Raw genomic sequence first — 112,759 nt, 5'->3', positions numbered from 1 at the left:
CACGGTGGTGGGCGCGGGCGCTGGAGCAGCCGCTCTCGGCGGCCTGCTGCTCGGCCCGGCCGGCTCGGCCGCCGTCCTGATCGGCGCGCTCACCTTCGCCGTCGGGGCTGTCCCGCTGCTGGCCATTCGGCTGGGCAAGGTGCCGTTGCCGCCGATCACCCTGCCCACCGATGGTTCGGATGACCCGGACCAGGCGCGTGACCTGCCGGACCGTGGCCGGGTGCACGCAGCCGTGGCCCGTACCGAGGAAATGCTCACCGGCCTGCTGATCGGTCAGGCAGTGCTGGCCGTCGGCGCGGCCGTGATCCTCGTGAGCACCGGTGGCACCGCCGGTCGGCTGCTGGTCGGGGTGTCCGCGACGGTGCTGCTGCTACGGGCCCGGCTCTTCAGGACGGTCCGGCACCGGATCGCGCCGGTGCTCGCCGGCCTGGCCGGGTACGCGGTCCTCGGCGGGGCGCTGGCCGGGGCCGCCGACGCGGCGGTCCGGCTGATCCTGGTCACCGGCGGGCTACTGGGCGCGCTGCTGGTGGTGGCGGGCGGCACGACGTACGCCCGCCGGCCGGTCTCCCCGTACCTCGGACGGCTCGCTGACCTGGCCGACACCCTGCTGGTGGTCTCGGTGGTGCCGGTCGCCTGCGCGGTGCTCGGCCTCTACGAGCGGGCCCGGGGGCTGCTCGGCTGAGCGATCCCCGGACCCGTCGGACACCTCAGTGGGTGGACTCGCCGCGCTCCTCGGCCTCCCTGGCGCGCCGGTACGAAGCCTGGATCTCGGCCTCGGCCTCGGTGCGCCCCACCCAGGTCGCGCCCTCGACCGACTTGCCCGGCTCAAGATCCTTGTACACCTCGAAGAAATGCTGGATCTCCAACCGGTCGAACTCGCCGAGGTGGTGGATGTCGCGCAGGTGTTCCTGGCGCGGGTCCTCGTAGGGGACGCAGAGGACCTTGTCGTCGCCACCCTTCTCGTCCGTCATCCGGAACATGCCGATCGTGCGGCACCGGATCAGGCAGCCGGGGAAGGTCGGCTCGGGCACCAGCACCAGGGCGTCCAGCGGATCACCGTCCTCACCCAGGGTGCCCTCGATGAAGCCGTAGTCGGCCGGGTACTGCGTAGAGGTGAAGAGGGTGCGGTCCAGCCGGATCCGCCCGGTCACGTGGTCCACCTCGTACTTGTTGCGGTGACCCTTGGGGATCTCAACCGTGACGTCGAAATCCATCTGCACGCTCCCTCGTTGGCCCACGCTGGCTTGACGGAACCGGCGGCGGAGCCGGGCGGGCGATTGCCAACCCGCCGACTCCGGCCGCCGCATAGTCTTCGGACCGAAGTAGTGTCACCCAGGCCGGTTCCCGGTGGGGGAGGAGGGGGTCGTGGGGAGGGAAGATTCACACTACCGTCCCGGCGGTGCCGCCGAGGGCGGTGCGAACCAACCGCCGGTCAAGCCGGCCGCCGGACGGGTGCCCGTGCCGGACGCGCAGGTCCTCCGGCCACAACCTCCGACGCCGCCCGTCACACCGACGTCCGTGAACCGGCCCGAGGCGCATCCGCCCTCGGGCGCGCAACCGCCGGCGACACCGCCCCCGGGGACCGCGTCCGGACGGGCCGCCGCGCCTGGCGCTGCCGTCCCGACGAGCCCGGCCGCCCCGACGAGTCCGGCCAACGGTTCCGGTGCCGCCGTCCCCACGAGCCCCGCCAAGCCGCCGACCGGATCGGCAACCGTGCCGGTGCGCCCGGCGCCGGTAGTGCCGGCGGCCGGCACGCCGGGTGATCCGCCGGCCGGTGCGGTGCCGCCCCCGGTCGGGCCGGCGCCGCGGCGGCGGCTGCCGCTGGTGCTCGCTGCCGTGCTGGTGCTCGTGCTTGTCGCGGTGGGTCTGGTCGTGGTCCGGCCCGGGCCGGTGGGCCGCTGGCTGGGCGACGCACCCGCGACACCGGCGGCAACCGGGACGGTGGAGTCCGCGCCGGTCCCGGTGCTGGTGGCTGCCGACAGCGGCGCGCCGCCGCCCAGCACGGACGGGCTCCGGACCACCCTCGAACCGCTTATCGACGACACCGCGCTGGGCGGCCGGGTCAACGTGGCGGTGGCCGACGCGCTGACCGGGGAGATGCTCTTCGATCGCGGTGGTGGGGAGGGGACCGTGCCGGCCTCGGTGACCAAGCTGGTCACCGCCGTGACGGTGTTGACCGCCCGGGGCCCCGGCCACCGGATCCCGACCCGGGCGGTGGCTGGTGCACAACCCGGCGAGGTGATTCTGGTCGGTGGCGGGGATCCGACGCTGGCAGCCGGCCCGAAGGGCTTCTACCCGGGCGCGGCCAACCTCACCGACCTCGCCGATCAGGTCCGCAAGGCGCTGGGCGGGGTCGCACCCACCAGGGTCGTCGTCGACTCCTCGCGCTACTCCGGCCCCGTGTACGAACCCGGCTGGGACGACGACATTCCCACCGGCGGCTACGGCGGGGCGATCACCGCACTGATGCTCGACGGAGCACGCACGAATCCGAAGGCCGGCCCGGGCTGGGCCGAACGCGTTGCCGAACCGGACCTGGCCGCCGGCCGTGCCTTCGCCAAACTGCTCGGGGTGCCGGTCGGCACCGTACGCAAGGGCACCGCCCCGCCAGCGCCGACCGGGACGACCGCTTCGGAACCGGTCGGTGGCGGTGGACCCGGTGCCGAACTCGGCGCGGTGCACTCGCCGCCGCTGCTCCGGCTGGTCGACATCATGATCAGCGATAGCGACAACATCGTCGCCGAGGCGCTGGCCCGCCAGGTCGCCCTGGCCCGCGACCGGCCGGCCTCCTTTGCCGGTGCCGCGTCGGCGATGGCCGAGGTGGTCTCCGAGATGGGCCTGCCGGTGGCAGGGCTCGACCTGGCGGACGGCAGCGGACTGTCCCGGAACAACCTGATCAGCCCGGCCCTGCTGACCGAGCTGCTGGCGCTCGCGGCCAGCCCGGACCGGCCCGAGCTTGCCGGCATCTTCGGCGGTCTGCCGGTCGCGGGCTGGTCCGGCACGCTGCGCGATCGATACGGCGCGACACCCGGCACCGCCGCCGGTGCCGGTGTGGTCCGGGCCAAGACCGGCACCCTGACCCGGGTGCACGCCATCGCGGGAGTGGTCACCACCGCCGAGGGGCGCCTGCTCACCTTCGCGGTGCTCACCGACGACGTCCGGCCGGACGGGATGGAGCCGGCGCGCGCTGCGCTGGACAGGATCGCCGCCGCCCTGGCCGGCTGCGGCTGCCGCTGAGAACGACGGCCGCCGGACCAGCCGGCCGGGTGGGTGTCGCGGCGCGGGTACGGTGGGTTGCATGGCGCAGTTCGTGGACTGGGATCTGGCTACCGCGACGGCGGGGGCCCTGGGCAAGTCGGGCCCCCGGGTGACGTACGCCGAGGCCACCGAGGTGGTTTCCGAGCTGCGCCGGTTGACCGAAGAGGCAGCCGGGCACGTCGCCGACTACACCGGGCTGACCTCGCAGGTGACCCATCCGCCGGTGCGCGTGGTCGATCGGCGGGACTGGGCGGCGACGAACATCGCCGGCCTCCGCGAGGTGATCACCCCGCTGGTCGGCCGACTCGCTCAGGACAAGCAGCCCGGTGCGCTCACCGAGGCGATCGGTTCCCGGGTGACCGGGGTGCAGGCCGGCACCGTGCTGGCCTACCTTTCCGGCCGGGTCCTCGGGCAGTACGAGGTCTTCTCCGCCAATCCGGGGCAACTGCTGCTGGTCGCGCCGAACATCGTCGAGGTCGAGCGCAAGCTGGGCGCGGATCCACGCGACTTCCGGCTCTGGGTCTGCCTGCACGAGGTGACCCACCGGACGCAGTTCACCTCGGTGCCCTGGATGCGGGCCTATTTCCTCGGTGAGGTGCAGGCGTTCGTCGATGCCGCCCAGGGTGGCGAGCACCTGCTGGAGCGGCTGCGTCGGGGGGTGAGCACCCTCGCTGACGCCGTCCGCGACCCGCAGAGCCGGTCCAGCGTGCTGGACATCGTGCAGACGCCCGGTCAGCGGGCCGTGCTGGACCGACTGACCGCCCTGATGACCCTGCTGGAGGGGCACGCCGAGTTCGTGATGGACGGCGTCGGGCCGCAGGTGATCCCGAGTGTGGAGCGGATCCGGTCCGCCTTCAACCGACGGCGCGAGGCCGGCAACCCGGTGGAGAAGGCGATCCGGCGGCTGATCGGCATCGACGTCAAGATGCGGCAGTACGCCGAGGGCCGCAAGTTCGTGCACGCCGTGGTGGACCGGGTCGGCATGGCCGGCTTCAACCGGGTCTTCGAGTCGCCGCTCACCCTGCCCCGACTGTCCGAGCTGAGCGAACCGGACGCCTGGGTGGCGCGGGTGCACGGACCGGTCGGCCCGGTACCGACCGCCGGCTGAGCGCGTCGCCGCACCGATGGCCCCACTCGCACCGCCGGTGGCCGCGATCCGGATCGCGGTCCGTCGCGCCCTGGCCGACCTGCCGACGGACGGTCCGGTGCTGGTCGCCTGCTCGGGCGGCGCCGACTCGCTGGCCCTGGCCGCGGCCACCGCGTTCGTGGCACCCCGGGCGGGCCGCGCCGCCGGGCTGGTCACCGTGGACCACGGGTTGCAGGCCGGGTCGCGGCACCGGGCCGAGGCGGTGGCGCGCTGGGCGACCGAGGCCGGCCTGGCTCCGGTGGAGGTGGTCCGGGTCGAGGTTGCCGGCCGGCCCGGTGGCCCGGAGGCGGCGGCCCGGGACGCCCGCTACCAGGCGCTGGCCGAGGTCGCCAGTGGGTACCGCGCTTCAGCACTGCTCACCGGCCACACCCGGGACGACCAGGCGGAGACGGTCCTGCTCGCGCTGGCCCGGGGTGCCGGCCCCCGTGGACTCGCCGGCATGCCGGCCCGCCGGGACCTGGCCGGCACCCCACTCGTACGGCCGCTGTTGGAGATCGGGCGGGCGGAGACCCGTGCCGCCTGCGTGGCCCTCGGGCTGGTGCCGTGGGACGACCCGCACAACAGCGACCCGGCCTACGCCCGTTCCCGGGTCCGGGCCGACGTGCTGCCCGTGCTGATCCGGGCGCTCGGACCGGGCGTGCTGGACAACCTCGCCCGTACCGCCGCGCTGGTGGCTGCCGACAACGCGGTCCTCGACGAGCTCGCTGTCGAGGCGCTGAGCCGGGCCCGGCATCCCGCCGGTGGCCTGGCCACCCGGATCCTGGCGGAGCTGGCGCCCGCCGTGCGCGGTCGGGTGCTGCGCGCCTGGGCCCACGAGCTGGGCGCCCCGCCGGCCGCACTGTCGCACCGCCACGTCGCCGCGCTCGACGCGTTGGTCACGGCGTGGCGCGGCCAGCGAGCCAGTTACCTGCCGGGCGGGCTTCGGGTGCTCCGCCGCGACGATCGGCTGGTGTCGGAGTCGTCACCGGCTTCGCCGGCCGACCCGGCACCGGTGTCCGAGGCGGTGGAGTCAGCGCCCGACGATGCGGTGGTCGAAGGGTGACCCATCCCCGGCAACCGCTGTACGCGCCGCGTGGCGCCGTGGCCACCAGCCACCCGTTGGCCATGGCCGCCGGCCTGGCGGTGCTGCGTCGCGGTGGCAACGCCGTGGACGCCGCGCTGGCCACCGCCAGCACGCTCGCCGTCGTGCAACCTCCCTCGAACGACATCGGCGGTGACCTTTTCGCAATCGTCTGGGACGGCCGCCGGCTGCACGGCTTGAACGCCTCCGGCCGGTCGCCCGCCCGGCTGACCCGGGACCTGGTACTCGCGGCGACCGGCGGTCGAGGCGTCGAACCCGCCGACGCGTTGGGCGGCGCACAGGCGGTCGGCCCGGCGATGCCGGCCCGGGGCTGGTTGCCGGTGACCGTACCGGGCGTGCCGGCGGGCTGGCGCGACCTGCACGAGCGGTTCGGATCGCTGCCCTTCGCGGACCTCTTCGCCGACGCCATCGGTTACGCCGAGCAGGGACACCCCGTCTCCACCACGACAGCGGCGGCCTGGTCCCGCGCGGTCGTCGGGCACGCCGGCCTGACCGGTCCCGAGTACGCGGAGTTCGGGCGGGTGTTCGCAGCGGGTGGGCGGGCTCCCCGGGCGGGCGAGCGGTGGCGCAATCCGGACGCGGCCCGGACGCTTCGACTGATCGCCGACAGCCGGGCGGAGGAGTTCTACCGGGGGCGGATCGCGGCGACCCTGATCGACCATGCCGCCCGTACCGGTGGGCTGCTCACCGCGGCGGACCTGGAGACCCACGCCAGCGTCTGGGTCGACCCGGTGTCGATGCGTTACCGGGACCACGAGGTCTGGGAACTGCCGCCGAACGGGCAGGGACTGGCCGCGCTGCTCGCCCTGGGCATCCTGGACGGATTCGACCCGGCCGACGAGTCGCGGTGGCTGCACCGGCAGATCGAGGCGGTCAAGCTCGGCTTCGCCGACGCGCATACCCATGTCGCCGATCCCGACCTTGCTCCGGTCCCATCCGGACTGCTCACGCCGGAACATCTGGCGCGGCGCCGCGCGACGGTCTCCGACGCGGCGGCCGACCCGGTGACCGACGCGCCGGAACGCGGTGGAACGGTGTACCTCTGCACGGCCGACGAGAGCGGCATGATGGTCAGCCTGATCCAGTCCACCTACCTGGCCTTCGGCTCGCACGTGGTGCTGCCCGGGTACGGGTTCGCGCTGCAGAATCGTGGTCTCGGTTTCCGGCTCGACGTAAACCATCCCAACGTGGTCGGCCCGGCGAAGCGGCCGTACCACACGATCATCCCCGGTTTCCTGACCCGGCAGGGGTCGCCGGTGGGGCCGTTCGGGGTGATGGGTGGGCACATGCAGCCGCAGGGCCACGTACAGCTCGTCTCGGGGACCGTGGACGCGGGCCTCGACCCGCAGGCGGCGCTGGATGCCCCTCGCTGGTACTGGCACGCGGGTCGTTCGCTGCTGGTCGAGGAGCAGTTGATCGCCGGGCCCGGCGGTGCCGCGCGGCTGGCCGACCTGCGGGACCGGGGGCACCAGGTGACCGTCGCGCCCGATCCCACCGTCTTCGGCTACGGGCAGGCGATCTGGCGACGCGACGACGGGGGATACGTCGTCGGTTCCGAGCCCCGGGTAGACGGCGGTGCCGGCGGCTTCTGACAGCTGCGCGACCGGCCGGTGACCGGTCAACCGGTCGGAGCACGATCGCGGAACGTGGAGCGGTACGCCTGCGGCGTGGCGCCGACCCGGCGGGTGAAGTGGTGCCGCAGGGCGGCGGCGTCACCGAAGCCGGCCCGTTCGGCCACCCCCTCCACGGTGAGCGTGGTGTCCTCCAACAGCCGGCGGGCCAGCAGGACGCGTTGGTTGGTCAGCCAGTCGTGCGGGGTGGTGCCCGTCTCGGCCCGGAACCGGCGAGCGAAGGTCCGTGGCGCCATCCCGGCCCGCGCGGCCAACTCGTCGACGCTGGTCTGCCGGTCCAGATGGCCCATCAACCACTCCAGTACCGGTTCCAGGGTGGGCGCCTCGGGTGCCTTCGCGATCGGCGCCTCGATGTACTGGGCCTGTCCGCCGTCGCGATGTGGCGGTACCACCATCCGTCGGGCGAGCCGGGTGGCGGTGGCCGAGCCGTGCGCCTGGCGCACCAGGTGCAGGCAGGCGTCGATACCGGCGGCGGTGCCCGCGCTGGTGAGCAGGCGACCGTCCTGCACGTAGAGCGAGTTGCAGCGCACCCGGGCGCTCGGGTGACGGCGCTGCAACTCGTCGACGTGCCGCCAGTGGGTGGTGCACTCCCGGCCGTCGAGCAGTCCCGCCTCGCCCAGCAGGTACGCGCCGGCACACACGCTGAACAGGTACGCGCCCCGGTCGGCGGCGCGACGCAGCGCCTCGTGGACCTCGGCCGGTGCGGTGGTGGTCGGGTCGTGGGCGGGGACGGCCACCAGGTCCGCCTGCTCCAGCGGATCCAGGTCGGCGTTCGGTACCAGGTGAAAGCCGGCGGAGGTGCGTACCGGGGCCTGCCCGGGTCCACACACGTCGAAGCGGTAGCCGGGCAGTCCGTCGGCGGTGCGGTCGGTGCCGAACACCTCGGCGAGCACGCCGAGTTCGAACGGGGCGACGCCGTCCAGGACGAGTACGGCCACGGAACGAAGCATGTGACGAGGGTAACCGTAGGAGTGGCAGGAAATCGAGTAGGAGTGGCATTCCTGCCACTGTCCGGGGAATGGCGGGGTACGCAGACTGGTAGATGTCCGGTGCGCACCGGCGGCGACACGACAACCGCAGACGCCAGAAAGCGAGCGCCGCCATGGGTTTCCTGTTCTTCCTGTTGTTCTTCCTGACCCTCGCCCTGCTGTCCGCCCTGGGGCTGACCGCCGACAGCCGTGACTCCGCGGACTGGAAGCCCTCCGACGGGGGCCGCAGGTGGCAGTCACGCCACTGCTGAGGCGAATGTTCCCTTCATCCGAAAAATCACTGGGCGGGGCTGCCTCGAAACGGGCGGCCCCGCCGACGGTGAACCCGGGGCGTACGGCAGGCTATGGTCATGGCTGACGGCTCCTGGTACGACGCCGACATCGACCACGTGATCATTTCCGAGGCGCAGATCCGCGAGAAGACCGCGGAGCTGGCCAAGCAGGTCTCCGCGGACTACTCCCACGTCACCGACGGGCTGTTGCTCGTCTGCGTACTGAAGGGCGCGGTCATGTTCATGGCCGACTTCGCCCGGGCGCTGGGCCGGCACGGACCCCCGGCCGAGCTGGACTTCATGGCCATCTCCTCGTACGGGCAGGGCACCACCTCCTCCGGCGTGGTGCGCATCCTCAAGGACCTCGACCGGGACATCGCCGGTCGGCACGTCGTCGTCGTGGAGGACATCGTCGACTCCGGGCTGACCCTGTCCTGGCTGCTGCGCTACCTGGAGTCCCGGTCGGCGGCGAGCGTCGAGGTGGTCGCGCTGTTCCGCAAGCCGGACGCGGTGAAGGTGACGGTTCCGGTCCGGTACGTGGGCTTCGACATTCCGACCGAGTTCGTCGTCGGGTACGGCCTCGACTTCGGTGAGCGCTACCGGGAGCTGCCGTACGTGGGGGTGCTCAAGCCGGAGGTCTACGCCCGCTCCTGACCGTGCGGCGGCGTCGCGTCGGGGTGCCGCCGGACCGTCAGCCCTCGTCGCGGAACCGTCGACGCCCCCGGCCGCCACGCCGCCGGGCCCGACTGTCGCCGCGGGCGCTTCCGCCCGACATTCAGCCGACTTTCAGCTGATCGGACTACCTTTGACCACGGTGACCCGGGGATCCGACTCCGGGCCACGCCGGCTGACATCCGGTTCGCCGTGCGCGTAAGTGCTGGGCTCGCCAGCTCATATCGGTCTCGCACGGTGTACCGTCGAATGACCGTGGCGCGGCAATCGCGTCCCGGGGTCGAGGCCGGCCCGCACGGCGGCTCCGGCAGCCGCCCAGGCGGCGACACCCACAGTCGGTCAGGACGTCGATCAGGAGGATGCGGGCGTCTCGGCGCTCGACAACAGCATGGAACGTACGCGTTTCTTCCGCCGACCGGTGTTCTGGGTCATCCTGGTCATCCTCGGCGCCGTCGTGCTCAGTCAGTTGTTCACCGGTGGACCCAGTTACCACCGGGTGGACACGTCCGTCGCGCTCGACCAGCTCAACAAGGGCGGCATCGAGAAGGTCGTCTTCCAGGACAAGGAACAGACGATCCAGCTCGAGCTGGCCGAGGAGACCGAGTTCGGCGATACCACCACCAAGCTGATCGAGGCCCAATTCCCCTATGAGGTCGGCGACGAGGTCTGGAACCAGGTCCTCGACGCCAAGGCCAACAACCGGGTCACCGGGCCGGCCGACACCGAGGTGTCGTCCGACAGCATCTGGGTCAGCCTGCTGGTCAACCTGCTTCCCATCGTGCTGCTCGTGCTCCTGCTGCTGTTCTTCATGTCGCAGATGCAGGGCGGCGGTTCCCGAGTGCTCAACTTCGGCAAGTCCAAGGCGAAGATGATCACCAAGGACACGCCGAAGACGACGTTCGCCGACGTGGCGGGCTCCGAGGAGGCCGTCGAGGAACTGCACGAGATCAAGGACTTCCTGCAGAACCCGGCGAAGTACCAGGCGCTCGGTGCGAAGATCCCGAAGGGCGTGCTGCTCTTCGGCCCGCCCGGCACCGGTAAGACGCTGCTCGCCCGAGCGGTGGCCGGCGAGGCCGGGGTGCCGTTCTACTCGATCTCCGGTTCCGACTTCGTCGAGATGTTCGTCGGTGTCGGTGCCAGCCGGGTCCGTGACCTGTTCGAGCAGGCCAAGGCGAACGCGCCCGCGATCGTCTTCGTCGACGAGATCGACGCCGTCGGCCGGCACCGTGGCGCCGGCATGGGCGGCGGCCACGACGAGCGCGAGCAGACCCTGAACCAGCTCCTCGTCGAGATGGACGGCTTCGACGTCAAGGGCGGCGTCATCCTGATCGCCGCCACCAACCGGCCGGACATCCTCGACCCGGCGTTGCTGCGTCCGGGCCGGTTCGACCGGCAGATCCCGGTGGACGCTCCCGACATGGAGGGCCGCAAGGCCATCCTGCGGGTGCACGCCAAGGGCAAGCCGTTCACGCCCGACGTCGACCTCGACTCGGTGGCCAAGCGGACGCCGGGCTTCAGCGGCGCCGACCTCGCCAACGTGATCAACGAAGCGGCCCTGCTGACCGCCCGGAAGGACCAGCGGGCCATCTCCAACGACTCGCTCGAGGAGTCGATCGACCGCGTGATCGCCGGCCCGCAGCGTCGTACCCGGGTGATGAGTGACCAGGAAAAGAAGATCACCGCGTACCACGAGGGTGGGCACGCACTGGTCGCCTGGGCGCTGCCGCACGCCGCACCGGTGCACAAGGTGACGATCCTGTCCCGGGGCCGTTCCCTGGGCCACACCCTGGTGCTGCCCACGGAGGACAAGTACACCCAGACCCGCGCCGAGATGGTCGACACCCTGGCGTACGCGCTGGGCGGCCGGGCCGCCGAGGAACTCGTCTTCCACGAGCCCACCACCGGTGCCGGCAACGACATCGAGAAGGCCACCCAGCTGGCCCGCGCGATGATCACGCAGTACGGGATGAGTTCCAAGCTCGGTGCCATCAAGTACGGCACCAGCGGCGACGAGCCGTTCCTCGGTCGCAACATGGGCCACGAGCGGGACTACTCCGACGCGGTCGCCGCCGAGATCGACGGCGAGATGCGGGCACTCATCGAACTGGCCCACGACGAGGCCTGGGAGATCCTGGTCGAGTACCGGGACGTGTTGGACAACATCGTGCTCGAGCTGATGGAGAAGGAGACCCTCTCCACCGCCGACATGGCCCGGATCTGCGCCCGGGTGGTGAAGCGACCGCCGATGGCCCCGTACAACGGCTTCGGCAAGCGGCAGCCCTCCACCGAGCCGCCCGTACTCACCCCGGCGGAGAAGGACGCGCTGAAGGTGCAGGCGGAGGCCGACGGCGCGGAGGCGACCGTCGGTGGCGGCAGCTCCAACAACTCCTCGGACGGTTCGCACTGAGCACCGACGACACGGCGGCCAGTTCCCCGCAGCGGGGACTGGCCGCCTCCGCCACCGAACCCGACACCGATCGCCTCGACTACATCGCCGCGCGGCTGATCAACGGCCGGCTCACCGGTCGTCCCGTCGAGGACACCATGGACCTCGGCCGGATCGAGAAGGCCGTCCGCGAGATCCTCATCGCGGTCGGGGAGGATCCCGACCGCGACGGTCTCCAACAGACCCCGGCCCGGGTCGCCCGGGCGTACGCAGAACTCTTCGCCGGCCTGCGCGTCGACCCGGCCACGGTGCTCACCACCACCTTCGAGGCCAACCACGAGGAACTGGTGCTGGTCCGGGACATCGACGTGATGAGCCTCTGCGAGCATCACCTGCTGCCCTTCCGGGGCAGCGCCCACATCGGCTACATCCCCGGTCCCGACGGCCGGATCACCGGGTTGTCCAAGCTGGCCCGGCTGGTCGAGGTCTTCGCCCGGCGTCCCCAGGTGCAGGAGCGGCTCACCTCGCAGATCGCGGACCTGCTGATGACGCGGCTGGCTCCGCGCGGCGTGGTCGTCGTGCTCGAGTGCGAACACATGTGCATGGCGATGCGGGGCATCCAGAAATCCGGTGCCAAGACGATCACGTCTGCGGTGCGGGGCACCCTGCAACACGACGCCAAGTCCCGGGCCGAAGCGATGGCGCTGATCATCCCCCGCTGACCGATTGTCGGTTGTTCAGGACGACAGCATCGCCAGCACGATTCCCGCATTGACCACCACGGCCGGGACCAGGCAGACCAGCGCGCCGAACCGGGGCGTGCGATCCACCCGCCCACCCGGGCCGGGCGGGAAGCAACGGCCCACCGCGAACCACCCCAGGCCGAACGCGACCGCCGGTGCCGGCAGCCCCACCAGCAACGCCAACCCGGTCACCGCACCGGTGCCGGCCAGCGCATACACCACCGCCAGAAGCACCGGAACGAGCAACCCCAGCGGCCCGTACACCAGGAGGTTGCGGGCGCGCGACGGCCAGTGCGCGACCTGGGACAGGCCGCGGGCGGCGAGCGTGTCATCCGCTCCGACAGCCCACCGTCGGGCATCCCGCAACGCCGTCAACACCGCCGCCGGGCCGCCGCTCATCGACCGGGTCGCCTCCGCGAGCTCTGGCGGTGTCGGCACCAGCGAGATCGGGGGTACGCCCAGCTCACGTAGTCGGCTCTCCTGTGGTGCCAGCCGGGTGCGTACCGCGGCGAGCTCCTCCCGCGCGGCCTGGACCGCGCGGGCCTGCTCGCCCGCGGCGGTCGCCGCGCCACGGCGTACCCCGTCGAGCTGCCGGGCGGCGGCGAGATAGTCGGACCAGGCGGCCCGCACCGAATCCCCCGGTGCGCCGGCCGAGCGCTGCCGAACCGTCCCGGGGGTGGTGACCGGCGCCTGATCGAGAGTCATCTGGATTCCCCCTGCACGCTGCCGGGCACGTCGTACGGAACCAGCACCACGCCTCGCTCCGCCGGCCCGTCCCAGAGCACCACCCGGTCGGGTCGAGGTCGCCACTCCACCGGGCGGCCGAAGATCGGAGTGAGCTGGGCCCCCGGCACGCCCGCCACCGCCACGGCGGTCAGCTTGTCCACGGTCTCGTCCGGTTCCATAAGCGTCGCGAACGACGGCACCGTACGCCACCAGCCGAGCAGGTGCTGCCCCGCCGGTGGCCCGTCGCGCAGCAGGGCCCGCAGTCTGGCCGCCGACAGTTGCTCGGGCGGTGCCACATCCAGCCCGAAGACGATCAGGTACGCCGGCTCACCGGCGTCTGCCACGGCGACCAGGCCGGTGAGGTCGACCCGGTCGACCTGGTGGCGTTCGGCCAACTCCGCGACCAGAGCATCGGCCAGGTGCCCAGCCTCGGCGTCCGGTACGGCGACCACGAACCGCGCCGTACCCGCCGGATGGTGGGCCGCCGTGCTGTGCGCGGCTGTCGCCAACAGACGACACGCAGCCGGCCGCGGACCGAGAACCGCGAGGTTGCGCCCAGCCGCCGGTCCGAACGGCACCGCCGCGGTGCTGCGCGCGACATCCACCGCCCGGCCGAGCAGGGCGGCCGGAGCCGTCGACTGCCCCGCGACGGCTGCCCGATAACGCGGATCGTTGCTCAGCACCGGCCGCGCGTACCCGGCGAAGACGACGGGTGGCGTCGCGTTCGGCGGCCGGGCCGCCCAGAGTCGGTGGCGCAACCCGGCCACCGTCTCCGGCTCGTCAGCCGGGTCGGGGAACCGCACCATCCGCTCATGACCTCGGATCGCCCCGCGGGGACCGCCGAGACCACCGGCGGTGTTGACCACCGCGCTGCCCACCGGCAGGCCGGCTGCGGCGTCGTTGGTGGGTGCCAGCACCGCCCCGCCGCCCGGCAGCGCCACCCGCACCGGGAACTGGCCCAGCAGGGAGTCCCGCTGCCCACCGTCCGATCGGGTGCCCAGACCCAGGTCGCCCTCGCCAGCCAGCACCAGATGAACCCCGTACGCCCGCCCGGTCCGGGCGAGTGCGTCCAACCGCGCGGCCACCTCGGCGGAGAGGCGATCCCGTTCGGCGAAGAGCAGCGGCAGGTTCTCCAGCACACAGACCACCCGGGGGAGCGGGCGATGCTTCCGCAACTCGGCGAAGCGCTGCCCACCCGCGCGCGCGGATGCCTCCGCGCGTCGATGCACCTCGGCGGTCAACTGGTCCACCAGATCCAGTACGTACTCCCGGTCGGCGGCCATCGCGGCCGCCCGGACCTGGGGGACCCACGATCGGTCCCGCTCCGTCTGCAGGAACTCGGCAAAGGACTCGCCGTCACCGAGGTCCACCAGGTACAGCGACAACTCGTCCGGGCCGTACCGCGCGACGAGCCCCAACAGCGCCGTGGTCAAGAAGGTGGACCGGCAGCCCCGCGACCGGCCGCTGACCAGCCAGTGCGGGGTCAGCTCGGTGAAGCCGAGGGAAACCGGTCGGCCACCCGCATCGCCAACGGTGCTGCTGAGCCCCTCCGTCCCGGCCGCCTGCCACAGCTCGTCGGCGGGCGGCAGCAGGTGGGACAGGGAGAGCCGGCTGCCGGCCTCGATCTGGGCCGCGATCCGGCGGCACACGGTATCGACCAACTCGGCCGGCGGATCCGGGTCGACGAAGACCGGCGAGTTCAGCCCTCCGTCGGTGCCGCCACCGGCGAACGCCCCGCCCGGCGGATCACCGAGCAACGCGTAGGCCGTCCGCATGGCCAGCGGCGTAGCCCTGGGCAGTGCGGCCCGGGTCGTTGACCACCCCGCCACCACCAGGTGCAGCCCGGCCTCCGGCCCCTGCTCGGCGAGCGTCTCGATCCGCGCGAGATCGCCCGGCCGGTACGGTTCGGGCAGCGCGGCCAGCACCAGCAGCAGCGCACGGTCGTGCCGGCGAGGACCGGCGGCGTCCGGCGCCACCCACCGCTCCGCCTCCGCCAGCACGGCCTGAAGACCGTCGGCGTCCGTGGCCGGCGGGGCAAGCACCCCGGCGTCACCGAGCGCCGCGAACGGCGCCAGCGTGACACCCGTGGCGTCCACCGCCCGTACCAGCAGCGCGCCGGCCGGTGTAGCCGCCAGCATCCGCAGCAGTACGGCCCGCAGCAGCCCGGCGACCCGTGCCTCGTGCGCGTCGGCGTCCACCACGAGGTGGCCGCTGCCGAACATCGGCACCAGCGCCGGGAAACGTGCGTCGTCAAGCGGGGCGGCGGTGCCCACCCGGACGAACGACGGCGGTCCCTCCCCGGCGGGATGCGCCGGCTCGACCGCGTCCAGCGTGGACCCGGCCCAACCAGGGGCGAGGACGGTGGCCGCCTGGCGCAGCCGCTCGGCCAGCGCGTACTGGCGGCGCTGGTCGGCCGGGACGGGACGGGTCTCGTCGAGAACGTTCGTCGCCGCCGTGACCGTCGCGGCGGCCCGGCGGTGCAGCGCGGCGGCGCGGAGCGTCCGTGCCTTCGGACCGCCCACCGTGTCCACCCCCTCCGCCCGAGGTCGGCACCCACTCGCCGGGCAGCAACGACGGTATCCCAGCGATGGCTCCACCTCCGGGAAGTGCGTCGGCGCTGCGTCGGTGTTGTCATGGATCTCACCCATCGGCAGCGTTCGGTCACGATCTGCCAAATCTGGGGCATTGGGTCCTGGGCCGGCAGCCGCTAGCCTCAGGGGGTGGAATCAGTGCCGCCCCCCGCCGGTTCCCAGGTCTCCCGCGTACCGGCGCAGAGGACACCGCCGGAGGAACTGGCACCGCCTGCGGTCGCGCCGGCCCCGCGCCAGCCCCGGCGGCGCCTGCGTACGGTACTGACCGTGGTCGCTGGGGTGGTCGCGGTGCTCTGCCTGACCGGGGGAGTCGTCGGCTATTTCGTCTACGACCGCGCCACCACCCTCGACCGCAGCGCCCCGGATGTGGTGGTGGACAACTACCTGCGTGCGTACCTGGTCGACCGCAATGACGCGCGCGCATCGCTCTTCACCTGCGAAAGCAGTACCGAGTTGAATGAACTTTATCGGCTCAGGGAGGACCTGGCGGCTCGGGAGGTGCGATTCAGTACGACGATGTCGGTCGTCTGGGGGATGCTCCAAGTCGATCGAAATGGAGATAGGGCCGAGGTGCGCGTCGATCTGACCATCTCGGCGCAGGTCGACGGTATTCGACAGAGTGATCGGCAATCCTGGACGTTCACCACCCGGTTGGGCGAGGACTGGCGGGTCTGCTCAGCCGTGCCCGGCTAGCTTCACTCCACCCACAGCATGTGTACCGGTACCTCCAATGTGGTGGGGGCCTGACCGCGCCAGGCCCAGCGGTACCACTCCACCTCGGGTGTCACCCGTACGCAGATGTCGCCCTCGGCACCCGAGTAGGTCTCGGTGACGGCGCGCAGATCACGGTGCTCGACCGAACCGACCATGTGCACGACCCGTCGCCCGGTCACCGCGTCCGCCTCGAAGACCGGCGTCGGCGCTGGGTGGGCCGGGGCGTCCAGCGAGACGAGGCGCAGGCCGCTCTCCGTCGTCGGCGTGGTCGCCCGGCCGACCGTCTCGACCCAGACCCGTTCGACCGGCACCAGCGGGGCGAACACCTCGACCTGGTCCGCCTCGGCGCGATACCACTCGTGCTCCGGGATGACCGGTACGTAGGTGCGGCTGTTCTGCACCACCCGATCGTCGGCCCGTAGGTCGGCACGCCATCCCAGACCGGGGAGCCCGACCAGCACCCGCCGGCCGCGCAGTTCGACGCTTCCGGCAGCGGGAAGGATCTCGATCGGGCGCGGCGGCTGGGGAGCCCAGTCGGGCTGGTCGGCGAACGGGTCGGGAATCGGTTCGGTCATGATTGCCCGTGGTTCACCCGGCGCCCTTCAACGGCGCGCCCTTCGACCGCATGAACGGCACCGGGTCGATGGCGCCCCGGCTGCTGCGATCACCTTCGACGTGCACCTCGAAGTGCAGGTGCGGCCCGGAGGAGTTGCCGCTGCTGCCCACCTCGCCGATCACCTCACCGGCCTGTACCGTGTCGCCTGCGGCGACCCGGGGACGACTCACCAGATGACAGTAGCGGGTGATGAAGCCCTGGGCGTGCAGCACGTCGACGAACCAGCCGCAGCCTCCCTTACCGGGCCAGCCATCCACGTTGCACGTTAGTCGCCCTCTCCGGTCGGGATCACAGCGAGACACCAGCACCCGTCCGGTCGCCGAGGCCCTGATCAAGGTGCCCTTCGGCGCGGCGATGTCCACACCGTTGTGTCCGGGCCGACTGGCGGTCCGGAATCCGGAGCCGACCCCGCCCGGAATCGGTGCGGTCCAACCGGAGGCGGCGATCTCGCCGCCCGCGGCGGCGTCACATACGTCCTGTCCGGCGATCAGCGCGGTCCGCGCCGCACCCCCGGCCAGCGCGTCCACGATGCGGGCAGCGAGTTCCTCGTGCTTGGCGTACGCGTCCGGAAAGGCGCTGATCTGGACCTGCTGCGCGGCCACGGTCAGCGGCAGTTTCTCCCAGTCGGCCACGTCGACCAGCTTCTCGTAGAACTTGCGGGACGCGTACTCGGGGTTCATCCGCTGGGCGACCGTGCCCCACGAGGCCCGTTGCTGAAAGAGGCCGACGGAGTCGTGGTCGGCTCCGATCCCCTCGTTCGGGATGTCCTGTGACTCGCCGACCGTGCTGTTCGCCAGGTTCAGCAGCCGCGACTCCTGCATGGCGGTCGCCACGGCGATCACCCACCCCCGTGGCGGCACCTTCATCTCCTGACCTACCTTGATGATCACTGCGGCGTTGCGCAGCTGGCGTTCTCCGTACTCGGCGAAGCGCGGCATCGTGCCGGTGGCGTCGACCTCGAAGTCGCCGGTGCAGTCCATGCTGGCCGGGGCAAACTGCTCGGCGGAGTCGCCACCCAACTCGGTGAGGAAGAAGGCACCGGCGCCACCGGTGCAGCAGAGCAGTGCCAGCGCCGCAGTGAGCGCGGCGGCGAGGGCACCGGTCCGGACCGGTCGACGGGGGCGGCTCTGCTCACTCATCCCTGCTCCAGTCCACTGCGTCCACCAACCATCGCCCGTCGGGCGCCAGCAGTTCGAGCCGGAGTTGCCCGCCGTCGAGCGGGATCGTCGCCTCCACGAAGGTCTCACCGCGTGGGTGGAGGGTCACCTCGCCGGTGACCGCGCTGGCGGGCACTTCGGCCGGGTCGGCGCCGGAGAGCTTCTCGGTGAGGCCGGCGGTCGAGAGCGGGCGTAGCGCGTCGTGCCAGTCCTCGGCGGTCTGGCCGGGGCGGCCGAGCCAGGCGGCGGCGAAGCGTTCGGCGATCAGATCCGGTGTCGGCTGGCCGGGCCGGGTGACCGGGGACGGTGTCGTGGTGGTGGAGATCGCGCCATCGTCCCCGGTGGTCGGGTGCACTGTGGTGATCGGGTCGATCGGGCGACTCCTGAGCCCGGCCGCCGGGTCGCTCGGGCCCGCCACCAACCTGGCTGCACCGACCACCCCGAGCACCAGCACGGCGATCCCGAGTGCGACACCCAGCCGGGACCGTAGCAACCGCAGGAACAGGAACTCGATCGCCCGGCGCACGACCGTCACCGCGCCTCGGAGCGGACCCGCGGTACCGGCTTCTCGGGAGCCCGTTCGGCCGAACCGGGACGGTAGATGACGTAGGAGGGATTCTCGTCCGGCAGGTCCGGTTCCGTCCATGAGGCCGGCTGTCGACGACGGGGCCTGGGCGCGGCCGCCCCCTTGGCAGGCCGCTCCCGGGGCTGATCGTCGGCGCCGCGCGCTTCGCGGTCGTCCGGCCGCTTCGCGGCTGCGGGTGGTCCGCTGGGGACCGGGTCCGGACGAGCCTCCGGACGCACCTTCGGCTGCTCCGGTGCGATCGCCCGGCGTCGTCCGACGGTCGGCTCGGCGGTGCCACCGGGCTCGGCGATGTCGAGCCGGGCCGCCGTGCGCATGTCCCGGAAGAATCTGCGGTGCCAGGAGCCCGCCGAGCTGACCGCCTCGCTGTTGTCCTTGCCGCCGAGCTGGGTGATCCGGCGGTAGGGGCGCAGCAGCAGCCAGCCGACCACCCCGCAGAGCCAGACCAGCACCACCTGCAGCCAGCCGGGGAGGGTCGCCGTGCTCATGATGAGGTCGACCGCGAAGAGGTAGATGGCGGCACCGGTGCCGAAGATCGCGATGTTGAACAGCGCCGCCACCACCGCGTTACCCAGCCGCCGCAGGCCAGCGCTGGCTGGACGGAGCAGGCCGATGGTGCCCAGGATCGGCGCCGCGATCACCGCCCACCGGAAGATCAGGAAGCCCAGCAGCACCAGCAGCGACGCGGTCAGGTCGAACATCGCGAAAAGCAGGGCGGCGAGCACCGCGATGAACCCGGCACCCACCCGGTCCATGTCCCGGACGCCTTGCAGGTACTCGTAGGCCTCCGGATCCTCCCGCTCGATCTGCGCGGCGACAGTCATCCACTGTTGCTTCTTGGCGTTGATGGTGGCCTCGCGCGTCTGTGGATTGGCCCGGATCTTCTCCGTTTCCTCCCAGGAGAGCGACTTGGCGTCGTAGAGCGCGGCGCCGTACTTCTTCGCGGTCTCGCTGTCGGCCGAGCCGAGCACGCCGCGCAGCCAGTTGCGGTAGAGCATCGCCTCGGCGGCCGTGTCGCTGGCCCGAACCGCCGGAGGGCGCTTGTCCGTGCAGGCGTCCGGGTTCGGCATCGCACACCGGTCCGGGGGCACGTCCTTGGCGGCCGGGCCGACGGCGTCGTGCACGACGCCGAGCGTGGAGACGAGGGCGCCGTCGGCGAGGTTCGCGGACTTGACCGGCCAGGCGGCCAGCGCGGTGACCGCCACCATCACCACCAGGGCCCACCCCGCCGTGGTCATCGCGCTGCTCATGTCGGACTGGCGCGAGCGCCAAAGCAGGTAGAGCCCGACCGCGCAGAGGGTGACGATGCCGAAGACGCTGAACACCTTCTGGTAGATCGCCTTGGTGGCCTGGTCCACCAGCGGGTCGGCCCAGCCCCACATGGTGCCCGGCTCCCAGGCGCGTTCGCGCAGGGCGTTCGAGGCACCGATGATCGCCGTCGCCATCATGAACTCGCCGTTGGCGATGGTGTTTGTGAACTTGTAGTCCGGGTGCAGCAGGGTGGTCGCGCAGCCGGATTCGATCTTGTAGGTGCTGTAGCTGTAACCGGCGTAGCCGTAGTCGCTGTAGTAACCCTTCGGGCCGGGGAGCTTGGATGCCTCTGGACGGGAGGCGAACCAGCCGGCGATGCCGGAGTCGGGGGCAGTTGGTGTCGGAGGGTTGAGGCAGGTCGCCTCCGATTCCGCCACCTGCTGAAGTTTGGCGACGCAGGCGCGGAAATCGACCTGCCATTCCTCGGTCGAGCAGAGTTCGGCCGCGGCGGCCTGGTACGCCACCGGAGCCGCGTACGCCGGTGTGGCTGTGAGCCCGGGCCAGCCGATCGTGGCTGCGGCGAGGACGCCGAGTGCCAGGAGGAGCGCCGTGATCCGTGCCCGGGCCCTCGCCATGTCACGCCTCCAGGTCAGGCAGCACGGTCGGCAGCACCCCTGCGGCGGCGGCGATGGCGGCGGGGGTGGTGTCGAGGTGGTCCAGTAGGCCATCCACGTAGGAGACGTCGACCCGGACCTTCTGGACCCGGCCGTCGACGTCGCGCATCACGAACTCCCGGAAACCGAGCCGGCTGGCGGAGGTCGCGTCGGCGGTGGAGAGAGAGGCGAGGGTGGCCTCGTAGCCGTCGTCGACCGGTACGCGCAGCAGCCGCAGCGCCTCGGAGGCGATCTCGGCGTCCTCGGCGATCCGGCCGACGAAAACGGTGGAGACGAGGTTCTGTACGTCTAGACCGAGGATGTCACGTGGGTTCTGCGAGGCGACCAGTGCGGCGAGGTTCCACTTGCGGGAGTCGCGGGCGAGTCGGACGAGGAAGGACCGGCCGGAACGCCATCCCTCCATGAAGTGCGCCTCGTCCAGGCCGACCAGCTTCCGCGATGCCATCGAGCCGCCGTAGCACCGACGGACCGCCAGCCGATGCGCGGTGTGCAGCATCGGCAGCGCGAGCGCCTCCTCGGCCGACCAGTACTCGCGTTCGATCTTGAGGTCGGGCAGTCGCAGGCCAGCCATGGTGATCACGGTGAGTGCGGCGTCCGGCCCGAGCAGACCCTCCGGCGGGCGGCCGAAGAAGAGCATCGCCAGCGGCATCTCGGCGGTGTCCAGCAGCAGGTTGGCCAGCTCCCGGCCGGCGTCGTCGTCGAGTTGGCCGAGACAGGTGACCACATCGTCCAGCGTGGAGCTTTCCTCTGCCGGGACCTGGCGTACGGCGTGCCGGAACAGGGTGGCGGTGGAGGCCTCCCGGGCCACCTGCGGTGGCACCAGCATCATGCAGATGTCCTGGACCAGCATCCGGCGTTCGGCCCGCGCGTTGGAAACCGCGATCTCGAACTCCCGGTCGCCGGCGGCTCCGGTGGCGAACTCGCTGCGCAGGGGCGTCGGGATCAGCGCGTACGGTGCCAGCGTGCCGTGTTCGGAGCCGGTCAGGTTCAGCACCCGCGAGTACGGCCGAAGCTCCGGCATCGCACAGAGCCGGGCCAGCGGGCCGGAGGGGTCGAGCAGCGTCACCTGCACGCCACGGCGGGCGGCCAGGTAACCCAATGCGCCGAGCAGCGTGGACTTGCCACCGCCCGGTTCGGCTACGAAGACCGCCAGACCGGATCGCTCCCGCACCTCCATGGGAAAGTGCAGGTCGAGGAAGACCGGCCGACGGCAGGTGCCGGCGGTACGCCCGATCAGGTCGCCACGTCGGTCACCCACCGTGGAGGCGGCCTGCGGCAGCGCCGCCGCGAGCAGGTTGACGGGCATCCTGCGTACGTAGCCGGTGTTGGCGATCGGCTCGCCGGGGATGAACTCGCGGGCCAGCCAGTCCTGGTTCTTCGGGTGTTGCAGGGAGATGCGCAGCTCGCGGGAGTAGAGCTGAATGAGCCGTCGGGCCCGTTCCAGGCACTCCTCCCGGGTACGGCCGCCGACCGCGATCCGGTGCCAGCCGTGGGCGCGGGCGGAGTCGACCGGCAGCCCGGTGGTCATCTCGTCGCCGATGACCAGGGCCCGCTTGGCGAGTCGCTCCAGCTCGGGCGGGGCGTCGATGCCGTGTTCGGCGTAGTCCAACTGCTGTGACCGGATCATCCGGAGCCGGTGTTCCAGGTTGCGGAAGGAGTCGCCGGAACCGAGGATGTCGACCCGGGTGGAGAGCTCCATCGGCCAGGGAAGTCGCTCGTGGAAGTGCAGCCAGGGCTCGTGTCGCTCGGGGATCTCGAGCGGCTCCATCCGACCCACGGCGAGCACCGCCACGTGTCGTTCCTCGCCGGTCATCCGGTGGACCAGCTTGACAGTGGAGCCGTACGGCGTGCGGTAGCGCTCGACCTGCTCGGTGAGGGCGAGCAGGTCGCCGCGTTCCCAACGTCCGTCGGTGATGGGCGAGAGCGTGCCGGGGGGTGTCATGCAGAGCGCCACCGACCGGTAGAGCAGCCATTCCAGTTCGTGCGCGGTGACCCGTCGTCCGCGCATCCCGAAGGCGCCGAGCACCTCGTCGAACTGCTCAACGGTGCGGCCGAGCTTGCGTCGCTCGCCATCGGCGACGCCGCGGCCGAAGGTGCGCAGCAGTCGCTCGGTGAGCGAGTCACCGAGGGAACGGCGGGCGAAGGTGACGCCGAGGTAGGTCTGGCCCTCGGCGTGATTGACCGAGAGCAGGTGCCGTTGCGCGGCGACCAGGTGCTCGGCCCAGCCGGGTGTGCCGGCCACGTCGGGCAACGGCGCGGCGGTGTTGGCGTCGATGGTGCGGGCCCACTCGTCGGCCGGGAAGGGCCGGGTGGTCCGGCGCAGGTGCAGCCGGAAGCCGGCCAGGCCGGCGTACTGCTCGGAGATGGCCGCGAGCAACGCCTCGCGTTCGGCGTCGGGGCGGAAGGCCCAGCGCACCTCGGGCAGCCAGTACCAGGCGGTGACCGTGTTGGGGGTGAAGGTCAGGTGACCGGCGATCTCGGTGATGGCCAGCTCGACCGCCGGATCCCGATCGCCGAACTTGATCTTCGGTGGCCGGACGCGGACCGGCTTGACCGACCGGTCCCGATGGTCGACGGACCGCTGCCGGGGAGCCGGGCGGTTGGCCGGGGGTGCCACCCGGCGTGGTGTCCGGGTTTCGGCGTCGGCGGATGCCAGGTCGTTGTTGTCGCGGGCGCGGCGGTCCTCCCGGACCGGTCGGTCGTCTCCGGCGGGACGATCGTCGGCGGGTGGCCGGGCACTCGGCAACCGGTCTGCGGGGGCGGGCGCCACCCGGGAGGGGGCCGGCGGCAGGCTCGGGGCTGCCACCGCGTCGTCGAATGGGTGGACAGGTGGCGCGGCCGGCGTGGGGCCGGGCGGTCGCGGGGGTGCCGGTGGCGGAGCCGCCCGATGAGCGGCCGGTGCGGGCCCGACGGCGGGTGGTGGCGTGGGGTGCGGCTGCTGCGGCAGGGCCTGCGCGGGGAGCCCGTTGCCCCGCTGGGCGGAACCGCCGCGAGGGTATGCGCCACCGAAGAGATCGAGGAACGGAGAGTCGATGTCTGCGCCGTCCCGGCTGGCCGGGGCCGGGTCGGCCGGAACCGCCCGGCGCTGCGGCGGGCGAGGTGCCTGGAACACGCCGACGCTGCCGTGACCCGGGGTGGTGGCGAGCGCCGGGTCCAACGTGGCCTCGTCCCGCTCGTCGGATTCAGGGTAGTCGAATGAACGCGCACGGTTACCGTGTGGTGCGGCCGGACGTCCGGCCGGGGATCCCGGCGTGGCGGAGCGGCTCATGCGATCGCCCTGCCCGTGTCCTCGTTCGGCCCGTACGGCGTGCAGCCGGTCATGCCAGTTCCTCCCGGATCCTGATCCTGCTGCCGACCAGGCGCGGATCGCGCTGCTCGGCGGCCGGCTCCCGGGTGCGTCGCCAGTCGGTCAGCGCGGTACGGATCACCATGCGCGCCGGACGGTCCGGGTCGACATACCGGAAGACGAACGAGGTGGTCACGATGGCGAGGGCGATCTCCCAGGCGGGAAAGAGCTCGACCTGCAGCGTGAACAGCCAGTGGATGAACATGTAGAGGGGGACGAGCAGCATGAACAGCCCGTACTGGGCGTACGGCAGGTGGACCGGAAGGGTGTAGCCGGGCGGGCCGAGATAGACCAGGCGGGCCCGGTAGATGTCGTCGTCGGTGCGCAGCCGCATCTCGTGCCCGCGCCTATTCGAAGATCAGGTTGATCAGGAAGTCGCCGATGAAGAAGAGGGTGGCGGCTCCGGCGATGAAGGCCAACCCGACGATCGCGATGGCCGAACTGGTCAGCACCTTGGAGATCTCGCCCCGGCTGGCGCGGCCGATGAAGATGACGCCCAGCACGGCCAGCAGGATCGGAGCAATCTTGCTGGCGAAGAAGGTGACGACGCCTTCGGTGTCGATCCCCTTCGGTTCCTCGGCGGCGAACGGAATCGACGACGCCAGGGTGGAGAGCAGGTGGGCGGCGCTTGTGGACGCCGTTTCCATCAGCTCGATGGCGATCACTGAAACCTCCCCAAGTCGCGGCCGGCGGCGCCGCGGTGGTGCAGTAGGCAAGCCTGGCGGGATCGGTGCTCAATGTGCGCAGCGCACGAGACCCTGCGTACGACAACCGCCACGTAGGGTGGCGATTTTTGGGCGGGTTGTCCCGTTTCGGCCCTCCCTCCTACCGTCGCCATCTCGATGCTGGGCAATTCCACAGCGTACGGGCCGCCCCCCTTTGCGACAAGCCGCGAAGATGCTGCCCGAAGCGACCCGGACGACCGATCGTACACCTGTTCCAATTGCCATGTCAGGGGTGTCGACGGGGCGGTCTGCGACGTGCAACGGGACCGGTACCGTCCTACTCGTGACCGATCTGGTGCGGGCCCCGGCCCCGGTGGTGATGGGCGTCCTGAACGTCACGCCCGACTCTTTCTCCGACGGCGGACGCTACGCCGACGTCGAGGCCGCTGTCGCACACGGCGTCCGGCTACGAGCCGAAGGGGCGGGGTTGGTGGATGTCGGTGGTGAGTCGACCCGCCCCGGTGCCGACCGGGTCGACGCGGAGACCGAGACCGCCCGCGTGGTACCGGTGATCCGGGAACTCGCCTCGGCAGGTGTCCCGGTCAGCATCGACACCACCCGCGCCCGGGTGGCCGTGGCGGCGCTGCACGCCGGCGCGGTCGTGGTGAACGACGTCTCGGGAGGGCTCGCCGACGCCGACATGGCCCGGGTGGTCGGCGACGCCGGCTGCCCCTGGGTGCTGATGCACTGGCGTGGCCACTCCCGCCGGATGAGCGAGTTGGCCAGCTACGGCGACGTGGTCGCCGACGTCCGTGCCGAACTCGGTGAGCGGGTGGACGCGGCGCTCGCCGCCGGAGTCGACCCGGGTCGCATCATCATCGATCCGGGCCTCGGCTTCGCCAAGAACGCCGCCCACAACTGGCAGCTCAGCGCCCGGCTGCCCGAACTTGTCCAACTCGGCTACCCGCTGCTGTTCGGCGCGAGCCGCAAGTCGTACCTGGGACAACTGCTGGCCGACTCCGACGGCGTGCCCCGGCCCACCGACGGGCGGACGGCGGCCACCGTCGCCACCAGCCTGCTCGCGGTCGCTGCCGGCGCCTGGGGGGTACGCGTGCACGACGTACGCGCCACCGTCGACGCCCTCGCCGTCTGGCAGGCCACCGGCCGTCCCCGGCTGGCCGCCGATATCATCCCCGGTGGCGGGTCGACAGTTGGTGAGGTCGCCTGGTCGGCTGCCGCCGACGGGAGCGCGGTCGACGGGAGCGCGGTCGACGGGCGGGGGCGACGATGACCGGTCGGATCGAGCTGACCGGCCTGCGGGCGCACGGCCGGCACGGGGTGTACGACTTCGAACGCGCCAACGGTCAGGAGTTCGTCGTCGACGCGGTGCTCGAACTCGACCTGGGTCCGGCCGCGCGGTCCGACGACGTGCGGGACACCGTGCACTATGGCGAGCTGGCCGAGCGGCTGGTCGAGGTGATCACCGGCGAGCCGGTCAATCTGATCGAGACTCTCGCCGATCGGCTGATCGAGGTCTGCCTGGCGGATCCGCGGGTGTCCGGCGTGACGGTCACGGTGCACAAGCCCGAGGCGCCGGTTCCGCACGCCTTCACCGACGTGGCCGTGACGATGCGTCGGACGCGTAGCCGATGACCCGCGCCGTGCTCTCCCTCGGCAGCAACCTCGGTGACCGGCTCGGTCACCTGCGCACCGCCCTGACCGTCCTCGGCGAGAGTGTGCTGGTGGTCTCCGGGGTCTACGAGACCCCGCCGTGGGGTGACGTCGAACAGCCGGCGTACCTGAATGCCGTGCTGCTGGCTGCGGACCCGAACGCCGGCCCATACGACTGGTTGGCGCGGGCGCGGGCGGCGGAGGCCGCCGCCGGGCGGGTCAGGGACCCGGAGCGGCGCTTCGGTCCCCGCACGCTGGACGTCGACATCGTCGCGGTGTGGACCGACGACGACCACCCGGTGTTCAGTGACGACCCCGAGCTGACCCTGCCGCATCCCCGGGCCCATCTGCGGGCCTTCGTGCTGCGACCGTGGATCGACATTCAGCCCTACGGTCACCTGCCGGGGCATGGTTCGTTGACCGACCTGCTCACCACCGGCCCGCTCGCCGTCGAGGTGCCGGAACTGAGCCCCCGACCCGATCTGACGTTAGAGTCGACGGCATGAGCGAGCGCACCGAGCGGACCATCAGGCTCAGCGCGACGGTGTCTCCTGGCGGTGCGACGTGCAGCGGGGCGCCGGCATGAGCGTTTCACCGCCGCCCGACGGGTCGCGGATGGGACCCACCCGCATCTCGACGCTGGTGGTGGCCGCCCTCGCCGCCGCCGCGGTGGCCTGGCTGTTGATCAGCGGCATCTACTACGAGCGGCTGCCACCATTGCCCTGGCTGCCGGTGGTGACGCTGGCCGGGTTGGCTGTGCTGGAGGCGTACGCCGCAATCAACACCCGGGGTCGGATCGACCGCCGACCGGGCCGCGACCCGGTCAATCCGTTGATGGTGGCTCGGTTCGTCGTACTGGCCAAGGCGTCCGCGCTGGTCGGTGCCATCTTCGCCGGAGGGTACGCGGGGCTGACGGGCTGGTTGTTCGTACAACCGACGCGGGCGGCCGCCGACGACCGCCCGGCTGCCATTGCCGGTCTGCTGGCCTCGACCGCTCTGGTGGCCGCCGCGCTCTGGCTGGAGCGGGCGTGCCGCGTCCCGGAGCGGCCCGACGACGAGCACGAGCCGGACGACTGGGAGAACCACCCGGGCCACCGTTAGGTCCTGTCGTACGCGGCTCGCCGGGCCTGCGCAACCCGGTCCGGGCCGTCAGCCACCCGCCCAGGCAGGGGGTTACGTCCGCTCTCGCGCGCGGGTACGGTGCCTGCGACCGAAGGGCAACGCCCCGCCGCTGGTCCGCCCCTGCGTCGGTGGAGTCCGGGCGACCGCTGGGAGGCAGAAATCATGGGGTACGACGAACCGGGCCGTGATGGACCGCCGGAGCCCACCTCGGCCGGTCCCGCGACCGGGGCGGAGGCCGTGCTCGACGATTCCGACGCCGAGCCGGGCCGGGACCGTTTCGGCGTCTACATCGTCTGGGAGACGCTCCTGCTGCTCGGCTTCGGCGCACTTGTCTACCTGGTGTGGCGGGAGGATCCGGCCCTGCTGCGCGGCAACGGGCTGCGGGACCTCATCGTCGACGTGGTCGGTTTGGGTCTGCTCGCCCTGGCCGTCGGGCTGACGCTGCGTACCGCCGCGGTCAACCTCGCTGTCGGGCCGGTCGCCGTCGCGGCCGGGCTGCACTTCGCCGAACAGAGCGACCGCGGGTTGCTCGGCACAGTCGGCATGGCCACGGCCGTGGCCGCGATCGGTGGACTGGTGCTCGGGCTGGTGGTCGCGCTGCTGCACGTGCCCGGTTGGGCGGCGAGCCTCGGCGGCGCGGCCGGCGTCATCGTCTACATCGAGCAGCGCTCCGCGCCCGTACTGGTGCAGGGGGATTACGACCCGCGGGGGACCGCCGGACAGCTCTTCGTGGGCTTCGCCGCGATCGCGGTGTTCGGTGGTCTCTTCGGAGCGGTGAGCCCGATCCGTCGGCTGGTCGGCCGGTTCCGTCCGGTCGCCGACCCGGCCCGGCGGCGGGGAGCGGCGGCCGCCCTCGTCGCCACCGCTGGATACGTCTGTTCCACCGTGCTCGCGGCCCTCGCCGGAATGCTGATCGCCGCGGCGGACGGCACCGTGGCACCGACGGCGGGGTTGGACTGGACGGTGCTGGCGGTGGGCGCGACGCTGCTCGCCGGCACCAGCGCGTTCGGGCTGCGTGGCGGCGTCTTCGGCACGCTGCTGACGGCCGGCGCGATCGGGCTGTTCCTGGCGTACGCGGAGTCGCGCAGCTGGACGGTCAGCTACTGGGCGGTCGGTGGTGCTGCGCTGGCCGTCGGGCTCATCGTCACACGCCTGGTCGAGAGGTACGGACGTCCGCTGCCGGTTTTCGGGGCTCCGCCCCCGCCGCCCACCGAACCGAACACCGGGGCTGGATGGAGTGTGACGCAGCCGCAACCGGTCGGCGACTGGCCGCCCGTGCTGCCGGCCCAACCGTCCGTCAGCGGTACGGACCCGTGGGGAGCCCGGCGTTGGGAGGCCGGCCCACCAGCCTGGGAGACCGACGACCGCTGACGGGTCGGCAGCTTGTCGGCGCGCCGAGCGTGATCTCGACGGTTAGGCTCGGCACATGACCGACACATCATCGATCTCCGGCGGCCGGTCGTTCGAGGAGTTGGACGTCCTCTCCACCGAGGAGTTGCGTGAACGGGCGTTCACCCTTGCTCGGGAGCGCCGCGACGTACGGTTCTTCTGGTCGGTGCTGCGGCACCTGCCGAATGCGGACGAGGCCGCCGCGCTGGACGGCGCGCCCAACTCGGTGGGGCCGACGGTCGATGAGGCGGTGGCCCTCTGGCGCGAGATGACCGGGCACGGTTACGAGGAGTCGGCACCGCTGCTGCGCGCCGCGTTCATCGACTACCTGATGAAGCATTAGCCGTCAAACGCTCGTACCACCATAAATGACGCCTCGCGTTTGCCTGCGTCGATCCGTTGGGAAATAGCGGGGCCATGGCTCTCACCAATCGTTACAAGTCCGCACCGGGCGCTGGCACGCTCGCCGCGCTCATCCTGGTTCTGGTCTTCGGTAGTCCCTGGTACGTCGACTGGGCCCGGGACAACACCGATCCGGAAAGCGCCGGCGGGTGGTTCCTCAGACTGCTCGCCTGGCCGGCCTGGCGATTCGACTCCTCCGACTCGATCCAGGAGATCTTCGCCGACGACCTGAGGGCGATCCTCGTGGTCGTCCTCACCTTCCTGTTCCTCTACCTGCTGCCGGGCTCCCAGCTCGCCCGTGCCCGGGGCACCATCAGCCAGTTCTTCGCCGGCTGGGCGGCGTTCGTCTTCGCCGGGGCCTTCGCGGCCCTGTTCACCACGCTGATCCGGACCAACCCGTCGCTGCTGGGCGCCTTCCAGGCTGCGGGGGACGGCGCGGAGTACGGCCTCTTCGTCGGTTGGATCATCGGCATCGCCACCCTGGGCGGCTACCGGGGCCGGCGCTGACCGTACGGCCGGGTCCGTCGTGCCGACGGACCCGGCCGACCTCCGGTGCCGGACGCCGGGCTGAACATCGCTGAGCCCGGCGACGCATCGCGGCACTCAGCCGGCCGACTCCGTCAGCGTCAGGATGCGTTCCCGGCTGAGCGTCCCGACCGGCCGCCCGTCCTCGGTGACCACGGCCTGGCCACCGGCGGAGGTGAGCAGCACGGCCAGCGCGTCGTACGCCGACCCGCCCAGCGGCACCGATGGCAGGTCCGCCACGCCGTCGACCGGCAGCGGATCAAGCACCTCCCGGGTCAACGGGGTGACGGCCAGCCGGCGGATCCCTCGGTCGGCTCCGACGAACTCGCGGACGAAGCCGGTGGCGGGAGCGCCGAGCAGCGCCGCCGGGGTGTCGTACTGCTCCAACCGGCCGCCCTCGGAGAGCACCGCGATCCGGTCGCCGAGTCGGACGGCCTCGTCCAGGTCATGGGTGACCAGCACGATGGTCTTGCGTACCTCCGCCTGCAACCGCAGAAACTCCTCCTGTAGCCGGGTGCGCACGATCGGGTCGACGGCGGAGAAGGGCTCGTCCATCAGCAGCACCACCGGATCGGCGGCGAGCGCCCGGGCCACCCCGACCCGCTGCCGCTGGCCGCCGGAGAGTTCGTGGGGGTAGCGCCGGCCGAACTGCGCCGGATCGAGACCGACAAGCTCCAGCAGCTCCTCGACCCGGCGTTTGACGGAACCGGCGGCCCAGCCGAGCAGCCGGGGCACGGTGGCGACGTTGGCGGCCACCGTCTGGTGCGGGAAGAGCCCGACGTTCTGGATGACGTAGCCGATCTGGCGGCGCAGTTTCACCGGGTCGACCCGGGTGACGTCGGAGTCGCCGAGCAGTATCCGGCCCTCGGTGGGCTCGATCAGCCGGTTGATCATCCGCAGCACGGTCGACTTGCCGCAACCTGAGGGGCCGATCAGCACGACCAGTTCGCCCTCGTCGACATGCAGGCTGAGCTCGCGGACAGCCTCGGTGCCGTCCGGGTAGCGCTTGCCGATGCCGTCGAGGGTGATCGACGCGGCGCGTCGATGACCGTCGGCACCCGGGGTAACGTCCACGTATGTCCTTCCGCCTGAGCTACCGGGCTGATCCGGGTAACCCGTGGTTCTCCTGGCAGTACGTGCGGGACAACTCGGAAACCGTGCTCAACGCCCTGCGTGAGCACACCACGCTGACCCTCCGGGCGGTGCTCATCGCCGCGTTGATCGCCGTCCCGCTGGCAGTGGTGGCGTACTGGTTCCGGCCGCTCACCGGGCCGATTCTCGCACTGACCGGGGTGCTCTACACGGTTCCCTCCCTGGCCCTGTTCGCATTCGTCGCACCCTATCTGGGCATCGGTGTCGCGACCGTGCTGAGCGTGGTGGTGCTGTACGCGCTGCTGGTGATCGTCCGCAACACCGTCGCCGGGCTCAACCAGGTGCCGGCGGAGGTCCGCGAGGCGGCCGAAGGCATGGGGTACGGCCGTTGGGGGCGACTGTTGCGGATCGAGTTGCCGCTCGCCCTACCCGGCATCCTGACCGGGCTGCGGTTGGCCACGGTGTCCACGGTCGCCCTGGTCACCGTCGGCGTGGTGATCGGGCGGGGCGGGCTCGGGCAGATCATCTTCGCCGGTTTCCAGAACAACCTCTACAAGGCCCAGATCATGACCGGCACGCTGCTCTGCGTCCTGCTGGCGCTGGTGCTCGACCTGCTCCTGGTGGGGGCCGGTCGGCTGCTCACCCCATGGCTGCGTGGGCGGACCGGATGAGCGCCGCGACGAACCCGGTGTCTCAGGCGGTGGTCTGGCTCAACGACCCGCTGAACTGGACGAACCCGGGCGGCATCCTGGACCGGCTCGGCGAGCACGTAAGCATCTCGGCCGCCGCGGTGCTGGTCGGCTGCCTGGTGGCCTGGCCGCTGGGTCTGTGGCTGGGACACACCGGCCGGGGCGGCGGGCTGGTGGTGCTCGTCTCCAACCTGACCCTGGCGGTGCCCACGTTGGCCCTGCTCACCATCCTCCCGTTGACCTTCCTCGGTTTCGGCCGACCGGCGGTGGTGGTGGCGCTGGCCGTCTTCGCCGTGCCGCCGCTGTTGGCGAACGCGTACACGGGGGTGCGGCAGGTCGATCCGCAGACCCGGGAGGCGGCCCGTGGCATGGGCATGACCGGGGCGCAGGTGTTACGTCGGGTGGAACTGCCGCTCGCGGTGCCCTATCTCGCGGCCGGTTTCCGCACCGCCGCCGTCCAGGTGGTCGCCACCGCGGCGCTGGCGACCTTCGTCAACGGGGGTGGCCTGGGTGAGATCATCCGGTTCGGGTTCGGTCTGAGCATCGCGGTCGGTGGTGGCCAGATCCTGGCCGGCGGGCTACTGGTCGCCGGGCTCGCGGTCAGCGTCGAACTGCTCTTCGCGTTTGTCGAACGGCTGGTCACCCCCCGCCCGCTGCGCCGCGTCCGGCGTCGCGCCGGGCGACGCGCGGCGGACGCCGTCGCCGGCTCCTGACCAGGAGACCCTTCACTCGAAGACCACGGGACCGAACACCCCGGGCCCAGCGGGCCGGGCGTGCGATCGACGTCACCTGCGGAGGACTGGCCGGGCCGCGATGACCCCAATGGGTGACGTTCCGGTGACGAACGCCTCCTCGGCTTGTCGGGGGGCCGCGTCAGGATGTTGGGTGGAAACGCGGGCGGCCGGAGGGCGGATCGCCCGTCGGACACGCGGCCGGCCCACCGGGGCCGCGCCGGGACACGGAAGGCGGGCTCATGCGCGCAGGTAGAAGACTGTCCATCGCGGTCGTAGGGGCTGTCGCGGCGGCGGCGGTCCTGGCGGGTTGCGGCGACGCCGGTTCGTCCGGCACGGAGGCGCCCGAGCAGGGCGCCTCCGGCGAGGGTTGTGCGCCGGTGGCCGGTGAGCAGTTGATCGCACTCGAAGACGACAAGTCACTGCAGAACGCTGACAACATCATTCCGGCGGTCAACAGCGAGGTGGCGACCCCGCAGCTGATCGCCGCGCTCGACAAGGTCTCCGCGGTGCTCGACACGCCGAAGCTGGTGCAGCTCAACAAGGCGGTCGACGTCGACCGCAAGAGCGCCCAGGCCGCGGCACAGGAGTTCGCCGACGCCAACTCACTTACCGACGGTGTGGAGCAGGGACCGGGCGGGCAGATCACGGTCGGGGCGGGCAACTTCACCGAGAGCGAGATCATCGCCGAGCTCTACAAGATCCAGCTGGCCGCCGCGGGTTACCAGGCCACCGTGCAGCAGATCGGAAACCGGGAGTTGTACGAGCCGGCGCTGGAGAAGGGCGAGATCCAGGTCGTCCCGGAGTACGCGGCCACCCTCGCCGAGTTCCTCAACGGCAAGGTGAACAGCGGTGGCCAACCGGTCTCCTCGCCGGACGTCGACAAGACCGTCACCGCGTTGCGTGACCTGGGCGAGCAGGTGGGCCTGACCTTCGGCGCGCCGGCGGCGGCCCAGAACCAGAACGCCTTCGCGGTGACCCAGGAGTTCGCCGAGAAGTACGGCGTGCGGACCCTCTCCGAACTGGCCGAGAAGTGCTCGGGTACGGCGACGGTGCTGGGTGGCCCGCCGGAGTGCCAGGAGCGTCCGTTCTGCAAGCCCGGCCTGGAGCAGACCTACGGGCTGACGGTCGGCTCGTTCTCCTCACTCGACCAGGGCGGCCCGCTGACCAAGACGGGCCTGCGCAACGGCACGATCAGCGTCGGCCTGGTCTTCTCGACCGACGCGGCGTACGCGCAGAGCTGAGCAGCCGCGCCAACCGCGATGGCGCCCCGGCCGAGTCGGCCGGGGCGCCATGCCGTCTGCCGGCCATAACCGCGCAGCGGTAACCCGGGCGGCATTCCCGACGGACCTGCCGTCAAGCCGTTCCCACGTGACGCAACTCTCGGTAGGCTGCGGACCCATGCCCGCCCCGGTGCCCGCCGATACGCGCAAGCTGCTCACCGTGCTCTTCTGGGGCGGGGTGGCCCTGGCTCCCGTCGCGGTGCTGATTCTGCTGGTCGCTGACGGCAACGGGCCGCTGCGGTTCGCCGCGGTGCTGGCCATCCTGGCTGTGGTGCTGATCGGGCTCTCCATCACGCTGCGTACCGACGGCGGCGGACAGCACGCCGAGGAACTCCGCGCGGAGGTCGACGAGCTGCGGCGGGAGTTGCGCGGTGAGATCGTGGCTGCCGCCCAGCGCGGGAACCAGGCTCTCGACGAGGTTCAGCGGGTACAGGAGGCGCTGGCCGGGGTGCGTCGGCGGATCGACGCGGGCGGCGTCGATGCGGCCACGAACGACGAGCCACCCGGCCCCGGCCGGGCCCGGGTGCCGACCCCGGAGGCTCCGCCGCGGCAGCCCGAACGACCGGCCGCGCAGGCCGGGGTCTACGGCACAGCTCAGCCTGGTCACGGCCCGGTCGCAGGGTACGGCGGGGAACGTTCCCGGCCCGGCAACGATCGCCCGGCCAGCGGCTCAGCCGGTGTCTACGGATCGCCGGTCCGTCCGGAGCAGGACAGTCGTCCGGGCGAGCCGGCGTCGAGGCCGCTCGGGGTGGTCCGGCACACCGAGACAGTGCACGTCACCACGCGGCACACCATCGTGGGCGAGTCCGGCGGCCGGTACGGCGGATACGCGTCGGCGTGGTCGGGAGCGCAGGCCGGGGAGCACGGGCAGGGGCGCGGCATCGACCGGGACGACCGCTCGTGGTCCGACGGCGAGGACCGTTCCCGCCGGGACGACGGCCACCGCTGGTCCGGTGCGGAGCGGTACGACGAACGTTCCTGGTCCGGGGCGGCGCAGGAGGAGGAGCGCGCCTGGTCCGGATCGTCCCGGGACGACGAGCGTTCCTGGTCCGGTTCACTCCGCGAAGAGGAACGCTCCTGGTCTCCACCACGGGAGCAGGGCCGCTGGTCCGCCGCGCACGACGACTGGTCTGCGGCCCGCGACGGCGGCTCCGGCTATCCGGACGGGCCCTCCGCGGATCGGGACGGTGACTGGGGCCCGCGCGACGACCGGGGCTGGGACGCGGGTGACCAGCGCTGGGAGGCCCCCGCCGACCCGGTGCCGGCGGCCCGGGGGCACCGGGCGGACGACACCGGTGAGTACTGGGCGCAGCTGCGGGCCGGGGACCGGTGGGCGGCGGTGCGCGACGACGACCGGGGCCGCGAGCTGCGCGTCGGCGAACGCCGGGCCGAGCTGCACGCCGATCCGGCCGGCACCGAATACCGGATGGAGGATCGCTGGGCGAGCGTACGTCGCGACGAGCCACGCCGGGCGGCGAGCGACGACGCGTGGCGGGACGGCTGGGGTGAGCCGGAGAACCGTCCGGCGCTACCCGCTGGCGGGGTGCCGGTGCCGCAGGAGTGGCGTCCGCCCCGTCAGCGCGGTCACCAGCCCGACCAAGCGAGCGGCTACCAGCCCGAACCGGCGCGCGGCTACGCGCCGGAGCCGGCATACGGGTACCAGCCCGAACCGGCGCGAGCACAGCGTGCGGGCGGGGAGCAGTACGGCCGCCGGCATCGCGTGGACGAGCCCGACCACGGCCCGGCCGCGTACGAGAGTGGCACTGGCCGCTGGCGCTGACCCCTTCGGACGTCGTCGCCTGTCAGCGGCGCCGGAAGGGGCAGTCACTTGTCGATGTCGCCGACCACGAAGAACATCGAGCCGAGAATGGCGATCAGGTCCGGCACCAGACAGCCGGGCAGCAGGGTGGCCAGGGCCTGCACGTTGGCGTACGAGGCGGTGCGCAACTTGAGCCGCCACGGCGTCTTCTCGCCCCGCGAGACCAGGTAGTACCCGTTGATGCCGAGCGGATTCTCCGTCCAGGCGTACGTGTGCCCCTCGGGTGCCTTGAGCACCTTCGGCAGCCTGGTGTTGATCGGTCCGGTGAGCTGGTCGACCCGGTCCAGGCACTGCTCCGCCAGGTCGAGCGAGGCGTACACCTGGTCGAGCAGCACCTCGAAGCGGGCGTGACAGTCGCCGGCTGTCTTCGTCACCACCGGCACGTCGAGCTGGTCGTAGGCCAGGTACGGCTCGTCCCGGCGCAGGTCCAGGTCGAGCCCGGAGGCTCGGGCGACCGGACCGGACGCACCGAACGCCGCCGCGTCGGCCGCCGACAGCACCCCCACCCCGACGGTACGGGCCAGGAAGATCTCGTTGCGCCGGATCAGATTGTCCAGGTCCGGCATCCGCCGCCGTACCTCGCCGATGGCGGCCCGGGCCCGACCGGTCCAACCGGCCGGCACCTCCTCCTTCAGGCCGCCGACCCGGTTGAACATGTAGTGGATCCGCCCGCCGGAGACCTCCTCCAGCACCGCCTGGAGCGTCTCCCGTTCCCGGAAGGCGTAGAACATCGGAGTGATCGCCCCGATCTCCAGCGGGTACGAACCGAGGAACATCAGGTGGTTGAGCACCCGGTTCAGCTCGGCGAGCGCCATCCGCAGCCAGGTGGCCCGCTCGGGCACCTCCATGCCCATCAGCCGTTCCACCGCGAGCACCACGCCCAGCTCGTTGGCGAACGCCGAGAGCCAGTCGTGCCGGTTGGCCAACACGATGATCTGCCGGTAGTCGCGTACCTCGAACAGCTTCTCGGCACCCCGGTGCATGTAGCCGACGACCGGTTCGGCGGCGAGCACCCGCTCGCCGTCGAGGACGAGCTTGAGCCGCAGCACGCCGTGCGTGGAGGGGTGCTGCGGTCCGATGTTCAGCACCATGTCCGCGCCGAGCTGCTCCCCGCCGGTGCCGGCCACCAGCCCGGCGCCGGTGCCGACGGTCAGCTCGCGCAGCTCGCCCGTGGTCATGCCCGCCATCGTGCCATGAATCACCGGGCCGGGCGGTGGTCGCCCATCAGCGGCTCAGCTCGTGGGCACCACCGCTCAGGGCCGCGGGAGGCGGTAGCCGGTCGGCGGGCAGGCCCACCGGCTGCCACAGCCACCAGTGGCCGCCGAGGCCGGCCGGGTCGGTCAGCTCGGCCGCCGCCGACGCGGTGGCCAGCGCCCGCAGGTAGCCGGCCGGGTCGCTGGAGGCCAGGCTCAGCGGCGGTCGTCCGCCGTCGGCCCCGAGCGCTCGCAACGCCTTCCGCTGCGAGGTCAGGACGTACGCGCACCGGGCGACCCGTTCACCGGCGGAGGCGACCGAGTCCATGGCGACGTGTGCGGTGACGTCGCAGGAGCCGTCCGGCACCGGCGGCACCTGCCGTCCAGCCCGGTACCCGGTCAGCGTCCCGTCGATCGGCCGCTCCGCACGCAGGTGTCCGTAGTCCACGGCCAACGCCAGCCCGCGGTCGACGCGCCTCACGGCATCAGCCCACGCCTCGTCCCTGGCCCGCCCGATCTCCGCCCGCCCCATCGGCGGTATGCGGTCCGTGGAGGTGCGGTCCGTGGGGGTTTCCGGGCAGCCCGGCCGGCTCCGGGCGGTCAGGCTTGATCCCTGCGCCGGCCGGGCTGCCCGGAAACCCGACCTGGTCGAGCCCGACCCGTCCGCTGCGGTCCGTGGTGGGAGATCTGGGCCGTCCGCGACTGTCCGCCCCCTGGGAGCCGGGTCGGTCGGGGTGGGCCACCAGGTGGTCAGCCAGTCGAGGTCGGCGGGGTTGATCTGTTCGCCTGTCGTCTCGGCGCCGGTGGTGGGGTCGACGAGGAGGTAGTGCCAGTTGTGGTCGGTGTGAACGGCGAGGTCGAGGGGGACGTTGTCGAGCCATTCGGTGGCCAGCAGCAGGCCGGTGATGGCGGTGGGGATCTCGTTGGTCCAGGTGATCTGGTCGGGGAGATCGGCGGGGCGCGGGGCGAGTTCGACGGCGGTGAACCGTACCCGCCGAGCCAGCGGAACCGGCGCGGACGGCGACGAATCGACGGATCCGAACGAGACACCACCCGGGCCGGGGTGGACGGCGGCCGTGGTGGTCAGGGTTTCCGGGGAGCCCGCCCGCGCAGGGATCAAGCCTGACCGCCCGGAGCGGGCGGGCTCCCCGGAAACCCTGACAGCGAGAGCGTTGAGCAGTTCGCCACCCCCAGCCCCCACATCCACCACGTCGAACGGGTCGGGGAAGCCCAAGGCGGCGTCGAGCTGGTGGATCAGGCGGAGCAGCGCCGAGGTGAAGATCGGGGAAGCGTGCACGCTGGTCCGGAAGTGGGCTGCCGGCCCGGCACCGGAGACGAAGAAGCCATCGGGTCCGTAGAGCGCTTGCCGCATCGCCTCCCGCCAGCGCATCGACATGGGGCCCTCCTCACACCGGTGAACGATTTCACACATCCTTGTTTCAGATCCGCGTCAGCGACGCATACTTGCCCCGACCGGTACCCGTCTCGAGGACTGGATCGTGACATGAGCGCACCGCTGCGCACCGACTCGGCCGCCCGTCGGCGGCCCGCGACCGTGGCATCGGCCCAGGTCGCCACCGCTTCCGTGCTCACCGTCGGCGTCATCGGCGCCGGACGGGTGGGTGCCACCCTGGGCGCCGCGCTGGCCGCTGCGGGCCATCGCGTGGTCGCCGCCAGCGGGGCGTCCGGTGCCTCCCGGGCCCGCCTGGCACTGCTGCTGCCGACCGTTCTTCGCCGGTCCGCCACCGAGGTCGCCCGGGCTGCCACCGATCTGCTGCTGGTCGCCGTGCCGGACGACGCGTTGACCGAGGTGGTGGCCGGTCTGGCTGCCGACGGCGCGCTGCGCCCCGGTCAGGTGATCGCGCACACGTCGGGGGCGCACGGCCTGGCGGTCCTGGCGCCGGCCAGCGCGGCCGGTGCCCGTCCGCTGGCGTTGCACCCCGCGATGACCTTCGCCGGCACGCCCGACGACCTTGGCCGGCTGCCCGGCATCTCGTACGGGGTGACCGCGCCGGCCGACCTGCGCCCGCTTGCCGCCCGTCTGGTGGTCGACCTCGGTGGGGTGCCCGAGTGGATCGCCGAGGCCGACCGACCGCTGTACCACGCGGCGCTGGCACACGGTGCCAACCACCTGGTGACCCTGGTCAACGAGGCGGCCGACCGGCTGCGTGACGCCGGGGTGGGTCAGCCCGAGAAGGTGCTCGCCCCGTTGCTGCGGGCCGCGCTGGAGAACGCGCTGCGTCTCGGTGACGACGCGTTGACCGGCCCGGTCTCCCGTGGCGACGCGGGTACGGTGCGGCGGCACCTGGCGCAGCTCGCCGCCACCGCACCGGAGTCGGTCGAGCCCTACCTCGTGCTGGCGCGGCGTACCGCCGATCGGGCCGTCGCGGCCGGCCGGCTGCGTCCGGGCGACGTGGCGCCACTGCTCGGCGTCCTGGACGACTACCGGAGCGGGGTGGCGGCGTGACCGTCGGCGGAGGACAGCTGTCGAGCGAGGTGGATCACGTGACGGAGCTGGTGCACACCCGTGCCGACCTGGCCCGGGCGCGAGCCGCCCGCACCGGGACGGTGGGGGTGGTGATGACCATGGGCGCGCTGCACGAGGGGCACGAGACGCTCCTGCGGGAGGCCCGAGCGCGCGCCGACCACGTGATCGTGACGATCTTCGTGAATCCGCTGCAGTTCGGGCCGAACGAGGACTTCGACCGCTACCCGCGTACTCTCGAATCTGATCTTGAAGTGTGCCGGCGGGCCGGTGCCGACCTGGTCTTCGCTCCCCCGGTCGGGGAGATGTACCCCGGCGGCGAGCCGGCGGTTCGGGTCAATCCGGGGCCGCTCGGTGAGGATCTGGAAGGGCTGAGCCGGCCCGGATTCTTCCACGGGGTGCTCACCGTGGTGCTGAAGCTGCTCCAGCTCACCCGCGCGGACCTGACCTTCTTCGGTGAGAAGGACTACCAGCAGTTGACCCTGGTCCGACGGATGTGCCGGGACCTGGACGTGCCGGTCGAGGTGATCGGGGTGCCCACGGTCCGGGAACCGGACGGCCTCGCCCTGTCCAGCCGCAACCGCTACCTCTCGCCGGACGAGCGCTCGGTGGCGCTGAGCCTGTCCCGGGCGTTGCGGGCCGGTGCCGAGGCAGCCGCGGCTGGTCGTGACGCCGCAGCGGTCCTGACCGCCGCGCACGTGGCCTTCGGTACCGGCGACTCCGGAGCACGGCTCGACTACCTGGTGCTCACCGATCCGGATCTGGAGCCCGGGCCGGTACGCGGCCCGGCCCGACTGCTCGTGGCGGCCTGGGTAGGTGCCACCCGACTGATCGACAACGCTCCGATCCGACTCGACCCGGCTTCCTGACCACACATACCCGTGAAAGGCGTCCCGATGTTCCGCACGATGCTCAAGTCCAAGATCCACAGGGCCACGGTGACCCAGGCGGACCTGCACTACGTCGGCTCGGTGACCGTCGACGAGGATCTGCTCGACGCCGCCGACCTCCTTCCCGGTGAGCAGGTGGCGATCGTCGACATCACCAACGGCGCCCGGCTGGAGACGTACGTGATCCCGGGCCGGCGGGGCAGCGGGGTGATCGGCATCAACGGTGCCGCCGCCCGCCTGGTGCAGCCCGGCGACCTGATCATCCTCATCTCGTACGGGCAGATGGACGATGCCGAGGCTCGTGCGTACCGCCCCCGGGTGGTGCACGTGGACGCGGACAACAAGGTCGTCGACCTCGGTGCCGACCCGTCGACCGCCGCGCCCGGCACCGCCGGCGCCCCGGTGCCGAACCCGCTGTCGGTGTAGCGGGTCCGCTCGGCGGCCGGGTTCCGTCGGCACCTGTTCGGGCAGCCTTTCTGACCGGCGGCGACGATCGCGCCGCGATTCCGGTCTGTCACCAGAAGGTCATTTCTGGTTACCCTGAAGGCGCCGTCGGGGGACGGCCGCTGACTGGGGGAGGCGGCGCCATGCAGCATGCGACGAGGACCCTGGTCACCGCCTTCGCCGTGGCGGCACTGCTGGCCGGCTGCGGATCGACCGCAGGGCTGGACGGCAACCTGGTGGACGACTGGGCCGCGCTGCCGCCGCCCGGGGCCTTCACCCCCACCGCGGGGGTTTGTCACGAGGCCGACTTCGCCGAGGTGGTGCCGCTCGGTGCGTACGCGCCGGTGGACTGCGCCGCGCCGCACCGGGTGGAGACGGTGCACGTCGGCACCTTCCCCGCCGACCGGAATCAACCGCCGTCCACCAGTTCGGCGGAGCTGCGTGCCGCCTTCGTCGAGTGTGACAACCGGGCCACCGGCTACGTCGGTGACAACTGGCGGGCCGGGCGGCTCCGGTTGGCGGTCGCGGTGCCGTCGGAGCCGGGCTGGGCGGCCGGCTCACGCTGGTACCGCTGCGACCTGATGGAGGTCGACACGGTGGAGGCGGGCGCCAAGGTCGTGCTGCGGACCGGCTCGCTGCGCGACGTGCTGCGGACGGCGTCGGCGCTGCGACTGGGCTGTCAGCAGACGCGCACCGGCGGGGGCGGGGTGGTGCAGACCCTGGTTCCGGTGCCGTGTACCGAGCGCCACGACGCCGAGTTCGCCGGGGTCTGGCCGGCCCCGGACCGTCCGTATCCGACGCGCAGCGCGCAGTGGGCACCCTTCTACGCCGGTTGCCGGTCGGTTCTGGCCCGCTTCGCCGGTCTGCCGGACGACGACGACCTGGTCTTCCGTACCGACGTGGTGGTGCGTCCGCCCAGCGCCGGTCGGTGGCGGGTGGGCGATCGGGGGATCCGCTGCTACCTGTGGCTCAGCGACCGTCGGGTGACCGGGACGCTCAAGGGAGTGGGCCCGGCTGAACTTCCGGTCCGGACGAAGTAGCCGGAACCACTCGTCCCGCCCCCGCCGCCCGAGACGAAAGCCATTCGGGTTGACTGTGGGCATGGACCTACCGACCGTCGGCCTGCCGGCGCTGCCGAACCGGCTGGCCGCCCCGGCACCCGGCTGGGTGGAGACCACCGACGTGATCGTGGTCGGCTCCGGCGTGGCCGGGCTGACCGCCGCGCTGCATCTGCGTGAGGCGGGCCTGCACGTCACCGTGGTCACCAAGGTCGACATCGACGAGGGATCGACCCGGTGGGCACAGGGCGGCATCGCCGCGGTACTCGACCCGACCGACACCCCGGCCATGCACGCCTCCGACACCGAGATCGCCGGCGTGGGCCTGTGCGACCCGGCGGCGGTCCGCGTACTGGTGGAGGAGGGGCCGACCCGGCTGCGGGAACTGATGCGCCTCGGTGCCGAGTTCGACCGCAACGCCGACGGCTCGTTGATGCTCACCCGGGAGGGTGGGCACCGGGCGGACCGCATCGTGCATGCCGGCGGCGACGCGACGGGTGCGGAGGTGCAGCGGGCGCTGCACGAGGCGGTACGCCGCGACCCGTGGATCAGGCTCGTCGAGCACGCGCTGGTGCTGGATCTGCTCCGGGCCCCCGGCGACGGCCCGGGCGGGCTCGGCGCGGCGTGCGGGATCACGTTGCACGTGCTCGGCGAGGGCAGCGAGGACGGTGTCGGTGCGCTGCTGGCCCGCGCGGTCGTGCTGGCCACCGGCGGCATGGGGCAGATCTTCGCGGCCACCACCAACCCGGCGGTCTCCACCGGAGACGGGGTCGCCCTGGCCATGCGGGCCGGTGCGGCGGTCACCGATGTGGAGTTCGTGCAGTTCCATCCGACCGCGCTGATCGTGCCGGAACACTCCCGAGTGCCGGGGGCCGGCCACGCCCAGCAGCCGCTGGTCTCCGAGGCGTTGCGGGGCGAGGGCGCGCACCTGGTGGACGCCGACGGCAAACGCTTCATGCTCGGCCAGCACGAGCTGGCCGAGCTGGCGCCACGGGACGTGGTCGCCAAGGGCATCCACCGGGTGCTGCTGGCCACCGGTGACGATCACGTCCACCTCGACGCCCGCCATCTCGGCGGCGACTTCCTGGCCCGCCGCTTTCCCACGATCGTCGCGTCGTGCCTGGCCATCGGCGTCGACCCGGGAACCGACCTGATCCCGGTGGCCCCGGCCGCGCACTACGCCTCCGGTGGGGTCCGCACCGACCTGCACGGTCGGACCTCGATCCCCGGTCTGTACGCCTGCGGCGAGGTCGCCTGCACCGGCGTGCACGGCGCGAACCGGCTGGCCAGCAACTCGCTGCTGGAAGGGCTGGTCTTCTCCCGACGGATCGCCGACGACATCGCGTCCGGCCTGCCCGAGCAGGCCCGTCCGGCGGACACCGGAGCGTGGCGTGGGGAGGGTGGCTGGGTGCTGCCCGCCGCGGCGACGCCGGCGTTGCAGCGGGCGATGACCCGGGGCGCCGGGGTGCTCCGCTCGGCCGCGACGCTCACCGCGACCGCCGCCGAACTTGTCGAGTTGGGCGTTGCTCGTGGCACACCGCGTACTGCGGACTGGGAGGCGACGAACCTGCTCACGGTGGCCGCCACGCTGGTGGCCGCCGCGTACGCACGTCGGGAGACCCGGGGTTGCCACTGGCGGGAGGACTTCCCGGTGGCCGACGAGCGGTGGCACGGCCACCTGGTCGGTGCCGTCGGCGAGCAGGGACGGTTGACCACCCGGTGGGAGGAGACGCGATGACCAGTGAGACGGTGCGGCTGCTGCGCGCGGCCGGGCTGGACCCGGACCAGGTGCGCCGGATCATCGAGAACGCGCTCGTCGAGGATCTCGGTCCGGACGGGCTCGACGTGACAAGCGTCGCCACCATCCCGGCGACCCAGACGGACACCGCCGATGTGGTGGCCCGCGCCGACGGCGTGGTGGCCGGGCTGGCGGTCGCCGCCGCCGTGTTCGAACTGGCCGCCGAGAGTACCGGGATCGGACGTACAGTCGAGGTCTCGCTGGTGGCCCGCGACGGCGAGCGGGTGGCCCGGGGGGACGTGCTGGCCACGGTGACCGGCCCCACCCGGGTGCTGCTCACCGCCGAGCGCACCGCCCTCAACCTGCTCAGCCGGATGTCCGGGGTGGCCACCCACACCCGGGCCTGGGCGGACGCGCTGGCCGGCAGCAAGGCGGTGGTCCTGGACACCCGCAAGACCACCCCGGGACTGCGGGCCCTGGAGAAGTACGCGGTCCGGGTCGGCGGGGGCACGAACAAGCGGATGGGCCTGCACGACGTCGCCATGGTCAAGGACAACCACAAGTTCGCGGCGGGCGGTGTCGCCGCCGCCTACCGGCGCGTTCGGGAAGCGTTCCCGGACGTGCCGGTGCAGGTGGAGGTGGACACCCTCGCCGAGGCGGTGGAGGCGGTCGAGGCCGGCGTCGACTTTCTTCTGCTGGACAACATGTCCCCGGCCGTGCTCGCCGAGGTGGTCGCCGCCGTCGGCGACCGAGCCGAGTTGGAGGCGACCGGCGGGCTGACGCTCGCCGACGCGGCGGCGGTGGGCGCCACCGGCGTCGACTTCCTCTCCGTCGGCGCGCTCACCCACTCCTCGCCGATCCTGGACATCGCCCTGGACCTGCGTACGGAGTGAACCCGTCTAGGCTGCGTGCGTGCTGCTCTGCATCGACATCGGGAACACCAACACCGTGCTGGCGACCTTCGACGGCGACAAGCTGGTGCACTCCTGGCGGATCAAGACCGACGCCCGCTCGACCGCCGACGAGCTGGGGCTGATGTTCCGGGGGCTGCTCGCCGGTGACGCCGTCGAGATCACCGGCGTGGCCGCCTGCTCGACGGTCCCGGCGGCCCTGCGCTCGCTGCGGACCATGCTCACCCGTTACTACGGGGAACTGCCGAGCGTCATCGTCGAGCCCGGCGTACGAACCGGAGTGCAGCTGGCCATCGACAACCCGAAGGAGGTCGGCGCGGACCGGGTGGTCAACACGCTGGCCGCGTACACCCTCTACGGCGGGCCGTCCATCGTCGTCGACTTCGGCACCACCACCAACTTCGACGTCATCAGCGGCCGGGGCGAGTTCCTCGGCGGTGCGTTCGCCCCGGGCATCGAGATCTCCTTCGACGCGCTCGCCGCCCGTGCCGCCCAGCTGCGCAAGGTCGAGGCGACCCGGCCCCGCTCGGTGATCGGCAAGAACACCGTCGAGTGCCTCCAGGCGGGCCTCTACTTCGGCTTCGCCGGCCAGGTGGACCGGATCGTGGAGCGGATGGCCGCCGAGATGGGCGAGCTGAAGGCGGTGATCGCGACCGGCGGGCTGGCCTCGTTGGTGCTCAACGAATGCCGGACGATCACGCATCACGAGCCGATGATCACGCTGATCGGGTTGCGCATGGTGTACGAGCGGAACGTCTGACGCTTCTCTTGCGGTGGGGTTTCCGGGCAGCCCGACCGGCTCCGGGCGGTCAGGCTTGATCCCTGCGCCGGTCGGGCTGCCCGGAACCCTTCGGTGGGTACGCGTCATCCGTCCGCTGGCGGGTGGGGGCTGTGGTGGTGGGGGTTCGTCCGTCTGTCGCGGTCTGGTGCGGTGCTGGTGCGTGGGTTGGTTCAGATCTTCCGGGCGCGGGCTACGAGGGTGGTGTACGGGAGGGTGACGGTTTCCTGGCCGGCCAGGTCGGGGTGGGTGTGTAGGAGGGTGCGGACCTCACGGTCGACCTCGGCGCGTCGGTCAGGGGCGGCGGTGAGGTAGTGGGAGCGGGTGCGGACCAGGCCGAGCAGTTCGTCGGGGGTCAGCGTGGTGGTGTGGGTGAACTCGGCCCACTCCGGGCTGGTGAAGGAGTCGCCGAAGTCGGTCACGCTCTGCCGTAGATACTCGACGGTGTCGCCGATCTCGGCGATTCGGCTCAGCTCGGTCACCCAGGCGCACGCGTCGTCCCGCAGGTTCCACACCGGCGCGAAGACCCCGCCGGGCCGCAGCACCCGGGCGATCTCCGCGTGCGCCCGTGGCCGGTCGAACCAGTGGTACGCCTGACCGGTGAGCACGGCGTCGGCGTACCCGTCGGGCAGCGACATCGCCTCGGCGCTGCCGGCCAGGGCGAGCGGGTCGCCGTCGAGCGACGTCAACTGGGCCCGCATCGCGGGGTCGGGCTCGACGGCGGTCACCCGGTGCCCCAGGGCGAGCAGCCCACGCGCCAGGATGCCGGTCCCGGCACCCAGATCGACAAGTTGCGCGGGAGCGTCGATGCCGGCGAGCGCCCAGCGCAGCGCCGCCGGTGGATAGCGGGGACGGTAGCGGTCGTAGTCGGCGGCGGCGGTGCCGAAGGAGAGGGCCTGGGTGGGGTCGGTCATGACCGGCAGGCTATCCAGTAACGGTCCCCGGGGCGTTTGAGTACGCTCGGGGCTTGACCCCGCCCGAATTCTCCCGCTGAGGAAGCGTGCCGTGACCCAACAGAGCCCCGTGCCAGTCGACCCCGCCGACGACCTTCCCGAGCAGATGAAGGTCCGCCGGGAGAAGCGGGACCGGATGCTCGCCGACGGTGTGCAGCCCTATCCGATCGGCTACCCGCGTACCAGCACGCTGAGCCAGCTGCGCGAGCGATACGCGGACCTGCCGACGGACACCGCCACCGGCGACCGGGTCTCGGTCACCGGCCGGGTGATCTTCGTACGGAACACCGGCAAGCTCTGCTTCGCTACCTTGCGCGACGGTGACGGTACCGAACTGCAGGCCATGCTGTCGCTGGACCGGGTCGGCGCGGATCGGCTGGAAGCCTGGAAGCGCCTGGTGGATCTCGGTGACCACGTCGGGGTCACCGGAGAGGTGATCACCAGCCGTCGGGGTGAGCTGTCGGTGCTGGCCGAGCAGTGGGCGGTCACCGCCAAGGCGCTGCGCCCCCTGCCGGTGGCGCACAAGCCGCTCAGCGAGGAGGCCCGGGTCCGGCAGCGCTACGTCGATCTGGTCGTCCGTCCGCAGGCGCGGCAGATGGTGCGTACTCGGGCGGCCACGTTGCGCAGTCTGCGCGATTCGTTGCACGCCGAGGGTTACCTTGAGGTGGAGACCCCGATGTTGCAGTTGCTGCATGGTGGTGCGGCGGCCCGGCCTTTCGTGACCCACAGCAATGCGCTCAACACCGATCTGTATCTCCGAATCGCGCCGGAACTGTTTTTGAAGCGTGCCGTGGTCGGCGGGGTCGAGCGGGTCTTCGAGATCAACCGCAACTTCCGTAATGAGGGCATCGACTCTTCGCACTCGCCCGAGTTCGCCATGCTGGAGGCGTACGAGGCGTACGGCGACTACGACACGATGGCCGAGTTGACCCGCAATCTCGTCCAGCGGGCGGCGATCGCGGTCTCCGGATCGACGGTGGTCACCCACGCCGACGGTCGGGAGTTCGACCTCGGTGGCGAGTGGCGTTCGGTCACTCTCTTCGGTGTGCTTTCCGAGGCGCTGGGTGAGGAGGTCACGGTCCACACCGAGCGGGCGCGCCTGGTTGAGTACGCCGACAAGGTGGGCCTGGCCGTCGACCCGAAGTGGGGCCCGGGCAAGCTCGCCGAGGAACTGTTCGAGGAACTGGTCGTACCCGGCCTGGAAGCACCCACCTTCGTGCGCGACTACCCGGAGGAGACCAGTCCGCTGACCCGCTCCCATCGCAGCGAGCCGGGCCTGGCGGAGAAGTGGGACCTGTACGTGCTCGGTTTCGAACTGGGCACCGCGTACTCCGAGCTGGTCGACCCCGTGGTGCAGCGGGAACGACTGATGGCCCAGGCGCGGTTGGCCGCTCGGGGCGACGACGAGGCGATGCGACTGGACGAGGACTTTCTCCGGGCGATGGAGTATGGAATGCCGCCGGCCGGTGGCATGGGAATGGGAATCGACCGTCTCCTGATGGCGCTGACCGGCCTGGGAATTCGGGAAACCATCCTCTTCCCCTTGGTTCGCCCCGAGTAGTCGTACGAAAACTTACCGCCTCGTTACCGCATCCTATTGACGCGGCAAGCATCTGACGGGTTATTGTGCTTGTGCAGTTGGCAGGATCAGCCCTGCTCGAAAGGAATGTGGCATGGCCAAGCAGATCATTCACAAGCTGGTCGATGACCTGGACGGCGGGGACGCGGACGAGACCGTCAAGTTCGCGCTCGACGGTGTTCAGTATGAGATCGACCTGTCAGGTTCGAACGCTGAGAAATTGCGCGAGGTATTCGCCCCGTACATCGCTCACGGCACCAAGGTCGGTCGCGGCGGTGTCGTCGTCGGTGGTCGGGCCGCCCGTGGTCGCGGTGGCGCGACCGCCGACCGCGAGCAGAACAAGGCCATCCGGGCCTGGGCGCGCAAGGCGGGCAAGGACATCTCGGACCGAGGCCGGATCCCTCAGGAGATCGTCGACGAGTACCACTCGAAGGCCGGTCACTGAGACCAGGCACCAGGAGTGAGCACGACGCCGGCCCGGAGAGCGTCTCCGGGCCGGCGTCGTCGTCGCGGGACTATTCGGGGCGTACCGCGCGTTGTCCACAGCCGGTGGATGTCTTGTCCACAACCTGTGGATGGTGCCGTGGCGGTGCCGTCCCCGGGCCGGGGCGCCCCCGTGCGGCGTTCCCGGAGGTCCCGGCCAGCGGGCCGAATTTCGCTCTGCGCGTACACAGACCATGCCCGGAACACCCGTTGAGCGTGGATGGTTGTGCAAAACGACGCGTACCGGGCCTACGACGCAGACACACGAGGTCAGCCGAGTCGGCTCGCGGCGATAGAGTAATGAGGCGCGGACGCCCGTCCCGGGCGCTCGCGTATCCGGCCCCGCCGAGAGTCTTGACCACCAAGATCGAGTGCGCACGGCACGTGAGGAGCACGAGGGCATGTTCGAGCGGTTCACCGACCGAGCGCGACGGGTTGTCGTCCTGGCCCAGGAAGAGGCCCGGATGCTCAATCACAACTACATCGGTACGGAACACATCCTGTTGGGCCTGATCCATGAGGGTGAGGGTGTCGCGGCGAAGGCTTTGGAGAGTCTGGGGATCTCTCTGGAGGGCGTGCGTCAGCAGGTGGAGGAGATCATTGGTCAGGGTCAGCAGGCGCCGAGCGGGCATATTCCGTTCACGCCGCGGGCCAAGAAGGTGTTGGAGCTGTCGTTGCGGGAGGCGTTGCAGCTCGGGCATAACTACATCGGCACGGAGCACATCCTGCTGGGTTTGATCCGTGAGGGTGAGGGTGTCGCCGCGCAGGTGCTGGTGAAGTTGGGCGCGGATCTGAACCGGGTGCGTCAGCAGGTGATCCAGCTGCTGTCGGGCTATCAGGGTAAGGAGCCGGCTGCCGCTGGTGCCGCCCCGGGTGAGGCCGCGCCGTCGACGAGTCTGGTGTTGGACCAGTTCGGTCGGAACCTGACTCAGGCGGCTCGGGAGGGCAAGCTCGACCCGGTGATCGGGCGCGAGAAGGAGATCGAGCGGGTCATGCAGGTGCTGTCCCGCCGCACCAAGAACAACCCGGTGCTGATCGGTGAGCCGGGTGTGGGTAAGACCGCCGTGGTGGAGGGCCTGTCCCAGAAGATCATCAAGGGTGAGGTGCCGGAGACGCTGAAGGACAAGCAGCTCTACACGCTCGACCTGGGTGCGTTGGTGGCGGGTTCCCGGTATCGGGGTGATTTCGAGGAGCGTCTGAAGAAGGTGCTGAAGGAGATCCGCACCCGGGGCGACATCATCCTGTTCATCGACGAGATTCACACCCTCGTGGGTGCGGGCGCGGCGGAGGGTGCGATCGACGCGGCGAGCATTTTGAAGCCGATGCTGGCGCGGGGTGAGTTGCAGACCATCGGCGCGACCACCCTCGACGAGTACCGCAAGCACCTGGAGAAGGACGCCGCGTTGGAGCGGCGGTTCCAGCCGATCCAGGTGGGTGAGCCGTCGCTGGCGCACACCATCGAGATTTTGAAGGGTCTGCGGGACCGGTACGAGGCGCACCACCGCGTCTCCATCACCGACGCGGCTTTGGTGGCGGCGGCGACGCTTGCCGATCGGTACATCTCTGATCGGTTCCTGCCGGACAAGGCGATCGACCTGATCGATGAGGCGGGTGCGCGGATGCGGATCCGTCGGATGACGGCGCCGCCGGACCTGCGGGACTTTGATGAGCGGATCGCGCAGGTGCGTCGGGACAAGGAGTCCGCGATCGACGCGCAGGACTTCGAGCGGGCCGCGCAGCTGCGGGACACCGAGAAGCAGCTGCTGGGTCAGAAGGCGCAGCGGGAGAAGGAGTGGAAGGCCGGTGACCTGGACGTCGTCTCGGAGGTCGATGACGAGCAGATCGCTGAGGTGCTGGGCAACTGGACCGGTATTCCGGTCTACAAGTTGACCGAGGAGGAGACCTCGCGTCTGCTGCGCATGGAGGACGAGCTGCACAAGCGCGTCATCGGGCAGGAAGACGCGGTCAAGGCGGTGTCGAAGGCGATCCGCCGCACGAGGGCGGGGTTGAAGGACCCGAAGCGTCCGTCGGGGTCGTTCATCTTCGCCGGCCCGTCGGGTGTGGGTAAGACCGAGCTGTCCAAGGCGCTCGCGGAGTTCCTGTTCGGGTCCGAGGACGCGCTGATCCAGTTGGACATGTCGGAGTTCCACGACCGGTACACGGTGTCCCGGCTCGTCGGTGCCCCTCCCGGCTACGTCGGCTACGACGAGGGTGGGCAGCTGACCGAGAAGGTGCGGCGCCGGCCGTTCAGCGTGGTGCTGTTCGACGAGATCGAGAAGGCCCACCCGGACGTGTTCAACACGCTGTTGCAGATCCTGGAGGACGGCAGGCTCACCGACGGTCAGGGCCGGATCGTGGACTTCAAGAACACGGTCATCATCCTGACCACCAACCTCGGCACCCGTGACGTCGCCAAGGCGGTGTCGCTGGGCTTCCAGGCCTCGGAGGACTCCGAGTCGAACTACGACCGGATGAAGCAGAAGGTCAACGACGAACTCAAGCAGCACTTCCGGCCCGAGTTCCTCAACCGCATCGACGACACCATCGTCTTCCACCAGCTGCGGCAGAACGAGATCCTCTCGATCGTCGACATCATGATCTCCCGCATCGAGACGCAGCTGCGCAACAAGGACATGGGTCTGGAACTGACCGACAACGCCAAGAAGTACCTCGCGGCGAAGGGCTTCGACCCGGTACTCGGCGCCCGCCCGCTACGCCGCACCATCCAACGCGACATCGAGGACAACCTCTCCGAACGGATCCTGTTCAACGAACTGACCCCGGGACAGATCGTCGTGGTCGACTGCGAAGGCGACCCCAACGACATCGACAAATCCAAGCTCGTCTTCAAGGGGTCCGACCGCCCGGTGGAGGTGCCGGACGCCGTGCCGGCCGACCTCGGCGGCAGGACGGCTGCGGCGGGCGCGGACGAGTAAGGTCGTCAGCCGAAGCAAACGGCGGCCCGGTGGCGAAATGCCACCGGGCCGCCGTCGTTTGTGCTGGTCAAGGCGTAAGCCGCCCCCATAGCCGGATGTCCGCTTTGTGGGTCTTTGTCGTGACGGCGGTCACGGTTTGCCGGGGCATGGACCGCTCCTGGGAGTCGTTGTACCGGGAGTAACCGCGACGGCCACCCCGGCCGGCCCGACCCGGAAATGCCGGGCCCGACGAGGTCGTTGCAGACCCGGAGCAGGCGCACCGCGCCGCCTCCATCCGACGCGGTACTCGCAACCTCCCATCTCCTGGTGTCGTGTCGATCCCCCGAGACGGAAGGCAAACGATCATGACTAGTTCGATCCGCAAGGCTGCCCTGACCGCCGCCGGTGCCGTCTGCGCCGGTGGGATGATCGCCGGCCCGGTGAGCGCGACCGCTGCCCCGCCGAGTTCCGACCCGCTGGCCGCCGTGACCGAGCGGGGGCACGGCAAGGGTGAGCGGCAGTTGAAGGTGCGCTACGAGGCCCAGCCGAACTTCTACTACTGCGGTCCGGCAGCGGTCCGTAACACCCTGAGCATCCTCAACAAGGACGTCTCCCAGGATGACCTGGCCCGCGAGATGGGCACCACCGAGCGGGGCACCGACTCGGCCTTCCTGATCACCGAGGCCCTCAACCGGAAGGCCGGTGAGGATGTCTACCGCACGGTGGAGATCCCGGGCCAGGCCGCCGACCGAGCGGAGACCGACCGGCTACGGGAAGACGTCGTCCGTGCCGTCGACAGCGGCCGGGGCGTGGTGGCCAACGTCGTGGGCACCGCGACCGACCTCGACGGGGGCAGCCACACCTTCGATGGTGGGCACTACATCGCGGTGACCGGTTACCGCGACGGCGGCGACCAGATGAAGATCGCCGACTCGGCAGACGCCGCCCGGGCCGAGTACTGGATCAGCACCGACGCGCTGGCCGACTGGATCGCCAGCCGGGGCTATTCCGCCTGATCCAACCGACAGATGCCGAGGGCCGGCCCCGATCGGGGCCGGCCCTCGAACACGTTCTCAACCGGCCACCGGTGCCGGAGGGCCGTCGCCGATCAACCGGAACGACGTCTCACCGACCGGCTCGACCAGACCGTCGTCGACCAGGCCGGCGAGTGCCCGAGCGCGCTGCACGTCGTCCACCCACACCTGGTCCAGGCGTTGATGCGGCACTGGGCCGGTAGCCTCCCGGAGCACTCCGAGCAGCAGTCCGCGTACCTGGCGGTCGGTGCCCGCGTACCGTTGCGGGCGGCGGGTCGGACCGGCTGGAGCGGGGCGTCCCGAGGCCCGCCAGGCGCAGGTCGACTCGACGGGGCACGCCTCGCAGCGAGGCGACCGGGCGGTGCAGACGACCGCCCCCAACTCCATGATGGCGGCGCTGGCCAGGGCCGCCGCAGCCGGTTCGGCGGGCAGCAGCTCCTCGGTGGCGACCAGATCGGCGGGGCGGGTGGTCGGGCCGGCATCCGGTTCGCCGGCCACCGCCCGGCACACCACCCGACGTACGTTCGTGTCGACCACCGGGTGACGCTGGCCGTACGCGAAGGCAGCGACCGCCCGGGCGGTGTACGTGCCGACGCCGGGCAGGGCGAGCAGTTGCTCCAACCGGTCCGGCACCACACCGCCGTGCCGCTCCACGATGGCCACCGCGCACTCGTGCAGCCGGACCGCTCGACGGGGATAGCCGAGCCGTCCCCACATGCGGATCGCCTCGGCCGGGCTGGACCCGGCCAGGGCGGCCGGCGTCGGCCAGCGCTCCAGCCACGCCTGCCAGGGCGGTACCACCCGGACGACCGGGGTCTGCTGAAGCATGACCTCGCTGACCAGGATCGCCCAGGGGCTCGTCTCGGGCCGGCGCCACGGCAGGTCCCGCGCGTGCTGCTCGTACCACCGGCTCACCCGGCCGGCGAATGTGGGTTCTGTCATCGCGTCGCCGATGATGTCACGCACGCCGATCCCGCCGTTCGGACGGTCGGCGGGCCGACGCCGGCGGCGGGTGCCGGTCGGGCAGAATGCCCGGATGAACGAGCTTGCGATCACCGTCATCGGCCGGGACCGGCCCGGCATCGTGGCTGACGTCGCCGAGGTGCTCGCCCGGCTCGGCGCCAACCTCACCGACAGCACCATGACCCGCCTGCGGGGACACTTCGCGATGACCCTGATCTGTGTCGGCCCGGCCGCCGCCGAGGTCGAGACCGCGTTGGCGCCGCTGGCCGCCGACGGCCAACTGCTGGCGACAGTACGCGCGGTGACGCCTGACGGCGAGACGGCACCGGCCGGCGAACCCTACGTGATGGCGGTGCACGGGGCCGACCGGATGGGCATCGTGGCCGCGATGACCCGGGTGCTGGCCGAGGCCGGCGGCAACGTCACCGACCTGAGCACCCGTTTGGCGGGGACGCTCTACGTGGTGGTGGCCGAGGTGGAACTGCCCCCCGGTACCGCCGACGCGCTCGGCGGCCGGCTCGCGGAGGCAGCCGCCGGTCTCGGCGTCGAGGTGACCCTCCGGCCCGCCGAACCGGATCTGCTGTGAGCGGCGCGCCGGACGTGTCGAACCCGGACCCGCAGGCCGACGCGTACGTGGGTCTCGGCGACTGGGCACCCGAGACACTTGGCGCTGGGCGGGTCATCCCGGTGGTCTCCGCCCCGGACCCGGTGCTCAGCCGGCCGGGAGGGGAGGTCGACCCGACCGCCGACGAGACGGTGCAGCTGGCCGCCGACCTGATCGCCACCATGCGGGTCTCGCCCGGCTGCGTGGGCCTGGCCGCCCCGCAGGTCGGGGTGAGCGCCCAACTCTTCGCGGTGGACGTCACCGGGCATCCGAAGACGGTCACCGGGCACGGCGTCTTCGTGCTCTGCAACGCCCGGGTCGTCGAAGCCACCAGGTGGAAGGCAGGTCGGGAAGGGTGTATGTCGGTGCCGGACCTGACCGGCGACGTGAAGCGCGCGAGCCGGCTGGTGGTGGAAGGGGCGCTGCCCGGCAGCGGCGAAACCGTACGCCTGGTGACTGACGGTTTCGAGGCGCGCGCCCTGCAGCACGAGATCGACCACTGCGCTGGCCTGCTCTTTCTGGACCGGGTGGCCGGCGCGCACGCGATCTACCAGCGGAAGGTCTACCTCTGAGTCGAGCCGGACGGTCGCGCTGAGTGACTGCCGTCGGTGCGTACCGTCGTGAATGGAGGGTCGGATCCGATGGGACGGGGGAGTCACGGCGCGTCGCTGACGTCCGCCGCACGCGCCGCCGCTACGGTGGGGGCATCATGCGTCTGACGGTCGGCCCCCTGCCTCCCACCGTGTACTGGCGGCGTCGCGCCGTCGTGCTCGGTGCGGTGCTGCTCTTCCTGATTGTCCTGTTCTATTCGTGTAACGGGCCCACCGGAGGCAACGACCCGACCGGCGAGGGACAACCCGACTCGGGCGTGGCGACCGGCACGCCGGACCCGACCGGGTCGGTGCTGACGCCGCAGACCGGTGCGCCGCCGTCCGGTGACGCCGGTGCCGACCCCGCCGATCCCGGGGACGGTGCCGAGCCGTCCGCCCCGGAGAACGAGCCGAGCCTCAGCAACGACCCGCCAGCGGTAGATCCGGTCGCAGACGAAGGCAACTGTGCGGACACCGAACTCTCGGTCACCGCCGTGGCGCTGCCGGCGCAGGCCGCCTCAGGGGCCCACGTCGACCTGAACCTGAAGATCCGTAACCGGTCCGACCGGACGTGCAGCCGAGACGTCGGCGCGACCGCCCAGGAGTTGTACATCAAGGCCGGGGCCGAGGTGGTCTGGTCCTCGGACACCTGTGGCACAGCCGCCGGGTCGGACGTGCAGTCCTTCACCCCCGGCTTCGAACGCTCCTACCAGGTGAACTGGAACGGCAGGGACAGCAGCCGGTGCGCCGACGGCGTGGCCAACGGGCCGGCCGTGCCGGCCGGGACGTACCAGGTCTTCGCCCGGGTGGGCACCAAGCTGAGCCAACCCGCGAAGCTGGTCCTCAAGTAGTCGGCGCTCGGGTCGCTCGGCCGGATCGCCGGCCGAGCCGCGGGGACGACCGAGGACTTCGACGCAGGCCTAGACGTAGCGTTCCAGGATGGACGCCTCGGCCAGCCGCGACAGCCCCTCGCGTACGCCCCGGGCCCGGGCGTCACCGACGCCGTCGACCGCTTGCAGGTCTTCCACCGTGGCACCGAGCAGCCGTTGCAGGCTGCCGAAGTGCAACACCAGCCGGTCGACCACGGCCACCGGAAGGCGGGGCACCTTCGCCAGCAGCCGGAAGCCGCGCGGGCTGACCGCCGCGTCCAAAGCGTCCGAGGCGGCCGGGTAGCCGATCGCCTTGGCGACCGAGACCAGGTCGATCAGCTCGGTGGCGCTGAGCAGATCCAGCTCGACAAGCGCCTCGTCAAGGGTCCGGGACTTGCGACCGGTGGGCAGGTAGTCCCGAATGACCAGGGTGCGGTCAGCGTCGACGCCGGCCATCAACTCGTCCAGCTGAAGGGCGAGCAACCGCCCGTCGGTGCCCAACTCGACCACGTAGCCGGCGATCTCGTCGGCGATCCGCCGGACCATCTCCAGGCGCTGCACCACGGCCACCGCGTCGCGTACGGTGACCAGATCCTCGATCTCCAGGGCGGACAGGGTGCCGGAGACCTCGTCGAGGCGGAGTTTGTACCGCTCCAAGGTGGCCAGCGCCTGGTTCGCACGGGAGAGAATCGCCGCCGAGTCGTCCAGCACGTGCCGCTGACCGTTGACGTAGAGGCTGATGATGCGCATGGACTGGCTGACCGAGATGACCGGGTAGCCGGTCTGCCGGGCCACCCGCTCCGCGGTGCGGTGCCGGGTGCCGGACTCCTCGGTCGGGATCGTCGGATCGGGCATCAGGTGAACCGCCGCCCGGACGATCCGGGTGCCGTCGCTGGAGAGCACCACCGCGCCGTCCATCTTGCACAGCTCCCGGACTCGGGTCGCCGAAAACTCGACGTCCAGCGGAAAGCCACCCGTGCAGAGCCCTTCGACCACCTTGTCGTAGCCCAGGACGATCAGCGCACCCGTCCGACCCCGCAGGATCCGCTCCAACCCGTCACGTAGTGCGGTGCCCGGCGCCATCAGGGCAAGGTTGGCGCGCAGCGGGTCGCCGACGACGCCGCCCCCGGTCACGCTCACGCTGATGGGTCGGGCGGGCGAGCCCACGGCAGCGGTGCGGGCGTGGGGCGTCGCGCCGGCTGGCTTGGTGGTATCGCGGTCGATCGGCACGGGCACAGTCTACGGACTGCCGTGCGGTGGGTGCTCTCGCGGTTACTGTGATGTGTCACGATTCCGCCCGCCCTGCCCGACCCGACCGGTGGACGGCTCACTCCGCCGACGCCCGCGCGGCGGCCTGCAACGCCGAGCGGACGTCGGTGACCTCGATCACGCGCATCTGCTCCGGACCGGCACCGGCGCTGGTGGGCCCGCAACCGGGCGGCACGAGGGCCAGCCGGAAGCCGAGCCGGGCGGCCTCGGCCAACCGGCGCGGCACCGCGCCCACCCGGCGCACCTCGCCGGTGAGACCGACCTCGCCGATCGCCACCAGGTGCGGGGCGATCGCCAGGTTGAGCCCTCCCGAGGCGACGGCGAGGGCGACCGCGAGGTCGGCTGCGGGCTCCACCACCCGGATGCCGCCCACGGTGGCCGCGAAGACCTCCCGGTCGTGCAGAGTGAGCCGTTCGGTCCGGCGTTGGAGCACCGCCAGCACCATCGCCAGCCGGGCGGAGTCCAGCCCGGAGACGGTACGCCGGGGCGACCCGGCCACGGTGGCACCGATCAGGGCCTGCACCTCGGTGAGCAACGCCCGGCGGCCCTCCATCGCTACCGTCACACAGGTGCCCGGGACCGGCTCGGAGTAACGGGTCAGGAACAGCCCGGAGGGGTCGGCGAGGCTGCTGATGCCGCCCTCGTGCATCTCGAAGCAGCCGACCTCGTCGGCGGCGCCGAACCGGTTCTTGACCCCGCGCACCATCCGCAGCGACGAGTGCTTGTCACCCTCGAAGTGCAGCACCACGTCGACCAGATGCTCAAGCACCCGAGGACCAGCGACCTGTCCGTCCTTGGTGACGTGGCCGACCAGCACGGTGGCGACCCCGCGTTCCTTGGCGACCGCGACCAGGGCGGCGGTGACTGCCCGGACCTGGGTCACCCCGCCGGGCACGCCTTCGGTGCCGGTGGTCGAGATGGTCTGTACCGAGTCGAGCACGAGCAGGCCGGGCTTGACCGCGTCCAGATGGCCGAGCACCGCCGCGAGGTCACTCTCGGCGGCCAGGAAGAGCTGGTCGTGCAGGGTGCCCATGCGCTCCGCCCGCAGCCGCACCTGGCTGACCGACTCCTCACCGCTCACCACAAGCGACGGGCTGCCCGCTCCGGCGGCCCACTGCTGGGCGACGTCGAGCAGCAGAGTCGACTTGCCCACCCCCGGCTCACCGGCGAGCAGCACCACGGCACCGGGGACCAGGCCGCCACCGAGGACGCGGTCCAGCTCGCCGACTCCGGTGGGCCGGGCCCGGGCCGGTGCCGCGCTGATGGTGGCGATGGGCCGGGCGGGCTCGGCGGGCATCCGGGAACTCACCACCCGACCCGAGACGGTCGGGCCGGTGATCGTGCATTCGACCACGGAGCCCCACTCGCCGCACTCGGGACAGCGGCCCACCCACTTCGGTGGCTGGTGTCCGCAGGCGTCGCACTCGTACGCGGGCCGCGGCTCGCGAGCGGCGGCGCGACCGCGCGAGCCGGTGCTCGCCCGGGACGGGGTCGATCGGGAGATGCTCACCCGACCGACGCTAACCCCCGGGTACGACGAGGGCGCCGTCGGCATGGCTACACCACGCCGACGGCGCCCTCGGAAATCACCTGGACCGGTTCGGTCGCGGTACGCGACGCCGGTCGGTCGGGCTCAGTGGCCGCCTTCGCCCTCGTACCCGGTGTGCCGCTCGATGATCGGCGACGGCTCGGGCGCGGGGGTGAGCGGAACGGCGATCGGTGCGGGGCTGGTGACCGTCTCGCCGCCGAAGTCGAAGGTCAGCGTGACGTTCTGGCCGGCGAGCAGGGCCTCGTTCAGCCCGACGAGCTGAAGCACCTGCTCACCCTCGGTGTTGAGCTGCACGTAGCTCAGCGGGGGGATCTCGATCCGGGCCGGACCGGCCGAGGGCGATTCGGTCGGGCTGGGCGACGGAGATTCGTCCGGCGAGGGCGAGTTGTCCGGCGAAGCGGAGTTGTCCGGTGAGGGGGAGCCCTCCGGGGACTGCTCCGCTGACGGGGACGCGGTCGGCGACGGGGACGCGGTGGGTGATGGGCTGGTCGCGGCGGCGACCGAGGTGAGCACCACCTCGCGGGCGTCCGACGAGGTGACCGTCACCGTCACCGGGTCCGCCGAGTCGTTGTAGAGGACGACGTTGAGCAGGGCGTTGTCGCCGGCCTGGTAGCCCTCGACACCGGGATAGGCGACCAGGGCACCGCGTACGGCGTACTTCCCGTCGCCGGCCGCGAGGTTGGCGCCCTGGACCGACGGCACCTTGTTGGCCGTCTCGGAGATCTGGCCGGCGCCGCATCCGGACAGCAGCAGCCCGGCTGCCGCCGCGATCCCGGGCAGCAGCACGGCAGCCCGCCGGGAACCCCTGATCGAGCGCCTCACGTCGGTCCTCCTCGTCACGATCACACCCGGCCTACCCGCCGGAACCGCTGGCCATGCCCGCGCAGACCGGGCTCCAGGGTAGTTGGAGCTGATCGTGGCCCGCACGCCGACCCGGTGCGACCACCTGCCGGGGGGAGACTCAGCCGAGCCGACCGTTCGTGACCAGCAGGGCGACGTCGATCAGGGCGACCAGGAGCACCGCCCGGAAGGCGGCCACCGGCCGGGCTCCGGCGGTGTTCCCGGCCCGGCCCGCGTACCAGGCCACGATGAAGATCACGATGGTGGCGCCGACCGCCGCGAGACCCACGCCCGTCGGCGGCCCGGGCGGCCCGAGCACCAGCGTGACGGTCGCCGCGATCAGCAGCCCGACGGCCGCCGCCCGGCTGCCCGTCGCACCGAGCCGGTGCGGCAGCCCACGGACCCCGGTCCGGGCGTCGTCGACGAAGTCGGGCAGCACGTTTGCGAAATGGGCCCCCGCGCCGAGCAACGCCGCCGCGACCACCAGCCAGACCGGGGGCGGCGGAGCGTCGGGCAGTGCCAGCACCACGAAGGCGGGCAGCGCGCCGAAGGAGATCGCGTACGGCAGCACCGAGATCGGGGTGGACTTCAGCGGCCAGTCGTAGAGCAACGCCGAGACCAGAGCGACGGTGGCGCAGATCGCCGCCGTCGGGTTGGTGGTCAGCGCCAGCGCCACGGTCGCGGTGGCTGCCACGGCGGCGGCCACCGCGACGGTACGCCGGCTCAGCGCGCCGGCGGCCAACGGCTTGTCGGTACGTCCGACCGCGGCGTCCCGGTCCGCGTCGAGCAGGTCGTTGGTCCACCCGACGGTGAACTGGCTGGCAGCCACGGTGAGCACCACCGCGACCACGCCGCCGGGTGGATGCCCGACACCGACGGCGAGCAGACCGGCCACTGTGGTGACCGCCGCGGTCGGTTCCGGATGGCTCGCTCTGACCAGCCCTAACACCGTCGACGACATAACGGAAGTCTGGTCGTTACCGGGGAGTCGTGCCACGCTCGTTGCCATGCGTGACGTCGGCCGCGTGCTGCCCCGCAACGATCCGCGCCAGTACGACGACCTGGCGGACGAGTGGTGGCGGCCAGACGGCGTGTTCGCCATGCTGCACTGGCTGGCCCGGGCGCGGGCCGCGCTGGTGCCCCCGGCGACGCGACCGGGCGCGCTCCTGGTCGACCTGGGCTGCGGGGCGGGGCTGCTCGCCCCCCACCTGGCCGGGAAGGGCTACCGACACGTGGGGGTGGACCTCACCCGCTCGGCACTGGCGCAGGCGGCGGCGCACGGCGTGACGGCGGTCAACGGCGACGCCACGGCGGTACCGCTCGTGGACGGCTGCGCCGACGTGGTCGCCGCCGGCGAGTTGCTGGAGCACGTCCCGGACTGGCGGGCGGCGGTGGCCGAGGCGTGTCGCCTGCTGCGGCCGGGCGGCCTGCTGGTGCTGGACACCCTCAACGACACCGCGCTGGCCCGGCTGGTCGCGGTCCGAGTCGCCGAACGTCTGCCCACCGTGCCGCGTGGCATCCACGATCCTCGGTTGTTCGTGGACGATCGCGAGCTGGTCGCCGAAAGCGCCCGACACGGCGTCGACCTGCGGGTCCGTGGTGTCCGGCCAGGGGTGCCGGGGCTGCTGCGGTGGCTGCTCCGGCAGGCCACGGGTGCCCCGACGCCGCCCGCTCAGGCACCGCGCATCGTGCCGACCGGGTCGAGGGCCGTGCTCTACCAGGGCCGTGGGGTGCGCGCGACGGATAGCTGATCCAGGTGAGGGTATGGCAATGGCCGAAGAGGGGGTTCCATCCATGACCGAGCGCAGTGGAGCGGCGTCGGCGGCCCGGCGGCTGGCGCCCCGGCTGGCGGCGCGGGCCGCCGCCCACGACCGGGACGGCTCGTTTCCGGTCGACGACTTCACCGACCTGCGAGAGGCGGGACTGTTCGGGCTGATGGTTCCCGCCGAGCTGGGTGGCACCGGGGCCACCTTCGCGGCGTACGCGGCTGTCGCCACCGAACTGGCCCGGGGCAACGGCGCCACCGCGCTGGTGTTCAACATGCACGCCTCGGTCACCGGGGCGCTCGGCGCGGTCACCGAGGAACTGGCCGAGGCGCTCGGCGTACCGGCGGAGGCACTGGCTGCCCGCGACCGCCTGTTGCGGGCGGCGGCCGACGGGGCGTGGTACGCGGTCGCGATGAGCGAGCGGGGCGCGGGTGCCCGGCTGTCCCAGCTCGCCACGGTCTACGAACCTGTCGACGGCGGCTGGCGGATCAAGGGCAGCAAGACCTTCTGCTCCGGTGCCGGTCACGCCGACGGTTACCTGGTGGCGGCCCGCAGCGCCGCCGACCCGTCGGTGGTCTCGCAGTTCCTGGTTCCGGCCGGCGAGGGCCTGACCGTCGAGCCGACCTGGGACGCCCTCGGCATGCGCGCCACCGCCTCGCACGACCTGCACCTCGACGTGACCGTCGGGACCGACCGGCTGCTCGGCGGGGTCGAAGGGCTGGCCCTGGTGGTGGCCCAGCTCATGCCGCACTGGCTGGTGGCCAGCTACGCGGCCGTCTACGTGGGGGTGGCCAGGGCGGCGATCGACGCGGCCGCGGAACACCTGAACGCCCGGAACCTCGCCGGGCTGCCGGCGGTACGCGCCCGGCTGGGTCGCGCCGACGCCGCGGTGGCGGCGGCGGAGCTGGTGGTCGCCGAGGCGGCCCGACGGGTGGACGAGGCGCCGGGCGACGAGGAGACCAACAGGTGGGTGTGGCGGGCGAAGCTGCTGGCCGGTACGACCGCGGCGGAGGTGGCAGCCTCCATGCTGGAGGCGGCCGGCACCTCCGCCACCCGACGGGGCCATCCGCTGGAACGCCTGTACCGCGATGCTCGTTGCGGGTCGCTGCACCCGGCCACCTCCGACGTCTGTGCCGACTGGCTCGGCATCGCCACACTCGGCGGTGACCCGGACCGTGACGGAACGAGTCCTCGTTGGTGAGCGTGAGGGAATGAGCCTGTCGGCCCTGCGGTCGTGACCGGGGGCGGGACTGGCGAGCGTCAGATGTGAGCTTGCGAGAGGAAGGTGGGACCGTGTCCGTACCGGTGATCGCGGGCCTGGGCACGGCCCATCCGCCCTCGGCTGACCAGCAGGAGTTGTGGGAGAAGTTCTTCTCCCAGCACTTCTCCGGCTCCACCCGCGCGTTGGCCGAGCGGATATTCGCGCACTCCGGCGTGACCCGGCGGCAGGCAGCGGTCAACCCGTTGCTTGAGGACGTCTCCGACTGGCCGACCGAGCGACGGATGCTCCGTTACCAGGTCGAGGCGTTGCCGCTGGGTAAGGAGGCGGTCGGCCGGGCGTTGACCGCCGCCGGGCTGGACGCCCGTGACGTCGGACTCTTCGTGGTGTGCTCGTGCACCGGGTACGCGACCCCGGGGCTGGACATCCTGCTCGCCCGGGATCTGGGCATGGCCGCGACGACCCAGCGGATGTTCGTCGGTCACATGGGCTGCTATGCGGCGCTGCCGGGGCTGGGCGCGGTGGGTGACTTCGTCACAGCGCGGGGGCGTCCCGCGCTGCTGCTCTGTGCCGAGCTGACCAGCCTGCACCTGCAACCCTCCTCGGCCCGGATGGACACCCAGCAGATCGTCTCCCACGCGCTCTTCTCCGATGCCGCCGTCGCCGCGGCGGTCGTTCCCGGCGGGCGGGGGTACGCCGTACGCGAGGTCGCCTCGGTGACCGACACCTCCACCGCCGACCACATGACCTGGGAGGTGACCGACACCGGTTTCCGGATGGGACTGTCGCCGAAGGTGCCTCAGGTGCTGTCGGCGCACGTCCGAGGGCTGGTGGACGAGGTGCTGGCCCGGCACGGCACCCGCCGGTCGGAGGTGGACGGCTGGGCCGTGCACCCGGGTGGTCCACGCATCCTCAACGTGGTGGAGCGTGAGTTGGGGCTGGCGCCGGAGGCGTTGGCGGCGTCCCGGGAGACGCTCAACGACCACGGCAACTGTTCCTCGCCGACGGTGTTGTTGATCCTCGACCGCCTGTTCCGGTCGGCACCGGCACCACGCCGGGTGGTGATGCTGGCCTTCGGGCCAGGGCTGACCCTCTACGCCGCCCTGCTGGAACGAAGCGCCTGACCATCCAACAGAGCTACGCTTCAGGTATGGACGTCGATGCCATCCATCGGCTACGCGGGGCCCTGTTGGCCGCCGTCGCGGTGGCGGCGCTGACCCTCGGCGGCTGGTGGTGGCGGGTAGCGGCACCGGAGGCGCAGACCGGTGTGGGCCTCCCGTCAGCCGTCACGTACTGGCGGGGGAACCCGGTCACCGGTGGCACGGTTTCCGAGCTTCCGAATGCCACCTCCTCCGTCCTGGTCGACGCGCGCACCGGCGCAGTGGTCGGGGCGGACGACGGGCCGGCGGAGCGCCCGGCCACGGGTTCCGCCGCGCCGAGCGGCTGGTACGTGGGCGGGACCGAGCTGGTCTGGACCGAGTCGGCGAGGCTCGGTTCCGGTGCGGCGGTCGTCCGGCAGACCCGGATGGAGCGGGGCGAGCGGCACCTGTTGCGCCTGCGCTGCACCGGCCCGGGCGAGTTGCTGGTAGCCGTCGCCGGTGCCCGGTCAGCGGCCCCGATGACTGTGGGCTGCGACGGCGGGCAGGTCATGATGGAGCTCACCGGCATTGGTGCCGCGGCCCGGTTGTCGTTCTCGCCAGCCGGGTCGGAGCCGGTCCAGATCGAGGCCCGGTTGATCGCCTTGAGCTGAGCGATCCGGGTGGTCTGCTTATCCGGCGGGTCAATCAGCCCAGCCGGGACAGTTCGGCGTGGTGGTCGGCGATCGAGGTGACCTCGGGTACCACAAGCGTGATCCGGCCGGTGCGGTCGGCGAGCAGGGCGGTCACGCCGTCCTGACTGGCCGGCAGGTGCAGGAAGGCACGCAGGCCGCCGGCCGGGTCGGCGAGTGCGCGAACTCCCGGCGGCGCTGCCCGTGGCCGGGCGGCGGCCACGCTGACCACGGTCACCCCGGCCGGTGCCGCCGTCGCCGCCGCGGCCACCTGCTCCGGGCAGGCACATCCGTCCACCAGCAGCACCACCACCGGCAGCAGCCCGCGCAGCGGCACCGGCGACTGCCCGCCGTCGACCAGGTCGAGCGCGGGCAGGGGGCGACCGGTCAGCTGCGCCGGTGTCGGGTCGGGCGTAGTCGCGCCCGGCCCGGTCCGGCTGGCCCTGGGCCAGGTGACGGCGGCCAGGCCGGCGAGGGTGGTCAGGACCGCGACGATCAGCACGATCACCGGTGCGGCGGGTGGACGCCAGCGGCGCTGGTCCGCCGCCGTCCGTCGCAGCTCCCGGCGGATCTGTTCAGCCTCGTCGGCCAGGGCAGCGATGTCGTCCGGGACGACCACGCGGCCCCATTCCGGCGGCAGGTCGGGCAGCCCGGGACCATCGGCGTCAGCCTTGCCCATTACAACCCCCTGGAACCTCACGGGTGTGCGGACGCGGCACCCCTCAAGCGTCCCGCACCAGGCCGGGTACCGCTACCGCTGCCCGCGTCGGACTGCGGCGGGATATCATGGAACGGGTGCGTAGCCCTTGATCTCCAGTGGGTGTGTTGCAGGGCCTCGGCGCTTGTTCTCCCGGATCTCCACGTCCATGGCAGTGGTGTCCGGGGGTCATCCCAAGGTTACTCAACGTGTTCGAATCATCGTCTGGATGGTCTGTCAAGCCGAAGAAATACCTCTCACAGGGCCCCTGAGCTGCGCCAACGGTCAGGACAGCGGTGAGACATCGGTGCCTGAGCGTGTTACCCTAGACACAGCGAAAGGGGTTTCGAACCTATGGTTTTCAGTGTCGGCGAGACCGTTGTTTACCCCCACCACGGGGCCGCACTCATCGAGGCAATCGAGACTCGGGTCATCAAGGGCGAGCCCAAGCAGTACCTCGTCCTGAGGGTCGCGCAGGGTGACCTGACGGTCCGGGTACCGGCCGAGAACGCCGAGATCGTGGGTGTGCGCGAGGTGGTTGGCGAAGAGGGCCTCGGCAAGGTCTTCGACGTTCTCCGGGCTCCGCACACCGAGGAGCCGACCAACTGGTCGCGGCGTTACAAGGCGAATTTGGAGAAGCTGGCTTCCGGTAACCCGCTGAAGGTGGCCGAGGTCGTCCGTGACCTGTGGCGTCGCGAGCGGGAGCGGGGGCTGTCCGCGGGCGAGAAGCGCATGCTCGCCAAGGCTCGCGACATTCTGGTCGGCGAGGTCGCGCTGGCCGAGAAGAGCACCAAGGACGAGGCGGAGACGCTGCTCGACAAGGTGCTGACGGAGGCCTAGTCCGCACCGCATCGTCGTACCCGATTCGTAGCGAACAAACCGTCGAGGACCGCGACGTGACCGCGCAGCTCAATCCGTGCGGTGACGTCGCGGTCCTCGTGCCTGCGGCCGGTGCCGGCGTACGCCTCGGGCCCGGTCGACCGAAGGCACTTCGGCTGCTGGCCGGTGAGCCGCTGCTGGTGCACGCGGTTCGTCGGTTGGCCGAAGCCCCCTCGGTGCACAGCATCGTGGTGGCCGCACCGGTCGCGGAGGTGGCGGCCGTGGGCGAGCTGCTCGCACCGATCGCCCCGGTGACCGTGGTTCCCGGTGGTGCGGAACGGCAGGCCTCGGTGGCCGCCGCGCTCGCCGCGGTACCCGCCGGTCCCGGGATCGTCCTGGTGCACGACGCGGCTCGCGCACTCACCCCGCCCGCGCTCGTGGAATCGGTGGCGGCGGCGGTCCGGGCGGGCCATGACGCGGTGATCCCGGTGCTGCCGGTCGTCGACACGATCAAGGAGGTCGACGCGGACGAGAAGGTGCTCGGCACCGTCGACCGGGCTGCGTTGCGCGCCGTGCAGACCCCCCAGGGATTCCGCCGGGCGGTGCTGGCCGCCGCCCACGCCGCTGCCGCCGACGCCCTCACTGACGATGCCGGGCTGGTGGAGAAGCAGGGCGTGCCGGTGCACTGCGTGCCCGGTTCGGAGCACGCTCTGAAGATCACCAGGCCGTTCGACCTGGCGCTGGCCGAGCATCTGCTGGCGACCGGACGATAGCGCGTACCCTCGGATCATGATCGTTCCTCGGGTGGCCATCGGGACCGACGTGCACGCCTTCGAGGCCGGTCGGCCCTGCTGGGTGGCCGGTCTGTACTGGCCGGAGCAGGACGGCCTGGCCGGGCACTCGGATGCGGACGTGGCCGCCCACGCCGCCTGCAACGCGCTGCTCTCCGCCGCCGGCCTCGGTGATCTCGGGGCCAACTTCGGGGTGGGACAGCCCGAATGGGCCGGAGCGAGTGGGGTGGCCCTGCTCACCGAGACGGCCCGCCGGGTACGCTCCGCCGGCTTCGCCATCGGCAACGTGTCCGTGCAGGTGGTCGGGGTGCGGCCGAAGATCGGCCCACGTCGGGACGAGGCCCAGCGGGTGCTGTCGGAGGCCGTCGGGGCGGCGGTCACGGTTTCCGCCGCCACCACCGACGGCCTGGGCTTCACCGGGCGCGGGGAGGGGCTCGCCGGGATCGCGGTCGCCCTGGTGTACGAGCAGCCGAGCGCCTAGGCTCGCCGCGATGTCCGCCGACGTCCCCACCGATCCGCCCGCCGCCGACGGCTACCTCGAACGCGCCACGCTCCTGGCCGAGCTGGGCCGATACGACGAGGCCGTGGCCGAACTCGGCTTCGCCCTGGCCCTCGACCCGGCCGCCGCCAGCGTGTCGACAATGCTGGCCCGGGTGCACCTGGCCGCCGGCCGGCCGGCCGAGGCGCTCGCCGCCGCCCAGGCCGCAGTGGCCGCCGCGCCGGGACAGGTGCCCCCGCTCGTCGCCCGTGGACTGGCCCTCGGTGACCTCGAACGGTACGCCGAGGCCGCCCGTACCGCCGACGAGATCCTGGCCCTGGGCCCGGAGGACGCGTACGCCCAGCGCAGCGCCGCGGCGATCCTGGCTGGCTCCCGCAACGGCCAGCCGGCGTTGAACGCGGCCTGGCGCGGGGTGGAACTGGCCCCCGATGAGCCGCAGGGCCACCTGGTGCTGGGTCTGGTCGCGGCCAACATGCGGATGTACGACCTGGCGGAGCGGGCCTACCGGGAGGCGTTGCGACTGGACCCACGCCTGGCGGAGACCGGCGACGACGTCGGGGTACTGCGGCTGGAGCAGCGCCGGTGGAGCGCTGCGCTGGCGCGACTGGCCGAAGCGGCGGTGGCGAACCTGCCGCCGACCGATCCGCGCCGTGCCGACGAGATGCCGGACGAGTCGACCCGCCCGGAAGCGGCCGGCGACGATCCGGACCGGCCCGGACGTGACCCGGACGAGGCCGGACGTTCGGCTGCTGGGGACGTCGACGCCAGGCCCGCCGCCGGGCCGGAGGAACGCCCGAGCCTGCCGGCGCAAGGCGGTGACGTACCCACCGGCGGGCCGGTGACCGGCCGTGCCGCAGACCCGGAGTGGGGGCGTGGCGAAGCCGGGCCGGGCGGGCCGGGCCACCTCGGTACCGGGCCGGTCGTCGCACGCCAGCCGGTGCCGGCGGCACTGCGGCAGTTCGTGCTCTGGGGCGCCGGTTGGTCGGTGATTGCCGCCACCGTGATCGCCTGTTCGACAGCGACCGGCTCCGGCTTCTCCCGGCTACTGGCGGTGGTGGCGGCTGCGGGCGGAGGCGTCGTGCTCTGGCAGCACGCGGCCCGGCTGCCCGGGCTGACCCGAACCATCCTGCCCGTGCTGCGGCGTACCGACCGTCCACTCGCCCTGGCCGTGTACGCCGCCGCCGCGGCACCCGTGCTGATCCTGCTCTACGCCCTGTTCGGCACCCCGTGGCCGCTGGTCCTGGCCATCGCGATCGCCACCGCGGCCCGGTTGGCGATCGTCGGCCGGCCGGTGGCCTGACCGTCCCTAGGGGCGGCGGGCCCAGGTCCAGGCGTACCCGTCGTCCTCGCACTCGGCCGCCGCGTCGCAGAGGTCGAGTGGGCGGAAGGTGTCGACCATGACCGCCAGCTCGTCGAAGAAGTCCACTCCGATGGCGCGTTCCGCCGCGCCGGGCTGCGGTCCGTGGGTGAAGCCGGACGGGTGCAGCGAGATGGAACCCTGCTCGATGCCGGAGCCACGCCGCGCCTCGTAGTTGCCCCCGGTGTAGAAGAGCATCTCGTCGGAGTCGACATTGTGGTGGTGGTACGGCACCGGAATGGCGTCCGGGTGGTAGTCGACCTTGCGGGGCACGAAGGAGCAGATCACGAAGTTCGGGCCGGCGAAGGTCTGGTGCACAGGTGGCGGCTGGTGGATCCGGCCCGTGATCGGCTCGAAGTCGTGGATGGAGAACGCCCACGGATAGAGGTGCCCGTCCCACCCGACCACGTCGAACGGGTGGTTGGCGTAGACGTGGCGGGTCCATCCGCGCCGGTGGCGGACCAGCACCTCGACGTCGGTGCCGTCGACGAGCAACGGGGTGTCCGGCCCCCGGACGTCGCGCTCGCAGTACGGCGAGTGTTCCAGGAACTGTCCGCGTACGGAGAGGTAGCGCTTGGGCGGGCCGATGTGCCCGGACGCCTCCACGGCGAGCAGCCGGATCGGGGTGTCTCCGGTGGGCACCAGGCGGTGCACCGTCGAGGTCGGGATGATCACGTAGTCGCCGGGTACCGCGTCGAGCACACCGAACGTCGACTCGACCCGCAGGGTGCCCGCCTCCACGTAGAGGCAGTGGTCGCCGGTGGCGTCGCGGAACAGCGGGGAGGGGCGGTCGGCCAGCACGTAGGCGATCCGCACGTCGTCGTTGGCGAGCAGGTACCGCCGGCCGAGGATCGGGTCCGCGCCGGTCCCGTCGAGCTTGTGGGTACGCAGGTGCCGGGGCTTGAGCGGCAGGTTCGGCACCCGGGTGACGGCCAGCGGGGTGAACTCCTCGGCGGCGACGATCGCGGTCGGGGCGTACCTGTGGTAGAGCAGGGACGAGTCGGAGGAGAAGCCCTCCTGGCCCATCAGTTCCTCGGTGTAGAGGCTGCCGTCCGGCTGCCGGAACTGGGTGTGGCGCTTGCGTGGCAGCTCGCCGATGCTGCGGTAGTACGGCATCTCGCCCTCCCGGTCCGCCTGCGTCCGATATTCGGACGCTGTTGTCCGCTCAATGAAGCGTCCCGTACATTCTTGTCTCGTGTCAACGCAGCTGCCCACTCTTGTCGCCGGCCTGGTCGATGACGCCGCAGTCTTCCCGCCGGGCAGCGCGTCGCTGCCCGACGCCGTGCAGGCCCACCGGCGGCACCGCGTCGCGTGGTACGCCGACCTGGTCGGCCCGCTGCTGCTGCCCGCCTCGGCGATCACGGCGGGCGAGCTGAGCGGTCTGGTCGATCCCGAGGAAGGCTTCGCCATCGGGCTGATCGGTGACACCGGTCTCGACCGGCTCCCGTTCGCGCTGTCGTTCCTACCCCCGCTCGGAGTGACCGCACGACAGGTCGAGGTGCCCGTCGCGCGGCGGGGCGAGGACCCGCAACCAGGACTGACCGAGCTGGTGAAACTCGCCGAGCGGTTGGACGGCGTCCCCGTCTACGCGGAGATCCCGCTCACCTTCGGGCTGATGGGTGCCCTGGACGCGCTCGCCGACTCGCGGGCCCGGGGGGTGCCGGTCGCCGCCAAGTTCCGTACCGGCGGGCTGGCCGCCGAACTGTTCCCGACCCCGGCCGAGTTGGCCGCGGTGGTCTGCGCCTGCCGGGACCGGGGCCTGCCGTTCAAATTGACCGCCGGGCTGCACCACGCGGTCCGGCACGTGGACCCCGAGACCGGCTTCACCCACCACGGGTTCGGCAACGTGCTCGCCGCGACCCTGGCCGCCGCTGACGGCGCGACCGTCGGTGCCGTCGCCGAGTTGCTCACCGTGCGCGACGAGCGCCCGCTGGTGCAGGCTGTCGACGGCCGGCCCGATGCGGCGCGCCCGCTGTGGGTGGGGTTCGGCTCGTGCAGCATCGTGGAACCCCTCACCGATTTGATCCGGCTCGGGCTGGTGGACGGAGGCTTTGAGGCATGAGCGAGAGTCAGCCAGCGAGCTGGGTGCCGGGTGCGGCGGGTTCCGGGTACGGGGTGCACCACCTGCCGTACGGCGTGTTCCGGGTGAGCGACGACGAGCCGCGCATCGGCGTACGCATCGGAGATTTCGTCCTGGACCTGGCCGGCGCGGAGGCCGCGGACCTGGTGCTGGCCGGCGGCGCGCTGTGCCGGCCTACGCTCAACGCGTTCCTGGCACTGGGACGCCCGCAGTGGACCGCGGTGCGGGACCGGATCACCGAGCTGCTCACCGACCCGACGCACCGGGCGGCGGTGGAGCCGCTGCTGGTGCCCGTCGACGAGGTACGCATGGAGTTGCCCTTCGAGGTGGCCGACTACGTCGACTTCTACTCCTCGGAACACCACGCCTCGAACGTCGGCCTGATCTTCCGCCCGGGGCAGCCGCCGCTGCTGCCGAACTGGAAACACCTGCCGATCGGCTATCACGGCCGTGCCGGCACGGTGGTGGTCTCCGGCACCCCGGTGGTGCGTCCGCAGGGGCAGCGGCCCAGCTCCGACGGTCCGACGTTCGGCCCGTCGGCGCGCCTGGACATCGAGGCTGAGGTCGGCTTCGTGGTCGGCGTACCGAGCCCGCTCGGCCGCCCGGTGGCTGCCGCTGACTTCGCCGACCACGTCTTCGGTGTGGTGCTGGTCAACGACTGGTCGGCGCGGGACATCCAGGCATGGGAGTACCAACCGCTCGGGCCGTTCCTCGGCAAGTCGTTCGCCACGTCGGTGGCCGCCTGGGTCACTCCGCTCGACGCGCTGCGCGACGCGTTCGTCGCCGGTCCGGAGCAGGATCCGCCGGTGGCCGACTACCTGCGCGACGAGCCGCACCTGGGGCTGGACCTGCGGTTGCGGGTGCTCTGGAACGGAGAGCCGGTAAGCGAGCCGCCCTTCGCCGGCATGTACTGGACGCCGGCCCAGCAGTTGGCACACCTCACCGTCAACGGCGCCTCGCTGCGTACCGGCGACCTGTACGCCTCCGGCACCGTCTCGGGCCCTCGGCGCGACCAGGTCGGCTCGTTCCTGGAACTCAGCTGGGGCGGCACCGAACCGGTCACCGTGGGCGGGACGGAACGCACCTTCCTGGCCGACGGTGACACGGTGACGATCACCGCCACCGCACCCGGGCCGGACGGCACCACCCTCATGTTGGGCGAGGTCACGGGCACCGTCCTGCCGTCGAACTGACCTGAACCCGACAGCTGACCTTGATCGCACAGCGGGTGCGATCAAGGACCGTCACCGTCTTCGTTGATCGCCTCGGAATTCCGTCGCCATGCCGCGCCGGGCCGGCCGGTGCCCCCTTTCCGGTCGGCCCGGTCTCGGCTGGCGGAACGTCGAAACCGAGGGAGATGACGACGATGCACGTTCTCGTGGACGCGGTCTGGCGTACCAGCAGCCGTTCCAACGACCAGGGCCTCTGTGTGGAGGTGGCCGACAATCTGGCCGCAGTCCACGGTGTGGTGGGCATCCGCGACTCGAAGGACCAGGCCGGACCGGTGCTCGTGGTGAGCCCGCCGGGCTGGACCGCATTCGTCGACGCGATCCGGGACGGTCGATTCGTCGGCTGATGCCCGCCGGGGGTCTCCGGCGGGGATTCTCCGCTCGGGGACCCCGCACCACGATCACGCCGCGTACCGTCGGTGCCACGGGAGGTGGCATGTCGACAGTTGCGGTGAACGGGTTGGTCGCAGCATCCGCAGTCGATCTGTGGCGGGTGCTCACCGACCTGTCCCGGCCGAGGGGCGGTGATCGGCCTGTGCAACTGCTGACGCCCGGAACGTTCGGCCCGGGTACGAGTTGGCGGGAGATCCGGACGCGACCGGGCGGCGGCACGGTGGCCGAAGAGTTCGTCGTGTTGGCCGCCGAGCCGCCCCGACGGCTGGTCCTCGGCTCGCCCGGTGACGGCGTCGACTACCGGATCACCTGGACGCTACGGGACGTGCACCGTCGTGGGCGTCGCCACGCCTCGGTGACGGTGACGGTGTGGGCTCAGCCGGCCGCGACGACTGGCCGGGCGCTCGCACTGCTGCTCGGCGGGTTGGCGGTCCGAGCAGCGGAAAAGGTGCTGCGGCAGGACATCGCCGCCCTGGCCGCCGCAGCCGCCGCCCGCCACGCCGAAGTCGCCTGACCCCGCCCTCGCACGCCTCCGTCACGCCCGGACCCGGGCGGGTGTTCTCGCGCGCCGACTGGGCCGCCGCCCACGCCCGCCCGTTGCGGCAAACAGCGGCATCACGCCCATCGCGAGACCGCGGCATGCCGCATGTCGGGACCGGCGCAACGGCGAGTTCGGCTCGGCGGGCGGGCTTGGCGGGGCGAGTCGGGGCGGGTGGGTTGACGGGGCGGCTCGGGGGCGGGCCCGGAGGCGGCTGGGTAGGGTGCCGTGCGGAGGTGCGGCATGGGGTGGGCGGCGGGTCGGCGGCGGTTCGTGGCGGCGGTGGCGGCGGTGGGCGTCGCCGCGACGGTCGGGGTCATCGCGTACCGGGTCCTGGCGCCGGCCGAGGTGAGCACCCCCGCCCGGGACGACTACCCGGCGCGGAGCACGCCGGCCCCCGGGGTGACCGGCCGCCTGCCGGTTGCCCCGCTGATCGTCGACGGCCGGCTGCGGGTGTACGCCGCGCCCCGGCAGGTCTACGCCGACCAACCTGTCGACAGTCGTAGCCGGCGCACCCCGTACTGGTCCTTCCGGCGTTGGCCGGCGAGTCTGGACGCGGTGGTGGCGAGCGGGACGACGGTGGTGAGCCGCTGGTCGGACGGGCAGCTCGTGGCGATCGACGCGCGTACCGGTCGGGTTGCTTGGCGGGCGGACGGGCCGGAGCCGGCATCGGAGCGGGTGTCGCGGCGCACCGGCACGGCCGTCCTCTGGCGGCCGAGCGGGCTTGCGGTGAGCCGGACCGTCGATGGCCGCCACGTGGTCGTCAGCTCCGGCGAGGGCGAAATCCGGGCGGTCGACCTGGCCGATGGTGGGCAGTTGTGGCGGGCGGCGGTGGGTTCCGGTTGCCGCGAACCGGTGGGCACCGGCTCCGGTGGCCGGCTGCTGACCGTGGACGACTGTGAGGGACCGGCGGCCATCGAGTTTCGGGACACCGCAACCGGCATGGTGACGACCAGGTGGCGTCCGCCGGATGCCGGTGACGAGCTGACGGCCACGCTGCTCGGCTGTGGGCCGGACGGCGTCGGCTGTGCCGCGTTGCGGACCGCTGGGCCCGGGGACGCGCCGGCCCGGGGGTGGTTGCTCGGCTCGGAAGCGCCGGTGCAGGCACCGGTGCTGGATGGTCCGGGTACCGAACTGGTCGACGGGACGGCAGTGGGCATGGCCGAGGGAGTGCTCGTCGGCCGGACCGTCCCCGGCGGTGAGGAACGCTGGCGGGTCGAGGTAGGCCCGGGTCGGGTGATCGCCGTACAGCCCGGCCGGGTGCACGTGTTGACCGAGGCGAACGAGCTCGTCACGCTGGACCCGGCCACCGGTGCGCGATCGTCCAGCTTCGTGCTCGACATCGGCTCCGACGGCACCGGGTGGGCACCGGGCGACGCGTACGCGGCCGACGGGTACGTGGTGGTGGAGCGACTGCGCCGGCCGGTCGATCCCGACGCGGACGACCAGCGGTACTACCTCACCGCCGAATCGTTGATCATCGCCGCGACCTGACGACCGACGACCCGTGGCTAGCTCGACAAAACGGACATAAGTTACTTATAGTCCCACTGTGCGTCTCTTGGCAGCCCTGCTGGGCGTGATCATGATTCTCGTCGGCGCCGCTCCGGCGGAGGCCGCCGCGCCGGTCGGGCGCAGCTTCCAGCTGGCCAAGACTGAAGGGGTGGACATCACCGTGCCGGCGACGGTCAACCTTGGTACCGGCTTCACCGGCGGGGTGCTGACCGGGCCGATGGGCCGCGTCGAGGTGACGGATGTCCGTGGCCCGGTCAACCCGAACACCTGGGTGGCCACCGTCTCCGCCACCGTCTTCATCACCGGCGGGGGTGGGGCGCAGCGGACCATCTCCAACGCCTCGGTCTTCTACTGGTCGGGGCCGGCGGTGCAGAGCACCGGCGGCGGCACGCTGGTGCCGGGTCAGCTCACCCAGGCGCAGGCGGTGGCCCTCAACGTGACCCGTGAGGCGTTCCGGAAGACCTCCGGCAATGGCAACAACCGCGTCGCCTGGAATCCGAGCCTGCGCATCGTCGTGCCGAACGGCATCATCGCCGGCACCTACACGGGCACGATTACCCACTCTGTCGCCTGATGGGTTATTTGTCCAAAAGATCCTGCTGTGTGCCGACCGTGCGCTTTAGCGTCATCGGCATGAGGAAGCCACTTCTTACCCTGACCGCCGCCGCGGCCACCGTGGTGGCCCTGGCGGCGCCCGCCGCCGCCGCCCCGTCCGGCGACACCATCGTGACCTTCACGGTTTCCACCGCCAACCTGGACATCGCCGTGCCCCCGGCGGTGAACCTCGGCGCCGCCTTCGCCGGCTCCAGCATCACCGGTGAACTCGGCAACGTCACGGTCACCGACAGCCGGTCGGCGCTGAACGCCACCTGGACGGCCACGGTGAGTAGCAGCGCCTTCACCACCGGCGGCGGTACGCCCGAGGAGACGATCCTGCCGAACCTGGTCGAGTACTGGTCCGGCGGCGCCATCGCGACGACAGGTACCGGCACCTTCGTGCCCGGCCAGCCCACCCAGGCCGACGCGGTCGTGCTGAACGTGCCACGGGTCGCCTTCTCGAAGACCTCCGGTTCCGGCAACAACTCCGCGACCTGGGCACCGGACATCCGGATCACCATTCCGGGCGGTGCGGTCGGCGGCACCTACACGGGGGTGATCACCCATTCGGTGGCATGACCGCGTCAGCGCCCTCGCCCTGGCCGTGACCGTCCTGGTCACTGCCGGGGCACCGGCGTCGACCGCAACCGGGGCGGTGCCGGCGCCCCGAGCGGTGGCCCGCGTCGAACCGGCTCCGCCCGAGGTCGTCGACCTGCCGGCCGCCGATCGCCGGGACGGTCGATCAAAGCCGCCGAAGCCGAGCGGCAGTGCGTCACCGAGCCCCAGCGGCCCGGCCGTCTCGGTCGGGGTGCGCCTGCTCGACGCGCCGGTGAACCGCCGCGACGACTCCCGAGCGCACAAGTACATCGTGGACCACGTCAAGCCCGGCACCACGATCAAGCGGCGCATCGTGGTCAAGAACTCCTCGGAGGTCCAGCGCAAGGTCGCGCTCTACGCCGCTGCGGCAGCGGTGACGAAGAAGGGTTTCGTCATCGCGCCGGACCGGACCGAGAACGAACTGAGCAGCTGGATCCGGGTGGAGCCCGACGAGGAGGCACTGGCCGCCGGTGAGGAGGTGGAGGCGCTGGTCACCATCCGGGTGCCGCGCGCCGCCGAAGCCGGCGAGCGGTACGCGGTGGTCTGGGCCGAGATCTCGGGCACGGACGGCCAGCAGATCCGCAACGTGGGTCGCGCCGGCATCCGGGTCTACCTGTCGGTGGGGCCGGGCGGGGAGCCGCCGTCCGGCTTCGAGATCGGGCCGCTGACCGGCCTGCGGGAGCCCGACGGCACGCCGATCGTCACCGCCGACGTGCGCAACACCGGGAAGCGGGCGCTCGACCTGGCCGGCGAACTCCGGCTCGCCGACGGACCGGGCGGTCTGTCCACCGATCCGGTCCGGGTCGAGGCCGCGACGCTGCCCCTGGGCGGCAGCACCACCGTCCGCGTCGCGCTGGACTCCCGCCTGCCCGACGGACCCTGGTCGGCAAAGCTCGACCTGGCCAGCGGCTGGACCAAGCGCAGCGCCAGCGGCACGGTCAGCTTCGGCGGCACGACCGTCCGGGCGGCAGCCAGCGCCGACCGGTCGAGCGCGGTGCTGGCCGGCGGGCTTGTCGCCTCGGGGTTGGTGTTGGCGCTGCTGTTCGGCTTCGCCTACCGGCGGCGGGCGCAGCAGCGGGAGCCGGTGCCGCAGGAGTAGCAGACTCGGGCCGGTCCGCTGGGGGATGGCGGACCGGCCCGGTACGGCCTGGTCTAGCCCAGGGCGGCCTCGGCCGCCGCCAGGAAGGCGTCGTTCTCGGTCGGCGTGCCGATGGTGACCCGTACCCCGTCACCAGGGAACGGCCGCACGATCACGCCCCGCGACTCGCAGGCCTTGCCGAACTCCACCGACCGGTCACCCAGCGGCAGCCAGACGAAGTTCGCCTGGCTGGCCGGCACGCCGGGAACGAGCTTGGTCAACGCCTCGCCGACGCGCTCGCGTTCGGCCACCACCAGCGCGCACCGCCGGTGCACCTCGTCGGCCTGGGCCAGCGCGGCCAACGCGCCCGCCTGTGCGGCCATGCTTGTGGAGAACGGCGTGACGACCTTGCGGACCGCCGCCGCCACCTGCGGCTGGGCGACCAGGAAGCCGATCCGCAGACCGGCCAGCCCCCACGCCTTGGAGAGGGTGCGCAGCACCGCCACGTTCGGCCGGTCGGCGTAGCTCAGCCCGTCCGGCACCTCTGGGTCGGTGACGAACTCCCGGTACGCCTCGTCGATCACCACAAGCACGTCGTCGGGTACGGCGTCGAGGAAGCGGTCCAGCTCGGCCCGGCGTACGGCCGTGCCGGTCGGGTTGTTGGGGTTGCAGACCAGGATCATCCGGGTGCGATCGGTCACCGCCGCGGCCATCGTCGCCAGGTCGTGCCCGTGCCCGCCGTCGTTGGGCACCTGCACGCTCGTCGCGCCACTGGTCGCCGCAATGATCGGGTACGCCTCGAACGAGCGCCACGAGTAGACGAGTTCGTCGCCCGGCAGGCAGGTCGCCCGTACCAGGTGCTCGGCCAGCGCCACCGAGCCGCAGCCGGTCGCCACCCGGTCGGCGTCCACCCCGTACCGTTCGGCGAGCGCCTGGCGGAGCGCGACCACGCCCATGTCCGGGTAGCGGTGCACGCCGGCGACGGCCTCGGCGACCGCCTCCACCACACCAGGCAGCGGGCCGTACGGCACCTCGTTGCTGGCCAGCTTGATGGCCTCGGGCAGGCCCAGCTCACGAGCCAGGTCGGCCGGGCTGCGTCCGGGCACGTAGTTGGGTAGCGCGTCCAGGTCGGCGCGGGTCAGCCGCACCGCCGCCTGGTGTCGTCGGTCGGTCATGGGGTCTCTCCCGGGGGGTTGGCGCGGTCGTCGGGGGTACGCGGAAGCTGAACCACCACGGTCTGCGCCCGCTTGTCGTGCAGCGCCTGCCGTAGCGGGTGGTCGAAGAGCGGTGAGAGCGCGTCGATCAGCTGGAGCAGCAGGCCGAGGCCGCAGCAGTACCAGAGCAGCGTGGGCAGGCCGAGAGTGTTCCAGCGGCGCAGGGCCCGGCCGAAGCCCAGTGGTGCGTCCGCCTCGACCGGCACCGCCCTGACCCGCAGCAGCCGCTTGCCGAAGGTCTGCCCACTGGCGGCCATCGACGGCACCTCGTACGCCAGCCAGAGCGAGGTGGCGATGAGCAGGATCGTCACGACCAGCGCACCGGCCTGATCACCGGCGGCGGGCAACGGCTCGGTGGTGCGGTCCTGGTCCTGCACCCGACGCCAGAACTCGTCGAGTGGCGCCGAGAGTTCCTGGAGGTAGCGCCAGACGAACCAGCCGTTGACCAGGGCGTTGAGCACGAAAACGATGCCGAAGTCGATAAGCCGGGCGCCCAGCCGGGCACCGAACGAGGCCAACGGCATCCCGTGCGGACGGGGGGCCGGCGGGCGTCCGGGCCAGGTCGGGTACGGCCAGCCGGGCGGCGGCCCCTGCGGCGTGTCACCTGTCGGCCAGGCCGGCGGCGCGCCCGGAGATCCCTGACCGCCGGGCCAACCCGGTGGCGTTCCGCCGCCCGGCTGCCCTGTCGGCGGGCCTTGCGGCCAGGTGGCCGGTCGGGTGCCGCCGGACGGCAGGTCGGCTGCGGGTGGTGCCGAGGCGGACGCCGGGGAGGTGGGCTCCGGCGCCGGCTCGGGCTCGGGCTCGGGTGGGCCCTCGGGCGGCGTGACGTCCACCGGGATGGGCGCGCCGATCCAGCCCTCACCGTCCCAGTACCTGCGGGTTTCCGGGTCGGCGGGGTCGACGTACCAACCGGGTGCCACGCTCACGGCGAGGCCTCGCTGCGCTCAGTCACCTCGACACCTTAACGACGACGGTCCCGGCGAACTTGTCGTGGAGGCACTGCTGCCAGGGCTTGTCCCACAACTGCCAGAGGCCGTCGACGTAACTGCCACCGGGCACCAGCGACCCGCCGACGAACTCCACGAGGTATCGCTTCCCCGCCATCCGTCGATCGAGGGTGCCGGTCGGGTCGAGCGGAACCACCAGGAGGCCCATCACCTTCTTGCCCAGAGTCTGGCCCGTCCGCTTGAGGTACTCGACGTGGTACAGCCAGTAGATGCCGAACATGATCACGAGAGACGCGGCCTGGAGCAGCAGCATCGGCAGCAGGATCTCCACGACGAACAACCCGGGTTCCGCCACGGTGCCGTCCGGGTTGGTCTCCGGATCCACGGCCAGCATCTGGGCCATGAAGATCACGAAAAGCGGCCCGAACACCACCAACAGGGCAGCGACGACGACGGCGGTGTCGATCAGGTAGGCCAGCAGCCGGTCACCGAAGCTCGCCAGCGGCTGCCCACCCGGCCCCAGCACCGGCGGTGGCGGCCCGGCAGCCCAGCCGGCCGGTGGCGGTCCCACCGGCCAGGGCGGCTGGGACGCGTACCCCGGCGGACCTGGCTGTGCCGGCGGCGGCTGGCCGGGCGGGGCCCACTGTGCCGGAACCTGGGGTGGACCGGCGGGTGGCGCGGCACCGCCGGCCGAGGGCTCGCCGGCCGGCGGTGTCGGATGTGCGGGTGGCTGGGTCACGCTCGACAGTGTTACAGGTTGCCGCGCTTTTCCTGCTCCCGCTCGATGGCCTCGAAGAGCGCCTTGAAGTTGCCCTTGCCGAAGCCGAGCGAGCCGTGCCGCTCGATCAGCTCGAAGAAGACCGTCGGACGGTCCTGCACCGGCTTGGTGAAGATCTGCAGCAGGTAGCCGTCCTCGTCCCGGTCGACCAGGATCTTGCGGGACTTGAGCTCCTCGATCGGTACGCGTACCTCACCGATGCGGGCGCGCAGTTCCGGGTCGTCGTAGTACGAGTCCGGGGTCTCCAGGAAGTCGACGCCGGCCGCCCGCATCGCGTCCACGCTGGCCAGGATGTCGTTGGTGGCCACGGCGATGTGCTGGGCACCGGGGCCCTGGTAGAACTCCAGGTACTCGTCGATCTGCGACTTCTTCTTGGCGATGGCCGGCTCGTTGAGCGGGAACTTCACCTTGCGGGTGCCGTTCGCGACGACCTTGCTCATCAGCGCCGAGTAGTCGGTGGCGATGTCGTCACCGATGAACTCGGCCATGTTGGTGAAGCCCATGACGCGGCGGTAGAACTCGACCCACTCGTCCATCCGGCCCAGCTCGACGTTGCCGACCACGTGGTCGACCGCTTGGAAGAAGCGCTTCGGCTGGATCCCCGCGTCGATCATCGGCTGTCGGTCCACGATCGGGCCGCGGGCGACGAAGCCGGGCAGGAACGGACCGGTATAGCGGGACCGGTCGACGAGCGTGTGCCGGGTGTCGCCGTACGCGTCGATGACCGCGAAGCGGACCGTGCCGTGCTCGTCGGTCATGTCGGTCGGCTCGGTCCGGCCGTTGGCACCCTGCTGGACGGCGTGCGAGTAGGCCGCGTCGACGTCCGGCACCTCCAGCGCGATGTCGATCACGCCGTCGCTGTGCTTCGTCACGTGTTCGGCGCCGGGCGCGTCGGGGCGTACCGCCCCGGTCAAGACGAAACGGGCGGAACCGCTGGTCAGCACGTACTCGGCGTAGTCCCGGTGGCCCTGCTCCGGTCCCCGGTACGCCACGCAGGTCATGCCGAACGCCGTGGAGTAGTAGTGCGCCGCCTGCTTGGCGTTGCCCACCATGAAGTGGACGTAGTCGAGGCCCTTGACCGGGAACGGGTCCTTGCTGGTGTCGTGGTCGACGGCGCCGACGAGAGCGTCGACGTCCACCTCCTCGGTCGGCTGGGGTCGGTCGATCGCCTGGGTCATGGTGGCCTCCCTCGCGTACCGGCCGGCCTGGTGGGCCGACGGGATCGTGTGCTGTGTGCCGAGCATCGCGGTGTCCGGCCGCACTGGGCAACCCTCACGGCGTACGCTGGTCAGGTTGCACAAACGGTATGGTGTCCACGCATGAACACTGGTCAGATTGCTCAGCTGGACGAGCTGGACGTGCGACTCATCGAACTGCTCGCCGAGGAACCCCGGATCGGCGTGCTGGAGTGCTCGCGTCGGCTGCACGTCGCCCGGGGGACCGTCCAGGCGCGGCTCGACAAGCTGGTCGGGCGGGGCGTCATCGCCGGGTTCGGGCCTGATTTCGGCCCGGCCGCGCTCGGCTTCACGGTGACCAGCTTCGTCACCCTGGAGATCAGTCAGCGGCACGGGCACGACCCGGTGACCCGTCATCTGGCGGCGATCCCCGAGGTGTTGGAGGCACACACCATTACCGGCTCGGGCGACCTGCTCTGCCGGATCGTGGCCCGTTCGAACACCGACCTTCAGCGGGTGATCGACCAGATCGTGGCGTACGAGGGCATCACCCGCGCCTCGACGATCATCGCGCTCGCCGAGCAGATCCCCTACCGCGTCCTTCCGCTGCTGCGCTCGGCGGTGCAGTGAAGGAGAGGCGGCGGGATCAGTCGGCGGTGAGGGCGTCGCCGAGCGGGGTGCGGCGGTACCGGACGGATCGGCCGGAGCGGACCCGGGTGATCAGGCCCGCGTCGCGCAGCACGGACAGGTGGTCGCCGACGCCGCCCAGACTCATCCCGAGTTGCACGACGAGTTGACTGGTCGTGGCGGGCAGGGCGAGTGCCCGCAGCACAGCCGCGCGGGACCGCCCGACCAGCCGGTCCAGCGCCTCCTCGGGGCGGCCGGGGTCGGGCGGGCCGAGCAGCTCGGCCACGCCGGAGGCCCGGTAGACGATCGCGAACGGCCATGGCGGCTCGACGTAGTTGATCATCATGCCGAAGACCGTGGGAATGAAGAGCAGGCCCCGCCCGTCCAGCGAGTAGCTGCGGGGGTCGCGGTCGGCCACCTCGATCGCGCCGAGGCCGCCGCCGGAGACCCAGCGCAGCCTCGGGTCGAGGTCCGCCACGGCGGCCCCCCAGCCGTACGCGAGCAGACGACCCGCGCGATGCACCAGGTCCCGTTCCAGCACCGCCCGCAGTCGCGGCCAGTCCGGCTGCACCAGGGCCATCCAGGACGCCTCGATCGCGTCGGCCAGCCGGTCGACGACGTCCGGCGAGTCGTAGATCCGGCGGGCGTACGCCGGTGGGGTGCGCAGTCCGACAAGGTTGCGGGACAGTTCGTCGCGGGCCTGCCCGAGCGGCGTGGCCCGGACCACGGCCAACTCGTCGGCGAAGGTGCGGCCGATGCCGTCGGGTGGCGGCTGGATGAAGTCGGCGTTGTAGCCGCCCCGGCGTAGCAGCGCCATCAGCGCGCCCACCGCCGGGTAGTCCCGGCGCAGTTGCTCGAAGACCGATCGGGTGCGGGCCACCCAGGGGGCCAGCCCCGGCACGGCGTGCTGGCCGGCGTGGACGCGCAGCGCCCAGACCGCCTCGCCCAGCGGTGAGATGGCGTACCGACTGGCCGCGACGTCCGCCGGAGTGACCTCGATCCGCATCGCCCGACCTTTCGTTCTTCAGCGAAAGGATAGAGCGGTCCGGTGTGCGCCACCAGGCTGATCGGCGTGGACAACACCAGCATGAATGCGCCGAAGGTGGCCGACCGGCAGGCCACCTTCCGGGACGTCTTCGCCGTCGCCGAGTTCCGGGTGATCTTCGCGAGCTACGGGATCTTCATGATCGGCGAGACGGTGAAGATGCTCGCCCTCTCGGTGCTCGTCTACGAGCGCACCGGGTCCGGTCTGCTGGCCGCGCTCGCGTACGTGACCGGATTCCTGCCGCACGCGCTGGGTGGGCTGTTCCTGCTGGCCCTGGCCGACCGGTGGCCGGCCCGCGCCCTGATCGTCGGCTACGACCTGGTGCGACTGGCCGTGGTGGCGGTGCTCGCCACGGGTCTGCTCCCCCCGGCGGCGATGCTCGGCCTGGTCGCCGTCGTGGCCCTCTTCGGCCCGGTGAGCAGCGCGTCGCGTACCGCGCTGCTGCCCGAGATGCTGCACGGTGACCGGTACGTGCTGGGTCGTTCGCTGCTCACCGTGGCCGCCGGGGGTACGCAGGTGGCCGGGTTCGCCGTCGGTGGCCTGCTGTTGGGGCTGGTCGGCCCGTACGGCGCGCTCTGGCTGACGGCGGCGACCTGTGGCCTCTCCGCATTGCTGGTGCGGTTCGGGTTGGCTCCTCGTCCCGCCCGCACCGGCCGGGCGGTTGCCGGTCCGCGGCCCGGTGCGTTCCGGGAGACCGTGCGGGTGAACCGGCAGCTGCTGGCCGACCGCCGGATCCGTGGCCTGCTGCTCGCCCAGTGGCTGCCGGGGTCACTGCTTGTCGGTGCCGAGGGGGTGGCGGTGCCGTACGCGGCCGGGCTCGGGCCGGGGGCCAACGCCGGCATCCTGCTGATGGCGGGCGCGGGCGGCATGCTTGTCGGCGACCTGCTGGTGGGGCGGTTCGTCGCGCCCGCCCGGCGGGAACGCTGGACGCCGTGGCTGGCCCTGCTGCTGGGCGTACCCATGCTGGTGTTCCTGGCCCGGCCGGTGCTGCTGCCGGCGGCGGCCCTGTTCGCGGTGGCGACCGCGGGCTTCGCCTACCAGCTCGGGCTGGCCCGACGGTTTCTCGACGCGGTCCCAGAGGTACGCCGAGGGCAGGCTTTCGGCCTGGTCAGCACCGGCATGATGGCGGCGCAGGGGTTGGCCGCCGCCGGGGCCGGCGCGCTCAGCGAGGTGCTCGCGCCGGGCGTGGTGATGGCCGGTGCCGGGGCTGCTTCGATCATCGCGACGCTGCTGCTCTGGCCGGTCCTCGCCCCCGGTGGCCGACGCTCACCTGCGCCTCCGGCGCAGTCCACGCCGGCTCCTGTGGTGTCCGCTGACCGCTGAGTCGACCAACGTGCTCGCGGTGCCGCCCACGCGATCTTTCCGGTGCGACACGCGGGGCGGTGCGGGCGGTGCTCGGCGCGGATGGCTACCGTGTCCCGGTGGCGAAGGGGAGCGGCCTCGGCGTACGTAGCTGGCTGCTGCTCGGCCTGATCACGGTGGTGGTGCTCGCCGCTACCGGAGTCTGGAACCCGTTCCCCACCATGTGGGACTGGATGAACCGGCCCCAGCCGATCTCCCAGCCGGACGTGGTCTGGCAGCAACGTATCGGTGGCACCCCGCGCAGCGTCACCATCGCCGGTGAGAGCGTCGTGATCGAGCAACGCACCCGGGTGGAGGCCCGCAGCCTGGCCGCCGGCACGCAGCTCTGGGAGCGCAAGGCCGACTGGAGCGCGGTCACCGGCGCGGGGCGGGAAGCCGTCGTCGTCGTGGGCAAGCTGCTGGTCAAGGGGTACGAGGTGCTCGACCCCACCACCGGGGTGACCCGCCGTCGCGACGATGATGCGGTGGCGGTCTGGACCTACCGCAACCTGCTGCTGGACGCCCGCTGCGTGGAGGCCACCGACTGCACGTTGAGCGCCTGGGACCCGCGCGGCACCGTTCCGCTGTGGACCGCCTTCCTGCCCGGGGTCAGCACCGGCCTGCTCGCCGACAACCCGAATCTGCTCGACAGCCGGCGGCTCACCAGCAACCGGATCGACGGTGAGGTGGCCGGCCCGGAGGCGGTGCCGCCGCTGCTCGGCTTCCCGGTCGACGGGCGGGTGCACGTGGTGGACACCGCCACCGGCCGGGTGCTGCAGAACGTCGAACCCGGCCGGGAGGAGCGGCTCGCCGTGATCGGTGGGCGTCTGTTGCGCATCACCGCCCGGTCTCAGGACGGCAGTTGCTACTACGCCATCTCCGGTCGGGACTCGGCCACCGGACAGGAGGCATGGCAGCAGTCGGGGCTCAACCTCCGTACCGCCGACAGCGCCGGTTGCGTGCAGCGGGAGGACCCGTACGGTGCCCGGAACGTGGTGCTCGGCGTTTCGCCGGACGGCCGGGAAGTGGTCCTCGACGGGTACGACGGGCGGCTGTTGCTGGTCACCGCCGACGCCGAACGGGTGCTCGCCGTCGACGACCGGTACGCGTTGGTGCGTGCCGCCGACGGCGGTGCCGTCTCCGCCCGCGAACTCGGTGCCGGGCGGACCCGGTGGAACCGGCCGGCGGGGAAGAAGGCGGATGCGGCCCTCACCCCGTACGCGGCGATCGTCGCCGACGAGAAGCCCAACCGGCTGGTCGCGCTCGATCCGCGGACCGGGCGGGAACTGGCCGTGCTGCGTACCTCGGCGAACGCCCTCGCCGTGGGGCCCGCCGGCATGGTGATCGGGGAGGGCCGGGAGATCGGGTACGTCCGGTTCGGCGCGGCGGCCGGTGGCACGCCGGGCGAGGTCGACGGGGCGGACCCGGGCCCCGCCGGCAGCGGCGCGGTGCCGCAGCCCCAGGACAGTTGTGGTCCGAAGAACGAGCTGTGCGCCGCCCCTGACCCCGGTAAATGATCGCGCCCCCCGGCGGGTGGGACGGACCCAACCTTCTGCCCTAGGCTTTGCCGTCATGAGCGAGCGGCAGCGAGCGAATCTTCAGCCCAGTGCGGTGGTGCCTCACGGCGGCACGGAGCGAAGCGGAGTGTCGTCGTGAGCGAGCGGCAGCGAGCGAATCTTCAGCCCAGTGCGGTGGTGCCTCACGGCGGCACGGAGCGAAGCGGAGTGTCGTCGTGAGCGCCGCCGACTTCGCGTACGCCCCGCTGCTGCCGACCGGTCCGGATCAGACGGACTACCGCCTGGTCACCGACGAGGGCGTCGATGTGGTCAACGGCCCCGGTGGTCGCCGGTTCCTGACGGTCGAGCCGGCCGCGCTGACCGCGCTGACCGCCGAGGCGATGCACGACATTGCGCACTTCCTGCGCCCCGCGCACCTCGCCCAGCTGCGGTCGATCATCGATGACCCGGCGGCCTCCCCGAACGACCGGTTCGTCGCGCTTGATCTGCTGCGTAACGCCAACATCGCTGCCGGCGGGGTGCTGCCGATGTGCCAGGACACCGGCACCGCGATCGTGATGGGCAAGCGCGGGCGGCACGTGCTCACCGACGGAACCGACGCCGAGGCGATCTCGCGGGGCGTGTGGCAGGCGTACACCCGGTTGAACCTGCGCTACTCGCAACTGGCCCCGCTCACCATGTGGGAGGAGCGCAACACCGGCAGCAACCTGCCCGCGCAGGTCGAGCTGTACGCCGAGGACCCGGACGGGCACCCCGACGCGTACAAGTTCCTCTTCATGGCCAAGGGGGGCGGCTCGGCCAACAAGTCGTACCTCTACCAGGAGACGAAGGCACTGCTGAACCCGACGCGGATGATGCAGTTCCTGGAGGAGAAGCTGCGGCTGATCGGCACCTCCGCCTGCCCGCCGTACCACCTGGCCGTGGTGATCGGCGGCACCAGCGCCGAGTACGCCCTGAAGACCGCCAAGTACGCCTCCGCCAAGTACCTCGACACCCTGCCCACCTCCGGCTCGATGACTGCGCACGGCTTCCGGGATCTGGAGCTGGAGGCCGAGGTGCTGGAGTTGACCCGCAACTTCGGCATCGGCGCGCAGTTCGGCGGGCGCTACTTCTGCCACGACGTACGGGTGGTGCGGTTGCCCCGGCACGGCGCTTCCTGCCCGGTGGCGATCGCGGTGTCCTGCTCGGCCGACCGGCAGGCAGTGGCCAAGATCACCCCGTCGGGCGTGTGGCTGGAACGACTCGAAACCGACCCGGCCCGCTTCCTGCCCGACGTCACCGAGGCGCAGCTGGACGCGACCGAGGTGGTACGCGTCGACCTCAACCGGCCGATGGACGAGATCCGCGCCGAGCTTTCCAAGTACCCGGTGAAGACCCGGCTGTCGTTGAGCGGCCCGTTGGTGGTGGCCCGGGACATCGCTCACGCGAAGATCGCCGAGCGGCTGGACGCGGGCGAGCCGATGCCGCAGTACCTGCGCGATCACGCGGTCTACTACGCCGGCCCGGCGAAGACCCCGGAGGGCTACGCCTCCGGCTCGTTCGGCCCGACCACGGCTGGCCGGATGGACGCGTACGTGGCCAAGTTCCAGGCCGCCGGCGGTTCGATGGTGATGCTCGCCAAGGGAAACCGGTCGGGCCAGGTCACCCGCTCCTGCGAGCAGCACGGCGGCTTCTACCTCGGTTCGATCGGCGGGCCCGCGGCTCGACTCGCGCAGGACTGCATCAAGCACGTCGAGGTCCTGGAGTACGCCGAGCTGGGCATGGAGGCGGTCTGGAAGATCGAGGTGGAGGACTTCCCGGCCTTCATCGTGGTCGACGACAAGGGCAACGACTTCTTCGCCGAGGTCACCAAGCCGGTCCTCACCATCGGTAGCCGCTGAAATCAGCTGGACAATCACCCACCCGTTCTCTAGAGTTTCTGGAGATCGGGTGGGTGGCTCGCGGCCGCCCTCGTCGGACATAGCTGTGCCCCGGGCCGCGTGCTGAGCAGAGGCGAACACCGGGGCTTACGCCTACAACGATACCCCATTGGTGGTGAAACCCCAGTGGTCGTTCACTATGAAGCGATCAGGGTTGGCATCTCGGAACTCCGGCTCGCGCCCTACGTAGCGGCTGAAGGGGGCGATCTCGGCAGGGCTCTTCGTCTCTACGCGTGGAACGTTGAGGTTTCCGGGGCCTTTCTCGGCATCCTGCACCTCTTGGAGATCCGCCTACGCAACGCGCTGGACGAGCAGTTGTGCCGGATGTATCAGCGGCAGGACTGGTGGGACGCGCCGGACCTGCGGATCCATCACATTGGCCGGCGCGCGGTCGTCAGGGCGGCCCAAGTCGTCAGCGCCCGTTCAGGTGTGATCACCCATGGCCACATGGTGGCTGAACTGTCCTTTGGGTTTTGGGTTGGCCTGTTGGGGAGGGGCGGATCGTGCGACTACGAAACTCGTCTCTGGCGCCCGGCACTCCGTCACGCGTTCCCGCACTACCGAGGCAGACGACAGCCCCTCTATACGGACCTCGACCACATCCGGACATTCCGGAACCACGTCGCGCATCACGAGCCGATTCATGATAGGCACCTTGCCGCCGACCGGTTAACGATCTTTCGACTGCTCGGTTGGATCTGCCCGGACTTCGCAGACTGGGTGACTCCCCTCGACCGAGTGCCGGAGGTGCTCAGTCGACGGCAGGATGTTGTAGAGGGTCGACTCGCACCACGCTTCTGACAGTTCGGGATCGTGGATTTTGGAGGGGCGATGCCAGTTATAGATATCGATCACGATACCGACCGCTACCTGGAGTTTGCGGCGAAGATCGCTGGTCTTTCGAAAGGGGCGGTGGTTGCGCGGCTGGTCGAGATCCACCGGTGTGGCCAGGAAGACGGACCCTCACCCGAGGACTTGCCTGAGATCCGGGTCCACGCTGACTACGCGGGTCAACGTGTCTGGGCTACCTTCGTTCCCGGCCCAGGTAGGACGACGATCACCAGCTCGCCGGTGGAGGGAAAGACGTTCCGCACCCCGAGCGAGGCCGCCCGCGCGGTGGTGAGCGCTCTACGTCCGGGCGTCAGCCCCCAACGTAACGGTTGGACCTTCTGGACCATCACCGAGACCGGTCAGCCGCTACAGACCGTCCGGCACACCTATCGATAGCAGACCCTGTCGGTAGGGAGATTGCTCGCCCGATCATCTGCACGTCGTCGCGGTGCGCGGCAGGATGGTACGCGTGACGACTCCAGAGAGCACCGGCTACCGGATCGAACGCGACTCGATGGGCGAGGTGGAGGTGCCCGCCGAGGCGCTGTGGCGGGCCCAGACGCAGCGGGCGGTGCAGAACTTCCCGATCTCCGGCCGAGGCATCGAGCCGGCCCAGATCCGGGCGCTGGCTCAGATCAAGGGGGCGGCGGCAGAGGTCAACGGCGACCTGGGGGTGATCGACGCGAACGTGGCCGCCGCGATCGCCGCCGCCGCGGCGCACGTGGCCGACGGCGGGTACGACGACCAGTTCCCGGTGGACGTGTTCCAGACCGGCTCCGGTACCTCGTCGAACATGAACACCAACGAGGTGATCGCCACCCTGGCCGGGCGGGAACTGGGGAGCAGCGTTCATCCCAACGACGACGTCAACGCCTCGCAGTCCAGCAACGACGTCTTCCCCTCGTCGATTCACCTGGCGGCCACCGAGGCCGTCGTACGGGATCTGCTGCCGGCGCTGAACCACCTGGCCGCCGCGCTGGAGGCGAAGGCGTCGGAGTTCGAGACCGTCGTGAAGGCCGGGCGTACGCACCTGATGGACGCCACCCCGGTGACGCTCGGGCAGGAGTTCGGCGGGTACGCCGCCCAGGTTCGCTACGGCATCGAACGCCTGGAGTCCGCGTTGCCCCGGCTGGCCGAGCTGCCGCTGGGCGGTACCGCGGTCGGCACCGGCATCAACACCCCGCTCGGCTTCGCCGCCCGGGTGATCGAGAAGCTGCGCGCCTCGACCGGGCTGCCGTTGACCGAGGCGCGCAACCATTTCGAGGCGCAGGGCGCCCGGGACGCCCTGGTCGAGACGTCGGGGCAGCTGCGTACCGTCGCGGTCGGGCTCTACAAGATCGCCAACGACATCCGCTGGATGGGCTCCGGCCCGCGTGCCGGCCTACGTGAACTGCGTATCCCGGACCTCCAACCGGGGTCGTCGATCATGCCGGGCAAGGTCAACCCGGTGGTCTGCGAGGCCGTTCGGCAGGTCTGCGCGCAGGTGGTAGGCAACGACGCGACAGTGGCCTTCGCCGGCTCGCAGGGCGACTTCGAGCTGAACGTCATGCTGCCGGTGATGGGTCGCAACATCCTGGAGTCGATCCGGCTGATCGCCGCGTCGAGCCGCCTGCTCGCCGACCGGTGCGTGGTCGGCCTGGTCGCGGACGCCGAGGTCTGCCTGTCGTACGCCGAGGGCTCGCCGTCGATCGTCACACCGCTCAACCGTCACCTCGGCTACGACGAGGCCGCCTCGATCGCCAAGGAGGCGCTGGCGAAGCAGATCTCCATCAAGGAGGTGGTGATCTCGCGGGGCCATCTCGACTCCGGCAAACTCTCGGAGACCCAGTTGGAGGAGGCGCTCGACCTGCTCCGCATGACCCACCCCTGACCTGGCCCCGCCGACCCGCGCCCGCGCCTGCCGGTCGGGCTGGCTTGATCGACTCCAGTTGCGGCATCTCGGCGTATCCGGGCGGCTGATGGCCGCAAGATGCCGCGACCGGAGTCGATCAGCCCTCGGCCATTCGATGCCTGGGCACCCAGGCGAGAAAGCGGGCGAAGAGAGCCGCTGGGTCCGGACCGTCCTGTGGGTTCAGGCGGTACAGGTCGGCGGCAGCCTCGTGCAGCACCGCGCAGAGGTAGATGCTGAGCGCGACCCGGTCGTGGGCGTACTCGGTGACAAGATCGAGCCGTGCGGCGGCGCAGGGCCACGGTGCGGCGCAGACCCGGCAGAGCCAGAGCGGACGCAACGGCAGATGTGTCCGGGGCGACGCGCCCATGCCCCTCACCCTCGGCCGCCGTCGCCCGGCCGGTCGGTCTGGGGTGCGCTTCGGGAGGTGGTTCGGCGGGCATTCCGGGGCGCGGTTCGGGACATGGGACAGCCTCCTGTCGAGCTGAGTCGTTTGCGTGAATCGCCCCGGCGGTGGGACCGCCCGGCCGGGGGAGCGGACGGTCCCACCTCGACGCCGCACTCGGGGGATGAGCGGTGAGCGTCGCGCTTCACAGTCTGCTGAGGACGCCCCTACGCTCGGAAGTGTTTGTGCCTGCTGTCCGAGAGCCACTGCCGGTGGCCGGGTTGCCGATGGCGTGGCGCTGGAGTCGATCGACCGGTTGTTGGAGGGCGGTTGGAGATGGCGGGTGGGCAGCTGACGGCGGCGGCGTTCCTGGTTGCGGAGCTGCGCCGGGCGCGGGTCCGACGGGGATGGAGTCAGGAAGAGTTGGCCAAGGCCGTCAACTACTCGCCGTCGATGGTCAGCGCGGTCGAACTGGGCCAGCAGCCACCCACCCCGAAGTATCTGGACCTGGTGGACAAGGCCCTCGACACCGGCGGCATCTTCGGTCGCATGCTCACCGACCTGGTAGCCCTCGACAAAGCCCAGGTCTGGCAACGTGGCTGGCGAACAATCGTCGAACAGGCGACGAAATTGCGTTGGTTTGAACCGGTATACGTCCCTGGACTGCTGCAAACGGAGGCTTATGCGCGGGCGGTCTTCGAGTCCGGGGATCTACTACCGGCCGAGGAGGTGACGAGTCGGCTGACGGATCGGATGGAATCTCAGAGGGTCTTGTATGGCGATAGGCCGCCCCGGCTGATCGCGATTCTTGACGAGGGCGTGCTGCGGCGTCAGGTCGGGAGTCCCAAAGTGATGGCTGAGCAGGCAGCGCACCTTGCGCGCATCGCAACCGAGCATCCCAGGGTGACTGTGCACGTCGTCTCGCGCACCCGCGAGGAATACCCCGCGCTTGGTGGTGGCTTTGTGGTTGCGACACTCCCCGACGGCGCTGAACTCGGCTGCCTCGGCGGCCAGGTCAAGACGCACGAGTTGCACGAGGCGGCAGCCCTCGATCGACTGCATGTCGTCTGGGAAGCTACGTTGGGCTTGGCGCTGCCTCCGCAGGAATCCGTCAACTTGACGAGAGAGGTGGCCGAATCATGGGCCTGAACAGCGAGCCTTGGCGCAAAAGCAGCCGCAGCTCCCAGGCCAACGAGTGTGTCGAGGTGGCGACCAGTCTTTCCCGGGGGGTGGGGGTGCGGGACAGTAAGGATCCGGCTGGGCCGGTGCTGAGCTTTGACGCGTACGCCTGGCGGGTCTTTGTCGCGGCGCCGCCGCGCCGGACGTGACCACCTCGCCCGGCGCGGAGGTGTTGGAGCGGCTGGCGCGGGAGCGGGTCGTGTGGATCTGCACGCTGCGGCCGGACGGCTCGCCGCATCTGACGCCGGTCTGGTTTCACTATGTCGAGGGTGAGTGGTGGATCGGCTCCGGTGAGCGCAACCGGAAGGTCCGCAACATCGCTGCGGACCCCCGGGTGTCGCTGGCGCTGCCCGACGGAGATGCGCCGGTCGTCGCGGAGGGCGAGGCGAGCATCGTCCGCCGGCCCTTTCCGCCCGACGTGGTCGAGGCGCTTCGCCGCCGGTACGACGGTTGGGACGTCACGGTGGACGGCCCGGACGGCCGCTACGTGCTGCTCCGGGTCAGCGTGACCCGCTGGCTGATGGCCGGCCGTGCCCGCTGACCTGCGTCGGTCGCCTCGGATTGGCCGTACACCGCCGCTCAGGAGCGGGCGGCGGCCCGGCGCGCCCGGTAGGCGCTGACGGCGGCCCGGTTGCCGCAGCCGGCCTCACAGAATCGGCGGGAGCGGTTCTTGGAGAGGTCGACCAGCACGTTGTCGCAGTCGGGGTGCTCGCAGATGCGTAGCCGGCGCAGTTCGCCGCCGCGTACCACGTCTGCAACGGCCATCGCCGCCTCGACCGCGATTCGGGTGGCGAGCGGGGCGTCCCGGGGTACGGCGTGCAGATGGTAGGGCTCAGTGTCGTGCGTGATGAGCTGGGGCAGCGCACGGTGCTCGCGGAGCAGGGCGTTGACGATCGACACGATCTCGTCCACCTCGGCGTACCAGATCCGGCGGAGGCGGGGGCGCAGGGCGCGTACCGCCCGTAGCTCGGTCTCGGTGTGCTCGTGCCGGCCGCTGTAGGAGTGAGTGGTGAAGAAGGCATCCAGGGCGGCGATATCCGGGAGGCCCTCTCCGCTGGATCCGGCGGTGTTGACAAGCGCTGCGGCGGCGACCAGAGAGCACTCAGTGTCATGGGCGAAAAGCAACTTGACTCCTGTCGTGGCTCCACCTAGCGTCATCGGCGTAACCTATTTTGCCCATGGCGGGCAGTCGTGCCAAGGAGAGCCCATGCGTCAACCGCCCGCCGCAGGTACCGGTCTCGCGCTGGCGCTGCTCTCCGCGATCACCTTCGCCACCTCAGGCACCTTCGCCCGATCCCTGATCGACGCCGGCTGGTCGGCCGAGGCGGTCGTCATCGCCCGGGTCGGCATCGCCGCCCTGATCCTGATGGTGCCCGCCGTGCTCGTCCTGCGGGGGCGGTGGCCGGTGTTGCGCCGCAACCTCGCCTCGATTGGCGTCTTCGGATTGCTCGGGGTGGCGGTCGCGCAGGCGTGCTTCTTCAACGCCGTACGGTACCTGCCGGTCGGCGTCGCGTTGCTGCTGGAATACCTCGGCATCATTCTCGTCGTCGGTTGGACCTGGCTGGTGCAGGGCCAACGTCCCCGGCGGCTGACCGTCGCCGGCTCGGTGGCGGCCATGGTCGGGCTGGTCTTCGTGCTCGACGTGACCGGGACGGGCCGGCTCGACGTGGTCGGTGTCCTCTGGGGACTCGGTGCGGCGGTCGGGCTGGCCGGATACTTCGTGCTCGCCGGCCGGGTCGACCCGGCCCTGCCATCGACGGTCATGGCCAGCGGCGGGATGGCCGCCGGTGCCGGCGTGCTGCTGCTGCTCGGCCTGAGTGGCGCGTTGCCGTTGCGGGCCACCTTCGACACCGTGCAGTTCGCCGGCACACAGACCAGTTGGCTGGTGCCAATCGTCGGTCTGACGCTGGTGGCCGCAGTGGTCGCCTACCTGGTGGGGATCGCCGCGGTGCGGGCGCTTGGCTCCCGGATGGCCTCGTTCGTCGGGCTGACCGAGGTGATGTTCGCGGTCCTGATCGCCTGGCTGGTCCTGGGAGAGCTGCCGACGGTGGTGCAACTGTTCGGCGGACTGCTGATCGTCGCAGGTGTGGCGCTGGTCCGCCTCGACGAGCTGCGGATCCCCGTCCAGCCGACTCCGCTGAAGGCGACGGAGCCCGCCCTGCGGTGACATGCTGAACGGCATGCTGAGCACAGTGGTGTTCGATGCCGACGAAACCCTGATCGATCTGCGTCCGGCCGTCACCGCAGGGCTGGAAGCCGTGCTGGCACAGATGCGGAGGTTGACCCCGGTCGCGGCCGGCGTCACGCTCGCCGACCTGGAATCGGACTGGGGCGCGGTCTTTGGCGACCTGGCCGCCGCGCCGGTGGCCGAGATCCGGCGTGCCGCCCTGGCCCGGTCCCTGGACCGGGCGGGTCTCCGTGCCCACCTGGACGAGATCAGCGCCATCTTCTTCGCCCGCCGCTTCGCGCTGACCCGGCCGTTCGCCGACACGCTGCCGGCGCTGGCGGCTCTGCGTCAACGATGGACGCTGGGCTTCGCCACCAACGGCAACAGCCGCGTCGAACGCTGCGGCCTCGTCGGCGAGTTCGCCTTCGAGGTGTACGCGCACTGCGACGGAGTGCCGAAGAAACCGGCCCCGGATTTCTACGCGGCCGTGTGCGCTGCCGCCGGAGTCGATCCGGCTCAGGTGGTACATGTAGGCGACAACCCGGCCCATGACGTGGTCGGAGCACAGCAGGCGGGCCTGCGGGCCGTGTGGCTGAACCGCCGAGGCGAGCGGTTGCCGGCCGATGTGGTGCCGGATGCCGTGGTCACGACCCTGACCGAGCTGCCCAGCGTGCTGGCCGATCTTTCCGGCGAAGCGGATCTTCCGCCGTTAATCCGGCGCTGCTCTGGCGAAACCTCACGCGTTGATGTCTGATGACGCCACGTCCCTCAACGAGAGGATCCGATGTGGTGAGCAAGCGCTTCACCGTCGGTGCCGTCGCAACCGCGACGGCGCTGACACTCACGGTCACAGGTCTGGGAGTGCCCGCCAGCGCCGAGCCGGCGGACCTGCGGACCTTCACCGTGGTCGCCGAGGACGGCGTCTCCACCGACGCGGCGCTGGCCGCGATCCGGTCGGCGGGCGGGACCGTGGTGTCCCGCAGCGACGAGGTCGGTGTCTACCAGGTGACGACCGACCGGGCCGACTTCGCGACGAAGGCGACCTCCGCCGCCGCCCTGATCGGCGCGGCCGAGGAGAAGGCCATCGGGCGCAAACCGCGCCTTGACCGGGTCGAGCAGGAACACCTGCTGGCCGCCGCGGCCGCCAAGGGCACCGGTAAGCAGCGGGGCAAGAAGATGGACCCGCTGGACGACAAGCTCTGGGGTCTGGAGATGATCCGGGCCGACAAGGCGCGCAAGGTGGAGCCCGGCGACCGCCGGGTGACGGTCGGCGTCCTTGACACCGGCGTGGACGCCGGTCACCCCGACATCGCCCCCAACTTCGACTGGGCGCTGTCGCGCAACTTCGCCCCCGACATCCCCGAGATCGACGGTGAGTGCGAGGTGGCGAGCTGCCTCGACCCGGTCGGCACCGACGACGGCGGCCACGGTACGCACGTCGCCGGCACCATCGGCGCTGCCGCCAACGGCTTCGGTCTCTCCGGTGTCGCGCCGAAGGTGTCTCTGGTCAACCTCAAGGGTGGCCAGGACTCCGGCTACTTCTTCCTCAACCCCGTGGTCAACGCCCTGCTGCACGCGGGCAGGTCGGGGCTCGACGTGGTCAACATGTCCTTCTACGTCGACCCGTGGCTCTACAACTGCACCGCGAACCCGGCCGACTCGCCGGAGGCGCAGGCGGCGCAGCGGGCCACCATCCGGGCGATGAAGCGGGCGCTGACCTTCGCCCACAACCGGGGCGTCACCCTGGTCGGCGCGCTCGGCAACAACCACGAGGATCTGGGCGACCCCCGTACCGACGTCTCCAGCCCCAACTACGGTGACGTCGCGCCCTATCCGCGCGAGATCGACAACGACAGCTGCTGGGACCTGCCCACCGAAGGGCCGCACGTCATCAGCGTCTCCTCGGTCGGCCCGTCCGGTAAGAAGGCCGACTACTCCAACTACGGCACCGAGCAGACCGCTGTCGCCGCTCCCGGTGGCTGGTACCGCGACGGCTTCGGCACGGACACGTTCCGTACCGACGCCAACATGATCCTTTCCACCTACCCGAAGAAGGTCCTCCAGGAGGAGGGGGCGGTCGACGAGGACGGCAACATCGTGCCCGGCGCCGAGACCTTCGTGTTCAAGGACTGCAAGCGCAACGGGGAGTGCGGGTACTACACCTACCTCCAGGGCACCTCGATGGCGGCACCGCACGCCTCCGGGGTGGCCGCGCTCATCGTGAGCCGCTACGGCAAGAAGCAGGGCCGCAGTGGCTACGGCATGGCACCCGACCGGGTCGAGCAGCAGCTCCTGCGGACCGCCGCCGAGCGGGCCTGCCCGGAGCCGCGGCTGTTCAGCTACGCCAACGAAGGCCGGCCGGCCGAGTTCGACGCCTACTGCGACGGCTCGCGAAGCTTCAACGGCTTCTACGGGCACGGCATCATCGACGCGTACGCGGCGGTGACGGTCAAGCCGCGCCGATAGCACGCCGCTGATCGAAGGCACGATGGCCGGGCTGGAACCCTCAGCCCGGCCATCTGCTGTCATCGGTGCCACCCCCGGTCAAGTAGCGCAGCGCGGACTTCCCGGACGATCCCCGGGAAGTCCTGGTGGAGACGGCGACTGGTCACGTGCAGTACCAGCCAGCCGGCACCGACGAGACGGTTGAGTCGCTGGCGGTCCCGATGCAGCTGCTCGCGGTCCGAATGCCAGTGCCCGTCGTACTCCACCGCCACGCGGACGGCGGGCCAGGCGAGGTCCGGATGCAGGATCAGACCGCCGGACACCTGCACCGGATGCTGCACCACCGGTCGAGGCAGACCGGCCAGCACCAGGCGGATGCGCAGCTGCGACTCGGCTGGCGACTGGGCCGCCGGCTCAGCCAGATCGAACAGCCAGCTCGCCCGGCGTATCCCGGGACGGCCATCGTGCAGGGCCGCGAACTGGGCGAGAGCCGCTCGTGTGGTGAGTCCCCGGCCGAGCAGGGTGTCGATGATGGCGATCGCGCGGGTCGGCTCCAGCCAGACGGCGCTCTCCCATGCTGCCCGGGCCGGGTCGGTGCGGCGGAGCGTGCCCGTGCCGATGCCCGGGAGCCAAGGCTCCTCCGACATCGTGTGCACTTGCAGGCCAGGTTGACTGCGCAGCCCGGCTGGCGCCGGCACGAGCACGTGCACCTTGTCGGCGAAGCTTGCGGCGTGCTCGACCCCGTGCAGGTACGCCGCCGACGGGCCGGCGAAGGCTGCCGCGACCGGCAGCTGCAACGCCACGGCGCGGCAGGCCAATTCGTGATCGCGATCGAGCCGGGCATCGACGTAAATGTCCCGTCGTAATCGAGCCCAGGCGGAATTGCGAAGCTGATGCGTGGTGAGTAGGCCCTGGCGGACGGCCTCCGAGCCGCGGAAGACCTGCCACGCCAGGGCGCTCGGTCGGTGTGCTTGAGCTGGCATGAAAGAAGCCTGCGGGTCGTACGGCCGCCTCGGCAGCCCCTGTGGACAGCCGCCGGCAGGGTCTCGGCCGTCCCCTGTGGATAACTCCCCCAGCCATCGCCGATTGTGCTATAGGCGTCCCCGCGTCCCCGCCCGTGCTGGCCCCGCCCGTGCTGGCCTGGCCGTGCTGGCCTGGCCATGCTGGTCCGCCCCGTCGTGACGGCCCGAGCGCGTGCCGCGCGACTTGCGGCAAGTTGGGCTTTCGAGCTGTGGTTTGGGCGCAACTTGCCGCAAGTCGGGCCGGGCGGTGCCGGGCCGGGCGGTGCCGGGCCGGGCAGTGCCGGGCCGGGCGGTGCCGGGCCGTGCCGGGCCGGGCCGGGCGGTGCCGGCCTTGCCGGGCAGGGCAGTGTCGGGCGGTAGGGCCAGGGGGAAGGGCGGGCGGTCAGGTCAGGGCGGTGGTGATGGCGGTGGCGGCGGCCAGCACCTGTGCGCCGACCGTCTCGGCGTCCAGCGGGGCCAGCGCCACCACCCCGACGCTCGCCTCCAGGCCGGGTACCCCGAGCACCGGCGCGGCCACCCCGTACGCGCCTGATTGAAGCTCACCGGCGGTGCTCACCGGGCCGCCGTCACCCGACCGGCCCGCCAGGATGGCCCGCCCGGCGGCCCCGCGCTCCAGCGGGTGTCGGGCCCCGGTCCGGTACGCGACGTGAAACGACGTCCAACTCGGCTCGACGACCGCCAGCGCGACACCCTCCCCACCTTCCACCACCGTGAGGTGGGCGGTGGCTCCGGCCTGTTCGGCGAGTCGCCGCAGCGCAGGCAGTGCCCCCTCGGCGAGCAGCGGTTGGGCCCGCCGGGCCAGGTTCAGCACCCCGGCGCCGAGGCGCAGCCGGCCGTCGGTGTCACGGCGCAGCATGCCGTGCCCGGCCAGCGGCCCGACCAGCCGGTAGACGGCGGCCCGACCGATGCCCAACCGGTTCGCGGCCTCGGTGACGGTCAACCCACCCGGGACGTCCGCCACCAGGTGCAGCAGCCGCAGCCCCCGGTCCAGGGTCTGCGACGCCTCGCCACCCCGCGCCGGCCCGCCTGACGCCGATCCGCTCGACGCCGACTCACCCGACGCCGGCCCGCTCGACGCCGACTCACCCGACGCTGGCCCGCTTGACGCCGATCCGCTCGACGCCGGCCCGCTTGACGCCGGCCCGCCGCCAAGTGTCGAGCCCACCGGGCCGTTCGGCACCGGGCCGTTCGGCACCGGGCCGTTCGGCACCGGGCCGTTCGGCACCGGGCCGTTCGGCACCGGGCCGTTCGGCACCGGGCCGTTCGGCACCGGGCCGTTCGGCACCGGGCCCACCGGGCCGTCCGGCGTCGGGCTGTCCGGGGGTGGTACGGCAGCGCCGGGCGTCGCTGGAGTGCTCACGACCAGCAGCGTACGGCCAGCGGGTGGTCATCGACAGGCGCGGAGCGGTCGGGTGCTACCAGGCTCCGACCGGGCAGGCAACAGCGGACGGCTACCCTTGTACGGTGACGCTACGCCTGTATGACACCGCCACCCGATCGGTGCGGGACTTCGTCCCGCGGGAAGCCGGCAAGGTGGGGGTCTACCTGTGTGGTCTCACCCTCCAGGCGCCGCCGCACATCGGCCATCTTCGCTCCGGCGTCAACTACGACGTGTTGCGTCGCTGGCTGACGGTTGCCGGTTTCGAGGTCACCTTCATCCGCAACGTGACCGACATCGACGACAAGATCCTGGTCAAGGCGCAGGAGCAGGAGCGCCCCTTCTGGTCGATCGCGTACGCCAACGAGTTGAAGCTCGCCGAGGCGTACCGGGCGTTGAACGTGCTGCCACCCACCTACGAACCGCGCGCCACCGGTCACATCCCCGAGATGCACGAACTGATCGCACAGCTGATCGAGCGAGGGCACGCCTACCCGGCCACCGACGGTTCGGGTGACGTGTACTTCGACGTGTGCTCGTGGCCGTCGTACGGGGCGTTGTCCAACCAGTCGCCCGACGACATGCAGTCCGCCGGGGACGCGCCGGACCGGGGCAAGCGTGACCCGCGCGACTTCGCACTCTGGAAGGGCGCCAAGCCGGATGAGCCGGCGGACGCCTACTGGCCGTCGCCCTGGGGGCGGGGCCGACCCGGCTGGCACATCGAGTGCTCGGCGATGTGCTGGCGCTATCTGGGCGCGGAGTTCGACATCCACGGCGGCGGGCTCGACCTGACCTTCCCGCACCACGAGAACGAGTTGGCCCAGTCCCAGGCCGCCGGCCTGCCCTTCGCCCGGTACTGGGTGCATCACGGCCTGCTCGGCATCGGCGGGACGAAGATGGGCAAGTCGCTGGGCAACGCCCTCGACCTGGCCTACGTCGCCTCCCTCGGGGTGCGCCCGGTCGAGCTGCGCTACTACTACGTGGCCGCCCACTACCGTTCCCGGATCGACTACTCCGAGGAGGCGTTGCGCGAGGCGGCCGTCGCGTACCGGCGGATCGAGGGCTTCGTGACCCGGGCCGTGGAACGGGTAGGCGCGGGTGGGCTCGGCGAGCTGCCGGCCGCGTTCGTCGCCGCGATGGACGACGACCTGAACACCTCGGCCGCGCTGGCGGCGCTGCACGAGGTGCTGCGGGACGGCAACAACGCGCTGGCCGGTGGGGAGGATGTGACCGTCCGCACCACGCTCGCCAGCGTCCGCGCGATGCTGGATATCCTCGGAGTCGACCCTCTCGACCCGGCCTGGACCGGCGGAGCCCGGGCGAGCGACCTCCGTGGTGTGGTGGACTCCCTGATCGCCCTGGCACTGGAACAGCGTGCGCAGGCCCGGGTCCGCAAGGACTGGGCCGCCGCCGACGCGCTGCGGGATCAACTCAAGCGGGCCGGAGTGGTGGTCGAGGACACCCCACAAGGGCCGCGTTGGACTATTGGAGAGCAGGACTGATGGCCGGCAATTCGCAGCGCCGTGGTCGACGGGTGGCGTCCAAGGCCAGTGCCCCGAAGGGGTCCGGCGGAAAGAACCGGGACTCCCTCGCCGGGCGCGGCCGGACGTTGCCGGCCGACGAACGGCCCTGGCACAAGGCGTACTCCGGCACCGAGAAGTTGCCGCAGCGCACCGCCTGGAAGCAGGAGAAGGAACGCCGGGCGGCGGCCGAGGAGGGGCGGGCCCCGAAGATCGGCAAGCCCGGCAGCAAGGACACCACCTGGGGCAAGGGTGGCGGCCGGGGCGCGGCCCCCGCCAATCCGGGGCGCGGTAGGCAGCCCGCCGGGCGGGGCGGTCCCCGGGTCGCGCCGGGACGCAAGTCCAACCCGGCGAAGGACGCGGCGGAGCTGCTTGTCGGTCGAAACCCGGTGCTGGAGGCGCTGCGTACCCAGGTGCCGGCGACCGCGCTCTACACGGCGCAGGGCATCGACGTCGACGACCGGGTCAAGGAGATCATTCGTACCGGCGCCGACCGGGGCATCGCGATCCTTGAGGTCAGCCGTGCGGAGCTGGACCGGATGACCGGGGGGGTGCTGCATCAGGGCGTCGGTCTCCAGGTGCCGCCGTTCGCGTACGAGCCGTTCGAGGACCTGGTCGCCGCCGCACTGGAACAGCCGGCGCCGCTGCTGGTGGCGCTGGACGGGGTCACCGATCCGCGTAACCTCGGCGCGGTGATCCGCTCCGCTGCGGCGTTCGGCGCGCAGGGTGTCTTCGTACCGGAACGGCGCGCGGCCGGGATCACCGCGACCGCCTGGCGGACCAGCGCCGGTGCGGCGGCCCGGGTGCCGGTGGCCCAGGTGACCAACCTGACCCGGTCGCTGAAAGCCTGCCAGGACGCCGGGTTCATGGTGGTCGGCCTGGACGCCGACGGGGAGACGGACCTGTACGACCTGGAGGCCGCCGTCGGCCCGCTCGTGGTGGTGGTCGGCTCGGAGGGTCGGGGGCTGTCCCGCCTGGTCGGGCAGACCTGCGACCTCACCGTCAGCATCCCGATGATCTCCGAGGTGGAGTCACTGAACGCCAGCGTCGCCGCCGCGGTCACGCTGGCCGAGGTGGCGCGCCGCCGGGCCGTCGAGGGCTGAGAAACCGCAGAGCGTACGCGAGAAGGGGCGGCCCGCCATCGGCGGACCGCCCCTTCTCGGTTGCTAACTCAGATGCGCTGCCCGGTGGCGGAGTGGAAGACGTGGCTCTGGCCGGTACGCGGCTTCACGAAGATCGTGTCGCCGAGCTTCGGCATGTGCCGACGGTCGGTGCGGACCACGAACCGCTCGGAGGCGCCGTCGAGCGCGGCGTGACCGTAGACGTTGGCGTCGGAGCCCAGGTCCTCGACCAGCTCGACCACGACCGGCATGCCACCCTCGGTCGGGCTGACGATGTCGCAGTCCTCCGGACGGAAGCCCACGGTCACCTTGCCGTTGCCACCCTCGGCGTTGGCCGCCTCGACCTGCTCGCGGGTCAGCGGCACGGACATCTCGGCGAACGACGCGCCCTGCTCGCTGAACGGTACGGTCTTGATGTTCATGGCGGGCGAGCCGATGAAGCCGGCGACGAAGACGTTGGCCGGGGTGTCGTAGAGCGTCCGCGGGGTGTCGACCTGCTGGAGCACGCCGTCGAGCATGACCGCGACCCGGTGGCCCATGGTCATGGCCTCGACCTGGTCGTGGGTGACGTAGACGGTGGTGATGCCGAGCTTGGCCTGCAGCGACGCGATCTGCGTACGGGTCTGCACCCGCAGCTTGGCGTCGAGGTTCGACAGCGGCTCGTCCATCAGGAAGACCTGCGGCTCCCGGACGATGGCCCGGCCCATCGCGACCCGCTGGCGCTGACCACCGGAGAGCGCCTTGGGCTTGCGGCTGAGGTACTCCTCCAGCTGGAGCAGCGCCGCCGCCTCCTTGACCCGCCTGTCGATCTCGGACTTGGAGGTCTTGCGCAGCTTGAGCGCGAACGCCATGTTCTCGTACACCGTCATGTGCGGGTAGAGGGCGTAGTTCTGGAAGACCATCGCGATGTCGCGGGCCTTCGGCGGCAGGTGGGTGACGTCCCGGTCGTCGATGTAGATCGCGCCGTCGTCGACGTCCTCCAGGCCCGCGAGCATGCGCAGGCTGGTGGACTTACCACAACCGGAGGGGCCGACGAGGACGAGGAACTCGCCGTCGCCGATCTGGAGGTCGAGCTGGTTGACCGCGGGGCGTTCGGTGCCCGGGTAGATCCGGGACGCCTTCGCGTAGGTGACCGTAGCCATGAGGGGGGACGCTTCCTTTCACCGGCAGGAACGTGCCGGACGATCCGAGTGAAGGAGCGACCGGCACGGATGCCCGTACCGGCGCCACGGCCGCCGCGGGGCGAGCCCGTGTCGGCCGTGTCACTGCACGGTAAACGGCTTTCGCCGCAATGCCAAGGTCCACCGTCGAGCGGTACTTCCGAAGCATTCGCATTCCGGTCACTCGGGCACGGGCGGACACGAATCGACGTCCACGCGTCGGGATAATGACGTTTCCCATGCTCGGGACCCCTGCCGAGCAGGAAAACCGGACGTCGGTCGCTATGCTGGCCACGACACAACGCCCCTGTAGCTCAGCTGGCCAGAGCACCCGCCTTGTAAGCGGGATGTCGCCGGTTCGATCCCGGCCGGGGGCTCCATCTATATCGCGCATGGCACACCGGGCGGACATCTCGGCGTGGCCGGGTGTTCAGACGGGCCGGTTAGGCTCCGCCTCCACCCGTCACGCCGTGACCCGTCACCACGACCAGGGGCGCCCGCCACCGTGCACCATGCCAACCACTACTACGGGCACTCCCACGTGCTGGCCCGGTACTGCGGGCTGGACGACCGGGATCCGCCCCGCATCCACGGCTACCTCCAGCACGGCTGGAACATCGGCGACGGCATGGCGTACGACCACGAGTTCGTGCCGGGCGTACCGCTGTTCCTGTGGTCGGAGCGGACCCGGCGGCGGGCCTGGTCCCTCGGCCGCCGGCAGACGTACGTGGTCGGTTCCCCGTGGGCGTACCTGTTGGCGATGGAAGCGGACGACCCGCAACGGCGGGAGGGCACCATCTGGTACCCCTTCCACGGTTGGGAGGGGCAGCAGGTCGTCGGCGACCACGACCGGCTGATCGACGAGATCCGGGCCGTCGAACCGGGCCCGGTGACGGTCTGTCTCTACTGGCAGGAGTACCGATCCACCCGGGTACGCCAGCACTACGAGCGGGCCGGCTTCCGGGTGGTCTGCCACGGCTACCGGGGCGGCCGGTGGCGTGACCTCGACCCGGGTTTCCTGCACCGGCAACTGGCCGAGCTGCGCCGGCACCGCCGGGTCGCCTCGAACCGGCTGTGCAGCGCGGTCTTCTACGGCATCCTGGCCGGCTGTGAACCGGCGGTCTACGGCGATCCGATGCAGCTGGCCGGCGAGGCGCCGATCTGGGGTGGCCAGCCGCGGATTCGTCGCCAGTGGGCGAGCCTGCACGGCCCGCAGATCGACCCGGACGGCGCCCGTGGGCTGGCCGTCGCCGAGCTGGGTGCCGACCGGCTGCTGCCACCGGCCGAGCTGCGCCGGCTGTTCCACTGGCCCGAGCCCGCCGACCGGCACCGTACGGAGGTTGGTCGATGAGCGAGGTGCACCTGCTCGGTGGCGAGATGCTCGGCTGGTCGGATCTCGACGGCGCGCACGGCCCGGGACCGGTACGCGGGCCGGGGCTGGCGGCCCTGTTGTCCGTCGCGTCCGGCCGCACGCTTGTGGTGGGGCCACACGATCCCCACCTGCTCGACGCGCTGCCCTCGGCCGACCTGACCGTGCTGGTGCGGGGACTGCCCGACGCCAAGGCGTTGGCCGACCGTTACGCCGACCGCCCCGGGGTGCGGGTGTGCTGCGGTGGCTCGGAGAAGCTCGCCGGCACGCCCCCGTACGAGACCGTGGTCGCCCTGGACGGGCTGGACCGCCTCGGCTCGGTGGAGGGGGCGCAGCTGTCCTGGGGCGAGACCTTCGACCTGCTGGTGTCGGTGCTGCGGCCCGGCGGCCGGCTGCTGCTCGGAGCCGAGAACCCACTCGGGCTGCACCGGTTGCTGACCTCGCCGCCAAGCGCCGACTCCGACTGGGCGGCACTCGGCGAGTACGACGACACCCGCCCGGCCGGCCCCGCACGGCTGCGGGCCCGGCTGACGGCGTCGGGGCTGCGGATCGGCGACGCTTGGGCGGTCTTTCCGTCCCCCGTCGCGCCGGCCGCTCTGGTCAACACGGAACTGCTGGCCGACCCGGACCTGACCGGTTTCCTCCAGGCCGTCCTCGGCGACCGGGCCGTCTTCGGCAATCAGGCCGTCTCCGGCGACCGGGCCGTCCTCGGCGACGGCGAGGGTGGGACGCGTGGCCCCGACACCGGACGTGATGGCTCGGTGCCGGCCACACCGCTGCTGGCAGACCCGGCTCGGCTGGCCGGATCCGCCGTCCGGAACGGGATCGCCGTCGAGCTCGCGCCGGCCTGGGTGCTGCTCGGCGAGCGCCTGCCGGATCCGCTGATCCTGGCGGACCAGCCCGCCGCGGGCACCCACCCCGGGGCCGAGTGGACCGGGGCGGTGCCGCCTGCGGCACTGCTGGTGCGGGACGGTCGGCTCCGCGAGGTGGGCCGGGATCCGGTGGGCGGGTGGCGGTTCGCCGACGGCGAGGCCGTTCCGTCGGGACGTACCGTCGAGGATCTGGTGGTGGCCGCGACGTTGCGGCGGGACCTGCCGGCGGTGCGGGCGCTGCTCACCACCTGGCAGTCCGGTGCGGAGGCGGGGATGCCGGCGGACGCAGTCGTCGTCACCCCGGCCGGCACCTGGCACGGTCTGGCCGAGTCCACCGAGCCGATGCTGGCGCTGCGGCGGCTGGCGTCCCGGCTGATCGACGCCGGGCTCGCCGACCTCTGGCCGGCCGGTGAGCTGGCCGCCATGCTGACCACGATGTCCGGTCGGGAGCCGGGAACATCGGTCGACCACGTGGCGGGTGCGGCTGCCGGCGGGTGGCGGGAACTGCTGTCGGACCGGGACCGGCTGGCCCGCGAGCTGTCCGAGGCGCGCGCGCTCCAGGACTGGTACGAACGGACGTTGACCGAGCGTGACGACGAGTTGAAACGGCTGCGCCGGATCGTCTCACTGCTGCACGGCACCCCCACCGCACGGGCCGGCCGCCTCCTGCTGGCCGGTGCCCGTACCGCCCGTTCCGCCGTCCGCCGCCTCCGCCCCACCGACTGACGGTCCCACCGAGGGGTGCGGGGGTCAGGGTGGGGGGAGGAGGGAGTCGTAGAGGGATTCGAGGCGGCGGGTCTGCTGGTGCAGGTCGAAGTCGGTCTCGGCGCGGTGGCGGGCGGCCTTGCCGAGGTGGTCGCGCAGCGGTGCGTCGGTGAGCAAACGGCGGAGGTTGGCGGCGAGGGCCGGACGGTCGCCTTCCGCACAGAGCAGGCCGTTCGACTCGTGGGTGACCGCCTCGGGAATGCCACTGTGGTAGGTCGCGACGACCGGCACGCCGAGACTGAACGCCTCCAGGATCGTGGTGGGCAGTCCCTCGGTGTCGCCGTCCGACGCGGTACGCGACGGTGCGGCGAGCAGCCGGGCCTCGGCGATGTGCCGCATCACCTCGGGCGGCGGCAGCGCGCCGGGAAACGTGGCGTCCACGCCCAACTGGGCGGCGCGGACGCGTACCCGCTCATGCAGCGGCCCGGTGCCGACGAGCAGCACGCGGGGGCGCAGTTCGGACAGCATGCCCAGCGCCTCGACGAGATCCTCGACCCCCTTCTTCTCGACGAACCGCCCGACGAACACGACGTCCCACCGCTTCGGCCCGGCCGCCGGCTCGGGTGGCACCGGCACCCCGGTGTGGTGGACGCGGATCTTCGCCGGATCCGCTCCGAGCGCCACCGCCCGGTCCCGGATCGCCCCGGAGACGGCCAGGATCAGCGCGGCCCGGCCGAACATGGACCGCAGGTTCCGCCGGTGCCGAGCGCCGCGCGGCCCGGGTGCCGCCGCCTGCCGGGTGACGTCGAGACCGTGCAGGGTGACGACCAACGGAATGCCCAGCTGTTCGACGGTACGGCTGACCAACCAGCCGTCCCCACCGAAGTGCGCGTGCACCAACCCGGGGCGTAGCCGCGCCAGCAGCCGACGCAGCCGGGGTGAGCCGCCGGTCAGCCGTAGCCGCAGCCACTCGCGGCGGCCACGCGGCGTGGCCGGGCACAGCACCACGTCGCTGTCCCGGGACAGCGGTGAGGCCACCCGGACGGCGCCCAGGTAGACCGGACGCCAGGTGGACAGCGCGTCGCCCTGGTTGCGGATGAACGTCTCCGAGCCGGGTAGCAGGCAGCTGCGCCAGATCACGGCGACCCTATCGCCGGACATCGGCCCCGATCCCCGCCGCCCCGGCGGTGCCGGCCGTGCCCGTCGACGTGCCGGCGATCCCCGCCGCGTCGGCCGTCGCGCCACCCGGCGCTCGTACGCCGGCATCGACGCCGGGCCCCGCGCTCGCGGGTTCCCCGGTCGAGGCCGGGCCGCTGCGCTGGCGACGGCCGAGGATCCGGTCACGTACCCGGTGCCGCAGCTGCGGTGGGAGCAGCCAGATCTGCAGGAACGTCAGGTAGTCGACGAGCCCCGGCCGCCCGTGCCGGCGTGCCTCGGCGAGCAGTAGCCGGAACACCCGGAAGCTGCGCGTGGGTGCGGCCATCGAGCTGATGATGCTCATCGTGATGGCCGCGTACGCCCGCGGCGTGATCAGTGGCCGGATCCCGCGCAGCCACTCCAGCTGGGCCTCCCACGGCGAGCTTAGGCTGATCCGTGGCCGGTCCTCGTCCTGGTGCCAGAGCACCAGCGGCTCGGCGGCGATGAGCAGCTTGACGTCCGGATGACTGGTCGCGCGTACGGTCCAGTCCAGTTCCTGCTGCCGGCGCAGCCCGACGGTGAACGGCACCCGGCGCAGCAGTCCGGTAGGCGCCATGATGGTCGAGGTCTGGATGAATCCGTCGCCGTGGAACAGCCCGCGCCGAAGGGTGAGGTACTCGCAGATCGGCTCGCCCGGCTCCGGGAGCCGCCGGGGCATCACGAACTGCGCCCGGGGCGTCTTGTTGATCAGCCGGCTGGCGATGATCGGGCTGCGTACCGTGGCGCTACGGGCCAGCTCCAGTTGCGTGGCGAGCTTGGTGGGAAGCCACTCGTCGTCGTCATCGAGCAGGGCGGTCCAGGGGGCACGCGCCTCCCGCACGCCGGTGTTGCGGGCGTTGGGCGCGCCACCCTTGCCCGGCAGCTCGACCACGCGCAGCCGGGGGTCGCCGATCTCGGCGAGGGCCTTGCCGGTCTCCTCGTCCGGACCGTCGACCACGACGATCACCTCGATGTCGGTGACGGTCTGCGCGAGGGCGCTGCGGACCGCGCGGCTCACCAGCTCCGGGCGGGCGAAGGTGGGGATGACCACGCTGACCTTGGGTGTGGATGGCATGACCACCTGCTCACTCGTGTCGGCTACGACGTGTGCGATCGGTGACGTTAGGGGCCGTGGACGGCCCCGAGGTGAATGCCGGGCGGCGTTCAGGCGTACAGCGGCGGTCGTCGACCGGATCGGCCCACCCGGCCCGGCGCGGAGCGGACGTCGCTAAGGTCGCCGCAGGTGGCGTACGGCGTGGTGCGGCGGAGGGACGGTGGGCGGTGGTGGACGCGGACCTGGTGGTCGAGGTCACGGGTGCGGTGGCCACGGTGGTGATCCGCAACCCGGGGCGGCGCAACGCGATGACCCCGGCCATGTGGCGGCGGCTGCCGGTGCTGCTCGACGGTCTGGAGTCCGACCCGGCGGTACGCGTCGTGGTGCTCACCGGCGCCGACGGCACCTTCTGCGCCGGCGCTGATCTGGGTGATCTGGACGAGCTGCTGGCCGCCGGTGACGGCAGCATCGCCGTCGCGGCGGAGGAACGGCTGGCCACCTTCGCCAAGCCGACCGTGGCCGCCGTCCGCGGCGCCTGCGTCGGTGGCGGCTGCCAGCTGGCGGTCGCCTGCGACCTGCGGATAGCTGCGGCCGACGCACGTTTCGGCGTACCGCCGGCCCGGCTGGGGCTGGTCTACCCGGCACCCACCACCCACCGGCTGGCCCGACTGATCGGCCCGGCGGCGGCGAAGCACCTGCTCTTCACGGGCGAGTTGGTGGCCGCCGAGCGGGCGCTGCGGATCGGCCTGGTCGACGAGGTGCTGCCCGATGCCGACCTGGCCGCCCGGGTCGACGGCCTCACCGGCGTGATCGCCGAGCGTTCGCAGCTCAGCGTCGCCGCCGCCAAGGAGATCGTGGACGGACGGGCGGACGAGGATCGGATGGCCTGGTGGCACGGGCAGGTGCGGGTCAGCGGCGAAGCCCGGGAGGGTGTGGCGGCCTTCCATGAGCGCCGCGCGCCGCGATTCGGTTGGACGCCGCCCGCCGCACCCTGAGCCGGCCCGGCCGGACCTGGAGGTCAGCCTCGGGCGAGCAGACCACGCGGCCGGATCGAGTGGATCGGCTCGGCGGCACCGCCCTCGGCGCGCAGGATGTGGTTCGCCGCGAGGATGCCGGTGGCCGCCGCCCGTTCCATCAGGGCGCTGGGGAAGTCGGTGCCGATGCCGTCGCCGGCCAGGTAGAGACCGGCGGCGTCGGTGCGAACCCCCGGGCGTCCCGCGTGGCTGCCCGGGGTGAAGGCCGGCGCCTTCGCCTCGACCCGGGCACGCAGTTCCCGTACCCGTAGCCGCGTCGTCTCCGGCCAGAGCACGGCCAGTTCGGCCCGCATCCGTTCGGCCAGGTCGGTGGCGGGCACGTCCGGTTCGCAGGCGTACGCATGCAGCTCGATCACCGAGCCGCCGGCGCGTTCGGCCCACTCGCGGGATTCTCGTTCCAGCCGGTGGTAGAGCGTCACCGAGTCCAGGGTGGCCTGTCGGGACACCCCGCTGAAGATCGCCCGCTCGGGGGCGACGTCGCCGTCGCACCAGTAGCGGGCGACCGCGTACGGCGGGCCGGGCCGACCGTACGCGGGCATCGCCGCCGCCAGCGCCGGGGCCTGCTCGGCCAGCGACGGAGAGCCCGCGACCAGGGCGGCGAGTGCGGGCGGGTCGACGGCGAGCACGACGTGTCCGGCCCGGTAGGTGCCGTGCGTGCTGTGCACCTGCCAACCGTCGGGAGCGCGGTGCAGACCGGTGACCGGCTCCCCGGTGCGGATCCGGCCGCCGTGCCGCGCGACGTGCCGGGCCAGCGGCTCCCAGATCGACGTGGCGTAGTCCTCGTCGGGGCAGTCGAAGGCCAGCCCTTCCGGGTTGCCGAGCAGGTAGAAGTGGAACTGCGCGATCATCTCGGCGGCCGACATCTCCGCCTCGTGATTGAAGAACGAGTGGGAGAAGACCTCGAAGAGCATCGCTCTGGCCCGGTCGGGCAGGCGCAACGAGTCGAGCAGCTCGTCGGCGGTGGTGTGGTCGAACTCGGCGTAGGTGCGTACCGGGTCGTACGTCAGCAGCGGCAGGGCCGCGTCCCGGTCCATCCCGCGCAGGTCCCGCAGCCGGAGGCTGGGGCTGCGGACGAGCAGGGTGAGCAGGTTCGCCGGTGGCGCGGGTGGCAGCCGCCCGAACTCCTCGGTCGGCCATTCGGCGCTGAGCACCGGATAGCCGGGCACGGCCCGCAGGAAACGCAGCGTCGGATCGACCCGGCGCAGGATGTTCCGCCAGTTGTAGTACTGCCGGAAGAAGGCGTGGAAGCCGTGCTCGTTGACCTGCCCGGTGCCGTCGGAGAGGGTCTCCGGCCAGGCACCGAGCCGGCCGCCCAGGGTGGGCGCGGCCTCCAGCACGGTCACGTCGACGCCGCGTTCGGCGAGCACCACCGCGGCGGACATGCCGGCGATGCCGCCGCCGACGACCACGGCGGTGACCGGATGCGGTACCCGGGGGGTGCCACCTCCGCCGGGGTCGACCCGGTGCCGACGTACGCCGATGAACCGTCCGGCCAACTGCGACAGCGTCATGCGAACCTCCCGGTCGACCCTGCCCAGTGTGCGCTGCCGCTCACCCCAGACAGCGGCGGGGGCGGTCGGAGCTCGGCCAGACGTAGTCCAGGTCGTCGGGGACGTCGTCGCCGAAGACGGGACGGTAGTGCGCCGGATCCTTGCGGAGCAGCGACGAACGGTGGCTCAGATGCACGTCGGTCCGGCCGAGCCACGGCGGCAGCTCTCCGGCGACGGCGAGTTCCTGCTGGGAGCGGACCTGCTCGACGCCGCAGGCCGCGGCCAGGTCGACGGTCAACGTGGTGGCGCAGGTGTCGGCCCGGCCGGCCGCGCACCAGACCGAGCAGATGTCCAGCCCGTACCGGGTCAGCGCCTCCTCGTACCCGGCCCACATCTTCACCGCCGGGTGGTTGCGCCAGCCGTACGTGGGCCAGGTCAGCCCGCGTAGCACCTGGATCGCCTCCACCCGCTGCTTGCCGAGCCGTCGCTGGTCCAGCGCCCGGGCGCTGGCCAGAAAGTCCGGGTACGGCAGGAAGGTCTGCATGCCGCTGCCCTACCCGCCGTCGGCCGGGACATGCCGCGTCACGGCCGCCACGATCATGACGGGCTGCGCGGGCTGCGACCGGCTGACTACCATGCGGGGCATGGCGGAGCCGCTGCTCGATCGGGCCCTGCGGGCCAGCCGCCGGTTGCGGGTCAACGGGGAGTCCCGGGCACACTACGTGATCTGCGGGCAGGATCCGCTCGCGTACTGGGTGGTGCGGACGATGCTGGCCGGCGAGACACAGGCCGGCCGGGTGCGGATCACCCTGATCGTGCCGGAGCGTCGGCGCTCTCCCGGGCCGGACGGCCGTGACCTGCCGGGCATCGAGGTGATCCGGGCCGACCGGCTGGACGAGGTCACCTTCCGCCGGGCGGGGCTGGCCGAGGCCGCCGGCCTGGCCCTGCTGCACCAGGACGACGTGGGCAACATGCACGCCGCGCTCTGCGCGCAGGAGGTGGAGCCCCGGCTGCGCCTGGTGGTGCGGATGTTCAACACCGGCCTGGCCAACGGCGTACGGCAGATCTTTCCCGACTCGGCGGTGCTCTCCGACGCCTCGATGGCCGCGCCGGCCTTCGTGGCCGCCGCGCTCGGCGAGATCGCGCCGACGCATTTCCGGCACGGCGGGCGCACGCTCTACGTGGCCCGCCGCGACGACGTACGCCCGAGCGAGATCGTCTGCGGGGTGGCCGACACCCGCGACGCGCAGCAGGATCTGGTGCTGCCGGCCGACGACCGGGAAGCCGACGTGGTACTCGCCGAGGCGGTCGGCCGGCCGGCCGGCACCGAACTTGCCGCGCGGCGGCTGGCCCGGGCCCGGCGGCGGCGTCGGCCGGTCGCGATGGTGCTCCGGGCGATCCGCAGCTTCGCCACCCGGAAGATCGGGATCGCGGTGCTCGTGCTGCTCGCCATGGTGGCCGCCCTGGGCGGGCTGTACGCCAACGCGGCCCACGTCGGCTGGGGCGACGCGCTCTACCTGACCCTGGTCACCACCCTGACCGGGCAGGATCCGGACACCGCCAAGTCGGCCGCCGAGCAGGTCATGCAGGTGGTGCTCAATCTCGCCGGGCTGGCGCTGATCCCGCTGATCACGGCGGTGGTGGTCGACGGGGTGGTGAACGCCCGGCTGGCCCTGCACACCGGGCGGATCCTGCCCGAGCGCTCCGGGCACGTGGTGGTGGTCGGGCTCGGCAACATCGGCACCCGGGTGATGGCCCAGCTCAACGACTTCGGCGTCGAGGTGGTGGCGATCGACAAGAGCGCGGACGCGCGCGGTGCCGGGCTGGCCCGGCGGCTCGGCGTACCGCTGGTGGTGGGCGACGCGGCGCAGGAGGAGACGTTGCGGGCCGCCTCGGTGGCGACCTGCCAGGCGCTGGTGGTGGTCTCCACCGACGACGGCGCCAACCTCCGGGCCGCGCTGAATGCCCGTGCCCTCGACGACCAGCTCCGCGTGGTGCTGCGGCTCTTCGACGGCGACTTCGCCGAACGCGTCCAACGGGCCTTCGGCATCGGCACCTCGCGCAGCGTCTCCTACCTGGCGGCACCGTCGTTCGCCGCCGCCCTGCTGGACCGCGCGGTGATCGCCACCATCCCGGTTGGCCGGCACGCGTTGCTGGTCACCGAGGTCCCGGTGGCCGCCGGCTCGGACCTGGACGGTCGTACGCTCGCCACCGTCGGGCGGGCCGGCAGCGTACGCCTGCTCGCACACGCCCGGGCCGGGCAGCGCCTCGACTGGTCACCCGACCCGCGCATGGTGATCGTGGCGGGCGACCGGCTGACCGTGGTGGCCCGCCGGGCCGGTCTGAACGCGTTGCTCCGCGAGGTCGCCCCTCCGGAGCCGGCAGCGCCTTCCGGCACACCGGTACCGCGCGAAGCGACGGAGTGACGCCCAGCCGACTTCCACGGTAGTGTGGAAGTCGTGTCCGCAGTCTACGAAGAGCTTCCGTTCAGCGAGTTCCTGCACCGTCCCGCCGCCGCCGCAGAGCGACTTGGTGAGGTGCGGGCGCTGCGGCTGCGGCGGCGCGGCGCCGATGATCTGGCCCTGACGTCCGCCGACCAGATGGAACGGGACGCCGTGGTCATCGACTTCACCGCGCGGTTGCTGGCCGGTCTTGTCCGGTCGGAGTCGACCGAGGTCGTCCGCCGGGTGCTCGGCGAGGCATTGCCGTGGGTTGCCTTCCTGCCGCCGGAGGACGTCACGGAACTGCTGAGGGAACTGGTCACGGTCGCCCAGGGCGCGGCATCGTTGGAAAATCTGTCGCCGGTCGCCGTCCTGTTGACGCAGTGGCGGCACACCGCCGAGATCTACGCGGACCCCGTCCTGCTGGAGCGGGTGACCCGGGAACCGACGGGTGACCTCGGGCCGGTGCCTGCTCCAGGTTCGGACCGGTGAGCCCGAAGCGAGGCGACCGCGCCGCACCGCCTGCTCTGGCGGGTGAGTTCGATCTGCGCTTCGCTGATTCGGCAGCCGCCGACGGCTGGGAACACCTCGCTCGACAGGCACCCGGAAATCTGCGGCGTGCCTTCGAAACCCTCCGGGGCACCCCACGTTCGCGTACCTCACCGGAGCGTCAGCACCGCCTCAAGGGGACGCTCGCTTCGGCCAGTTGGAAGGGTCAGGAGCTGGAGCGCTGGCAGTACGAGGTGACCGGCGGGGGCCGCATCTGGTACCTCGTCGACGATGAGCGCCGCACCGTGTGGTTGACCCACGTCGGCACCGGTCATCCCCGGGAGACGGAGTGACCTGGTCAGCGGCGGGCTGACCGGAGTGCGTACCAGGCGGCGCCGAGGGCGAGCACGCCGAAACCGGCGAGCACGCTGGACAGTGGCAGGTTGACCGCGAGCAGTACGCAGCCGACCAGCCCCGCCACCGCGAGTGCCTGCACCGGCAGCTTCCGCTCCGGTTCCCGCCCCAGGGTCAACGCGGCGGCGTTGGTGATGGCGTAGTAGACCAGCACGGTGCAGGCGGAGAAGCCGATAGCCCCCCGCACGTCACCGAGTACGACGACCAGGATCACCACCGCGGCCACCGCCAGCTCGGCCCGGTGCGGCACCTGGTGCCGGGGGTGCACCGCGGCCAGCCCGGCGGGCAGGTCCTGCTGGCGGGCCATCGCCAGCGTGGTGCGACCCACCCCGGCCAGCAGGGAGAGCAGCACCCCGGTCACTGCGATCGTCGCGCCGGCCCGGACCACCCACTCCAGGCCGGGCAGCCCGACCGCGCCCACCACGTCGGCGAGGGGCGCGGCGGAGGCGGCCAGCCGGTCCGCGCCGAGGACGCCGACGGCCACCACCCCCAGGATCAGGTAGATCACCAGCACCAACCCGAGCGCCAACGGCACCGCCCGGGGAATGGTGCGCTGCGGGTCGCGTACCTCCTCGCCGAGGGTGGCGATCCGGGCGTACCCGGCGAAGGCGAAGAAGAGCAGCCCGGCGGCGGTCAGCACCCCCCGGGCGGTGCCGCCGGGCTGGTCGATCCGGTCGATCGAGACGCTTGTCGCGCCGGCGACGGCGACGAGCGTGAGCACGGCGAGTACCAGGAGCACCAGG

The 112,759-nt window shown here is 71.7% G+C and carries 107 protein-coding genes, 1 tRNA gene and 2 pseudogenes (2 of these 110 cut by a window edge); 73 read left to right on the top strand and 37 right to left on the bottom strand.

Translation table 11 applies throughout. From position 1 onward, the window contains the following. A protein-coding gene (eccD, locus tag ACN26Z_RS29420) for a type VII secretion integral membrane protein EccD (protein WP_282236587.1) crosses the window boundary here: on the top strand, positions 1–682 show its end. 719 nt of this gene lie to the left of the window's left edge; 682 of the gene's 1,401 nt are visible here — the last part of the coding sequence; its start codon lies beyond the left edge, outside the window; the stop codon is at positions 680–682. A gap of 25 nt (positions 683–707) precedes the next feature. On the opposite strand, the gene ACN26Z_RS29415 is transcribed toward eccD, so the two are convergent. Beyond that, positions 708–1,214: an inorganic diphosphatase gene (locus ACN26Z_RS29415; protein ID WP_093409905.1), complete on the bottom strand. Its 507-nt coding sequence runs from the start codon at positions 1,212–1,214 to the stop codon at positions 708–710. A 499-nt stretch (positions 1,215–1,713) separates the two neighbouring features. Between ACN26Z_RS29415 and dacB the strand changes: the two genes are divergently transcribed. The 4 genes and pseudogenes from dacB (at position 1,714) to ACN26Z_RS29395 (ending at position 7,078) form a co-directional block, all read left to right on the top strand. Further along, the gene (dacB, locus tag ACN26Z_RS29410; RefSeq protein ID WP_421464400.1) at positions 1,714–3,237 is read left to right on the top strand and encodes a D-alanyl-D-alanine carboxypeptidase/D-alanyl-D-alanine endopeptidase; all 1,524 of its coding nucleotides are present in this window, start codon (positions 1,714–1,716) and stop codon (positions 3,235–3,237) included. A 61-nt stretch (positions 3,238–3,298) separates the two neighbouring features. After that, positions 3,299–4,366: a zinc-dependent metalloprotease gene (locus tag ACN26Z_RS29405; RefSeq protein WP_282236588.1), complete on the top strand. Its 1,068-nt coding sequence runs from the start codon at positions 3,299–3,301 to the stop codon at positions 4,364–4,366. Positions 4,367–4,382: 16 nt separating this feature from the next. Next, positions 4,383–5,375, top strand: a pseudogene (tilS, locus tag ACN26Z_RS29400) (tRNA lysidine(34) synthetase TilS); the annotation flags it as partial. A 68-nt stretch (positions 5,376–5,443) separates the two neighbouring features. After that, positions 5,444–7,078 carry a gamma-glutamyltransferase family protein gene (locus ACN26Z_RS29395; protein ID WP_421464398.1) on the top strand — a complete coding sequence of 545 codons (1,635 nt, stop codon included), beginning with the start codon at positions 5,444–5,446 and terminating at the stop codon, positions 7,076–7,078. Between the two features lie 26 nt (positions 7,079–7,104). Here ACN26Z_RS29395 and ACN26Z_RS29390 read toward each other — a convergent pair whose 3' ends face one another. Continuing rightward, a complete protein-coding gene (locus tag ACN26Z_RS29390) occupies positions 7,105–8,067 on the bottom strand; it encodes a GlxA family transcriptional regulator (protein ID WP_421464396.1) in 963 nt (320 codons plus the stop codon). Positions 8,068–8,159: 92 nt separating this feature from the next. Here ACN26Z_RS29390 and ACN26Z_RS29385 point away from each other — a divergent pair, with 92 nt between their 5' ends. The 4 genes from ACN26Z_RS29385 to folE all read left to right on the top strand — a co-directional run bounded on the left by ACN26Z_RS29385 (position 8,160) and on the right by folE (position 12,158). Further along, positions 8,160–8,357, top strand: a complete 198-nt coding sequence (locus ACN26Z_RS29385) for a hypothetical protein (RefSeq protein ID WP_421464749.1) — start codon at positions 8,160–8,162, stop codon at positions 8,355–8,357. Between the two features lie 99 nt (positions 8,358–8,456). Further along, positions 8,457–9,032, top strand: coding sequence for a hypoxanthine phosphoribosyltransferase (gene hpt, locus ACN26Z_RS29380; protein ID WP_093410109.1), 576 nt, complete (start codon positions 8,457–8,459; stop codon positions 9,030–9,032). A gap of 406 nt (positions 9,033–9,438) precedes the next feature. Further along, complete coding sequence (gene ftsH / locus ACN26Z_RS29375; protein WP_093409891.1) at positions 9,439–11,457, top strand: ATP-dependent zinc metalloprotease FtsH; 2,019 nt, start codon at positions 9,439–9,441, stop codon at positions 11,455–11,457. 38 nt (positions 11,458–11,495) lie between these two features. Then, on the top strand, positions 11,496–12,158 hold the full coding sequence (gene folE, locus ACN26Z_RS29370) for a GTP cyclohydrolase I FolE (RefSeq protein WP_282240666.1): 663 nt from the start codon (positions 11,496–11,498) through the stop codon (positions 12,156–12,158). A gap of 15 nt (positions 12,159–12,173) precedes the next feature. Here the strand turns inward: folE and ACN26Z_RS29365 are convergent, their stop codons facing one another. Then, positions 12,174–12,884 carry a hypothetical protein gene (locus ACN26Z_RS29365; RefSeq protein WP_421464393.1) on the bottom strand — a complete coding sequence of 237 codons (711 nt, stop codon included), beginning with the start codon at positions 12,882–12,884 and terminating at the stop codon, positions 12,174–12,176. Beyond that, a complete protein-coding gene (locus ACN26Z_RS29360) occupies positions 12,881–15,436 on the bottom strand; it encodes an FtsK/SpoIIIE domain-containing protein (RefSeq protein ID WP_421464391.1) in 2,556 nt (851 codons plus the stop codon). The genes ACN26Z_RS29365 and ACN26Z_RS29360 overlap by 4 nt, the downstream gene beginning before the upstream one ends. 198 nt (positions 15,437–15,634) lie before the next feature. Between ACN26Z_RS29360 and ACN26Z_RS29355 the strand changes: the two genes are divergently transcribed. Further along, a complete protein-coding gene (locus tag ACN26Z_RS29355; protein WP_421464389.1) occupies positions 15,635–16,189 on the top strand; it encodes a hypothetical protein in 555 nt (184 codons plus the stop codon). A gap of 2 nt (positions 16,190–16,191) precedes the next feature. Here ACN26Z_RS29355 and ACN26Z_RS29350 read toward each other — a convergent pair whose 3' ends face one another. The 7 genes from ACN26Z_RS29350 to ACN26Z_RS29320 are packed head-to-tail and all read right to left on the bottom strand — an operon-like array spanning position 16,192 to position 24,502. Next, positions 16,192–16,785: a hypothetical protein gene (locus ACN26Z_RS29350; RefSeq protein WP_421464387.1), complete on the bottom strand. Its 594-nt coding sequence runs from the start codon at positions 16,783–16,785 to the stop codon at positions 16,192–16,194. Positions 16,786–16,798: 13 nt separating this feature from the next. After that, positions 16,799–17,965 (bottom strand): M23 family metallopeptidase, encoded by a 1,167-nt coding sequence (locus ACN26Z_RS29345; protein WP_093409878.1) that lies wholly within the window; start codon positions 17,963–17,965, stop codon positions 16,799–16,801. Next, on the bottom strand, positions 17,958–18,518 hold the full coding sequence (locus tag ACN26Z_RS29340) for a hypothetical protein (RefSeq protein WP_421464385.1): 561 nt from the start codon (positions 18,516–18,518) through the stop codon (positions 17,958–17,960). Before ACN26Z_RS29340 ends, ACN26Z_RS29345 begins: the two co-directional genes overlap by 8 nt. Further along, entirely contained in the window at positions 18,515–20,452 is a 1,938-nt protein-coding gene (locus ACN26Z_RS29335) for an MFS transporter (protein WP_421464383.1), read from the bottom strand. Before ACN26Z_RS29335 ends, ACN26Z_RS29340 begins: the two co-directional genes overlap by 4 nt. A 1-nt stretch (position 20,453) precedes the next feature. After that, positions 20,454–23,759 (bottom strand): ATP-binding protein, encoded by a 3,306-nt coding sequence (locus ACN26Z_RS29330; protein WP_421464381.1) that lies wholly within the window; start codon positions 23,757–23,759, stop codon positions 20,454–20,456. A 49-nt stretch (positions 23,760–23,808) separates the two neighbouring features. Further along, a complete protein-coding gene (locus tag ACN26Z_RS29325; RefSeq protein WP_093409867.1) occupies positions 23,809–24,171 on the bottom strand; it encodes a hypothetical protein in 363 nt (120 codons plus the stop codon). A 13-nt stretch (positions 24,172–24,184) separates the two neighbouring features. Next, entirely contained in the window at positions 24,185–24,502 is a 318-nt protein-coding gene (locus tag ACN26Z_RS29320; protein ID WP_093409864.1) for a hypothetical protein, read from the bottom strand. Between the two features lie 343 nt (positions 24,503–24,845). On the opposite strand from ACN26Z_RS29320, the gene folP reads away from it, so the two are divergent. The 7 genes from folP (at position 24,846) to ACN26Z_RS29285 (ending at position 29,593) form a co-directional block, all read left to right on the top strand. Then, positions 24,846–25,793 (top strand): dihydropteroate synthase, encoded by a 948-nt coding sequence (folP, locus tag ACN26Z_RS29315; protein ID WP_421464378.1) that lies wholly within the window; start codon positions 24,846–24,848, stop codon positions 25,791–25,793. Further along, positions 25,790–26,155: a dihydroneopterin aldolase gene (gene folB, locus ACN26Z_RS29310; protein ID WP_421464376.1), complete on the top strand. Its 366-nt coding sequence runs from the start codon at positions 25,790–25,792 to the stop codon at positions 26,153–26,155. The genes folP and folB overlap by 4 nt, the downstream gene beginning before the upstream one ends. After that, positions 26,152–26,679 carry a 2-amino-4-hydroxy-6-hydroxymethyldihydropteridine diphosphokinase gene (gene folK / locus ACN26Z_RS29305; protein WP_421464374.1) on the top strand — a complete coding sequence of 176 codons (528 nt, stop codon included), beginning with the start codon at positions 26,152–26,154 and terminating at the stop codon, positions 26,677–26,679. Before folB ends, folK begins: the two co-directional genes overlap by 4 nt. Positions 26,680–26,788: 109 nt before the next feature. Further along, positions 26,789–27,274: a DUF3180 domain-containing protein gene (locus ACN26Z_RS29300; protein ID WP_210939234.1), complete on the top strand. Its 486-nt coding sequence runs from the start codon at positions 26,789–26,791 to the stop codon at positions 27,272–27,274. Positions 27,275–27,457: 183 nt separating this feature from the next. After that, a complete protein-coding gene (locus tag ACN26Z_RS29295) occupies positions 27,458–28,666 on the top strand; it encodes an ABC transporter permease (RefSeq protein ID WP_282236601.1) in 1,209 nt (402 codons plus the stop codon). A gap of 55 nt (positions 28,667–28,721) precedes the next feature. Then, positions 28,722–29,027, top strand: coding sequence for a hypothetical protein (locus ACN26Z_RS29290; protein ID WP_093409856.1), 306 nt, complete (start codon positions 28,722–28,724; stop codon positions 29,025–29,027). A 74-nt stretch (positions 29,028–29,101) separates the two neighbouring features. Beyond that, on the top strand, positions 29,102–29,593 hold the full coding sequence (locus tag ACN26Z_RS29285) for a hypothetical protein (RefSeq protein WP_282236602.1): 492 nt from the start codon (positions 29,102–29,104) through the stop codon (positions 29,591–29,593). Between the two features lie 96 nt (positions 29,594–29,689). On the opposite strand, the gene ACN26Z_RS29280 is transcribed toward ACN26Z_RS29285, so the two are convergent. Next, positions 29,690–30,685 (bottom strand): ABC transporter ATP-binding protein, encoded by a 996-nt coding sequence (locus ACN26Z_RS29280; protein WP_282236603.1) that lies wholly within the window; start codon positions 30,683–30,685, stop codon positions 29,690–29,692. A gap of 2 nt (positions 30,686–30,687) precedes the next feature. On the opposite strand from ACN26Z_RS29280, the gene ACN26Z_RS29275 reads away from it, so the two are divergent. The 4 genes from ACN26Z_RS29275 to ACN26Z_RS29260 all read left to right on the top strand — a co-directional run bounded on the left by ACN26Z_RS29275 (position 30,688) and on the right by ACN26Z_RS29260 (position 35,186). Further along, the gene (locus ACN26Z_RS29275; protein WP_093409848.1) at positions 30,688–31,374 is read left to right on the top strand and encodes an ABC transporter permease; all 687 of its coding nucleotides are present in this window, start codon (positions 30,688–30,690) and stop codon (positions 31,372–31,374) included. Next, on the top strand, positions 31,371–32,105 hold the full coding sequence (locus tag ACN26Z_RS29270; protein ID WP_373870678.1) for an ABC transporter permease: 735 nt from the start codon (positions 31,371–31,373) through the stop codon (positions 32,103–32,105). Before ACN26Z_RS29275 ends, ACN26Z_RS29270 begins: the two co-directional genes overlap by 4 nt. A 260-nt stretch (positions 32,106–32,365) precedes the next feature. Continuing rightward, positions 32,366–33,367, top strand: coding sequence for a glycine betaine ABC transporter substrate-binding protein (locus ACN26Z_RS29265; protein ID WP_282236605.1), 1,002 nt, complete (start codon positions 32,366–32,368; stop codon positions 33,365–33,367). A gap of 157 nt (positions 33,368–33,524) precedes the next feature. After that, positions 33,525–35,186, top strand: a complete 1,662-nt coding sequence (locus ACN26Z_RS29260; RefSeq protein WP_421464369.1) for a hypothetical protein — start codon at positions 33,525–33,527, stop codon at positions 35,184–35,186. 44 nt (positions 35,187–35,230) lie between these two features. On the opposite strand, the gene ACN26Z_RS29255 is transcribed toward ACN26Z_RS29260, so the two are convergent. Then, a complete protein-coding gene (locus ACN26Z_RS29255) occupies positions 35,231–36,412 on the bottom strand; it encodes an NADH-quinone oxidoreductase subunit D (RefSeq protein ID WP_170863599.1) in 1,182 nt (393 codons plus the stop codon). Between the two features lie 37 nt (positions 36,413–36,449). Then, positions 36,450–37,814, bottom strand: coding sequence for an SAM-dependent methyltransferase (locus tag ACN26Z_RS29250; protein WP_421464367.1), 1,365 nt, complete (start codon positions 37,812–37,814; stop codon positions 36,450–36,452). Between the two features lie 108 nt (positions 37,815–37,922). On the opposite strand from ACN26Z_RS29250, the gene ACN26Z_RS29245 reads away from it, so the two are divergent. From ACN26Z_RS29245 to ACN26Z_RS29215, 7 genes are all read left to right on the top strand, one after another. After that, positions 37,923–38,885 carry a Rossmann-like and DUF2520 domain-containing protein gene (locus ACN26Z_RS29245; protein ID WP_282236610.1) on the top strand — a complete coding sequence of 321 codons (963 nt, stop codon included), beginning with the start codon at positions 37,923–37,925 and terminating at the stop codon, positions 38,883–38,885. 38 nt (positions 38,886–38,923) lie between these two features. Then, positions 38,924–39,772 (top strand): pantoate--beta-alanine ligase, encoded by an 849-nt coding sequence (gene panC, locus ACN26Z_RS29240; RefSeq protein ID WP_282236611.1) that lies wholly within the window; start codon positions 38,924–38,926, stop codon positions 39,770–39,772. 27 nt (positions 39,773–39,799) lie between these two features. Next, on the top strand, positions 39,800–40,219 hold the full coding sequence (gene panD / locus ACN26Z_RS29235) for an aspartate 1-decarboxylase (RefSeq protein WP_282236612.1): 420 nt from the start codon (positions 39,800–39,802) through the stop codon (positions 40,217–40,219). Positions 40,220–40,380: 161 nt separating this feature from the next. Next, a complete protein-coding gene (locus tag ACN26Z_RS29230; RefSeq protein WP_282236613.1) occupies positions 40,381–41,277 on the top strand; it encodes a septum formation family protein in 897 nt (298 codons plus the stop codon). Between the two features lie 61 nt (positions 41,278–41,338). After that, positions 41,339–43,033, top strand: a complete 1,695-nt coding sequence (locus ACN26Z_RS29225) for an L-aspartate oxidase (protein ID WP_421464364.1) — start codon at positions 41,339–41,341, stop codon at positions 43,031–43,033. Further along, a complete protein-coding gene (gene nadC, locus ACN26Z_RS29220; RefSeq protein WP_421464363.1) occupies positions 43,030–43,926 on the top strand; it encodes a carboxylating nicotinate-nucleotide diphosphorylase in 897 nt (298 codons plus the stop codon). The genes ACN26Z_RS29225 and nadC overlap by 4 nt, the downstream gene beginning before the upstream one ends. A 19-nt stretch (positions 43,927–43,945) precedes the next feature. Then, on the top strand, positions 43,946–44,704 hold the full coding sequence (locus ACN26Z_RS29215) for a type III pantothenate kinase (RefSeq protein WP_093409827.1): 759 nt from the start codon (positions 43,946–43,948) through the stop codon (positions 44,702–44,704). Between the two features lie 191 nt (positions 44,705–44,895). On the opposite strand, the gene ACN26Z_RS29210 is transcribed toward ACN26Z_RS29215, so the two are convergent. Then, positions 44,896–45,636: a class I SAM-dependent methyltransferase gene (locus ACN26Z_RS29210; RefSeq protein ID WP_421464360.1), complete on the bottom strand. Its 741-nt coding sequence runs from the start codon at positions 45,634–45,636 to the stop codon at positions 44,896–44,898. 91 nt (positions 45,637–45,727) lie between these two features. Between ACN26Z_RS29210 and lysS the strand changes: the two genes are divergently transcribed. The 4 genes from lysS to ACN26Z_RS29190 all read left to right on the top strand — a co-directional run bounded on the left by lysS (position 45,728) and on the right by ACN26Z_RS29190 (position 51,668). Beyond that, on the top strand, positions 45,728–47,236 hold the full coding sequence (lysS, locus tag ACN26Z_RS29205; protein ID WP_421464358.1) for a lysine--tRNA ligase: 1,509 nt from the start codon (positions 45,728–45,730) through the stop codon (positions 47,234–47,236). Between the two features lie 112 nt (positions 47,237–47,348). After that, positions 47,349–47,699 (top strand): histone-like nucleoid-structuring protein Lsr2, encoded by a 351-nt coding sequence (locus ACN26Z_RS29200; RefSeq protein WP_093409819.1) that lies wholly within the window; start codon positions 47,349–47,351, stop codon positions 47,697–47,699. A 439-nt stretch (positions 47,700–48,138) separates the two neighbouring features. Further along, entirely contained in the window at positions 48,139–50,673 is a 2,535-nt protein-coding gene (locus ACN26Z_RS29195) for an ATP-dependent Clp protease ATP-binding subunit (RefSeq protein ID WP_282240668.1), read from the top strand. Positions 50,674–51,014: 341 nt separating this feature from the next. Next, positions 51,015–51,668 (top strand): C39 family peptidase, encoded by a 654-nt coding sequence (locus ACN26Z_RS29190; protein WP_093403663.1) that lies wholly within the window; start codon positions 51,015–51,017, stop codon positions 51,666–51,668. 57 nt (positions 51,669–51,725) lie between these two features. Here ACN26Z_RS29190 and ACN26Z_RS29185 read toward each other — a convergent pair whose 3' ends face one another. Then, on the bottom strand, positions 51,726–52,628 hold the full coding sequence (locus ACN26Z_RS29185) for an A/G-specific adenine glycosylase (protein WP_421464356.1): 903 nt from the start codon (positions 52,626–52,628) through the stop codon (positions 51,726–51,728). Between the two features lie 94 nt (positions 52,629–52,722). Between ACN26Z_RS29185 and ACN26Z_RS29180 the strand changes: the two genes are divergently transcribed. From ACN26Z_RS29180 to ACN26Z_RS29170, 3 genes are all read left to right on the top strand, one after another. Next, on the top strand, positions 52,723–53,235 hold the full coding sequence (locus tag ACN26Z_RS29180) for a glycine cleavage system protein R (RefSeq protein WP_093403260.1): 513 nt from the start codon (positions 52,723–52,725) through the stop codon (positions 53,233–53,235). Then, positions 53,232–53,825 carry a peptide deformylase gene (locus ACN26Z_RS29175; protein WP_396884973.1) on the top strand — a complete coding sequence of 198 codons (594 nt, stop codon included), beginning with the start codon at positions 53,232–53,234 and terminating at the stop codon, positions 53,823–53,825. Before ACN26Z_RS29180 ends, ACN26Z_RS29175 begins: the two co-directional genes overlap by 4 nt. 137 nt (positions 53,826–53,962) lie before the next feature. Then, positions 53,963–54,694: a hypothetical protein gene (locus tag ACN26Z_RS29170; protein ID WP_282236619.1), complete on the top strand. Its 732-nt coding sequence runs from the start codon at positions 53,963–53,965 to the stop codon at positions 54,692–54,694. 69 nt (positions 54,695–54,763) lie between these two features. Here ACN26Z_RS29170 and disA read toward each other — a convergent pair whose 3' ends face one another. The 4 genes from disA to ACN26Z_RS29150 form a co-directional block, all read right to left on the bottom strand. Further along, positions 54,764–55,942 carry a DNA integrity scanning diadenylate cyclase DisA gene (gene disA, locus ACN26Z_RS29165; RefSeq protein WP_093403667.1) on the bottom strand — a complete coding sequence of 393 codons (1,179 nt, stop codon included), beginning with the start codon at positions 55,940–55,942 and terminating at the stop codon, positions 54,764–54,766. A 97-nt stretch (positions 55,943–56,039) separates the two neighbouring features. Next, entirely contained in the window at positions 56,040–57,536 is a 1,497-nt protein-coding gene (gene radA / locus ACN26Z_RS29160) for a DNA repair protein RadA (protein WP_373870733.1), read from the bottom strand. 78 nt (positions 57,537–57,614) lie between these two features. Then, positions 57,615–58,352 carry a hypothetical protein gene (locus ACN26Z_RS29155; protein WP_421464352.1) on the bottom strand — a complete coding sequence of 246 codons (738 nt, stop codon included), beginning with the start codon at positions 58,350–58,352 and terminating at the stop codon, positions 57,615–57,617. A 139-nt stretch (positions 58,353–58,491) separates the two neighbouring features. Further along, entirely contained in the window at positions 58,492–59,331 is an 840-nt protein-coding gene (locus ACN26Z_RS29150) for a UbiA family prenyltransferase (protein WP_421464350.1), read from the bottom strand. A gap of 46 nt (positions 59,332–59,377) precedes the next feature. Between ACN26Z_RS29150 and ACN26Z_RS29145 the strand changes: the two genes are divergently transcribed. The 4 genes from ACN26Z_RS29145 to ACN26Z_RS29130 all read left to right on the top strand — a co-directional run bounded on the left by ACN26Z_RS29145 (position 59,378) and on the right by ACN26Z_RS29130 (position 63,105). Beyond that, entirely contained in the window at positions 59,378–60,121 is a 744-nt protein-coding gene (locus ACN26Z_RS29145) for a methyltransferase domain-containing protein (RefSeq protein WP_421464348.1), read from the top strand. A gap of 43 nt (positions 60,122–60,164) precedes the next feature. Continuing rightward, positions 60,165–61,337: an acyl-CoA dehydrogenase family protein gene (locus ACN26Z_RS29140; RefSeq protein ID WP_396884966.1), complete on the top strand. Its 1,173-nt coding sequence runs from the start codon at positions 60,165–60,167 to the stop codon at positions 61,335–61,337. Positions 61,338–61,429: 92 nt separating this feature from the next. After that, entirely contained in the window at positions 61,430–62,479 is a 1,050-nt protein-coding gene (locus ACN26Z_RS29135; protein ID WP_421464346.1) for a type III polyketide synthase, read from the top strand. Between the two features lie 26 nt (positions 62,480–62,505). Then, positions 62,506–63,105 carry a hypothetical protein gene (locus tag ACN26Z_RS29130; protein WP_421464344.1) on the top strand — a complete coding sequence of 200 codons (600 nt, stop codon included), beginning with the start codon at positions 62,506–62,508 and terminating at the stop codon, positions 63,103–63,105. Positions 63,106–63,139: 34 nt separating this feature from the next. Here ACN26Z_RS29130 and ACN26Z_RS29125 read toward each other — a convergent pair whose 3' ends face one another. Beyond that, entirely contained in the window at positions 63,140–63,802 is a 663-nt protein-coding gene (locus ACN26Z_RS29125; protein WP_421464342.1) for a hypothetical protein, read from the bottom strand. 372 nt (positions 63,803–64,174) lie between these two features. Between ACN26Z_RS29125 and ACN26Z_RS29120 the strand changes: the two genes are divergently transcribed. The 4 genes and pseudogenes from ACN26Z_RS29120 to ACN26Z_RS29105 form a co-directional block, all read left to right on the top strand. Continuing rightward, on the top strand, positions 64,175–64,660 hold the full coding sequence (locus tag ACN26Z_RS29120; protein WP_007073334.1) for a CarD family transcriptional regulator: 486 nt from the start codon (positions 64,175–64,177) through the stop codon (positions 64,658–64,660). A 56-nt stretch (positions 64,661–64,716) separates the two neighbouring features. Then, on the top strand, positions 64,717–65,412 hold the full coding sequence (gene ispD, locus ACN26Z_RS29115) for a 2-C-methyl-D-erythritol 4-phosphate cytidylyltransferase (protein ID WP_282236626.1): 696 nt from the start codon (positions 64,717–64,719) through the stop codon (positions 65,410–65,412). Positions 65,413–65,425: 13 nt separating this feature from the next. Next, positions 65,426–65,911 carry a 2-C-methyl-D-erythritol 2,4-cyclodiphosphate synthase gene (ispF, locus tag ACN26Z_RS29110; RefSeq protein ID WP_093403277.1) on the top strand — a complete coding sequence of 162 codons (486 nt, stop codon included), beginning with the start codon at positions 65,426–65,428 and terminating at the stop codon, positions 65,909–65,911. 10 nt (positions 65,912–65,921) lie between these two features. Next, positions 65,922–66,548: pseudogene (locus ACN26Z_RS29105) on the top strand (tetratricopeptide repeat protein); the annotation flags it as partial. Between the two features lie 687 nt (positions 66,549–67,235). On the opposite strand, the gene ACN26Z_RS29100 reads toward ACN26Z_RS29105, so the two are convergent. After that, on the bottom strand, positions 67,236–68,402 hold the full coding sequence (locus ACN26Z_RS29100; protein ID WP_421464340.1) for a homogentisate 1,2-dioxygenase: 1,167 nt from the start codon (positions 68,400–68,402) through the stop codon (positions 67,236–67,238). Between the two features lie 79 nt (positions 68,403–68,481). Here ACN26Z_RS29100 and ACN26Z_RS29095 point away from each other — a divergent pair, with 79 nt between their 5' ends. The 8 genes from ACN26Z_RS29095 (at position 68,482) to ACN26Z_RS29060 (ending at position 75,334) form a co-directional block, all read left to right on the top strand. Then, positions 68,482–69,348, top strand: a complete 867-nt coding sequence (locus ACN26Z_RS29095; protein ID WP_282236627.1) for a hypothetical protein — start codon at positions 68,482–68,484, stop codon at positions 69,346–69,348. Then, positions 69,345–70,559 carry a fumarylacetoacetase gene (gene fahA / locus ACN26Z_RS29090; protein WP_282236628.1) on the top strand — a complete coding sequence of 405 codons (1,215 nt, stop codon included), beginning with the start codon at positions 69,345–69,347 and terminating at the stop codon, positions 70,557–70,559. Before ACN26Z_RS29095 ends, fahA begins: the two co-directional genes overlap by 4 nt. 173 nt (positions 70,560–70,732) lie before the next feature. Beyond that, a complete protein-coding gene (locus ACN26Z_RS29085) occupies positions 70,733–70,942 on the top strand; it encodes a DUF397 domain-containing protein (RefSeq protein ID WP_093403670.1) in 210 nt (69 codons plus the stop codon). A gap of 89 nt (positions 70,943–71,031) precedes the next feature. Beyond that, a complete protein-coding gene (locus ACN26Z_RS29080) occupies positions 71,032–71,502 on the top strand; it encodes an SRPBCC family protein (RefSeq protein ID WP_282236629.1) in 471 nt (156 codons plus the stop codon). A gap of 267 nt (positions 71,503–71,769) precedes the next feature. Further along, positions 71,770–73,020 (top strand): PQQ-binding-like beta-propeller repeat protein, encoded by a 1,251-nt coding sequence (locus ACN26Z_RS29075; protein ID WP_282236630.1) that lies wholly within the window; start codon positions 71,770–71,772, stop codon positions 73,018–73,020. Positions 73,021–73,078: 58 nt separating this feature from the next. Further along, positions 73,079–73,615 (top strand): hypothetical protein, encoded by a 537-nt coding sequence (locus ACN26Z_RS29070; RefSeq protein ID WP_282236631.1) that lies wholly within the window; start codon positions 73,079–73,081, stop codon positions 73,613–73,615. Between the two features lie 59 nt (positions 73,616–73,674). After that, positions 73,675–74,217, top strand: a complete 543-nt coding sequence (locus tag ACN26Z_RS29065; protein WP_282236632.1) for a hypothetical protein — start codon at positions 73,675–73,677, stop codon at positions 74,215–74,217. A gap of 25 nt (positions 74,218–74,242) precedes the next feature. Continuing rightward, complete coding sequence (locus tag ACN26Z_RS29060) at positions 74,243–75,334, top strand: hypothetical protein (RefSeq protein ID WP_421464337.1); 1,092 nt, start codon at positions 74,243–74,245, stop codon at positions 75,332–75,334. 53 nt (positions 75,335–75,387) lie between these two features. Here the strand turns inward: ACN26Z_RS29060 and hisC are convergent, their stop codons facing one another. From hisC to hppD, 4 genes are read right to left on the bottom strand one after another with little or no spacing between them, the layout of a single operon-like run. Then, on the bottom strand, positions 75,388–76,488 hold the full coding sequence (hisC, locus tag ACN26Z_RS29055; protein ID WP_421464335.1) for a histidinol-phosphate transaminase: 1,101 nt from the start codon (positions 76,486–76,488) through the stop codon (positions 75,388–75,390). Then, on the bottom strand, positions 76,485–77,453 hold the full coding sequence (locus tag ACN26Z_RS29050; protein WP_421464333.1) for an RDD family protein: 969 nt from the start codon (positions 77,451–77,453) through the stop codon (positions 76,485–76,487). Before ACN26Z_RS29050 ends, hisC begins: the two co-directional genes overlap by 4 nt. Positions 77,454–77,475: 22 nt before the next feature. After that, a complete protein-coding gene (locus ACN26Z_RS29045) occupies positions 77,476–78,213 on the bottom strand; it encodes an RDD family protein (RefSeq protein ID WP_421464331.1) in 738 nt (245 codons plus the stop codon). Positions 78,214–78,224: 11 nt separating this feature from the next. After that, positions 78,225–79,430, bottom strand: coding sequence for a 4-hydroxyphenylpyruvate dioxygenase (hppD, locus tag ACN26Z_RS29040; RefSeq protein ID WP_282236637.1), 1,206 nt, complete (start codon positions 79,428–79,430; stop codon positions 78,225–78,227). 141 nt (positions 79,431–79,571) lie between these two features. On the opposite strand from hppD, the gene ACN26Z_RS29035 reads away from it, so the two are divergent. Continuing rightward, on the top strand, positions 79,572–80,057 hold the full coding sequence (locus ACN26Z_RS29035) for an Lrp/AsnC family transcriptional regulator (protein WP_421464329.1): 486 nt from the start codon (positions 79,572–79,574) through the stop codon (positions 80,055–80,057). Between the two features lie 16 nt (positions 80,058–80,073). On the opposite strand, the gene ACN26Z_RS29030 is transcribed toward ACN26Z_RS29035, so the two are convergent. Continuing rightward, positions 80,074–81,060, bottom strand: coding sequence for an ArsR/SmtB family transcription factor (locus ACN26Z_RS29030; protein WP_282236638.1), 987 nt, complete (start codon positions 81,058–81,060; stop codon positions 80,074–80,076). 81 nt (positions 81,061–81,141) lie between these two features. Here ACN26Z_RS29030 and ACN26Z_RS29025 point away from each other — a divergent pair, with 81 nt between their 5' ends. The 6 genes from ACN26Z_RS29025 to ACN26Z_RS29000 all read left to right on the top strand — a co-directional run bounded on the left by ACN26Z_RS29025 (position 81,142) and on the right by ACN26Z_RS29000 (position 88,577). Beyond that, positions 81,142–82,422, top strand: coding sequence for an MFS transporter (locus ACN26Z_RS29025; protein ID WP_421464739.1), 1,281 nt, complete (start codon positions 81,142–81,144; stop codon positions 82,420–82,422). A gap of 98 nt (positions 82,423–82,520) precedes the next feature. Continuing rightward, the gene (locus ACN26Z_RS29020) at positions 82,521–83,957 is read left to right on the top strand and encodes a PQQ-binding-like beta-propeller repeat protein (RefSeq protein ID WP_421464327.1); all 1,437 of its coding nucleotides are present in this window, start codon (positions 82,521–82,523) and stop codon (positions 83,955–83,957) included. A gap of 215 nt (positions 83,958–84,172) precedes the next feature. Continuing rightward, positions 84,173–85,837, top strand: coding sequence for a fumarate hydratase (locus tag ACN26Z_RS29015; RefSeq protein ID WP_421464325.1), 1,665 nt, complete (start codon positions 84,173–84,175; stop codon positions 85,835–85,837). A gap of 165 nt (positions 85,838–86,002) precedes the next feature. Beyond that, the gene (locus ACN26Z_RS29010; RefSeq protein WP_421464323.1) at positions 86,003–86,677 is read left to right on the top strand and encodes a hypothetical protein; all 675 of its coding nucleotides are present in this window, start codon (positions 86,003–86,005) and stop codon (positions 86,675–86,677) included. Between the two features lie 270 nt (positions 86,678–86,947). Further along, the gene (locus tag ACN26Z_RS29005; RefSeq protein WP_421464321.1) at positions 86,948–87,103 is read left to right on the top strand and encodes a hypothetical protein; all 156 of its coding nucleotides are present in this window, start codon (positions 86,948–86,950) and stop codon (positions 87,101–87,103) included. A 64-nt stretch (positions 87,104–87,167) separates the two neighbouring features. Continuing rightward, positions 87,168–88,577 (top strand): class II fumarate hydratase, encoded by a 1,410-nt coding sequence (locus ACN26Z_RS29000; protein WP_421464319.1) that lies wholly within the window; start codon positions 87,168–87,170, stop codon positions 88,575–88,577. 118 nt (positions 88,578–88,695) lie between these two features. Here ACN26Z_RS29000 and ACN26Z_RS28995 read toward each other — a convergent pair whose 3' ends face one another. Continuing rightward, entirely contained in the window at positions 88,696–88,965 is a 270-nt protein-coding gene (locus ACN26Z_RS28995) for a hypothetical protein (RefSeq protein ID WP_282236642.1), read from the bottom strand. Between the two features lie 351 nt (positions 88,966–89,316). Between ACN26Z_RS28995 and ACN26Z_RS28990 the strand changes: the two genes are divergently transcribed. Genes ACN26Z_RS28990 through ACN26Z_RS28980 form a run of 3 tightly spaced genes read left to right on the top strand, consistent with a single transcriptional unit; the run spans position 89,317 to position 90,700 of the window. Further along, positions 89,317–90,129 (top strand): helix-turn-helix domain-containing protein, encoded by an 813-nt coding sequence (locus ACN26Z_RS28990; protein WP_421464738.1) that lies wholly within the window; start codon positions 89,317–89,319, stop codon positions 90,127–90,129. Beyond that, positions 90,120–90,308 (top strand): DUF397 domain-containing protein, encoded by a 189-nt coding sequence (locus ACN26Z_RS28985; protein ID WP_421464317.1) that lies wholly within the window; start codon positions 90,120–90,122, stop codon positions 90,306–90,308. Before ACN26Z_RS28990 ends, ACN26Z_RS28985 begins: the two co-directional genes overlap by 10 nt. After that, the gene (locus ACN26Z_RS28980; RefSeq protein ID WP_421464315.1) at positions 90,305–90,700 is read left to right on the top strand and encodes a pyridoxamine 5'-phosphate oxidase family protein; all 396 of its coding nucleotides are present in this window, start codon (positions 90,305–90,307) and stop codon (positions 90,698–90,700) included. Before ACN26Z_RS28985 ends, ACN26Z_RS28980 begins: the two co-directional genes overlap by 4 nt. 38 nt (positions 90,701–90,738) lie before the next feature. Here ACN26Z_RS28980 and ACN26Z_RS28975 read toward each other — a convergent pair whose 3' ends face one another. Further along, positions 90,739–91,284, bottom strand: a complete 546-nt coding sequence (locus ACN26Z_RS28975; protein WP_282236646.1) for a CGNR zinc finger domain-containing protein — start codon at positions 91,282–91,284, stop codon at positions 90,739–90,741. Between the two features lie 82 nt (positions 91,285–91,366). Between ACN26Z_RS28975 and ACN26Z_RS28970 the strand changes: the two genes are divergently transcribed. From ACN26Z_RS28970 to ACN26Z_RS28960, 3 genes are read left to right on the top strand one after another with little or no spacing between them, the layout of a single operon-like run. Beyond that, on the top strand, positions 91,367–92,326 hold the full coding sequence (locus ACN26Z_RS28970; protein WP_282236647.1) for an EamA family transporter: 960 nt from the start codon (positions 91,367–91,369) through the stop codon (positions 92,324–92,326). Between the two features lie 13 nt (positions 92,327–92,339). After that, the gene (locus ACN26Z_RS28965; protein WP_421464312.1) at positions 92,340–93,080 is read left to right on the top strand and encodes an HAD family hydrolase; all 741 of its coding nucleotides are present in this window, start codon (positions 92,340–92,342) and stop codon (positions 93,078–93,080) included. Positions 93,081–93,115: 35 nt separating this feature from the next. Next, positions 93,116–94,792 carry a S8 family serine peptidase gene (locus ACN26Z_RS28960; RefSeq protein ID WP_421464310.1) on the top strand — a complete coding sequence of 559 codons (1,677 nt, stop codon included), beginning with the start codon at positions 93,116–93,118 and terminating at the stop codon, positions 94,790–94,792. Positions 94,793–94,851: 59 nt separating this feature from the next. On the opposite strand, the gene ACN26Z_RS28955 is transcribed toward ACN26Z_RS28960, so the two are convergent. Together ACN26Z_RS28955 and ACN26Z_RS28950 are read right to left on the bottom strand one after the other, a co-directional pair. Beyond that, positions 94,852–95,754, bottom strand: a complete 903-nt coding sequence (locus tag ACN26Z_RS28955) for an endonuclease domain-containing protein (protein ID WP_421464308.1) — start codon at positions 95,752–95,754, stop codon at positions 94,852–94,854. 421 nt (positions 95,755–96,175) lie between these two features. Further along, positions 96,176–96,784 carry an IclR family transcriptional regulator gene (locus ACN26Z_RS28950; protein WP_282240674.1) on the bottom strand — a complete coding sequence of 203 codons (609 nt, stop codon included), beginning with the start codon at positions 96,782–96,784 and terminating at the stop codon, positions 96,176–96,178. Positions 96,785–97,257: 473 nt separating this feature from the next. Between ACN26Z_RS28950 and cysS the strand changes: the two genes are divergently transcribed. Together cysS and rlmB are read left to right on the top strand one after the other, a co-directional pair. Further along, a complete protein-coding gene (gene cysS / locus ACN26Z_RS28945; protein ID WP_421464306.1) occupies positions 97,258–98,673 on the top strand; it encodes a cysteine--tRNA ligase in 1,416 nt (471 codons plus the stop codon). Further along, positions 98,673–99,794, top strand: coding sequence for a 23S rRNA (guanosine(2251)-2'-O)-methyltransferase RlmB (rlmB, locus tag ACN26Z_RS28940; RefSeq protein ID WP_421464304.1), 1,122 nt, complete (start codon positions 98,673–98,675; stop codon positions 99,792–99,794). The genes cysS and rlmB overlap by 1 nt, the downstream gene beginning before the upstream one ends. Before the next feature lie 68 nt (positions 99,795–99,862). Here the strand turns inward: rlmB and ACN26Z_RS28935 are convergent, their stop codons facing one another. After that, positions 99,863–100,954: an ABC transporter ATP-binding protein gene (locus ACN26Z_RS28935; protein WP_282236652.1), complete on the bottom strand. Its 1,092-nt coding sequence runs from the start codon at positions 100,952–100,954 to the stop codon at positions 99,863–99,865. A gap of 321 nt (positions 100,955–101,275) precedes the next feature. On the opposite strand from ACN26Z_RS28935, the gene ACN26Z_RS28930 reads away from it, so the two are divergent. The 3 genes from ACN26Z_RS28930 (at position 101,276) to ACN26Z_RS28920 (ending at position 103,939) form a co-directional block, all read left to right on the top strand. Further along, positions 101,276–101,352: transfer RNA gene (locus ACN26Z_RS28930), tRNA-Thr, on the top strand. A gap of 125 nt (positions 101,353–101,477) precedes the next feature. Further along, a complete protein-coding gene (locus ACN26Z_RS28925; protein WP_421464302.1) occupies positions 101,478–102,323 on the top strand; it encodes a hypothetical protein in 846 nt (281 codons plus the stop codon). Continuing rightward, positions 102,320–103,939, top strand: coding sequence for a hypothetical protein (locus ACN26Z_RS28920; RefSeq protein ID WP_421464300.1), 1,620 nt, complete (start codon positions 102,320–102,322; stop codon positions 103,937–103,939). The genes ACN26Z_RS28925 and ACN26Z_RS28920 overlap by 4 nt, the downstream gene beginning before the upstream one ends. A gap of 24 nt (positions 103,940–103,963) precedes the next feature. On the opposite strand, the gene ACN26Z_RS28915 is transcribed toward ACN26Z_RS28920, so the two are convergent. Next, positions 103,964–105,079 carry a glycosyltransferase gene (locus tag ACN26Z_RS28915; protein ID WP_421464298.1) on the bottom strand — a complete coding sequence of 372 codons (1,116 nt, stop codon included), beginning with the start codon at positions 105,077–105,079 and terminating at the stop codon, positions 103,964–103,966. Continuing rightward, the gene (locus tag ACN26Z_RS28910) at positions 105,066–106,169 is read right to left on the bottom strand and encodes a glycosyltransferase family 2 protein (RefSeq protein WP_421464296.1); all 1,104 of its coding nucleotides are present in this window, start codon (positions 106,167–106,169) and stop codon (positions 105,066–105,068) included. The genes ACN26Z_RS28915 and ACN26Z_RS28910 overlap by 14 nt, the downstream gene beginning before the upstream one ends. A 206-nt stretch (positions 106,170–106,375) precedes the next feature. On the opposite strand from ACN26Z_RS28910, the gene ACN26Z_RS28905 reads away from it, so the two are divergent. Further along, positions 106,376–107,143, top strand: coding sequence for an enoyl-CoA hydratase/isomerase family protein (locus tag ACN26Z_RS28905; protein ID WP_421464294.1), 768 nt, complete (start codon positions 106,376–106,378; stop codon positions 107,141–107,143). A gap of 23 nt (positions 107,144–107,166) precedes the next feature. On the opposite strand, the gene ACN26Z_RS28900 is transcribed toward ACN26Z_RS28905, so the two are convergent. Together ACN26Z_RS28900 and ACN26Z_RS28895 are read right to left on the bottom strand one after the other, a co-directional pair. Beyond that, positions 107,167–108,693 (bottom strand): hydroxysqualene dehydroxylase, encoded by a 1,527-nt coding sequence (locus tag ACN26Z_RS28900; RefSeq protein WP_421464292.1) that lies wholly within the window; start codon positions 108,691–108,693, stop codon positions 107,167–107,169. 40 nt (positions 108,694–108,733) lie between these two features. After that, on the bottom strand, positions 108,734–109,216 hold the full coding sequence (locus tag ACN26Z_RS28895; RefSeq protein ID WP_282236658.1) for an MSMEG_6728 family protein: 483 nt from the start codon (positions 109,214–109,216) through the stop codon (positions 108,734–108,736). A gap of 91 nt (positions 109,217–109,307) precedes the next feature. Between ACN26Z_RS28895 and ACN26Z_RS28890 the strand changes: the two genes are divergently transcribed. The 3 genes from ACN26Z_RS28890 to ACN26Z_RS28880 are packed head-to-tail and all read left to right on the top strand — an operon-like array spanning position 109,308 to position 111,955. Then, positions 109,308–111,098 carry a potassium channel family protein gene (locus tag ACN26Z_RS28890; protein WP_421464290.1) on the top strand — a complete coding sequence of 597 codons (1,791 nt, stop codon included), beginning with the start codon at positions 109,308–109,310 and terminating at the stop codon, positions 111,096–111,098. A 33-nt stretch (positions 111,099–111,131) separates the two neighbouring features. Continuing rightward, the gene (locus tag ACN26Z_RS28885) at positions 111,132–111,605 is read left to right on the top strand and encodes a hypothetical protein (protein ID WP_170863393.1); all 474 of its coding nucleotides are present in this window, start codon (positions 111,132–111,134) and stop codon (positions 111,603–111,605) included. Further along, positions 111,602–111,955 (top strand): hypothetical protein, encoded by a 354-nt coding sequence (locus ACN26Z_RS28880; RefSeq protein ID WP_421464288.1) that lies wholly within the window; start codon positions 111,602–111,604, stop codon positions 111,953–111,955. Before ACN26Z_RS28885 ends, ACN26Z_RS28880 begins: the two co-directional genes overlap by 4 nt. A 5-nt stretch (positions 111,956–111,960) precedes the next feature. Here the strand turns inward: ACN26Z_RS28880 and ACN26Z_RS28875 are convergent, their stop codons facing one another. Beyond that, on the bottom strand, positions 111,961–112,759 hold the 3' portion of the coding sequence (locus tag ACN26Z_RS28875) for an APC family permease (protein WP_421464286.1). It continues 434 nt past the right edge of the window; the window shows 799 of its 1,233 coding nt (coding positions 435–1,233); its start codon lies off the right edge, out of view; its stop codon occupies positions 111,961–111,963.

This window comes from Verrucosispora sp. WMMD703 (assembly GCF_049178935.1).
In the GTDB taxonomy this organism is placed as follows: Bacteria; Actinomycetota; Actinomycetes; order Mycobacteriales; family Micromonosporaceae; genus Micromonospora; species Micromonospora sediminimaris.
Note: the sequence above shows the minus strand (reverse complement) of the source record. Positions and strands in the feature narration are given on the sequence as shown.

Coding starts and splice junctions, on each gene's coding strand:
- ACN26Z_RS29415 (WP_093409905.1), bottom strand. CDS start 1,214: ATGGATTTCGACGTCACGGTTGAGATCCCCAAGGGTCACCGCAACAAG.
- ACN26Z_RS29405 (WP_282236588.1), top strand. CDS start 3,299: ATGGCGCAGTTCGTGGACTGGGATCTGGCTACCGCGACGGCGGGGGCC.
- ACN26Z_RS29390 (WP_421464396.1), bottom strand. CDS start 8,067: ATGCTTCGTTCCGTGGCCGTACTCGTCCTGGACGGCGTCGCCCCGTTC.
- ACN26Z_RS29385 (WP_421464749.1), top strand. CDS start 8,160: ATGTCCGGTGCGCACCGGCGGCGACACGACAACCGCAGACGCCAGAAA.
- hpt (WP_093410109.1), top strand. CDS start 8,457: ATGGCTGACGGCTCCTGGTACGACGCCGACATCGACCACGTGATCATT.
- ftsH (WP_093409891.1), top strand. CDS start 9,439: ATGGAACGTACGCGTTTCTTCCGCCGACCGGTGTTCTGGGTCATCCTG.
- ACN26Z_RS29365 (WP_421464393.1), bottom strand. CDS start 12,884: ATGACTCTCGATCAGGCGCCGGTCACCACCCCCGGGACGGTTCGGCAG.
- ACN26Z_RS29350 (WP_421464387.1), bottom strand. CDS start 16,785: ATGACCGAACCGATTCCCGACCCGTTCGCCGACCAGCCCGACTGGGCT.
- ACN26Z_RS29345 (WP_093409878.1), bottom strand. CDS start 17,965: ATGAGTGAGCAGAGCCGCCCCCGTCGACCGGTCCGGACCGGTGCCCTC.
- ACN26Z_RS29335 (WP_421464383.1), bottom strand. CDS start 20,452: ATGGCGAGGGCCCGGGCACGGATCACGGCGCTCCTCCTGGCACTCGGC.
- ACN26Z_RS29330 (WP_421464381.1), bottom strand. CDS start 23,759: ATGAGCCGCTCCGCCACGCCGGGATCCCCGGCCGGACGTCCGGCCGCA.
- ACN26Z_RS29325 (WP_093409867.1), bottom strand. CDS start 24,171: ATGCGGCTGCGCACCGACGACGACATCTACCGGGCCCGCCTGGTCTAT.
- folB (WP_421464376.1), top strand. CDS start 25,790: ATGACCGGTCGGATCGAGCTGACCGGCCTGCGGGCGCACGGCCGGCAC.
- folK (WP_421464374.1), top strand. CDS start 26,152: ATGACCCGCGCCGTGCTCTCCCTCGGCAGCAACCTCGGTGACCGGCTC.
- ACN26Z_RS29300 (WP_210939234.1), top strand. CDS start 26,789: ATGGGACCCACCCGCATCTCGACGCTGGTGGTGGCCGCCCTCGCCGCC.
- ACN26Z_RS29295 (WP_282236601.1), top strand. CDS start 27,458: ATGGGGTACGACGAACCGGGCCGTGATGGACCGCCGGAGCCCACCTCG.
- ACN26Z_RS29290 (WP_093409856.1), top strand. CDS start 28,722: ATGACCGACACATCATCGATCTCCGGCGGCCGGTCGTTCGAGGAGTTG.
- ACN26Z_RS29285 (WP_282236602.1), top strand. CDS start 29,102: ATGGCTCTCACCAATCGTTACAAGTCCGCACCGGGCGCTGGCACGCTC.
- ACN26Z_RS29275 (WP_093409848.1), top strand. CDS start 30,688: ATGTCCTTCCGCCTGAGCTACCGGGCTGATCCGGGTAACCCGTGGTTC.
- ACN26Z_RS29270 (WP_373870678.1), top strand. CDS start 31,371: ATGAGCGCCGCGACGAACCCGGTGTCTCAGGCGGTGGTCTGGCTCAAC.
- ACN26Z_RS29265 (WP_282236605.1), top strand. CDS start 32,366: ATGCGCGCAGGTAGAAGACTGTCCATCGCGGTCGTAGGGGCTGTCGCG.
- ACN26Z_RS29260 (WP_421464369.1), top strand. CDS start 33,525: ATGCCCGCCCCGGTGCCCGCCGATACGCGCAAGCTGCTCACCGTGCTC.
- ACN26Z_RS29255 (WP_170863599.1), bottom strand. CDS start 36,412: ATGGCGGGCATGACCACGGGCGAGCTGCGCGAGCTGACCGTCGGCACC.
- ACN26Z_RS29250 (WP_421464367.1), bottom strand. CDS start 37,814: ATGTCGATGCGCTGGCGGGAGGCGATGCGGCAAGCGCTCTACGGACCC.
- ACN26Z_RS29245 (WP_282236610.1), top strand. CDS start 37,923: ATGAGCGCACCGCTGCGCACCGACTCGGCCGCCCGTCGGCGGCCCGCG.
- panD (WP_282236612.1), top strand. CDS start 39,800: ATGTTCCGCACGATGCTCAAGTCCAAGATCCACAGGGCCACGGTGACC.
- ACN26Z_RS29230 (WP_282236613.1), top strand. CDS start 40,381: ATGCAGCATGCGACGAGGACCCTGGTCACCGCCTTCGCCGTGGCGGCA.
- ACN26Z_RS29225 (WP_421464364.1), top strand. CDS start 41,339: ATGGACCTACCGACCGTCGGCCTGCCGGCGCTGCCGAACCGGCTGGCC.
- nadC (WP_421464363.1), top strand. CDS start 43,030: ATGACCAGTGAGACGGTGCGGCTGCTGCGCGCGGCCGGGCTGGACCCG.
- ACN26Z_RS29210 (WP_421464360.1), bottom strand. CDS start 45,636: ATGACCGACCCCACCCAGGCCCTCTCCTTCGGCACCGCCGCCGCCGAC.
- ACN26Z_RS29200 (WP_093409819.1), top strand. CDS start 47,349: ATGGCCAAGCAGATCATTCACAAGCTGGTCGATGACCTGGACGGCGGG.
- ACN26Z_RS29195 (WP_282240668.1), top strand. CDS start 48,139: ATGTTCGAGCGGTTCACCGACCGAGCGCGACGGGTTGTCGTCCTGGCC.
- ACN26Z_RS29185 (WP_421464356.1), bottom strand. CDS start 52,628: ATGACAGAACCCACATTCGCCGGCCGGGTGAGCCGGTGGTACGAGCAG.
- ACN26Z_RS29180 (WP_093403260.1), top strand. CDS start 52,723: ATGAACGAGCTTGCGATCACCGTCATCGGCCGGGACCGGCCCGGCATC.
- ACN26Z_RS29170 (WP_282236619.1), top strand. CDS start 53,963: ATGCGTCTGACGGTCGGCCCCCTGCCTCCCACCGTGTACTGGCGGCGT.
- radA (WP_373870733.1), bottom strand. CDS start 57,536: ATGCCGACGGCGCCCTCGTCGTACCCGGGGGTTAGCGTCGGTCGGGTG.
- ACN26Z_RS29150 (WP_421464350.1), bottom strand. CDS start 59,331: ATGTCGTCGACGGTGTTAGGGCTGGTCAGAGCGAGCCATCCGGAACCG.
- ACN26Z_RS29145 (WP_421464348.1), top strand. CDS start 59,378: ATGCGTGACGTCGGCCGCGTGCTGCCCCGCAACGATCCGCGCCAGTAC.
- ACN26Z_RS29140 (WP_396884966.1), top strand. CDS start 60,165: ATGACCGAGCGCAGTGGAGCGGCGTCGGCGGCCCGGCGGCTGGCGCCC.
- ACN26Z_RS29130 (WP_421464344.1), top strand. CDS start 62,506: ATGGACGTCGATGCCATCCATCGGCTACGCGGGGCCCTGTTGGCCGCC.
- ACN26Z_RS29125 (WP_421464342.1), bottom strand. CDS start 63,802: ATGGGCAAGGCTGACGCCGATGGTCCCGGGCTGCCCGACCTGCCGCCG.
- ACN26Z_RS29120 (WP_007073334.1), top strand. CDS start 64,175: ATGGTTTTCAGTGTCGGCGAGACCGTTGTTTACCCCCACCACGGGGCC.
- ACN26Z_RS29100 (WP_421464340.1), bottom strand. CDS start 68,402: ATGCCGTACTACCGCAGCATCGGCGAGCTGCCACGCAAGCGCCACACC.
- fahA (WP_282236628.1), top strand. CDS start 69,345: ATGAGCGAGAGTCAGCCAGCGAGCTGGGTGCCGGGTGCGGCGGGTTCC.
- ACN26Z_RS29085 (WP_093403670.1), top strand. CDS start 70,733: ATGCACGTTCTCGTGGACGCGGTCTGGCGTACCAGCAGCCGTTCCAAC.
- ACN26Z_RS29080 (WP_282236629.1), top strand. CDS start 71,032: ATGTCGACAGTTGCGGTGAACGGGTTGGTCGCAGCATCCGCAGTCGAT.
- ACN26Z_RS29075 (WP_282236630.1), top strand. CDS start 71,770: ATGGGGTGGGCGGCGGGTCGGCGGCGGTTCGTGGCGGCGGTGGCGGCG.
- ACN26Z_RS29065 (WP_282236632.1), top strand. CDS start 73,675: ATGAGGAAGCCACTTCTTACCCTGACCGCCGCCGCGGCCACCGTGGTG.
- hisC (WP_421464335.1), bottom strand. CDS start 76,488: ATGACCGACCGACGACACCAGGCGGCGGTGCGGCTGACCCGCGCCGAC.
- hppD (WP_282236637.1), bottom strand. CDS start 79,430: ATGACCCAGGCGATCGACCGACCCCAGCCGACCGAGGAGGTGGACGTC.
- ACN26Z_RS29035 (WP_421464329.1), top strand. CDS start 79,572: ATGAACACTGGTCAGATTGCTCAGCTGGACGAGCTGGACGTGCGACTC.
- ACN26Z_RS29030 (WP_282236638.1), bottom strand. CDS start 81,060: ATGCGGATCGAGGTCACTCCGGCGGACGTCGCGGCCAGTCGGTACGCC.
- ACN26Z_RS29025 (WP_421464739.1), top strand. CDS start 81,142: ATGAATGCGCCGAAGGTGGCCGACCGGCAGGCCACCTTCCGGGACGTC.
- ACN26Z_RS29000 (WP_421464319.1), top strand. CDS start 87,168: ATGGTACGCGTGACGACTCCAGAGAGCACCGGCTACCGGATCGAACGC.
- ACN26Z_RS28995 (WP_282236642.1), bottom strand. CDS start 88,965: ATGGGCGCGTCGCCCCGGACACATCTGCCGTTGCGTCCGCTCTGGCTC.
- ACN26Z_RS28990 (WP_421464738.1), top strand. CDS start 89,317: ATGGCGGGTGGGCAGCTGACGGCGGCGGCGTTCCTGGTTGCGGAGCTG.
- ACN26Z_RS28985 (WP_421464317.1), top strand. CDS start 90,120: ATGGGCCTGAACAGCGAGCCTTGGCGCAAAAGCAGCCGCAGCTCCCAG.
- ACN26Z_RS28970 (WP_282236647.1), top strand. CDS start 91,367: ATGCGTCAACCGCCCGCCGCAGGTACCGGTCTCGCGCTGGCGCTGCTC.
- ACN26Z_RS28965 (WP_421464312.1), top strand. CDS start 92,340: ATGCTGAGCACAGTGGTGTTCGATGCCGACGAAACCCTGATCGATCTG.
- ACN26Z_RS28955 (WP_421464308.1), bottom strand. CDS start 95,754: ATGCCAGCTCAAGCACACCGACCGAGCGCCCTGGCGTGGCAGGTCTTC.
- rlmB (WP_421464304.1), top strand. CDS start 98,673: ATGGCCGGCAATTCGCAGCGCCGTGGTCGACGGGTGGCGTCCAAGGCC.
- ACN26Z_RS28935 (WP_282236652.1), bottom strand. CDS start 100,954: ATGGCTACGGTCACCTACGCGAAGGCGTCCCGGATCTACCCGGGCACC.
- ACN26Z_RS28920 (WP_421464300.1), top strand. CDS start 102,320: ATGAGCGAGGTGCACCTGCTCGGTGGCGAGATGCTCGGCTGGTCGGAT.
- ACN26Z_RS28915 (WP_421464298.1), bottom strand. CDS start 105,079: ATGTCCGGCGATAGGGTCGCCGTGATCTGGCGCAGCTGCCTGCTACCC.
- ACN26Z_RS28910 (WP_421464296.1), bottom strand. CDS start 106,169: ATGCCATCCACACCCAAGGTCAGCGTGGTCATCCCCACCTTCGCCCGC.
- ACN26Z_RS28900 (WP_421464292.1), bottom strand. CDS start 108,693: ATGACGCTGTCGCAGTTGGCCGGACGGTTCATCGGCGTACGTCGGCAC.
- ACN26Z_RS28895 (WP_282236658.1), bottom strand. CDS start 109,216: ATGCAGACCTTCCTGCCGTACCCGGACTTTCTGGCCAGCGCCCGGGCG.
- ACN26Z_RS28890 (WP_421464290.1), top strand. CDS start 109,308: ATGCGGGGCATGGCGGAGCCGCTGCTCGATCGGGCCCTGCGGGCCAGC.